Here is a 115,343-nt window from a genome sequence, read left to right on the forward strand (position 1 = left end):
GAGGCGGCGTCGCGGTGGATCGTCTGGCGCATGATTTCGATCGACACGCCGTGCTCCGCAAAGATGTGGGTGATCCGGGCCAGGACGCCGGCCTGGTCGGCAACGTCGAGGCCGATGTAGTAGCTCGTGGTCGATGCATCGATCGACAGCGCAGGCACGTAGCCCGTGGTGGTCTCGGTACGGCCGGGACCGCCCAGTACCACCCGGCGGGCTGCCGAGACGAGGTCGCCCAGGACGGCAGACGCCGTCGGGGTTCCGCCGGCTCCCTGGCCGTAGAACATGAGCTCGCCGGCGTTCTCGGCCTCGATGAAGACTGCGTTGAACGCACCGCGAACGGCCGCCAGCGGGTGCTCGCGGGGCAGGAGGGTGGGGTGGACGCGGACTGAAATGCCGCCGTCGCCGTTTGCGTTGGTGATCTTCTCCGCGATGGCGAGCAGCTTGATGACGAAGCCTGCGTCCTTCGCGGCGGCAATATCCGCTGCGCTGACCTTTGTGATGCCTTCGCAGTACACGTCTTCGAGGGCGAAGCGCGTGTGGAAGGACAACGACGCGAGGATGGCGGCCTTCGCCGCGGCGTCATGGCCTTCGACGTCGGCAGTCGGGTCGGCTTCCGCGTATCCGAGCCGCTGGGCCTCGGCCAGCGCGTCGGCGAACTGCGCACCGGTGCTGTCCATTTGGTCGAGGATGAAGTTGGTGGTGCCGTTGACGATGCCCAGGACCCTGGTGATGCGGTCGCCGGAGAGGCTGTCGCGGATGGGACGCAGGATCGGAATGGCTCCGGCGACGGCGGCCTCGTAGGAGAGCTGGACGCCCGCCTTGTCGGCCTCTTCGTAGAGGGTCGGGCCGTCCTGTGCCAGGAGTGCCTTGTTGCCAGTGACGACGCAGGCGCCGTTCTGCATGGCGGTCAGGATGAGCGAACGGGCAGGCTCGATGCCGCCCATGAGCTCAATCACCAGATCGGCGTCCTTGACCAGGGTGTCGGCGTCGGTGGTGAACAGTTCGCGCGGCAGTTCGACGTCGCGCTCTGAATCAAGGTTCCGCACGGCGATGCCGGACAGCTGCAAGCGTGCGCCGGTGCGGGCCGCAAGGGCGTCGGCGTCGTCAAGGAGAATCCGCGCTACCTGGGCTCCCACGTTGCCACAGCCCAGCAGGGCCACCTTCAGGGTTCGCACTTCAGACATTCGCCACTCCCATGTCGCGGTTCAAGAGATCTTCTTCGGTTTCCCCGCGGACGATCAGCCGGGCGGATCCATTGCGCACAGCGACAACGCCAGGCCTGGCCAGATAGTTGTAGTTGCTTGAGAGGGCCCAGCAGTAAGCGCCGGTTCCCGGTACAGCGAGCAGATCACCGGCTGCCACGTCTTCGGGCAGATATACATCTCTAACAACTATGTCGCCGCTCTCGCAATGTTTGCCCACTACTCGGGACAGTTGCGCGGCAGCGTCCGAGGTCCGCGAGGCGAGAATGGCCGAATAATCCGCGTCGTACAGCACCGGACGGGCGTTGTCGCTCATGCCGCCGTCCACCGACACATAGCGGCGCGGGAACGTAACGTTTTGGTTGCCACCGGCATCTACAGGCGCGTCCACGCGGACGGTTTTCAGCGTCCCGACCTCGTACAAGGTGAAGGTGCTGGTGCCCACGATTGCGCGGCCCGGTTCGATCGAAATGCGCGGCGAGGCGATTCCCAGCTCAGCGCACTTGGAACGAACGACGGCGGCCATCGCCTGCGCGATTTCGGCCGGCGGGCGGGGTGTGTCCACGGGCGTGTAGGCGATCCCGTAGCCACCGCCGAGGTCCAGTTCCGGCAGGACGATGGAGTACTTCGCCTGCATTGCGGCGAGGAATCCCAACAGCTTCTCCGCTGCCAGGGCGAAACCGTCAGGCTCGAAGATCTGGGAACCGATGTGGCAGTGCAGGCCAAGGAGTTCCACATTGGAGTACGAAGTCGCCGCAGCGACCGCTTCTTCGGCGGCCGAGAGGCCGGCTGACTCCGTGGTATCCCCGGCCATGGAGAGACCGAATTTTTGGTCCTCGTGGGCCGTGGCGATGAATTCGTGGGTGTGGGCGTGCACGCCGGGAGTCAGCCGCAGCATGACCTTCGCCGTCTCGCCGCGGCCGGAGGCAATCTTGGCGACCCGCTCAAGCTCATCGAGGCTGTCCACCACGATGCGGCCGAGCTTCATGTCCAGTGCCCGGTTGATCTCGGCGTCGGACTTGTTGTTGCCGTGCAGCCCCAAATTGGCGCCGTCGATGCCGGCGCGGGCCGCGACGGCGAGTTCGCCGCCCGAGCACGTGTCCAGGCGCAGGCCTTCCTCGGCCACCCAACTGGCCGCGGCAGTACACAAGAAGGACTTTCCGGCGTAGTAGACGTCCACTCCCCCGCAAATGTCCTCAAAAGCTGCGTCAAAGGCGTCCTTGAAGGAGCGGGCGCGGGCACGGAAATCACCCTCGCTCATGACGAACAGCGGAGTGCCGAACTGCGCCTTGAGCTCGCTGACGGGAACGCCGTCAATGGCGAGCTCGCCGTCGTCGGTCCTCTGGACACCTTCGGCCCACATCGGCGCGTGAAGCGCGTTCACGTCCTCCGGCACGACGAGCCACTCGGGGGCAAGGGGCGAGGCGGCGGTGTTGTTTTGCACGCTGATCACATCCGTTCCGGAGCTGAAACGCCGAGGAGTTCGAGTCCGTTGGCAAGTACCTGGCTCGTGGCGTCGTTGAGCCACAGCCGTGTGCGGTTGACGTCCTGGACCGGCTCGTCGCCGAGCGGTGAGACGCGGCAAGCGTCGTACCAGCGGTGGTAGGCACCGGCGATGACCTCGAGGTGGCGGGCCACACGATGCGGTTCGCGGAGCTCGGCGGCCTTGGCAACGATGGACGGGTAGCTGCCGAGGTAGGACAGCAGCTCGTTCTCGGTGGCGTGGTCCAACAAGGACGCGTCGAAGGCGCTGTGGTCGACGCCAGCCTCGATCGCGTTGCGTGCCGTGCCGCGGGAGCGGGCATGCGCGTACTGCACGTAGAACACTGGGTTTTCGTTGCTGTTCTTCTTCAGCAGTTCCGGATCCAGCGTCAGCGGAGAATCGGCGGGGAAGCGGGCCAGCGAGTAACGCACGGCGTCCTTCCCGAGCCATTCGATCAAGTCCTTGAGCTCGATGATGTTGCCGGCACGCTTGGACAGCTTGGCGCCGTTGACCGAGACCAACTGTCCGATCAGGACCTCGATGTTGACCTCGGGGTCGTCGCCCGCACAGGCTGCGATGGCCTTGAGCCGGTTGATGTAGCCGTGGTGGTCGGCGCCGAGCAGGTAGATCTTCTCCGTGAAGCCGCGGTCCTTCTTCGACAGGTAGTACGCGGCGTCGGCGGCGAAATACGTGGGTTCGCCGTTGGCCCGGATCATCACGCGGTCCTTGTCATCGCCGAAGTCCGTGGTGCGCAGCCAGACCGCCCCGCCGTCGTCGAACACGTGGCCCTGCTCGCGGAGGCGGGCGACGGCGGACTCGATCGCACCGCCGTCGTGCAGTTCCTGCTCGGAGAAGAAGACATCGAAAGCCACGCCGAACTCGGCCAGGGTGTCCTTGATGTCCTTCATCTGGGCCTGGTAGGCCGCGGAACGGATCACCGGCAGTGCGGCCTCGTCGGTCAGCTCGCGGATTGCCGGATGGGCCTTGAGCACCTCGTCGCCGAGTTCCCGGATGTACTCACCGGGGTAGCCGCCCTCCGGAACGCCGCGTCCGTGCAGGCGGGACAGCACCGAGTTCGCGAAAACGTTCATCTGCGAGCCCGCGTCGTTGATGTAGTACTCCGCGGTGACGTCCGCACCGGAGGCACGGAGGACGCGGGCAATCGAATCTCCCAGGGCCGCCCAACGCGTGTGGCCGATGTGCAGCGGTCCCGTGGGGTTGGCCGAGACGAATTCCATGTTGACCACATGGCCTGCGAGCGCCTGGTTGGTTCCGTAGGAGCTTCCCGCCTCGACGATGGCCTTGGCCAGCGCACCGGCGGCCGCCGCGTCCACGGTGATGTTCAGGAAGCCCGGGCCCGCGATGTCCACGGCGGTGACGCCGTCGATCGCTTCCAGCCGCCTGCCCAGGATTGTGGCGAATTCACGCGGGTTGGTCCCGGCATGCTTGGCAAGCTGCAAGGCAATGTTCGTGGCCCAGTCGCCGTGCTCCCGGTTCTTGGGTCGCTCCACGCGCACGTCCTCAGGGAGGGCAGATTCGGAAAGCGCAAGCTCGCCGGCGGCGACAGCGTCTTTCAGGCAGGCGGATATGGCGGCTGAGAGTTCTTCGGGAGTCACCCGTCTAGCCTACCGGTGGGGCTTGCAAGTGGTGGAATTCTAATGCTTAGCAATGCGCACACGCGGGCACCAGCGCGCACCCAGCCGGCGCCCAGCTTCGGCCAGTAAAGCTCCCAGACTGAACCGATAGGCTGAAATCACCGTCAGTGGTGTGATCGGCCCACGGCCCGAAGGAACGCGCATTGACCACTTTTCGAGTCCAGTTGAAACGAGCAGAACCATGACTACGCCACTCCGCAAGGGCCTCCTGGTGGGCGCCGCCGGCCTCTCCCTGGCCAGTTCGGTGGCAGCTTGCGCCCCCTCGGCACAAGGCAGCACCCCGCAAAAGACCTCCACGATTTCCGGCCCCTACAAGGACGGTACCTACAGTGCGGACGGTGACTACATTTCACCCAACGGCGGTGAAACCGTGGGGGTCAAGCTGACATTGGCCGGTAGCACCATTTCCGCGGTGGACATCACAGTCCATGCCAACAACCCGAACACCAAGGAATTCCAGGGGCAGTTCAAGAACGGCATCGCGGCGCAGGTGGTCGGCAAGAAACTGGATGAGATCAACGTCTCAAAAGTCGCCGGCTCCTCCCTGACCAGCCAAGGATTCAACAAGGCCGTGGAAACCATCAAGTCCGAGGCCAAATAGGCGCATGGCGCACACGGGCTGGAGCGTTTTCAGCTTCGACGGGATCGGAACCACGTGGGAAATCTCGACGCCGGAGCAACTCCCCGAGGAGGTGCGCGCCGGCTTGCTCGGCGTCGTGGAGGACTACGACCGAAGCTACTCGCGCTTCCGGGACGACTCCCTGGTTGCGCCGCTCGCCCGTGAACCCGGCACCGTGACCCTCCCTGCCGGGGCAGGCGAGCTGGAACGGCTTTTCAAAAAGCTGTACCGCCTCAGCGACGGCACCATGACGCCGCTCATCGGCGGCAGCCTCGAGCACCTGGGCTACGGGGCGGACTATGCCTTGCGGCCCCTCGGCCATCCGGTGCCGGCACCGCGCTGGGAAGACGCCCTCGTATGGAACGGCACGGAGATTTCCGCTTCCGTCCCTGTGGTTTTGGACATCGGTGCTGCCGGGAAGGGCCAATTGGTGGACCTTCTGGCCTCGGTCCTGCGTGGAGCGGGAACCACGGAGTTCCTGGTCGATGCCAGCGGCGACATGCTTCATTCCGGGGCGGAGCCGTTGGGCGTGGGCCTCGAACACCCCTACGACCCCACCCAGGCGATCGGCGTCGTCGAACTCCATGACGGGGCGCTGTGCGCTTCAGCCGCCAACCGCCGCGCGTGGGGCGACGGGCTGCACCATGTCCTCGACGGCGCCACCGGGCGCCCGGTGGAGACGGTGGTGGCCACGTGGACCATGGCTACCACCGCAATGGAAGCCGATGCGCTGGCCACGGCGCTCTTCATGGTGGATCCGAAAGTACTTGAGCGAGAATTCGAGTTTTCCTGGCTCATGGTCTATTCGGACGGACACGCCGCCTATTCGGCCGGCTTCGAAGGGACACTGTTCTCATGATTGCCATCAAAGCCCGGGTGGATGCCTGGCTCGGCCATTTCACGATGTACCGGCTGATTCTTTGGGTCCTTGCCGTTCTCGCGGCGTACAGCATGGTGTTGAACGCCCTGGGCTGGTTGAGCTTCGGGCTGCCTGAAATGGTTGTCCATCTTGTGCTGTGCCTGGGCCTGACGTATGCATCCAACCGGCTCATGGCCATGCTCTTCAAGGTCCAGCCGCACTCGGAGTCCTCGCTCATCACGGGCCTCTTGTTGTACTTCCTGTTCTGGCCCACCGAGCTGATTCCTTCGGTCCAGGTCCTCGACCTCGCCGGGGTCGCCGTGGCATGCATCTTGGCCTCGGCATCCAAATACGTCTTGGCGTTCCGAGGCCGGCATATATTCAATCCCGCCGCGGCGGGCGCCTTCATCGCCGGGCTCACCGGTTTGAACATCGCCACGTGGTGGGCGGCAACCCCGGCCATGTTGTGGCTCCTGGTTCCCGGCGTGCTGTTGGTGCTGTACCGGACGCTGAAGGTGCTCATGGCCTGCACTTTCCTCGTCGTGGCGCTGTCGGTGGTGTGCGCCGTGCTCCTGCGCGGCGGCATGTCCTTCGGACCCGCTTTGTGGCAACCGATCGCGCAGCAGCCGCTTCTCTTTTTCGTCGGTTTCATGCTCACCGAGCCCCTCACCCTGCCTCCCCGCCGCTGGCAGCAAATGGTACTGGCCGCCGTCGTGGCCTTGTTGTTTGCTGTGCCGTACAACGTGGCGGGCGTGGCCAATTCGCCGGAACTCGCTCTGCTGATCGGAAACCTCCTCGCGTTCCTCGTGGGGCAGCGGGGCGGGATCATGCTGACGTTCAAGGGTTCGCGCCCCCTGACGCCGTTCACCACCGAGTTCCGCTTTGAGCCACGACGGCCCGTCCGTTTCCTCCCGGGGCAGTTCATGGAACTCAACCTTCCGCACTCGCGCTCGGACGGTAAAGGGCGGCGACGGGTCTTCAGCATCACCAGCTCGCCCGACTCGCTCGAGATGACATTCGGCGTCGGCACGGCGGGACCAGTCTCCGCCGCCAAGCGTGCGTTGCTCGCGCTTGAGCCTGGAGAGTGCGTCAGCGGAACCGCGGTGGGCGGCGACTTTGTCCTGCCGCCCGACGCCGGCAAACCCGTGCTGCTCATCGCGGCGGGAATAGGGATTGCGCCTTTCCTTTCCCAGCTGGCGTCCGGCAGCTCCGCGCGACGGGACATCGTCGTGCTGTATCTCGCCCCCAGCGCCGCAGAACTCGCCGGAAGCGATGTCCTGGAGGCCTCGGGCGCGCGGGTCATCGCCCGCCTTTCGGACGGTTCCCCGCCGCCGTCGTTCATGCACGACGCCGGGCGGAGCCGCATCGACGGCGACTCCCTGCGGGAGCTCATCCCCGATGTGGCCGAGCGGGACGTATACGTCTCCGGGTCCCCGGCAAACGTGGACACCCTTCGCTCCGCCGCCCGCCATGCCGGAGCTCGACGCATCCATGTGGACGCTTTCGCGGGCTACTGACGGCTCGCCCCCGCCCGTTTTCCATTGGGGCGCGGTGACCTGCTAAGCTCGTGGACGTCCCTCCGGCAACGGATGGGAGCCCCGGATGCCCTCGTAGCTCAGGGGATAGAGCGTCTGCCTCCGGAGCAGAAGGCCGTAGGTTCGAATCCTATCGAGGGCACAACAGAAAACCCCGCCAGTTCAAGGAACCGGCGGGGTTTTTCTTTGCCTCACCGTTTGCCGTGGAGCCTCGCCGCTTGCCAGTCGGGCAACAAAAAGTGGAAAACTGCGTCACGATTGGCCGCCTGCCAGCACAACGTTCTTGTGCAGACAACAAAAAGACCAGGGCAGACACCTCAACTGGAGCCCGCAGCAGCGTTCCCCGAGCTCGAGTCCATTGCCCCGGTTCTCGCCAAGAAGCTGTCGCGGCTCCCAGCAGAACATCTCGCAACCATCCTTTGCCCACAACCCGAGGACACCGATGCCTGAATGTGAAGCCGCCCGCCGCAACAAGCAAGCCCTCTACGAAATCGAACTGGCCTGGGGCAATGGCATCGTGGACCTCGGCAAGCTGCAACGGATCCTGAAGGGCCCCGAATATGAGGAGGAACTGTTGCCGGTGTGCTTGCAGGAGGCCTCCGAGTCGTCGTGATCCCGGACATGCCGCACCGGCCCGGCTAAAAAGTCAGTAGCCACTCCTAAGCTGTTCGTACCCGTCCAACAGGTACGAAAGGGTTCGCCGTGATCTGTTCCATCATTCCTCCCTACATGCTGCGAAGGCTGGCGGCACAGCACGAGCCCCGCCTGCGGGTGATCGCACGGGCGGCCAAGGAATCCCTGCTCCACATCAAGAACCTCCAGGCGGTCCGCGCGCTTCCCGTGCCGGCCCCCGTGCCGAAGGCACGGCAGGCGAAGCCCGGCCCGCCCAAGCGGACCATCTACGACGCTGGCTCCACCGAAGCCCTGCCCGGCAAGCTCGTCCGCAAGGAAAAAGGTCCGGCAACGGGCGACCCCGCCGCCGATGAAGCCTACGACGGACTGGGCGAAACCCACGCGCTGTATGCAGGTGCGTTCAGCCGTAATTCGATCGACGGCGCCGGGCTGAAACTTGATGCCACTGTCCACTACGGCGAGCTGTATGACAATGCTTTCTGGAACGGCAGCCAAATGGTCTTCGGCGACGGCGACGGCGAAATCTTCCAGAGGTTCACGAAGTCGCTCAGCGTCATAGGGCACGAGCTTGCCCACGGCGTCACCCAATACACGGCAGCCCTCGCCTACCGGAACCAGGCCGGAGCCCTCAACGAGTCCATGTCGGATGTTTTCGGGGCCCTGGTGGAGCAATACGCCAAAAAGCAATCGGCTGCGGAGGCCAGTTGGCTGATCGGCGAGGGCTTGTTCACCGACGCCGTCCAAGGCACCGCGCTCCGTTCCATGAGGGCACCCGGCACCGCGTATGACGACGACGTTCTGGGCAAGGATCCGCAGCCGGACTCCATGGACAAGTACGTCCGCACCACCGCGGACAACGGCGGTGTCCACATCAATTCAGGCATCCCCAACCGGGCGTTCTGCCTTCTTGCCCTGGAGCTGGGTGGCAATGCGTGGGAGGCGCCGGGCCAGATCTGGTACAACACGCTGACCAGCGGCTCATTGCCTGCCACGTGCACCTTCGGACGCTTCGCCAAGGCCACAGTGGCCTCGGCGGAGGAGCTCTTCGGCGCCGGCTCACACGAGCATGACGCAGTCCGTACGGCGTGGGAAACTGTGAAGGTAAAGCTCTAGCAGCACCCTCCGGAGCAGTGGAAGCCGCAGAACATGAAAATCACTGTCCAGCGCAGCGGTGGCGTCGCCGCGATCACACGCGTCTGGACCGTGGATGCCGCCACCTCCGAAGATAGGCAGCGCTGGATGCCGATCGTGGAGGCCTGCCCTTGGGACCAAGTGCCGTCCCGCGGTCGCGCCAGCGCACAGGCGGCCGCGCGGGCACCCGGGAAAGCTGCCGGGCAAGCCGACCGGTTCATGTATTCAATCCGCGCCGGACAACACCGTGCCACGCTCCCGGAGACCGAGGTCACCGGGCCATGGCACACCCTCGTGGAGAACGCCAAGGTAGAAGGCCACGAGACCCTCCGCCGCTAGCCAACTTCCGCCAACTGGCCGCGGAAAGCCCTCCGGTAAGACTGAGGGCTCGTGGCCAGGACCTTGGCGAAGTGGTGCCGCAGCAGCACGGAATGTCCGAATCCTGCTTCGCGCGCAATTTCGTCGATGTTCAACTCCGTGCTTTCCAGGAGCTCCTGTGCCCGGAGCACCCGTTGCGAATTGAGCCACGCCGCCGGTGTGGCACCTGTTTCGGCCCGGAACCGGCGGGCGAAGGTCCGGGCGGACATGTGCAGCCGGGAAGCCAGTTCGTTGACGCTGTGGTCATGCTCGAGGTTTTCCACCATCCAGCGCAGCAATGCCTCCATGGGCGCAGAGCCGCACGTGGGCATGGGCCGGTCGATGAACTGGGCCTGGCCGCCGTCGCGGTGCGGCGGAACCACCATGTCGCGGGCGATGGCAGCAGCAACGTTTGCGCCAAGCTCGACGCGGACAAGATGGAGGCAGGCGTCAATGCCGGCGGCCGTGCCGGCACTTGTGATGATCGTTCCGTCCTGGACGTAAAGCACATTTTCGTCCACATGAATCTGCGGGTACCTGCTGGCGAGGTCCTGTGAATAGTGCCAGTGCGTGGTGCAGCGGCGCCCGTCAAGGAGGCCCGCACGGGCAAGCGCGTACGCCCCGGAGCAGATCGACATGACCCAAGCCCCGCGCGTGTGGGCCGCCCGTAGCGCATCCAATACAGGCTCCGGGACGTCCTCGTCCCGTCCATACGGGGCCATGATGACCAGGTCGGCATCGGCCGTAGCTTCCAGGCCCAGTCCGACATGCATCGACAGGCCGGACTTCATCTTCACGTCTCCCGGTACGGGGGTGCAGACCCTGAAGTCAAAGCCGGGAACGCCACTCCCCCGGTCCGCTCGGTCAATGCCAAAGACCTCGCAGGCGGTCCCGAATTCGAAGATCGAGAAGTTGGGAACAACAATGATTGCCACCGTTTTCAACATAGATCCAGTGTGGCAGAAAATTGCCTAAATGGGTCATTTCTGCCACTGTTTCTTGGGGTGCGTGAGGAACACGATGGAGTCATGGAATTCATCGGAGTCTTGCTCTTCATCATCCTCATCATCACTGCCGCCGCTTCCATCTCAGCGGTCCTTCGGGACGGCCGCGGCCGCCTTCCCGACCGTTCCGAGCCCTGGACGGCGAGGGACCTGCCTGACAACTCGTGCTGGACACTGCGCGCGTTCTAAGGACAGCCTGCCCCTCAACACGGACGACTTTTGTCCGCATGGTGGGCTAGATTCAGTGCCATGATCCAAACGTCCGCAAGGCTCCTGCAATTGCTGTCCTTGCTGCAGGTCCGGCGTGAATGGACCGGCCCGGCATTGGCCAAGCGGATGGGTGTCACGGAGCGCACCGTCCGCCGCGATATCGACAAGCTCCGGAACCTCGGCTATCCCATCCACGCCTCGCCTGGGATAGCCGGCGGCTACCAACTGGGCGCCGGGGCCCAGCTCCCGCCGCTGCTCCTTGACGACAATGAAGCTCTCGCCGTCGCCCTGGGACTGAACTCGGTGGCGGCGGGTCCCGTGGCCGGTATCGGCGAAGCATCGGTCCGCGCCCTTGCCAAGCTCGAGCAGGTGCTTCCCTCACGTCTCCGCCCGAAGTTCGCGATGCTCAAGGCCGCGGTCACCACACTGCCCAGCAACGCGGCGTCGGTTGACCCCCAGCAGCTCACTGTGGTCTCCGCGGCGATCGCGGACAAGCGACAACTCAGTTTCGACTATGTCAAGGCAGACGGTGACGCTGGCCGGCGTTTGGTGGAGCCATACCGGCTCGTCGACACCGGGCGGCGCTGGTACCTGGTCGCATGGGATGTGGACCGGGAAGACTGGCGCACGTTCCGTGCCGATCGCATCGCCACGCTTCCGGCCGAACGGAAAAAGTATGTGCCGCGCCCCCTGCCTGCCGAGGACCTCGCGGACTACGTCCAGCGCTCCGTGACCCGCTCGCCTTACCGTTACGACGTCGTCGTGCGCCTCCACGCCCCCATCGGCGACGTGGCCGCCGTCGTCGGCCCGCAGCTCGCTAGCCTGAGCGACGACGGCGGGAGCGCAACCCTGCTCCGCGCCGGCTGGGACAGCTTGGCCCAGCCCGCGGCGCACCTCGCGGCGCTGGACATGGACTTTGAGATCATCTCTCCTGAAGAATTCAAGGAGTACGCCCGCACCATGGCCGGGCGATTGGAAAAGGCCGCGGGAAAGCGCGCACTGCGTGCCGAGGCGCCGCCACAGTAGACTGTCAGCAGCCATGACACTTCATATTTCCTACCCCGCAGAGCTGCCCGTCTCCGAGCGCCGCGAGGACTTGATGGCGGCCATCGCCGCAAACCAGGTGACCATCATCGCCGGCGAGACCGGTTCCGGCAAGACCACGCAGATCCCCAAAATGTGCCTGGAACTCGGCCTCGGCGACAAGGGCCTGATCGGCCACACCCAGCCGCGCCGCCTTGCCGCGCGCACCGTCGCAGAACGCATCGCCTTCGAGATGGGCGTCGAGATCGGGCAGGAAGTGGGCTTCCAGGTCCGTTTCACCGGCGAAGTCAGCAAGGCCACCAAAATCAAGCTAATGACCGACGGCATCCTGCTGGCTGAGATCCAGCGGGACAAGCTGCTACGTAAGTACAGCGCCATCATCATCGACGAGGCACACGAGCGCAGCCTCAACATCGACTTCATCCTGGGCTACCTCAAGCGGATCCTGCCGCAAAGGCCGGACCTGAAGGTCATCATCACCTCGGCGACCATCGACCCCGAGCGTTTCGCGAAGCATTTCGGCAGCGAGGAAGAACCCGCGCCGATCATCGAGGTCTCGGGCCGGACCTACCCGGTGGAAATCCGCTACCGGCCGCTGTCCCAACCGGCCGGCGGTGCATCCGGCGAGGATGAGGACGCGTCCGACGACGAGCTCGAGGAAGACCGCGACCCACTCGATGCCGTGTGCGACGCCGTCGACGAGCTCGCGCTTGAGGCTCCCGGAGACATCCTGGTGTTCTTCTCCGGCGAGCGCGAGATCCGCGACGCCGCCGAGGCGTTGAACGGCCGGATCCAGGCCAACCGCAGGCTGGCGGGCACCGAGGTGCTGCCGTTGTTCGCCCGCTTGAGCCTGCAGGAGCAGCACAGGGTCTTCAACCCGGGCGGCAAGCGGCGGATCATCCTCGCTACCAACGTCGCGGAAACGTCCTTGACCGTTCCCGGCATCAAATACGTCGTCGACACCGGCACGGCCCGCATCTCGCGCTACTCGCACCGCACCAAGGTGCAACGGCTGCCGATTGAACGCGTGTCGCAGGCATCGGCAAGCCAGCGTTCCGGCCGTTGCGGGCGCGTGTCCGAGGGTATCGCCATCCGGCTCTATTCCGAGGAGGACTTCGAGTCACGCCCCCCGTTCACTGATCCGGAGATCCTGAGGACCAACCTTGCCGCGGTCATCCTGCAGATGACTGCCATGGGCGTTGCCCGCGGCCCCAAGGACGTGGAGAACTTCCCCTTCGTTGAGCCGCCGGACTCCCGGGCCATCAACGACGGCGTCACGCTGTTGCGCGAACTCGGCGCCTTGAGCGCGGCCCGCACGGGCGACGGCGGCGCTCCCCCACCCGTCGACGGCCGCAGCGCGCGCGGGGGCGGCACCGACAACCGCGGCGGCCTGACCGCCGTCGGGCAGAAGTTGGCCCAGCTCCCGGTGGACCCCCGGCTCGGCAGGATGATTGTCGAGGCCGGAAAGCGCGGCTGCGTCAAGGAAGTCATGATCCTGGCGGCGGCCTTGACGATCCAGGATCCGCGCGAGCGTCCGACGGACAAGCAGCAGCTTGCCGCCGAGAAGCACGCACGCTTCAGGGATGAGAACTCGGACTTCACCGGATTCCTGAACCTGTGGAACTACATCCAGGAAAAGCAGCAGGAGCTCTCCTCCACGCAGTTCCGCCGGCTGTGCAGGAACGAGTTCATCAACTACCTGCGCGTCCGCGAATGGCAGGACCTCTTCCAGCAATTGCGCCAGCTCGCCAAGCCGCTGGGCATCACCATCGACAACAAGCGCGAGGCCGACCCCGTAGGCAACAACGAGGGAATCCACATCAGCTTGCTCTCCGGACTGCTGAGCCACATCGGCATGCTGGATGAACGCAAGCGCGAATACGCCGGAGCACGCGGCAGCCGTTTCGCCATCTTCCCGGGCTCGGCGTTGTTCAAGAAGTCGCCCGCCTTCGTTATGGCCGCGGAATTGGTTGAAACAAGCCGGCTCTGGGCCCGGGTCGCGGCGAAGTTCGATCCCTTGTGGGCGGAGCAGGTTGCACCGGATCTCGTAAAGCGCTCCTACAGCGAACCCCACTGGTCCACCCGGACGGGCTCGGTTATGGCCCACGAGAAGGTGATGCTCTACGGAGTTCCCATCATCCCGAACCGCCGCATCAACTACGGCAGGATCGACCCCGAGCTCTGCCGCGAACTCTTCATCCGGCATGCCCTCGTCGAAGGCGACTGGAAAACCCACCACAAGTTCTTCCACCGCAACCGCGCCTTGCTCCACGAAATCGAGGAGCTCGAGACGCGGATGCGCCGCCGGGACATCCTCGTGGACGACCACACGCTCTTCGAGTTCTACGACGCCAGAATCGGCAAGGACGTGGTCTCTGAACGCCACTTCGACAAATGGTGGAAGGAAGCCCGCCAGCAGGACCCCACGTTGCTGGACTTCGACCAATCGCTGCTCATCAGCGAGGACGCGGAAGCCCTGGATGATTCCGCCTACCCGAAAACCTGGCTGCATAAGGGCTTTGAGCTGCCCCTGAGCTACGAGTTCCATCCAGTGGCTCCCGGCTCGCCGCCCAATCCGTCGGATGGTGTCACAGCCGAGGTCCCCGTGCTGTTCCTTAATCAGCTCGACGACGCCCCTTTCCGCTGGCAGATACCGGGCCAGCGGGTGGAGCTCGTCACCGCCTTGATCAAGTCGCTGCCCAAACACATCCGCAAGAACTTCGTGCCTGCCCCGGATGTTGCCCGGCAAGCGGCTGCTGCTTTGGAAACCGACTTCGATCCTGCCTCGGACGATCTTGAGGCCTCACTTGAGCTGGTGCTGCGCCGTATCCGGGGACACATCGTTCCTCCGGGATCGTGGAATTGGGACGCCGTTCCGGCGCACCTGCGCGTCAGCTTCAAGGTAGTGGACAGCCGCGGCAAGGTGCTCGACGAAGGCAAGGACCTGGCCGCTCTCCAGGAGCAGCTGGCTCCGGCTACCCGCCGTGCCATCGCCGAATCCCTCGGCGCAACACCCGCGACGACGGCGCGCACCAACGGTCCGAAGGGCGCTGCACATGCCGGCGGTGCCGGATCCCCCAGTGGAAACGGCAGCGGCGGCTCGACCCCGCAGGCCGCCGGTTTCCTCTCAGAGCAAACCGGGCTCACCGCGTGGACTTTCGGAGCTATCGAACGCCAAGTGACGCGCACAGTGAAGGGGCACGATGTCACGGGTTTTCCCGCTCTCGTGGATGAGGGCACATCCGTTGCGTTGCGGGTGTTCCAGACCCGGGCGGAGCAGGAGCCGGCAATGCGCGGCGGCGTTATCCGGCTGCTCGCGCTGCGGGTTCCCGCCCCGGACCGCTACGTCCTGGAACACTTGAACAACACGGAGAAGTTGACGTTCAGCCAGAATCCCCATGGTTCGGTAAGTGCCTTGATTGCCGACTGCGTCCTCGCGGCCATCGACAAGCTGACTCCGGCCGAACTTCCGTGGGACAAGGAGGCATTCGACGCCCTGTACGAGCTGGTCCGTGCGGAACTGATCGACACCGTCTTCACGGTGACCGCCGTCGTCGAACGCATCTTGGGCAGCACACGGCGGATCGAGAAGCAACTCAAGGGCAGCACGAGCCTCGCCTTGATCAGCGCGCTCAACGACATGAAGAGCCAACTCGAGCAACTCGTGTTCCCCGGTTTTGTGGCACGGACGGGCTACGCCCAACTGAGCCAGCTGCCGCGGTATTTGGCCGCAATCGAGAAGCGCCTCGAAAAGCTCCCGAACAATGTCCAGCGTGACGGGCTGAACATGTCCGTTGTTCAGGCGTTGGAGGACGACTACGACGACGCTGTCTCCGCGCTGCTGCCTGGCCGACGGGCAGGAGCTGAATTAACACGGGTGCGCTGGATGATCGAGGAGCTGCGCGTGAGCCTCTTCGCCGTCGAACTCGGCACGGCCTACTCAGTCTCGGAAAAGCGCATCCGCGCGGTTCTCAACCAGGCGCTGGCCCCCGCGTAGCCGGGGCGGTACCAACGCCCGCTCACCTATATGGCCAAATCCCAGGACGCCCGCTCACCTATACGGCCATTCCTGCCAAAGGTGAGCGAGCGTTTGGGAAAACACCACCAAAGGTGAGCGAGCGTTGCCCCAACTCAATCTGCTGGAACGTACTCGCCGTGTCCGGCGGCGACGAGCCCGGCGCGGAGTTTTGCCGCATTCGCGTCGAGCCGGGCAGGGTCCGGGTTGTGCTCCACGGTTCCGAAGTCGAAATCGGCCAGGGACGTTGCCGGGAAGACGTGCACGTGGAAGTGCTCCACTTCGAAGCCCACCACGGACAGTCCCGCCCGTGGTGCGCCAAACGCCTCCACTTGTGCCTTGCCGATTGTCTGCGCGACCGACATGACTTTGTTGAGGAGCTCGGGAGGGACGTCGGTCCAGCGGTCCACCTCTTCGCGCGGCACCACGAGGGTGTGGCCATCGGTCAGCGGGGCGATGGTCAGGAAAGCCACCACGTCGTCGTCCTTCCAGACAAAACGTCCGGGAATCTCGCCGTTGATGATCTTGGTGAAGAGGGTGCTCATACGTCTGCCTTTTCCGAAGGGGGCTGAAGGGTCTTGGTATCGAGGACGAAACGGTATTTGACGTCGCCGGCAACCATGCGGTCGTAGGCTTCATTGAGTTGCCGGGCGGTGACCACTTCGACTTCGCTGACGACGCCGTGCTCAGCGCAGAAATCCAGCATTTCCTGGGTCTCGGCAATGCCGCCGATCAACGAGCCTGCATAGGAGAGCCGCCGCCGGATCAGCGCGCCAGGACTGACCGGAGGCATGTCGGTGGGAGGCAGCCCCAACTGGAAGAGGGCGCCGTTCAGCCGCAAGGTCCGGAAGTACGGGTTCAGGTCATGGGGCGCCGCGACGGTGTCGATAATGACGTCGATAGTGCGGTCGGCGCCTTCCATGGCTTCGGAGTCCTTCGAGAGGATCACGTCGTCCGCACCGAGCTCTATTGCCGCCTCGACCTTGGCATCCGAGGTGGTGAAGACCACCACGTGCGCCCCCATGGCTTTCGCGATCTTGACCGCCATGTGTCCCAGTCCGCCGAGGCCGACGACGCCCACAACGTCCCCCTCCTCGACGTCGAAGTAGCGAAGCGGCGAGTAGGTGGTGATGCCCGCGCACAGCAAGGGCGCCGCCGCGGCCGGGTCAAGGCCCTCGGGAACGCGCAACACGAAGCGGCGGTCAACCACCACGGAAGTGGAGTAACCGCCTTGGGTGATGGCGCCGCCGTTCCGGGAATCCTTCACCCCATAGGTGCCGACGTTTCCGCGTTCGCAATACTGCTCCAAGCCTTCGAGGCAGCTATCGCACTCGCGGCAGGAGTCCACCAAGCAACCGACGCCCACCAGGTCTCCGGGCACGAAGTCGTCGACGGCGGAGCCCACCCGACGGACCCGGCCCACGATTTCGTGGCCTGGGACGAGCGGATAGCTCTGGGCACCCCATTCGCCCCGCGTCGCGTGGACATCGGAGTGGCAAAGACCGCAGAAGTCGATCTCGATCTCGACGTCGTCTTCCTTGGGAACGCGGCGGGCCACTGTCAGCGGGACAAGACCGCTTTCCGCGGAAGTGGCGCCGTATGCGGCCGCCAGGGTCGGCATGCCTTTCGCGGCCACGGGTGCAGCGGGGCTGGCCTCCGCGGTCTCGTCACTCACGACGAGCGGCTTGCCAAGGGGCGGAGGAACGGGGCGTCCGGGAGTCATGCCTCGACGCTACCCCTGCGGGCGGATTTTTTGCCACTCCGCGCTGCCATACCCCTCCGGCGTCACCGGACCCATGACTCATGGGCTCGGAGTGCCTAGCGGCGCTGCACCGGTGACAACCGGGTTGGCGTCGAGCGAGGACCATTGCGAAAAGGAGCCCGGGAAGAGGGCTGCCCTGAATCCGGCGATTTCGAGGGCGGCGATTTCGTGGGCTGCCGTCACCCCGGAGCCGCAGTAAACCGCTACCTTGCTGCCTTCGTCGATGCCCAGGGCAGCAAATCTATTGCGGAGCTGCGCTGCGCGGAGGAACGTGCCGTCCGGTCCGAGGTTTCCGCTGGTGGGGGCGCTCAGCGCGCCGGGAATGTGTCCCGCGCGGGGATCAATGGGTTCGATTTCGCCCCGGTAGCGCTCCCCCGCCCGGGCATCGAGAAGGATTCCACGGCTGTGCCAGTCAGCCGCGTCCTCCATGCTGATGGCATCCATGTGGCCGTGTCCAAGCACGACGTCGCCCGGAACCGGCGGTTGCTCGTCCTGCGCCAGCGGGTGGCCTGCGGCGCGCCAGGCACCCAGTCCACCGTCGAGCAGGAAGACGGAATGGAAACCGGCGTCCCGCAGCAGCCACCACAACCGTGCCGCGGCAGTGCTGCCGCTGTCGTCGTAGGCAACCACGGTATCGCCGTCGTTGATTCCCCAGGCACGGGCGCTCCGCTGCAAAGCAGCGGTGGACGGCAACGGATGCCTCCCCTGGCCCTCGGCCGTGGGATCGGCGAGTTCGTGATGGAGGTCCACATAGACCGCGCCAGGGATGTGGGCTTGGCGGAAGTGCGAATGGCCGTGCGGATCGCCCAACACCCACCGGACGTCGAGCAACACAGTCCGCTTGCCCGCATCCATGCGGTCCTTGAGTGCGGCTGCGTCAATGATCGTGGCCATCAAATCTCCTTTGTTTTGCTGTGTCTACCAAACGATTGCGACGCTGCCGCCGTGCAGCTGCCGACCGGCTACCAGCCTATCCTTGGGCGGCAGCCTCCGCCGGTAGGCTGGATCGGTGAGCACTCTACGCAACCAGGACCGGGCATGGGCCAGCGAGGCAATCCGACGAATCGAAGCCGAGAACAACCGCTCGGCGGATACGCACCTCTACGCAGTGCCGCTCCCCGAACACTGGGGTGTCCAGCTCTACCTCAAGGACGAGTCCACGCACCGTTCGGGCAGCCTCAAGCATCGCTTGGCCCGCTCGCTTTTCCTCTACGGCCTGGTCAATGGATGGATCACGGAAGGGACCACCATCGTGGAGGCTTCCAGCGGGAGTACCGCCGTGTCCGAGGCGTACTTCGCCAGGCTGATCGGACTTCCGTTCATCGCCGTGATGACCCGGACCACCAGCCCGGAAAAGATCGCCCTCATCGAAGAGTTCGGCGGCGCCTGCCTCCTCGTGGATCACGCCTCTGAGGTCTACGCAATGGCCGAGGAGGTTGCCCGGACGTCCGGCGGTTACTACATGGACCAATTCACCTTTGCTGAGCGCGCCACCGACTGGCGCGGCAACAACAACATTGCGGAATCGATTTTCGAGCAACTCGCCCTCGAAGAACATCCGGTGCCCGAGTGGATCGTGGTGGGCGCCGGCACCGGCGGCACCAGCGCCACGATCGGCCGGTACCTGCGGTACCACTGCCACTCAACGCGGCTGGCCGTGGTCGATCCTGAAAATTCCGCGTTCTACCCCGGCTGGCGCGACGGCGTCTCGGACTACACGACGGGAATGCCATCCAGGATCGAAGGCATCGGACGGCCGCGCATGGAACCCAGCTTCGTCCCGGCCGTCATCGACACCATGATCCAGGTCCCCGATGCCGCTTCTGTGGCCGCCATGCGGCACCTGCGCAGGCTGGCCGGGCTGCACGCCGGGCCCTCCACGGGAACCAACCTGTGGGGTGTTTGCCAACTGATTGCCGAGATGGTGGCCCAGGGAAAGCGCGGCAGCATCGTGTCACTCATGTGCGACGCCGGTGATCGCTACGCGGGCAGCTACTACAACCCGGACTGGCTCGCTGAGCGCGGCCTGGATCCCGCCCCATACGAGGCCGTACTGGCCGACTTCTTCGAGACGGGTACGTGGCCAGGCAGCATGTAGGCGGCGCAGACTGAGCTAGACCTCCACGGACTCGAGCGGCGACAACCTCGCATAGCGGGTACCGTACTTCGCGCCGATCCGGGTTACGTGGCCTTCCACCAAACCGCGTCCGAGTTCGTTGAGCAGGCCATCGTGGACCGGGTAGGCCTGGGGTGCGCGGACCGCGATCACGAAGTCAACCACTTCGCCCACCTTTGACCACGGCGCGTGGATGGGCACCAGCAGGGTTTGCACGTCGATGCCATCGGGGACGACGAATGAGTCCCCGGGGTGGAAGACATTTTCGTCCACGAGGTAGCCGATGTTGGCCACCACCGGAATCTGCGGGTGGATGAGGGCATGCTGCCCTCCGAAGGAACGGATCGCGAAGCCCCCGGTTTCAAAAGAGGTGCCGGGTTCGACGGCGTGTACACGCTCGCCGTCGTCGCCCGCCTTCTCGGCAAGTCGGGACGCGACACCGGAGGGTGCGTGCACCTGCAGCCCTGGGTTTCCCTTGAGGGCTCCGACGACGGCGTCCACGTCCACGTGGTCGGCGTGCTCATGGGTGATCAGCACCGCGTGGGCGCCCGCAAGGGCTTCCTCGGACTCGGAAAAAGTCCCGGGGTCGATCACAAGGACCTGGCTGTCCTTTTGCAGGCGGACACAAGCGTGGGTGAACTTGGTGAGCTTCATGCAGCCAGCCTAGGACGGGCCTCCAATGGTGTCCACGAACCGGCGTCCGAGCGTGGCCTGCTGGTAACGTTGGTACTTGCGAACAACCACATCGAAATGAGTCCACGAATGTCACAGGGCGCCAATGCCGCCACGTCCGGGCCCTCAGCCCGGTCGCTTCCGGATGCCAAGGATCCCGCCGTCAAAGAGCAGCGCGTCACCAAGCAACGCCTGGCCGTCAGCGCCGCCCTGGACGAACTCGACGATTTCGTGAGCACCCAGGAACTGTACCGGCTGCTCCAGAACCAAGGCGTCTCGGTGTCCCTGGCCACGGCCTACCGCATCCTGCAGTCACTTGCCGACGACGGCCTGATCGATGTCCTGAGAAATGCCGATGGCGAAGCCGTCTACCGCCGCTGCGCGGTCACAGGCCACCACCACCATTTGCTGTGCCGCAATTGCGGCAAGGCCGTCGAAGTGGAAGCTCCGGCGGTGGAGACGTGGGCAGCCCGGGTGGCTGCCGAGAACGGCTACACCGAAGTGGCGCACACGGTGGAGATTTTCGGGCTCTGCCCCGAGTGCACTGCCAAGAAGGCCGCGGGCCTGCTCTAGCCGGCTACCGCCTGGTCTTCCACTGCCTGGCCCACGGCAGCGTGGGGACGGACGATCCGGCCGTTGATCCCCCGTTTGACGCGCACGTTGCCGATGACCCGGCACACCACATAGATCAGGAACGACAACGTGGTGACATACGGGCTGATGGGAATCCTGCTGCCGAGCGCCAGGAGGATGCCGCCCACAGTGGCCGTGATCGCAAAGACCACGCTCAACAAGACCACGAGCCGCGGCGAAGTGGTCACGCGAAGGGCAGCGGCAGCGGGCGTGATCAGCAAGGCCAGCACCAGAAGCGCGCCGACTATCTGGATGGACAAGGCAACGCTGACGCCGAGCAACACCATGAAGGCAATTGCCAGGCCGCGGACAGGCACTCCCCTGGCTTCCGCCATCTCAGGATCCACACTGGCGAAGCTGAGCGGGCGCCATATCGCGGCCAGAGCGAGCATGACCACCACGGCCGTGCCTGCCAGGACCTGGAGCTGGACAGTGTCCACTGAGACGATCTGGCCGGTCAGTAGCCCGAACTTGTTGGCCGCCCGGCCTTGGTAGAGGGCCAGGAACAAGATGCCCAGGCCTAGCCCGAACGGCATGATGACGCCAATGATCGAGTTCTTGTCCCGCGCCCGGACGCCCATGAGTCCCAGAAGCAGCGCAGCCGCAACGGATCCCGCGAGCGAACCGAAAATGATGTCCGCCCCGATAAGCAGGGCAAAGGAGGCACCGGCGAAGGACAACTCCGAAATGCCGTGCACCGCGAAGGCGAGGTCCCGCTTCATGACAAAAGTGCCTATGAGCCCGCCGAGCAGGCCAAGGACCGCACCGGCCCAGATGGAATTCTGGACCAGGGCCAGCAGTTCGCCATAGTTTTCAAAGTTGAAGATGGTGTGCAGGATGCTTCCGAGATCCATTTAGTGACCTTCCTCCACACCGGCGTGGGCGTCATCGTGGTAGTGCGTCGTCGCGTCCGGAAGGCCGACGACGACGATCCTGCCGTTCGCGCGGATGACCTCAACGCGGCTGTTGTACAGCTCGGACAGGACCTCGGTGGTCATGACCTCTTCCGGTGTTCCCACGCGGAACCTGCCGCCGGCAAGGTAGAGGACGCGGTCTACGTAGTCGATGACCGGGTTGATCTCGTGCGTCACGAACACCACGGCGCTGTTCCGCTCGTGGCATTGCTGGTTGATGAGGGCACTTACGGCCTGCTGGTGGTGCAGGTCCAAAGACAGCAGCGGTTCGTCGCAGAGCAGGAGTTCAGGCTCCGCGGCAAGGGCTTGTGCAACCCGGAGCCTCTGTTGCTCGCCACCGGACAATTGGCCAAGCGGTACGCGGGCGTAGTCACTCGCCCCCACCAAGTCCAGGAGGGCGTCGACGCGCTCATTGACGGCCTTGGCCTTGATCCGCAGGCCCCAACGGTGGCCGTCGACGCCGAGGGCCACGAGGTCCCTGGCGCGCAAGGGCGTATCCGGAGCAAAGGACTTCTGCTGCGGGATATAGCCGATTTTCCGGCTGCCACGTTCCACGGCCTGTCCGGCCACGGTCACCGTCCCCGAGTGAAGCTGCTGCAAACCGAGGAGGACTTTGAGGAAGCTGGTCTTGCCGCTGCCGTTGGGGCCGAGCACAGCGAAGAACTCACCCGCCTGGATGTCCACGTCGAGGTCCTTCCAGAGGGCCCGTTGGCCAAACTGGAGGCCCGCGCCGCGAAGGCTCACTACCGGTGTCAAAAAGAATCCTCGATCCATGGGGTTCGCGAAGAGATGTCGCTGCCGGCCTGCACTTGGATGAACAGGGAGGGCCCCGCAGCCGCCCTGTATATCTTAGGACGATTGCGGGGCCCGTCTGTTCGTATCTGCATAGGCCTTTACTTGTTCAGGGCAGCAGCAACGTTGCCCACATTGTCCGTCATCCAGGCAACGTAGTCCTTGCCCTCGGGAAGTGTCTCGGTAAAACCGATCACCGGGACGCCGGCAGCAGTTGCCGCGGCCTTCAGCTTTTCCGTCTCAGCGCTGGCGGTCTGCTCGTTGTACGCGAGGAAGCGAACCGACTTCGAGGAAATCAGATCGCTCGTTTCCTTGACCGCTGCCGGCGGAACGTCCGAGCCGACCTCAATGGCGTGGCTGAATTCCTCGGGCGTCTTGTTCTCCAAGCCCGCAGCCTCAAGCAAGTACCCCGGTACGGGCTCTGTAACCGCTACCGGAGCGGAACCCTTGGAAGCCTTGATCGCTGCGACTTTGGCGCTGAGTCCGGTCAGCGAAGACTTGAACTTGTCGGCATTGGCGGTGAAGGTCTTGGCATCGGCGGGGTTCAGGCTTCCGAGCTTCGCAGCGATAGCATCGGCCACTTTCGCCATCGCGTCGAAGTTGTACCAGACGTGCTCGTTGAACCCTTCCGGCACCGCTGAGGGAGATGTGCCGGCCGTGGCCGCGGGAAGGAGCCCGGAGACGTTGACGGCGGTAAGGGTCTTGTCCGCCGCGACCTTGCTGTCATCGGCCAGCTTGCTGAAGAAGTCGTCGTAGCCCGCGCCGTTGTCGATCACCAATTGGGCCTTGGAGACGGCCAGCTTGTCCTGGGTGCTTGCCTCGTAGGAGTGCGGATCCTGGCTGGTCTTGCTGATGATGGAGGTGACTGACACTTTGTCACCGCCGACGCTCTTGGCGATGTCGCCGTACACGCTGGTGGAGGCCACTACGTCGATCACCCCGGAGGGCGACGACGGCGCCGTCGCGGCGGGTGCCGCGCATGCGGAAAGCAGGACTGCCAGGCCCGCGGAAGCGGCAAGCGAAAGGCGGGCGGCAAGGGAAAGGCGGGCGGCGGCACGACGCACGGAAAACCTCGGATCTACCGAATCAAGCACAACAGGGGACTCCATGAGTGTACCCGCAAATGGGAATGATTCCTATTTAGAATTTTGGGCGGCTCCTGCCGGCCCCGTTGGAGGCCAGCAGGAGGTTACGCTGATTCCGTTCCGCCCAGCCGTCGGATTCCCCTGGCCTGGGTGGCGTCGCGGATCTCGCCCACAAGCTGTTCGATGACGTCTTCCAGGAACAACACCCCCAGAGTCGCACCGCCCGTCCCCACCACGCGACCCAGGTGCGAGCCGGTCCGCTGCATCACGGCCATGGCATCTTCAATCTCGTCCTCCGGTGCGAGGTTCACGAGGGACCGGATCCGGCTTTCCGCGATCGGATAGCGGCGCCCTTCCTCGGGAATGGAAAGCACATCCTTGATGTGAAGGTAGCCGGTCAGCTCACCGTCGTCGTCCAACACGGGGAAGCGTGAGAAACCGGTGCGGCTGACCGCTTTCTCGAGTTGCCGCGGCGTCGAGCCAGGCTTGAGCGTGACGAGTTTGTCCAGCGGCACCATGATGTGCGCAGCGGTGTGCTCGGAAAACTCCAAAGCGCCGCTCAGCAGGCCGGCGTCGTCGTCCACCAGCCCGTGACGGGTCGATTCCTGCACGATGGACTGCACTTCCTCGAGGGTAAAGGAGGAGGTCACCTCGTCCTTGGGCTCGATCTTCATCAAGCGAAGGATGCGGTTGGCCAGCCAGTTCAGCGTCCAGATGACGGGCTTCACGAAGCGGGCCACGTGGACCAACGGCGGCGCCAGAAGCAAAGCCGCCTTGTCTGCGACCGAAACAGAGATGTTCTTGGGGACCATCTCGCCAAAGGTGACATGCAGGAAGGTGACCGCGAGCAAGGCAACCGCAAACGCGATGACATCCGCCAATTCAACCGGGACGCCCACGGACTCCAGCGGTGCCCCCAGCAAATGGTGGATGGCAGGCTCGGCCACGAGGAGAATCAGCAAAGAACACACCGTGATGCCAAGCTGGGCACACGCCAACATCAGCGAGACGTGTTCCATCGCATAGAGGGTGGTCTGCGCGCGCTTTGACCCGCGTTGGGCCAAAGGCTCGATCTGGCTGCGGCGCGCAGACATTACGGCAAACTCGGCGCCGACAAAGAAGGCGTTGCCGATCAACAGCACCACGAGCCACAGGATTCCTGCCCAGTCGCTCATGCGGCACGTCCTTTACGGCTGGTTTTGGCCACGGGGTTGCCTACGGCATCGCCTGCAGAACCGCCGGACCCCTTGCTCAACCGCTTGCTGGCCTGCTTCCTGCTTTGCCATCCGTTCGAATCGCTTTCCGCTGTGCCAATTTCGGTGCCTTCGTCGTCGTCGGCGTCACCGTCGGGCGCCGTGGGGTGGAAACAAATGCGGTCGATCCGGCGGCCGTCCATCCGGGTGACGGCCAGCGTGCCGCCGCCGGCCTCGACGACGTCGCCGACCATCGCGATCCGGCCAAGTTGGCTCATGACGTAGCCACCCACGGTTTCGTAGGCGGGGTCGTCGGGAACCGTGAGGCCCGGGATCTGTTCACTGACCTCGTCCGGACGCAATAATCCGGGAAAATACCAATCCCCCGAGGCGCTCTGCAGCAATCCGGGCCGGACCCTGTCGTGCTCATCCGCCACCTCGCCGACGATTTCCTCCACCAGGTCCTCAAGGGTGGCGATCCCCGCAGTTCCGCCGTACTCGTCAAGCACGACGGCGAGTTGCAGGTTGCCCTCGCGGAGTTCCAAAAGCAGGGCGTCAAGATGGATGGTCTCGGGAACGCTCAGGACTTCGGACATGATGGCTCCGGCCTCCAGCCGGCTCCTGCGTTCCGACGGGACTGACACGGCTTTCTTGATGTGCACCACGCCCCGGATGTCATCGGCCGATTCGCCGATGACCGGGAAGCGCGAATACCCGGTCCGCCGGGCCGCTTCGATGATGTCCGACACGGGCTGGTCGGCGTCGATGGTTTCCATGCGGATGCGCGGGGTCATGACGTCGGCCGCCGTACGCGCCGAGAAATTCAAGGTCCGGGCAACAAAGTTGGCCGTCCCGGCGTCGAGGGTTCCCAGCTCTGCCGAACGGCGCACCAGGGAGGCCAGTTCAGAAGGCGAGCGCGCGCCAGAGATCTCCTCCTTGGCCTCGAGTCCCACAAGGTTGAGCACCTTGTTCGAGAAGCCATTGAGCACAATGATTGCGGGCTTGAACACGGCCGTGAACATCAGTTGCGGGCGGGCCAGCGCCCGGCCGAGCGGAAATGCCAAGGCCAGGGCCATGTTCTTGGGAACGAGTTCGCCGATCAGCATCGACAAGCCGGTAGCGAAGGCCATGGCCAGGATGAGCGACAAGGACTGGGCAGCAGCCTCAGGCAGCCCGGCCCAAAGAAGCGGTCCGTGCAAGAGGGAGCCGACCGATGGCTCCATGACGAAGCCGGTCAGCAAGGTGGTGAGGGTGATCCCCAATTGGCAGCTCGAGAGCTGGGTAGAAAGGGATCTGAGGCATCTGAGCAACGCCTCGGCGGCGTGGTCGCCGCCGTCGACCGCTCTTTGGACCGTTGACTGGTCGAGTGCCACGAGTGAGAACTCGACGGCTACAAAGAAGCCGGTGCCCAGAATCAGGAGCACGCCGGCGAGAAGGAAAAGCCACTCCATTAGAGGCCGCCGGATCGTGCGGAGGGCAGGAGCAGGGCACCAGGAGGGCTACAGGCTGGTTGGCCCGGCGGGGGTTGGTCGGACGCAGCGGATGAGCGATCCGCCGACCGGCCGGCCAGGAGATCCGGAGTGCGATGGGCATGTGTACGGGTATTGCCGGCTCGGCGGGTGCGCTGCGCGGAGATTGCCGAACGGCTTCCCCTGCAGCTCCCAGGCCGGCACCTAGAATTACTGTCCATAAGAATTCAAGTCTACAGTCCGGCCGAGACGCGGCTTCACGCGACTTCACCGGCCAGGGCCGGGCTCTGCGACGCAGCAAACGACCGGAAAATCCCGGGAAAGATGAGCCCCCTCCGGACGCAAAAGCCGGGCCATCCCGCCTTCAGCATGATTTAGGTCACCACTATTGGCAGATAGCCGCCGCTCGTCACTAGACTGGCTAGGGTCTGAGTTCGCGGGACCCGGACCCTGGCTCGCCTTGCACCCCCCTGCAGTTCCCCGGGCCAGCTGGAAATCAACACTCATGGAAGAGGCGTATTTCAAGTGCCAGAGCAGCCAAGCCACCGTCTACCCGAGGAATTTGGCGGAAACGAGTGGCTCGTTGACGAACTGTACGAGCGGTACCAACAGGACAAGAATTCGGTCGACGCCAAGTGGTGGCCGCTTTTCGAGTCCTTCGATACCGCTGACGGCACTTCTTCCAACGGAACATCAGCAGCCCCTGCCAACCCTCCCACTCGCGAAATTCCTGTCGTGGCACAGGCCGCCGCAACGGCAATGACGCCGGTCGCGCCCGTGGTTGCCCCGGCAGCTCCCCCCGCCGCCCCCGCACCTGTTCCGGCTGCTCCCGCGGCACCGGTCAAGAAGGCACCGGCCACTGTCGCCAAGGACGGCGCGCAGAAGCCATCCGACGGCAGCCAGTCCCAGCCGATCCCGGCACAGCTTCCCAAGAGCACCAAAGCTCCCACCCCGCCGGAAGAGGACGTCGTCTCCGTCCTCCGTGGTCCGGCCAAGGCCATTGCGTCCAACATGGTCATGAGCCTTGAGGTTCCTACCGCCACGAGCGTCAGGGCCGTTCCTGCCAAACTCCTGATCGACAACCGCGTTGTCATCAATTCCAACCTTGCCCGCGCCCGTGGCGGCAAGGTTTCCTTCACCCACCTCATCGGCTACGCAGTGGTCCGCGCACTGTCCCAGTTCCCGTCGATGAACGTGTACTACGACGAAGTGGATGGCAAGCCCGTTGCCGTGCAGCCCGCGCACGTCAACTTCGGCATCGCCATTGACATGCCCAAGCCCGATGGCACGCGCCTCCTGATGGTTCCCAACATCAAGAAGGCCGAAACGATGAACTTCGCGGAGTTCTGGCACACCTACGAAGACCTCATCAAGCGCGCGCGCAACGGCAAGCTCACGGCGGACGACCACGCCGGCACCACCGTGTCCCTGACAAACCCGGGCGGCATCGGCACCGTGCACTCCGTGCCCCGGCTCTCGAAGGGCCAGGCCGCCATCATCGGCGTCGGAGCCCTCGACTACCCGGCCGAGTGGCAAGGCGCGAGCGAGAAGATCATCGCCCAGAACGCCATCAGCAAGATCCTCACGCTGACGTCCACGTACGACCACCGCGTCATCCAGGGTGCCGGAAGCGGCGAGTTCCTCAAGCTCGTCCACCAGCTCCTCCTCGGTGCCCAGAACTTCTACGACGAGATCTTCGAAGCGCTGCGCATTCCCTACGAGCCCGTCCGTTGGAGCCCCGACCTCCAGGTCGACCCCGCTGACGAAATCAACAAGGTTGCCCGGATCCAGCAGTTGATCCACTCCTACCGGGTCCGCGGCCACCTCATGGCAGATACGAACCCCCTCGAATACGTCCAGCGCAAGCACCCGGACCTCGACGTGCTGACCTATGGCCTCACCCTGTGGGACCTGGACCGCGAGTGGCCCACCGGCGGATTCGGCGGCAAGCCGATGCTCAAGTTCCGCGACATCCTGGGCGTCCTCCGCGACGCTTACTGCCGCACTACGGGCATTGAGTACATGCACATCCAGGAACCCGAAGAACGCAAGTGGTTCCAGGACCAGGTGGAGCACCCGTACTCCAAGCCGAGCCGCGAAGAGCAACTGCGCATCGTATCCAAGCTCAACGCAGCAGAGGCCTTCGAAACCTTCCTGCAGACCAAGTTCGTGGGCCAGAAGCGATTCTCCCTCGAAGGCGGGGAATCCCTGATTCCGCTGCTGGACACCATCATTTCCGACGCCGCCGACGACGGACTCGACGAAGTCGCGATCGGCATGGCCCACCGTGGCCGCCTCAACGTGCTCACCAACATCGCGGGCAAGACGTACGCCCAGGTGTTCCGCGAGTTCGAAGGCACCCAGGACCCCCGCTCGGTGCAGGGCTCGGGCGACGTCAAGTACCACCTCGGCACCGAGGGCACGTTCACGTCGGACAACGGCAATGAGACCAAGGTCTACCTCGCCGCCAACCCGTCCCACCTCGAAGCGGTTGACTCCGTGCTTGAAGGCATTGTCCGGGCCAAGCAGGACCGGCTGGACCAGGGCGAGGCGTTCCCCGTGCTGCCCATCATGGTCCACGGCGACGCCGCGTTTGCAGGCCAGGGCGTTGTCGCGGAAACGCTCAACTTGTCCCAGCTGCGCGGTTACCGCACCGGTGGAACCATCCACATCATCGTGAACAACCAGGTCGGCTTCACCACCGCACCGTCGTCGTCGCGCTCTTCGACGTACTCCACCGACGTGGCCAAGATGATCCAGGCTCCGGTCTTCCATGTGAACGGCGACGACCCCGAGGCCGTGGTGCGCATCGCGCAGTTGGCCTACGAGTTCCGCCAGCGATTCCACAAGGACGTCATTGTGGACATGGTGTGCTACCGCCGCCGTGGACACAACGAGGGCGACGACCCCTCGATGACGCAGCCGCTCATGTACAACCTCATCGAAGCCAAGCGCTCCGTCCGCAAGCTCTACACGGAATCCCTCATCGGCCGTGGCGACATCACCGAGGACGAAGCCGAACAGTTGCTGCGCGACTACCAGGAACGCCTCGAACGCGTCTTCGCGGAGACCCACGCCGCACAGACTTCGCCTATCCCGATCATCACGGCGGATTCCGCCGCGGTGTCGGACATCGAGCGTCCCATCGCCCAGCAGGCGGACTTCGGCACCAACGCGCCGGCCACCACCGCCATTTCAGCCGAAATGCTGCAGCGGATCGGCCAGGCGCACCTCGATATTCCGGAAGGCTTCACGGTCCACTCCAAGCTCAAGCAGCTCTTGGAGAAGCGTGAGCAGATGTCCCGCGAAGGCGGCATCGACTGGGGCTTCGGCGAGATCGCGGCCTTTGGTTCGCTCGTCATGGAGGGCGTCCCCGTCCGCCTCGCCGGCCAAGACTCCCGCCGCGGCACGTTCGTTCAGCGTCACGCCGTGTTCCACGACCGCGCCAACGGCAGCGAATGGATGCCGCTGGGCAACCTGAGCGGGGATCAGGCCAAGCTGTGGATCTACGACTCCTTGTTGTCCGAATACGCGGCCATGGGCTTCGAGTACGGCTACTCCGTGGAACGCCCGGACGCCTTGGTGCTGTGGGAGGCCCAGTTCGGTGACTTCGTCAACGGTGCACAGACCATCATCGACGAATTCATCTCCTCGGCCGAGCAAAAGTGGGGCCAGCGTTCCTCGCTCGTGCTCATGCTGCCCCACGGGTACGAAGGCCAGGGACCGGACCACTCGTCCGCACGCATCGAGCGCTTCCTGCAGCTTTGTGCCGAGGACAACATGATCGTGGCGAACCCCACCACGGCCGCCTCGCACTTCCACTTGTTGCGCCGGCAGGCTTACAGCCGTCCGCGCAAGCCGCTTATCATCTTCACTCCGAAGCAGCTTTTGCGCCTCAAGGGTGCGGCTTCAGCGGTGGAGGACTTCACCACGGGCGGCTTCAAGCCGGTCATCGGCGAACACGAGCCCCTTCAGGCACAGAGCGTTGACCGCGTGATCCTGGTTTCCGGCCGCCTGTACTACGATCTTCTGGCGAACCGGCAGAAGACCGGCGACACGTCGACTGCGATCATCCGCCTGGAGCAGCTGTACCCGCTGCCCCAGGCCCAGCTCGAGGCGGAACTGGCCAAGTACCCGAACGCCGACATCGTCTGGGCGCAGGACGAACCCGCCAACCAGGGTCCGTGGCCGTTCATCGGCTTGAACCTGCCGCAGGCACTGGACCGCAAGGTCCGGCTCGTTTCGCGTCCGGCATCGGCCTCTACGGCAGCCGGTTCGATGAAGCGCCACAGCGCTGAACAGGCCACGTTGCTCAAGCAGGCATTCGAACGCAAGTAACCCTCAAAAGAGAAGGCCGCCCGGCTGGAGGTTCAATACCCGCTTCCAGCCGGGCGGTTCTGTTTAATGGAACAAGTGCCCGGTGATCCAGCCGCCCGGCCGGGCACAGTGCAAGGACCGCAACGTTTGGTGAAGAGGTAACCGTGGAAGACAGGAAGCTGCGCATCGCAGCTGTTGGTGATGAACTACTCGCCGGGCTCGGTGACCCCAGGGCCTTGGGCTGGCTCGGAAGGGTTCTTGCGCGGACTCCCCAGGACTCCGTTCCCGTGGAGAGCTACTCGCTTCCCTGCCCCATGGAGGGCACGGAGGGCCTTGCGGCGCGCTGGCTCGACGAAGCCGGGAGACGCTTCAGCAACGTCCACGAAAACCGCCTCGTGATCGGTTTGTCCGGCCGCGACATCGAATTCGGTGTCTCCACGGCACGCAGCCGCCTCAATCTTGCCAATATCCTCGACGGGGCGTCCCAAAGCAACATCGAAGTATTCGTCGTCGGTCCACCACCCACGCTGGACCCGGCCAAGAACCGCCGGATCGCGGAACTCAATGCCGCATTTGCGGACGTCACCACCCGCCGCAACCACCACTACGTCGACACGTTCTCGCCGTTGCTCAACCACGAACAGTGGCGCACCGACCTCGCTGCGAATGGCGGCACCCCGGGCCAAGCGGGCTACGGGCTCATGGCCTGGCTCGTGTTGCACCGCGGCTGGTTCCAGTGGTTGAGGATCGCCCAGCCGGAATAGCCAGGGCCCGAGGCACCCCTCTCGCTTTCGGGACCCATTGCCAAGCGCGATATCGCGATATATCGTGAATTCATCAACGCGATATATCGCGACAATGGTAGCGCAGCAATGGAGGGGCCATGTCAGAAGAGAACTGGACCGTTACCGGTCCGCAGACCATCGACGTCGACGGCGTCCGCTCACTCAAGCTGGGGATCGTCAAGGGTCGCTTCGACGTCGTCACGCACGACGAGGCGACCACCAGGATCGAAGTCTCGGAGATCGACGGCGATCCGCTGAGCGTCAGCCTCATTGACGGCCGGCTCGAGGTCCGCCACCAGTTGCACGGCCCCCAGGGCTGGTTCCGCAACCTGATGGGGACCGTCAACAACACCAGCACCAACACGATCGTCATTAGCATCGCACTGCCAGCCGGCGTCGACGTCGAAGCAGGAACCGTGGGCGGCGACGGCATGGTGTCGGGAGTCACCGGCCATATCCGCCTCAACACGGTGTCCGGGTCAGTCCTCGCGGACGGCACGCGGGGCGAGCTTCACGTCAACACCGTGAGCGGCGAAGTCATCGCCCGAAACCACGACGGCGTCATGACCGCCAAGAGCGTCTCGGGCGAAGTCACGGCTTCGGGCCGTTTCAAGAACATCCGGGCCAATACTGTCAGCGGCGACCTCAGCTTCGACCTTCACGGCTACACCCAGGATTTCGGAGCCAACTCCATTTCAGGGGACCTCACTGTCCGCCTTCCGCATGACGTGGGCGTGGACATCGTGGCCAAGACGGCAAGTGGCACCGTGATGATCGATGACCAGCTCTATGCCCAGTCAGGTGGAAGGGTCCAGACCATCGTTGGCCCTGACGAGCGGCTCATGGTGGCACGCACCAATTCCGTGTCCGGAAAGACCTCCATCATCCATGGCAGTGCGCCAGCCCCCGGAACAACGCACTCAGCACCCGGAGAGGAGGAAGCCTGATGCCGCCCGTCTTTGCCCACGGAGCCCTCCGGCTTTACCTGCTGGCGCTCCTGGAATCAGGCCCCAAGCACGGCTACGAGCTCATCAAGGCCCTCGGCGAACGCTTCGGCGGGACCTACTCGCCCAGTGCCGGAACCATCTATCCGCGCCTTGGCAAACTCGAGGAAGAAGGACTCGTAGCCACCAGCAGCGACGGGCGCCGGACCAACTACTCCATCACCGCGGCCGGACTGGCCGAACTCAACAGCCGACGGCAGGAACTGGCCGACGTCGAGGACAACATCTCCGCCTCCGTGCGGCGCTTGGCCGACAATCTCCGAGACGACATCCGCAGCAACATGCGCGGCTTGCGTGCAGACCTGGCGGCGACTGCCGAAGCCGCGCGAGCCAATGCGAAGTCCGCGGACTTCCAGTCGTGGGCCGGAAGCTACTCTCCGGAGGGACACCGCATCCTGAAGGAAGCCGAAATGATGGTCCAGTCCTTCCGTGATGACATCCGGGTGGAGCTGCGACAGCACGCCGGCTCCAAGGCCCTGACTCCGGTCGCCCTTGAGACCGTGCGCACTGTCCTGGACCAGGCCAGGATCTCCATCCGGAATTCCCTGCGCGGCTGAGTCCCCCGATTCCCTCCGCGGTTGGCCGGCACGGTTCGCGGGGCGGCCCCGTGATGTGGGAGACTGGAGGGCAGCTTTATTGAGTATCAAGAATCTAAGGAGGCCAGCTATGAGCAAGCGTGCACGTAAGCGTCGTGACCGTAAGCGCGGCGGCGCAAACCACGGCAAGCGTCCCAACACCTAAGCCAGCGGCTTAGCGTAAGACTTAATGCGGAGGGCCCCGGAAACCATCAGGTTTCCGGGGCCCTTGCCGTTTGAGGCTGTTAGACGTCCACGGACTTCATAGCGTGGATCCTGTCCAGGATCGAGTTCTTGAGATTCTCAGGAGCCGCTTCCGTACAGGAGCGCTTGACCACGGTGCGAATGACGCACTCAAGGTCGTATTGCTCGGTGCACTCCGGGCAATCTTCCAGATGCACCTTGATCTCTGCGATGTCCTCGCGGGTCAACGCACCATCGAGGTACTCGTAGATACGCTGCATCCGAGCATCGTCGCAGTCGCCCAATCCTTGGCAGCTCATTTCCTTTTCTCCTGTTTTTTGCTTGTGGCCGCGCCCACGGCCAAGGCCTTTTCTTCCGCGCCGGCGCTGATTCCCCGTTCTGCGGCGTAGTCCGCCAGCAGATCGCGCAACATTTTCCTGCCGCGATGAAGCCGGGACATGACCGTGCCGATCGGGGTATTCATGATGTCTGATATTTCCTTGTAGGCGAAGCCTTCGACGTCAGCGAAGTACACCGCGAGCCGGAATTCCTCCGGAATGGACTGCAGGGCGCTCTTCACGTCCGAGTCCGGCAAATGGTCCAGTGCCTCCGCCTCCGCAGAACGCAGCCCCGCCGACGTATGGGACTCCGCCCGCGCCAGCTGCCAGTCTTCGATGGTGTCCGAATTCGACTGCAACGGTTCTCGCTGCCGCTTCCGGTAGAGGTTGATGTACGTATTGGTCAGGATGCGGTACAGCCACGCCTTGAGGTTGGTACCCGGCTTGTACTGGTGGAAGGCGGAGAAGGCCTTGGTGTAGGCCTCCTGGACCAGGTCCTCGGCGTCGGACGGATTCCTGGCCATGCGCATGGCGGCCGAATAAAGCTGGTCGACATACTGCATCGCGTCGCGTTCGAAGCGCGCCCTCCGTTGTTCGGGGGTCTCCGTTGCGAAGTCCACCGCAATCTCGACGTCGGACTCAACCGTCGCGTCGCCGTCGGACGTTGCGTCCGTGACTTCGGTCGCTGCCTTGTACATGGCCGCTGCGGCCGGATCCATGGTGCTCATTGCATCCAAGTCTACTGTCACCCTCCGGGAGTCCCCTGGCAGCTCCCGCCCAAGCGCCAAGTGTCCCTCGCGGTCCTTAACCAAGGCCAAAAAACCATCTCCACTCAAACGACATGACAAAGCGCGGCACCACACACACGCCACAATCCAAGGTCCAGCCCATACCGCACCTTCTTCTGACAACGGCAAGCTCCGGGCAAATATTCCGCAAAGATGCAAGACTAGATCCGACTGCACCCCGTGAACACCGCACCACTTGAACGCAGCACCACCTGAACACCGTGGCACGCCATCCAGGAGGCAAAACATGTCCCTCGTCCGTTTTCTCGCCAGGCCAATGTTGGCTTCCAGTTTTGTCGTCGCAGGGCTGGACAAGCTCAAGAACGCGGATGACACTGCCAAGCAGCTCTCTCCGCTGCTCCGCCGCGCTTCCGAGTCACTGCCTTTCCCGGCGGACGAGAAGACGCTGGCGAGGGTCATCGGCGGTGCGCAAGTGGGCGCCGGCGCCTTGCTGGCACTCGGCAAATGCTCCCGGTTCTCGGCAAGCGTGCTTGCCGGCATCTCGGTCCTGAACACTTTTGTCGAGTGGCGTTCTGCCGACATCAGCACCAAGGAAGGCCGGCTCGCCCGCCGCGCCCAGTTGCTCAAGAACATTTCGCTGACGGGTGGCGTTTTCCTCGCCGCCGTCGACACCGCGGGCAAACCAAGCCTCGCATGGCGTGCCGAACACCTCGCCATGGACGCCAAGAAGGCCACGGGCAAGCAGTTCAAGAAGACAGACCGTGCCGTCCGCAAGGCCGTAGACAACGCAGTTGGAGCATAAGGAAGCATGCCAGGATCCCCCGCCACGCAGACCGACGATTCAGGAAGCGCCACGCCGCCCGCACTCCCCCTGTGGCCGGCACCCTTCGCCAGCCACCCTGTGGATGCCACGGTCACGGTTCCCGGCTCGAAGTCGCTGACCAACCGTTATCTGGTCCTGGCGGCCTTGGCCAACGGCCCAAGCAGGCTGCGGGCACCCTTGCATTCGCGGGATTCCGCCTTGATGGTCGAGGCCTTGCGCCAGCTTGGCGCCACCATCACCGAAGTTCCCGGCGATGGACACTACGGCCCGGACCTTGAAGTCACCCCCATCGATCCCGCGGCCACGGCGTCGGAGACCGCCATCGACTGTGGCCTGGCCGGCACGGTCATGCGCTTTGTGCCGCCGCTCGCGGCCCTCCGCAACGGCGCTTCGGTGTTCGACGGCGACCCCCACGCGCGGCTTCGTCCCATGGGCACCATCATCGAAGCCCTCCGGACACTCGGAGTGGAAGTCAGCGGCCTCGACGGGCATACAGCGAACTCCCTCCCGTTCAAGGTTTCCGGCACAGGCTCTGTCCGCGGCGGCCACTTGGTGATCGACGCAAGCGCTTCGTCGCAGTTCGTCTCCGCCCTGTTGCTGGTCGGCGCCCGGTTCGATGAGGGCCTTCACCTCGAGCATGTCGGCAAGCCCGTGCCGAGCCTCGACCACATCAACATGACCGTCTCGGTCCTGCGCGGCGTCGGAGTGCAGGTGGATGACTCCGTGCCGAACCATTGGCGGGTCGCCCCCGGCACCATTCAGGCGTTCGACGAGAGGATCGAGCAGGACCTTTCCAACGCGGGTCCCTTCCTCGCCGCGGCGTTGGCCACGAAGGGAACCATCCGCATCCCCAACTGGCCGGCCAACACCACGCAAGTCGGGGACCTTTGGCGGGACATCCTCGCCACCATGGGTGCAACCGTCACGCTGGACAACGGCACACTGACGGTCACCGGCGGACCGGAAATCCTGGGAGCGGACTTCGACGAAACCAGCGAACTCGCTCCTACCGTAGCGGCATTATGCGCCCTGGCAACCGGTCCTTCCAGGCTCACCGGCATCGCGCATTTGCGGGGACACGAAACGGACAGGCTGGCCGCGCTGGTCGCCGAGATCAACCGGCTCGGCGGCGACGCCGAGGAAACCAGCGACGGCCTGGTGATCCGGCCCGCAGCGCTGCACGCCGGCGTCGTGCACAGCTACGCCGACCACCGCATGGCTACTGCGGGCGCCATCCTGGGGCTCGCCGTCGAGGGTGTCCAGGTTGAAGACATCGCAACGACGTCAAAGACCATGCCGGAATTCCCGCACATCTGGGCGTCGATGCTCACTGCCGGCGCAGCTGCCGCGGACACCGTTTCAATGGAGACAAGCAACTGACGATGGCTCGCGACGCACGCTCCTGGGATGAGTCCGATGTCCGGATCCGCCCCAACAAGAAGGGCACACGACCCCGTACGAAGGACCGCCCCAGCCACGACGACGCCGTGATCGGGCGTATCATCACAGTCGACCGCGGGCGCTACACCGCGATCGTGGGCGAAAGCTCGGACAACGAGCGCATCGTCATCGCGGCCCGCGCCCGGGAGCTCCGTCGCTCCCCTGTGGTTCCCGGAGACTTCGTAGCGCTCGTCGGCGATGTGTCCGGAGCACCGGACACCCTCGCCCGCCTCGTGCGCGTCGAGGAGCGAAAGACCCTCCTGCGGCGAAGTGCCGATGACACGGATCCGATCGAGCGGGCCGTCGTCGCCAACGCCGACCAGCTCGTGGTGGTGGTTGCGGCAGCCAATCCGGAACCACGCACCGGATTCATCGACCGCGCCTTGGTGGCAGCGTACGACGCCGGAATCGAGCCGCTGCTGCTCGTCACCAAGGCAGATGTCAAGGATCCGACGGAACTACTCGCCAACTATGTGAGCCTCGGTTTCCCCATCATCATCAGCCGGACGGCCGACGCAGGCGCCTCCGGAATCGACGCCCGCTCCGACGACGGCCTGTCCGCCCGCCTCGACAGTGACGCCGTCGGCCAGTTGCGGGACTACCTCGACGGCAAGGTCACCGTCCTCCTGGGCCATTCAGGCGTCGGGAAGTCCACTATGGTGAACGCCCTCACCGGGGCCGAGCGCGCCACAGGCGGGGTCAACGCCGTGACGGGGCGCGGACGCCACACCTCGTCCTCTGCCCTCGCACTGAAGCTCAGCGACGCCCCTGGCGGAAGCTGGATCATCGATACGCCCGGCATCCGTTCTTTCGGCCTCGCCCACGTGAACCCGGACCGCATCCTGCACGCCTTCCCGGACCTGGAGCCGGGGACGGAAAGGTGCGAGCGTGGTTGCAAGCACGATGCCTCCGCCGTTCGATGCGGGCTGGATTCCTGGGTCGCCGAAGGCCACGCGGGCGAGGCCGGCCCCGCCCGCCTTGCATCGCTCCGCAGGCTCCTTGGTGCGGACCCGCGCATGGAAGCCCAAGAGGCCAAGGAACTGGGTACGGTCAACTAACTCAGCGCATGCCGTCCTACCTCCCCGGCTCACCGGCGAATAGACGGTAGTTTGGAACCATGACCCAACCCGATTCGAGCTACAACGACGACCTACGGCTGGCCCATGTGCTGGCCGATTCCGTCGATTCCCTGACAATGGAGCGGTTCAAGGCGCTGGACCTCCAGGTGGAGACCAAACCCGACCTGAGCCCAGTCACCGATGCCGACAAAGCCGCCGAGGAAGCAATCCGTGGGCAGCTCTCCCGCTCCCGGCCCCGCGACGCCGTCCTCGGCGAAGAATTCGGCAGCACGGGCCACGGCTCCAGGCGTTGGATCATCGATCCCATCGATGGGACCAAGAACTTCGTGCGCGGCGTACCCGTCTGGGCTACGCTCATCGCCCTCGTGGACGAGGGCGAAGTAGTAGTGGGGCTCGTGAGCGCTCCGGCGCTCGGCAAGCGTTGGTGGGCGGCCAAGGGCTCCGGCGCCTACATGGGCCGGTCGCTGGCCGCCGCCACCCGGTTGAAAGTTTCCAACGTGTCCCGGCTCGAAGACGCCTCGCTTTCCTACTCCGAGCTTTCCGAGTGGAAGCAGCACGGGAAGCTGGACAACTTCCTGGGCCTCGAGAACGATGTCTGGCGCAGCCGTGCGTACGGCGATTTCTGGTCCTACTGTCTCGTTGCCGAGGGCGCCGTGGACATCGCCGCCGAACCGGAACTCCAGGTCTACGACATGGCCGCCTTGGTGCCGATCGTCACCGAGGCCGGCGGACGCTTCACATCCCTGGATGGCGCGGACGGCCCCTTCGGCGGAAACGCCGTCGCCACTAACTCGATCCTCCATTCCGAGGTCCTCAAGAGGCTCAACCCCGAACTCGACGACCTTCTGTAGCCCCTCCTGTTCACTGAATAAACGACGGCGGACGCCCCCTTTTAGGGGCGTCCGCTGCTTTTTCTTCGGCTGAAGGCACATTTTTCGGGCGGTGTAACAATCCGCTTAACAATCGCGGTCACATTGGAACCCGCCTCGCCGGTGTCCTACTCTCTTTACAGGTCACGAGTGCCAGCGCGAAACCCCGGTTTGCTGGCCGGCAACCCTCCATCGCGGCGGGGTGCCCCGGGTGACGACCCGGCCGGTCCGGAACGGATGCGGCAAGCGCGGACCCCCTGCACGCAGGGGTCCCTCTTGAGTGAGGTCCCATGAGCACAGCCACAATTACTTCTACGGCTCTTTCGCAGCACCACGAAACCGCACAGCAGCTGCCTCGGGCATCCCGCCCGCTGGCCGCGGTCACCGGCGCGGAGTTGCAGGCACCCCTGATCCAGGGCGGCCACATCCGCTACGCCAACCTTGACTACGGCGCATCCGCACCTGCCCTGACGGTTGTTTCCGCGTACCTCAACGAGATCCTGCCGTACTACGCGAGTGTGCACCGCGGCGCAGGCTACGCCTCCCAAATCAGCACCTCCGTCTACGAAAACGCCCGCAACATCGTCCGTGACTTTGTTGGCGGACGGCCGGACGATTCCGTCATTTTCACGCGCAACACCACCGATTCCCTCAATCTCCTGGCCGGCTGCCTGCCGGTCACAGACGGCAAGCACACCGACGAAGTCCTTTACCTGGACATCGAGCACCACGCAAACCTGCTGCCGTGGCAAGGCGTCCCCCACCGAAGCATTGTTGCCGCGGAAACCTTGTCGGAGACCGTAGCCAATGTCCGCACAGCCCTCTCCCATGGTGGCGTCAGCCTCCTGGCTGTCACCGGCGCGTCGAATGTGACCGGCGAAATCCTGCCCATCAAGGAACTAGCTGCCTTGGCCCACGAATTCGGGGCGCGGATTGTGGTGGACGCGGCGCAACTTGCCCCGCATCGCCGCATCAACATCGCCGCCGCGGATGTCGACTACTTGGTTTTCTCGGGGCACAAGCTTTATGCCCCGTTCGGCGCGGGGGTCCTGGTGGGCCGTCCCGACTGGCTCGACGCCGGCACGCCGCACCTGGCAGGAGGCGGCGCCGTCCGGGAGGCACGCCTCGATTCCGTCAGCTGGGCCACGGGACCGGCCAGGCACGAAGGCGGCTCGCCGAACGTTCTCGGTGCGGCCACCCTCGCCCGGGCCACACAAGTCATCGCCAGCCTCGACCACGACGAATGGCACGCCCACGAGGCCGCCATCCGCTCGCACCTGGTCGAAGGCCTCAAGGAAATCGACGGCGTGACCGTGCACCAGATCTTCAGCGACACCGATCCCGAGGACACCATCGGCGTCGTGAACTTCTCGCTCCAGGGCTACGACGCCGGACTTGTGGCGGCCTATCTTGCGGCCGAGCACGGCATTGGCCTGCGCGACGGGCGCTTTTGCGCCCACCCGCTGCTCAAGCGCCTCGGTCTTCCCTCCGGATCCCTCCGGGCCAGTTTCGGCGTAGGATCGCGTTTGGAAGACGCCACTCGGCTCATCGCGGGCATCCAGGCGCTCAAGAGCAATGGCCTCGGTTGGGACTACGTGGTGGACGCCGGCCGTTGGGTGCCCGCGAACGATCACCGCAGCTACCCGGAATGGGCTCCCAACACTCCCGGGACCGCGGGCGCAGCTCCGTGCAGCACCGACTGATTGCGGTAGATTCGTAGGGTATTTTTTCCTGTCCTACGAAGGAGTTTCCGCGTGGCCCCGCGACCCAAAGGCACGTCAGCCGGCCCCAAGCTCTATGAGGAACGGCGCCTTGAACTCGGTCAGAGTTTCCAGGACGGCGGAGAGCACTATGACCGTGTCCGGCCCGGATACCCCGCGGATTCAGCTGACTGGCTGCTGCCGGAAGGCGCGCGGGACGCGGCAGACATCGGCGCGGGCACCGGAAAGTTCACAGCGCTCCTCGTCGAGCGCGGGCTGGCGGTGTCCGCAGTGGACCCCTCCACGGACATGCTCACGCAACTGCGCAAAACGTATCCACAAGTGATCGCCCTGGAGGGCACGGCCGAGGCAACTGGACTCGCGGACTCAGCATTCGACGTCGTCAGCGTTGCCCAGGCATGGCACTGGTGCGATCCCCTCGCCGCCAGCACCGAGATCGCCCGGATCCTTCGGCCCCAGGGTGTGATCGGCTTGATCTGGAACCAGCTGGACACGTCGGTGCTCTGGGTCCATCGTTTGTCTCGCATCATGCATGCCGGCGATGTCCACAAACCGGACTTCCGGCCTGTGGTGGGCCGGGAGTTCACGGGCCTCGAAAGCCATGTGACGCGTTGGGAGGATCCCGTGACTCCGGCGGATATCCTCGAACTCGTGAAGTCGCGCAGTTACTACCTGAGGGCGAATGAGACCACCCGGGCCAAGGTGACGGGCAATCTCGAGTGGTACCTTTTCGAGCATCTGGGCCATGCCGAGGGCGAGGTCATCCCCTTGCCCTATCTCACGCAGAGCTGGCGGGCGCGCAAAGCCTGATGCGGCCTGTTCACGATAGGCTTGGAACCGTGAAGACCAGTGCGCCCTCCTCCTCGATCGAGGACTACGTCAAGGTCATCTACTCCTTCACGGAGTGGCAGGACAAACCCATCACGTCCTCACAGCTCGCGCAACGGCTCGGCGTCGCCAATTCCTCCGTCTCGGAGATGGTCCGCAAGCTCAAGGACCAAGGGCTGGTGGACCACCAGCCCTACAGCGCCATTTCCTTGACCCCCCAGGGAATGCAGCTTGCCCTGGGCATGGTCCGCCGCCACCGCCTGATCGAGACCTACCTCGTGAGGGAGTTGGGCTACAGCTGGGACGAAGTCCATGACGAGGCCGAGATGCTCGAACACGCCGTTTCGGACACCTTCATCGATCGCATGGCCACCAAGCTGGGCAACCCCGGACGCGATCCCCATGGGGACCCCATCCCTGCCGCGGACGGTTCGGTGAGCCTGCCGCATGCGCACCGCATGATCGAGCTCGACGACGGCCATTCCGGCAAGATCACGCGGATCAGCGACGAAAACCCGGAGTTGCTGCGGTACTTGTCCGCAGAGGAAATCGACCTCGACGCCACCATCCAGGTGATTGGCCGCAAGCCGTTCGGTGGTGCCCTGGTGGTCCGGATCGGAAAGGGTCCGGGCAGCCGCGACTATGATCTCGCGGATGAGGTCGCCTCGGCGCTCTGGGTGGCCACCGACGTCGAACACGACGGCTGCGTCCTCGCTGAACACTAACGAAGCCGTGTTGTGGAAGGCGCTGTTCAGGCGCGCTGGGCAGCCGTCCCGCCGTCGTCGGGCGCTTGACCTTCGGGAGAGTCCACTACAGCAGCGCCCAGCACCGGGTTCCGGATCCCGACGGCGGATGCCACCGCCCCGAGGAAGAACAGCACGGCCGTGACCACGACGGCGTTCATGAGGCCTTGGCGGCTGAAGACCGGGCCGATGATGAGCCCGGCAAACGCGATGCAGATCAGGCCTGCGATACGGGCAACAGCGTTGTTCACTGCGGAACCGATCCCTGCCTCTTCCGTGGGTACCGCGCCGAGGATGGCCGCGGTGAGGGGCGCCACCAAGGTGCTCAGGCCGATCCCGAAGACGATCTGCCCGGGCAGCACTTGCGTCCAGTAGTTCAAGGGCTCCTGGACGGCCAAGGTCATGAGGAAACCGATTCCGCAAATGAATGGTCCGGCCGTCATGAACCACCGCGGACCGTATTTGCCGGCCAGCCCGCCGAAGAATGAGGCCGTGAGCATCAGGAGGACCGTCGCGGGGAGCAACGCGATGCCCGCCGTGGTGGCCTTCATCCCTCCCACCTGCTGCAAGTAGATGCCCACTGCGAAGAAGCCCAATGACAGGGCGCCGTAAATGGCGAGCGTGGCAATGTTTCCCCAGCCGAAATTTCGGATGCCGAAGAGCCTCAGGGGCAGCATCGGTTCAGGGGTCCTGGCCTCGTGGACCAGGAAGAGGACCAGGCCGACGGCTCCGAGGGCGAGCGGCATCCAGACCACCATGTTGCCCCAGCCCATGCGCCCTTGTTCGATGAAGGCGTAGACAGGGCCACCGAGTCCCACCATGGCAAGGAACGCGCCGAGGTAGTCGATCTTCTTGCTCGTGTCCGTGGCGGCATCGGACTTCCGCAGCCCGGCGAGGATCGGCCAGACGGCGACGGCCGGAATCACATTGATGAAGAAGATGACGCGCCAGGACAGCAGATCGACCGATGCGCCGCCGATCAGCGGCGCGACGATGGCGGCCGCGCTGGTCCAACCGGACCATTGGCCGATTGCCTTGGACTGCGCGGGACCGGAAAAGAACGTGACGATCATGGCAAGCGAACTCGGGACAAGCAGGGCACCGGCGATCCCCTGGAGGGCGCGCGATACCACCAGCACCTCGCCGTTCCAGGCGAGGCCGCAGGTGACGGAGGTGAGGGTGAAGCCGGCGAGTCCCCATTCCAGGATGCGTGCACGGCCGAAGTGGTCGGACAGGGATCCCGCGACCAGGATCAGCGCGCCCAAGGTCAACAAGTAGGCATCCACCACCCATTGCTGGATGACAAGCCCACCACCCAGCTCGCGGCCAATCGCCGGGAGCGCGAGGTTCACCACGAAGCCATCCAAAATGGCGATGAAGGAAGCCACAATAGCCACAACAAGGACCCGCTTTTGAAGCGGGGTGCTTGGCTGCAGGGCCGCTGCGTCGGTCATGAGCACAGCCTACGCCTGCTTGTCAGCTCCCGTCCGGATTCCTGCCCGATCCTGCCGCGGCGAAAGTCCCGTATCGTTGAATGGTGATTAGCAGACGTGACGCCGCACTGGCCCTTGATATTTCGATGGAAATGGCCCAACGCCACGGCATCCCCTCCAGGCTTTCACAAGCCGAGCTGAACGAACTGCAAGACAATCCGCCCCAGTGGCTCGTCCAATCCCGCGCCAACCGCACCGGCAAGCGCCCTGTCTGGGTCCACTTGAGCTGCGTCGTGTGCGGCTACACAGAGGCCGCGCGTCCCAAGAAATGGTGGCCGGAGTTCACCTACGTCTTCTGTGGCCACCACCGGAACAGCGAGGTTCCCGGAATCCTGCCCGGCGAAGTCCGCAGCGAGTACGAAGGAATCGGCTCCCGGTTCGTGGGCGTCGTGGACGTCCCGGCTCCGAAGGCTGGCCACTAGGCCGTCCGGCTGTCGGTTGATTTCGGGTGAAACAGGCGTAGCTTACAAGGAGAGGGCCTTTCAGGACCCTCTTTGCAGGATCTGCAGGGAAGATCCGTAGTTAGGGAGCATGACATGCCTGACAAAGCGCCTCACCAGCACGAGACGAAGAAGAGCATCAAGTCCATCAAGGAGAAACGGGCAGTGAAGCGTGCCAAGCACGAATCCGACGCCGCAGTGGATCCGGTGGCCCATTTGAGGATGCGGAAGAAGTAGCAAAAAAGCCGGAGCCAGCTTGGCTCCGGCTTTTTCGCGGACTGGCTCCATCAGGTCCGCGGCTCCTCATGAATCCGCGTCAGTCATTTCACTGGGAACTGCCACAATTGCGTGGATTTTTCCGTCCCGGAGGACCGTCAGGAAGAACGGCTCCCCGATGGCCTGCGAAAACAAGAGTTTTTGAAGGCTCTCGGCACTGGATACGGCCCGCGACTGAGCACTGAGCACAAGGTCGCCCGCGAGCAGTCCTGCCCGCTCCGCGGGAGATTCGGCGATGACTTCCACCACCCGCAGCGCTTCCTTCTGGCCTGTCCGGATCACCGCACTCGCGTCCAACGGAATAGGGGTGCTCACCAAGCCAAGGTATGCCCGGCGGACCCGGCCGTCCTTCAACAGGGCGGCGATGATCCGCTGGGTGGTGGTGTTGATGGGCACTGCGAGTCCGAGGCCCAAACCGGCCACGGCGGTGTTGATTCCCACAATCCGCCCTTTGGCGTCGGCCAGGGCTCCCCCGGAATTGCCTGGATTCAACGCAGCGTCGGTCTGGATGACGTCCTCGATGACCCTGCTGTGCCGTCCGGACCTGACCGGGATGGAGCGCCCGAGCCCGCTGACGACGCCTGCGGTCACTGATCCTGCCAGCCCCAGCGGGTTGCCCACGGCAATCACCAATTGGCCTACGTGCAGCGACTCCGCGTTGCCCAGGATGGCCGGCGGCGGCGTGTGGCGCCCGCGGACAATGGCGAGATCAGACAAAGGATCCGCACCGACGAGTTCGACGTCGGTGTGGGTTCCGTCAGCGAAGATTGCCCGCCCGGAGCGGAGACCCGAGACCACGTGGGCGTTGGTCAGCATGTAGCCGTCCCCCGTGAACACGACAGCCGATCCGCTTCCAATCCTGACTTGGCCGTTCCTGCGGGCGCTGCTCATCTCCAAAGCTGCAACATGCGGCGTGACCGTCTCTGCGACGTGCATCACTGTCCGCGAGTAGGCGTCCAAGGCTTCGTCATCTGACGGGGCGTCAGGGATGTCCTCGGGAAAAACTTGTTCCGGCAACGTACTCATCGTGCACCTCCTGTAACCGGTGGTGTCTATATCAACGAATACGCTGCTTCGGTTAGTCCGTTCCGTCCTACGCCGTGGGTGAACTCTGCCACTGCACGCCGACACGGTGAGTGCCGCCGTCGTTACCTTCTTTGAACTGGTTAACAACCACACTCGACGGACCGCAACAGCGGTCGCGTACGAATCCCCGAAAACAAGTAGGGACCACTCAAGACGGCAACCGCCCGCAGTCCTATGGTGTCGGTCAGCGTCCATGCGACAACAGATGGGCGGATTGCAACGACTGGGCTCAGACCGGCGAGGGGTCGCAGCCAATAAGGCAAGGGGGCTTGCTGAATGGACTACCCACAGTTCAAAAACCGGGGTCGGTGCATCGCCTACGCAAACCATCAGGAGAAAGACTGACTCCTCAGCGGGCCCGCCTTCCGGCCTAGGCAGGCAGGGCAACGGCCTTTCGTAGTACAAGCGGGACGCAGCCGACGGGCTGAGATTGGGGCGAACGTGGACGGGCAACAATGGATTTGGGTCGTGATGGTCCTCATCGGAGCCGCAGTGGTAGCCGTTGTGATGGTCTTTGGACACCGGCGACTGAGGCTGGTTGATCGCAAGAGCACTGCCAAACATCGCAACGGGGAACCTGGAAGTTCAACGGACAACGTCGAGAACTCGGATGACGAGCCCGCGGCCCGAAGTCCGAACCATTAAGATCACCCGGGAATGGAACGTCGAATCTTCGGCGGGATCACGATCCGAGGCAAAGAAGCACAACGTCAAATAAAAACACCCCGGTCCGAAGACCGGGGTGTTTTCAGTGAGACGGTTTGTTCGTGCGCCGTGGTTAGAGGAAGTAACCCGAGACATCCGCAATGAGTTGGGCGGTGCCGCCGGAGCGATTGTACAGATTGACCTTGCCATCCGGTCCAATTGGAATGGTGACGCTGTTGGGGACAATCTGGCCGGTGGCGTAGTTCAGATTCGACGCGTTCGGGAGTGCCGCCCCGGAGGGATAGGCCGTGACAAAACCGAAGGACGTCGAGTTGGCCACCGTAAGGTTGAAAATCGTCGCAGCGGCAGTAGCTGGGACTCCGCCCACGCCACCCACCTGGAAGGAGATTGTTCCGTCCCCTGCCACCGCCGTGGCGTTCCTTGTATCAAGGAACCTCGTTGGGGCGATCGGCTCGAACGTACCCGGGAGCGTTGCTACGCCCGACAGGTAATATCCCGAGACGTCGACGATCAATTGCGCAGTGCCACTGGACTGGTTGTACAGTATGACCTTGCCGTCCGCTCCGACCGGGACCGTCACCCTGTTCGGGACGATTTGCCCGGTGGCGTAGTTCAGGTTGGATGCATTTGGCCTCAGGGTTCCCGAGGCATAGGCGGCAACAAACCCGAATGACGTCGAGTTCGCGACCGTCAGGTTGAAGGTCACGGCCGACACGTTTGCCGGGACTCCGCTCACTCCCCCAACCTGGACCGAAACGGTGCCGTTCGGAGCCACGGGCGTTGGGGTGTTCCTGGTATCAAGGAACCTGGTTGGCGCGATCGGCTGGAATGCGCCTGCGGCGGCCGCTGTTCCTGCGACGTAGTACCCGGAAACGTCTGCTATCAGTTGTGCCGTGCCGCTGGACCGGTTGTACAGCGTGACCTTGCCGTCGGCCCCGACCGGAACCGTGACGCTATTCGGGATAATTTGTCCCGTGTCATAATTCAGGTTCGATGCGTTAGGTCTCACGGTGCCGGAGGCGTAGGCCGTGACGAACCCGAATGAGGTTGAGTTCGCGACCGTCAGGTTGAACGTCACCGCGGCGATGCTTGCCGGTATTCCGTTCACTCCAGCGACCTGGAATGAGACGGTCCCGTCGGGAGCCACCGGGCCGCTGCTGGTCCTCGTGTCGAGCAAGCGCATCGGGGTCAACGGCTCGAACGCGCCGGGCGGCAATACTGCTTCCGTCAGGCTGTAGTCATCGGTAACCAGTGTTCCCAGGCTGGTAAGGGTCAGTGCCATGGTCATGGCGGTGGCGCCGGCAGGCACGGGTGGAGAGGTATAGGTGACCTGGGTGTAGGCCGCGGAGGCAGGATAGAGCGGACTCGACGTCCAATACTGCCAGTTGCCCTGACCCAGCCTGTAGTAGAGCTCGAATTGGGTATTCGCCGTCGAGTTGTACCAGGCCGACATCGTGTATCTCTTGCCCGGCGTCACGGTCGGGGTGCATTGGCCCGTATCAAGCGGTGGCAATATTTTGGCATCACCGTCCAGGTAGGTGGTCATGACCAGTTGTTCGGCGGCAGTCCCGGTGTGGGCCCCGGTTACCGTGCTGTAGGTGTAGGTGTTGTTGCCGTAGCCTCCCGGAACCCAGCACGAAGGCGCCCCTCCGGCGACGGGGCCGGCGGTCTCAAAACCGGGATTGCGGAGAAGATTTCCGGAGGTGATGGGCGCCGGCGGCGGCGGCCCGGCCGGGTTGGTCTTGACAGTGCCGCCGATCACTTGGTCGACGGTCTTGACAATGATCCGGCCTGCGGCTTGCTCGGCCACCAGGAAGTCAATGAGGGCATTGAAGTTTGCGGTGCTCACGTTGAGCGGATTGTTCGCGATGTTGATGTGGTGGAAGGTGTATTGCATCCAGCCGCCGCCGGGCTCGGCTTTGAGGGTCAGGTCCTTCAGGTTCTGAAGTGTCCACGTGCTGTCGATCTGGTCCGGTGCCTTCGTCAGATATGGGTCGGCTGGCGGCATGGTTTCGGAGAGCGGCATGCCGGCCGATGCGGGGATCTGGCTTGCAATGTCACCCAATCCACGGGCGCTGTTGTAGCCGCAACTTTGGACAATCGTCTCTATGGCCGGGGTGGACGAGGCATAGGGGTACGCAAAGTTCGTTACGCGCAACCCCATGTTCGTCAGGTTTGTGCGGTCATCGCAAACCTGACGGGTAACCTCACCCGCGTCAGCCTGGGCGAGGTCGGGGTGGGTCACCGTGTGCCCCCCGATCTCGTTACCCGCTGCCTGAAGCGCGAGTGCCTGAGCAGTCGTCATGTGCAGGGAGTCAGAGTTCAGGAAGCCTGACGGAGTGAAGAATGTTCCGTGAAGGCCCTTCGAATTCATGTAGGCAGCGGCTGCCATCTGATCCACGTGGGCGTCATCAAAAGTAAGGGTCACAGTGACGAGGCTTGCCGCCTGGGCTGCCGGCGCCAGCAGGACCGCGTTGAAGAATGTCGCAAGGACAAGCACCACTGTGCCGATGGCCGTGGCTGCGGTGCCACGGGACTTGAGAATTTTCCACCACTCGAGTATTTTCCACGGCTGGCCCCGCTCGGGCACTGAGGCAACCGTCCACCGGTCTGCCCCCACAGAAGTATTTTGGACTGGCGCGTCATTCTGCCTTGATCGTTTCATAGGACCGAACTCGTTTCACAAATGCGGTTCGTCCCCCATGTCCTGCCCGGATATGGCCCGAACGAAACCGGAACGGGCATTCTCACTGCCGGCCACCCACACCCACAAGTGATCGACCCTCCCCAAAATACTGTCGTTCCCACACAGCGACTTGAGTGTCGGCTACCTGTCTTTCGGACACGCCACTCGGTTTCGTCCGGGTCTCCCGCGCAGCGAGTAGCGGAGCTCTGCCCGGTTCGGAAACCGGCAGGGCTGACAGGCTAGTCGCGAACGTGAGCGGCGTGTACAGTCGGTTTTCGCAGCCCCTTCCGGTGTCCCCGACCGGGTCCGAGGAGTAAGGAGTGACTGTGACGCTGCCTGCAGTCGACAAACGCGAACAGCCGGGACGCGAGCACGGAAGTCCGTCACGTGCTTTCACGTCGAAGTCTGCCGCCGGTCTCATCGTCGGGCTCGCCCTCATTGCACTGTTCGCGGCCGTCCGGGTGCTGGCATCATCAACGCCGGAGGTCTTTGCTCTACCCAACGCTGCCCGCGACTTCGCCACACTGTCGATCAGCGTCGTCGTCGAGTCCCTGCCGTTCGTTTTCCTCGGGATCGTCCTCTCGATCGCTGTCCAGGTCTGGCTGCCGGAGGGCATGCTGCTCCGCCGCCTGCCGCGGAGCCCGGTGCTGCGGAGGCTCGTCCTGTCGCTTTTGGGAATGCTGCTGCCTGTTTGCGAATGCGGCAATGTTCCGCTTGCCCGGGGTCTGGTGGTCAACGGCCTGACGGTTGCGGAATCGATGACTTTCCTGTTCGCGGCACCCATCCTGAACCCCGTCACCATCGTCACCACCGCGCAGGCGTTTGGTTGGGACAACGGCATCCTGGCCTCCCGTGTCCTGGGCGGCTTCTTCATCGCCAACCTTGTCGGTTGGATCTACAGCCGGCATCCGCGGCCAGGTGAGCTGCTGACCGCCCGGTTCCAGGAGACATGTTCAATAGCAGACCACCACGCCGGCTCTACCGGAAGGATCAGGCGCAGCGTGCAGATGTTCGCCCAGGAGACACGCGCAATGATGCCTGCACTGTTTGTTGGTGCAGGCATGGCGGGGCTGATCCAAGTTGCCGTTTCCCGCGAAGTGCTGGTCGCCTTGGGTAGCAACCCGGTCTGGTCTGTCTTGGCATTGATGGTGTTGGCTTTCGTCGTTGCGATCTGCTCAAACGTGGATGCCTTCTTTATCCTGTCTTTCGGAGCAACCTTCATGCCGGGGGGCATTGTGGCTTTCCTCGTCTTCGGGCCCATGATCGACGTGAAAATGCTCGCCCTGATGCGCACCACGTTCACCGCGAAAACCCTCCTTCAGCTCAGCCTGCTGGTGGCACTTTGCGCGGCGGTCCTCGGATTGGCGGTCAACTATGGTCATTAGGCGGCTCGTGGGCCAGTGGCAGGGCGTGGTCCTCAGCCTGATCGGCCTCATCGCAACGATCTGGCTGGGCGTGTCAGGGCAGCTTGCCTTGTATATCCATCCGCGGTATTTCGTGTTCACGGTCATCATGGCCGTGATCGCAGGAGTACTTGCCCTCGCGGCCTTCGCCTTCGCTCCCGGCACCCAAGACGGGCACGAGCACACCGATGAGCCCGGTTCGCGATGGGGCTGGCTGTGGCCGGTCGGAAGCGTGCTGACCATCATCGCCGCCGTCGTCGCCTTACTCGTCCTGCCGCCGTCGACCCTTACGACTGCCACCGTGGCACAACGGGACCTCAACGGTTCGGCATCCGCCCTGACACTGAAAGCACCCGCACTGCCCGGCAAGGGAGACTACTCCGCTTTCACGGTGAGGGACTGGGCATCGTTGCTCCGCTCCGGCGCGGGGCAGGACTTTTTTGCCGACAAGACCGCCACCGTGACCGGGTTCATCAGCGCGGACAAGACAGATCCAAACGTCTTCTTCGTGACCCGTTTCGTGGTGACCTGCTGCGCCGTTGACGCCCAGCCGATCGGCGTTCCCGTCTATCACCCCGGCTGGCAGAACGAGTACAAAACCGACAGCTGGGTCACGGTCACCAGCAGCTTTCGCGCCAACCCCAATGCGGCCAGTCGTGAGTCAATTGTTCTGATACCGGACTCCATCAAGCCCACCACCCAGCCGGCACAGCCCTATGTCTACTAAGCGCCGTCCCGTCTCAGCCAAGCGGGCCGCGGCCATTGCTGCCGCAGCAGAGCTACTGGCCGGACGCCGTTTTGCCCGGCGCCTCTACGGCGCCATCGCGATCCTTGCCGTCCTTGCCGGCGGGTTGACCGTAGCAAACCTTTCGAAGCTACCGCACCCCCATTCCACTTCGGCCCTGGCCCGCTCGGCCACTCCGGCCGCCTTCTCGCTGTACACCCTCCAGAGGGACACCGGCAAAGACAACTCAGGCCTGAAGAAGCCGGACACCATCCTCGGCTCAAGCCTCTCCGGAAGCGATCAGGGCACCGTCATTCTCAGTGCCCCCCGCATCCAGGAGTATGCTGCCCTGCCGTCCGCCCTCGCCGTCGTCACCGTCAACGATGACAACACCAGCTCACTTGAGATGGTCCCGCTCACCGGCGGCCCACCGTCGCTCGTTCCTTTGCCAAGCCTCGGGACGGTGGCCAACCTTCACGCGGCAGGATCCAATCACCTCATAGGCTTCACGTTCACCGCTTCTTCTGCCACTGGCCAGTACTGGAAAACGCTCTTTGTCTACGACGTCGACAAACCGTCGTCCGCTCCGTGGGCTGTCCAGGGCATCCACGGTCCGGTCACTGCGACGGACTGGCGCTTTGTTCCCGGCGCCGCCACCTTGGTGGCGCAGGCAGACGACCAATCCATCTTCCTCATCGATCCGCTCGACTCCGGCAAGGTGTCCCCTTTGGGCACGCATGCCGGAATCCTCGGATTCCCCGGGACGAACGAGCTTGCGGTGAGCGACCCGGGGCTGAAGGTGGGCGTCGACCCGCCACGGTATTCGACCATCAATCTCTCCAACGGTGCGCTCACGCCGGCGACCCTCGCGGGAGGCGCCGCCCCGGAGAACAACCAAAGCGCCACGACCACCGTGGGCCAGCCCGTGGTCCTCGACGGTTCGGGGCAGTTTGCGCAGGTGGTGAGAAAGTTCGACGCCGGAAAGGAGACCTCATTGGTCAATCTCACCGACCGGAACGGATCGCGCGTGCTCTACCGGCCTGACGCTGCCTGGTCGCGCATCCTGGACACCTGCGTCTCACCGGCCAGCGACTACCTCGCCGTCGAAACAGCGGCACCCCAATATGCGGGCGACCAATACCCGGTCCGCCCCGAACCGACTCCCATGCGGACAGACCTCGTGGACTTGAAATCGGGCACTGTCGTGAAAAGCGTTCCCGGTTTCCTCCCCAGTTGGTGCGGGTGAACATACCCGGGCAACGGCCGGCCATCGTGGTCTGATGCTCCCGCGGGCAAAGAAAAACACCCCGGTCCGAAGACCGGGGTGTTACCGATGACCCGACTCATCCATGAAGGATGTCTCGACTCATCACAAAAAGTGGAGATGGGGGGAATTGAACCCCCGTCCGATGTCGTGTTGTCAGGGCTTCTCCGGGCGCAGTTCGCGTCGGACTTTCTCGGCCCCAGCTATCCTGCGAACAAGTAGCTGATCCGGGCCCAGTCATCTAAGAGTCCCGCTTGCCTCGATGACGAAGGCAAACAGCAGTGGCTATCTAAATGACGCCAGGATCCGGGGCAATAGCAACCTCGGGCTGACGGACTGTCTTACTGCTTAGGCAGCAAGAGCGAAGTCAGTGCGCTTAGAATTGGCACTTATTGGTTTGCAGACAGCGTTTACGAGATAATTCTGCATCCTCGGCCCGCTTCACCTGTCGCGACTAACATCGTCGAAACCGATCATCCCCGTATTTTGTTATCAATCCCCGCAGGACAACGACCGCCCGAAAACGACCACCTAAAAACCTGCCGGGTTAATCATCATAACGCATCGCGGCACCCGAACATTCCGGGACACGCTTTGGCTGCCTACCCGCGTGGCGGCCTGGGGGAAATCAACGGCGGTTGCGCTCGCGCAGTTCGCGGAGCGATTCGCGCTTGTCCTGCTGCTCACGCAGGGTCTGCCGCTTGTCGTAATCTTTCTTGCCTCGAGCCAAGGCGATCTCGACTTTGGCGCGTCCATCCAGGAAGTACAGCTGGAGCGGCACTACGGTCAGCCCGGTCTCGCGGATCTTGCCGGAGATCTTGTTGAGTTCCTCGCGGTGAAGCAACAGCTTCCGACGGCGGCGCGCGGCGTGGTTGGTCCAGCTCCCCTGGTTGTACTCAGGGATATGGATGCCCTCCATCCATAACTCGTCATTGTAGAAGGTGCAGAAACCGTCGACCATCGATGCATGGCCTTCACGCAGGGACTTTACTTCGGTTCCCATGAGGGCAATGCCGGCCTCATAGGTATCCAATATGTGGTAGTCATGCCGAGCCTTGCGATTGGTGGCCACTACCTTACGGCCACTTTCCTTGGGCACGGTAGAACTCCTTGGTTGTCGAAGAATCACACTAGTCTACGCCAGCAGATCCCTGTCGTGTGGGCTACAAAAGGTTCATCGGGTCAACAGCCTGCCCATTAACCCAGGTTTCAAAGTGCACGTGGCAACCGGTGGAGTTGCCCGTGGTACCTGAATAGGCAATGAGCTGACCTTGACTCACTTGCTGTCCGGAGGAAACCACCACGCTGGTGTTGTGGTAATAAACCGTGGTCAGGGAATCACCATTGATGACTCCGTGCGATATCTTGACACGGTTGCCACCGCCGTCGTTGCCCCAACCTGCAGAAAACACCGTGCCTGCAGCGGCTGCGTATACCGGCGTTCCGCAGGGGGCACCGAAGTCGATGCCCGTGTGCATATAGCCGCCCTGGCCGTAGAAATCGATGGTTCCAGGCGGCGTCGCACGCCAACCGAAGCCTGAGGTGATCGGGATGTTCGCAGGCACCGGGTGAATCAGGCCGAAGTTCGAGCGCGGGTTGCTCGCCGGTGGGACAAAAGGCTGCGGGGCTGCCTGGTTTTGCGCCTGGGCCGCGGCCGCCGCGGCTGCGGCGAGGCGCTGCTGTTCGGCCAACCAAGCTTCGCGCAGTTTACGGTCACGTTCCGAGATTTCCGCGGCGACGGCGTCCTGGTTCGCCTTCACTTGCTGGAGTTGGGCTTGGATCCCGGGTTTGACTGCTTGAAGCTGGGCGTTGAGACGAGTGGTGTCGGAGATGAGTTTGTCCACCTCCGCCTTCTTGGCAGCGGCGTCATCCCGGGCTGCCTTCTCACGCTCAAGTGCGGCGTCCGCCTTTGCCTTGAGATCGCGGATTTCCTGTTCGACGGCGGTGAGCCGGGCCTGGGAGTTCACGTTCGTCGCGCTCTGCTGCGTCAATTTCGTCATCGCGGCGTTCTGGCTGCGCATCGCTTGGTTGGCGAGGTCCATGGTTTCCGTGAGGTTGCCGCCGTCGTTCGATCCGAACAGCAAAGCGACGTTCGTTGGAACCCCTCCGGATTTATACGCCTGCGCCGCGATCTGGCCGATGAGCTTCTTGGTATCGGTGATCTTTTGCTTGTCGTTTTCCAGTTGCTGGGTGATCTGGGCTTTACTCTGCTGCGCCAGATCCACGCGGGCGGCCAAGGCATCAGCCTCCTTGACTGCTGTGGCAACCTTGCCCTGGGCTTCGAGGAGTGCCTGCTGCGCTCCCGGAAGCTGTCCTTGGTAGACCACAAGGTCGCCGGCCGCCTTGGCGATGTTGGCGTCGACGAATTCCAGCGACTGCTGCACACGCGCCGATTCCGCGTTGAGGGCAGCCTGTTGGTCATCGAGATTGTCAGCGTGCGCCCCGGGCGCGGTGCCGAGGCTCGCGGCGAGTGCAATGGCCAGCACGGAACCGGCGACCTTCGCCCGGCCGCTCACTTTGCGCAGCTGCAGCGCAGCCTGGTACTTCCGTGTCATCGGCTGTCCTGTTCGCCCGGGATCAGTGCTCTTCATGGCTAGACCTTGAGATATCGGCGGAGGGTCAGGAGCGACGATATCCCGGCCAGGCCACCGCCCAACGCTATCAGGACCGGCGCAATCACAAGTACCTGGGTCGAGGAAATAAACGGAGTGTTCAGGAACTGCCGCGACAAGTCTCCGTTGAGCCAGAACTGGGCCACCAGCCACAATGTGCCTGAGGCCAGGACTGCACCCACGACGGCGGCGATGACGCCCTCGAGGATGAACGGCAGTTGGATGACGGTCTTCGATGCTCCAACGAGGCGCATGATGCCTGTCTCCCGTCGCCGGCTGAACGCGGACAGCCTGATGGTCGTGGTGATAAGCAGGACTGCACAGAAGATCATGACTCCCGCCACCACCATTGCCGCCACAGAGGCACCGTTCATCCACTCAAAGATCCGTTCAAGGACCTGGCGCTGATCGCTCACGGTCTCCACCCCGGCCTGGGACGAGAACGTTTCGCTGATGATCTGGTACTTCTGGGGGTCCTTCATGTTGATTCGGAAAGACGAAGGAAGCTGGTCCTGGGTTACCGAATCAACGATCGGAGAGTTGGAGAACTGTTCCTTGAAGTGCTTGAACGCATCGGCTTGCGATTCGAACTGGTAGTCGGTGATGTACTGCTTGACAGCCGGCGAATCGAGCATTTTGGCCAGATTGGCCTGCTGCTCCTTGGTGACCGCACCCGAGGCACATCCGGTCGACGTCGAGGAGTCGTTGCAGAGGAAGATGGCGACCTGGACTTTGTCATACCAGTAGCCCTTCATCTGGTTGATCTGCATCTGCAGCATTCCGGCCGCACCAACAAAGGTGAGCGAGACAAAAGTCACCAGGACGACGGAAATCACCATTGACAGGTTCCGGCGCAGACCGCTGCCGATCTCGCCCAGGATAAAAGCGAGCCTCACTGCTGGACCCCCTGCGCGCGGTCGATTTCCGCATCGCTCGCGTCCTTCATCCGCCGGGACTCTCCCACTACCGGAATCATCGAGGTGTAGAGGGCCCTTGCCTCATCGCGGACCACCACTCCGTTCCGGAGCTCCACCACGCGCTTGCGCATCTCGTTCACAATGTCGTCGTCGTGCGTCGCCATGACCACAGTGGTGCCGTTCTGGTTGATCTTGTCGAGAACGCCCATAATGCCCATCGAGGTAATGGGGTCCAGGTTTCCGGTGGGTTCGTCCGCCAGCAGGATGCCGGGACGGTTGACGACGGCGCGGGCGATGGCCACGCGCTGCTGCTCACCACCGGACAGCTCATGCGGCATGCGACGTTCCTTGCCTTCAAGCCCAACAGTCTTCAGYACTTCCGGAACCGTCTCGCGGATGATGCTGCGGCTTTTTCCGATCACCTGCATGGCGAAGGCAACGTTGGCGAAGACATTCTTCTGCGGCAACAGGCGGAAGTCTTGGAAAACGACACCGATTCCGCGGCGAAGTTTGGGGACCCGCCAGCTTGAAATGTTGGCCACGTTCTGGCCCGCGACGTAGACGGAACCGGATGTTGCCCGGTCTTCCTTCAGAATGAGTCGTAGAAACGTCGACTTGCCGGAACCCGAGGCCCCGACGAGGAAGGTGAATTCTCCACGGTCAATCTCAAGGTTGACAGCATCCAGCGCCGGACGGGCATTGGGGTCGTAGACCTTGGTGACATTCTCAAATCGGATCATGACTCTTCAGAACCCCGCCGGACATGCCACGTTCGACCAGTCCAACCGCCAGCGCACGGGCTTTCATTGGGGGAAGTTGAGCGCCGGCTCTTCGACTATACGCACGCTCCGCGATGGAATCGCGGGCTTGGCGCGGTGTGTCGCCCAATCAAGTAATCAGCCCGGGCGCCTTATCCCTCGGCGTTGCGGTTACCTGTGCGCCAGCGAATCCCTGCGTCAATGAAGTCGTCGATGTCGCCGTCGAACACCGCAGACGTGTTGCCCACTTCGTGCTCAGTCCGCAAGTCTTTGACCATCTGGTACGGATTGAGCACATACGAACGCATCTGGTCCCCCCACGATGCCTTCACGTCACCTGCGAATGCCTTCTTCTCGGCATCTTCCTGCTCCTTTTTCAGGAGGAGGAGCCTTGATTGGAGCACGCGCATCGCGGCTGCGCGGTTCTGCAACTGGGACTTCTCGTTCTGCATGGAGACGACAATCCCTGTGGGGATATGGGTCAAACGTACTGCGGAGTCCGTCGTGTTGACGGACTGCCCGCCAGGGCCGGAAGAGCGGAAGACATCGACGCGGATCTCGTTGTCCGGAATGTCGATCGAGTCGGTCTGCTCAATGAGCGGGATGACTTCGACGGCGGCAAAGGACGTCTGTCGCCGTCCCTGGTTGTCGAACGGGCTGATCCGGACAAGCCGGTGCGTCCCGGCTTCGACGCTGAGGGTACCGAAAGCGTACGGCGCTTTGACCTCGAAAGTAGCCGATTTGAGGCCGGCCTCTTCGGCGTACGATGTGTCCATCACGGTAGTCGGGTAGCCATGGCGTTCTGCCCAGCGCAGGTACATGCGCATGAGCATTTCGGCGAAGTCCGCCGCATCAACACCGCCGGCGCCCGCACGAATCGTGACGACGGCCTCGCGTTCGTCGTATTCGCCCGAGAGCAGGGTAACCACTTCAAGTTCCTTGAGGGCCTTACGGATTGATTCGAGTTCCGTGGCCGCCTCCACCATGGAGGCGTCGTCGTCCTCGTCCTGGCCGAGCTCGACAAGGACCTCAAGATCGTCGATGCGGCCCGTCAGCCTGTTCAACCGTTCAAGCTCCGACTGCCGGTGGGACAACTTGGACGTAATTACCTGGGCGGCAGCTGGATCGTCCCAGAGGTTCGGTTCACCAGCCCGCTCGCTCAGTTCTGCGATCTCTTCCTTGAGCTTCTCGACATCGGAAACCTGTTCGATGGAGCGGTAAGTGGAGCGAAGCGCGCGGATTTCTGCGGGAAAGTCAATCTGAGCCATGGTTGTTCCAGAGTACGCCATCCGTTGACGGCCTTGGCACGGAGCCTGGACGTGTGACGCTTGAAAATCAGCGGGTCAGCCGGGAACGCGCAGTGGAACGGGCTTCGATCGGAACACCGTCGGGAAGCAGAAAGCTGACCACAGGCGGATGGGCAACCGCGCTGAGCACCACTTCGGCCGTGGTGTTGTCCGGACTCCCGGTACCCGGGCCGACGGCAAGTTGATCGAACCGTGAATGGGCGCCGTTTTGGCTGAGGTATGACTCGGTAATACCTCTTACCCGCGCGCTGTTGAGGACGGCCGACGGCGTTTCGGCGCCGCTGTCCACTTGGCCGAGGGCATAGCTGTCCGCGGCCGCCACAGAAGCTCCGTCCGCCACGGAGAGGAGCTTCTTATGTTCGATGTAGATGGCCGAGGCCGCAGCAACGACCGTTGCAAGCAATAACGCGACCACGACATAGCCGATGGTCAAGACCATCAAATGGCCGCCTTCCGCCTCTGATTTTCGGGATAGCAGGATGTCCGTCTTCGCGGGAAGACCTCTCACCGGAACCGCCCGACGATTTGCGTAGCCGACGCACTCAGATTCGCGGCGTCCAGATTCAGGGTGTCTCCAAAGGGCAGCATGGGCAACGGCACCGTGAGCTTGACCGTCACCGTCACCGCAGCGCCGGCGGACAGGCAATCGCCGCGGTCGCACGCGATGTCGACATTTGCCCGCTCCGCGGAATGGCCATAGTCGGCAAGGGCCAGAAGGGCAGCCTGTTCAGCGGCGACGCGCCCTTGGGAGGTGTCCTTCTGCATGACATAGACCTTGGCGGCTTGGTCCGCGGCCCCCACGACGGCGAAGGAGCCGCCCTGGATCTGTCCAATTGTGACGATGAAATAGACCACGGGAACCATGAGTAGGAGGGACAGGAGGATGAACTCGACCACCGCGCTTCCCGTTTCAGAGGCACACGGAGGGCCGGTAGGTTCCCGGCCCTCCGCCGCCGGCCCCTCCGCCGCCGGCAGGCAGACCACCTCCCTGAAGCGGGAGAGCGCTGCACGGCCAGGATCAACCTGAAGTCGCAGCATGGCCCCTCACCTCCAGCCCTGCTACGGGACCAATCAGTCCGATAACTGGCAATGGTGCACGGACTGTCACCTCCAAGGTGCGGATTCCCTGGGAGCTGGCCTCCGATGTCGAGATGTCCCGGGCAAAGTCCGCGTTGAGCGCCGTTCCGATCAGCTCTGCTGTGCGCTCACGGGCATCGGACGATGTCCTGTCGGCGAGAGTGCCGTAACGGGCTCCGGACGAGGCCGCATCAATGAGCGTATTGCGCACGTGCAATATGAGGGTCAGTTGAATGACAGCGAGGAAGAATACCGTCAACAGGCCGCCGACCAGCACAAAATCCACGACGGCGGAGCCGCGTTCATCGCCCCTGCCGACCCTCACGCCACTGCCATCTTCCGCTACCCGGCTGCGGAACGGCATGGACTTACTTTCCGACCTTGCTCATCGCCTGGTTGAAGAGTCCTTCCAGTGCCGGGCCGGCCAGCGCCAGCAGGCCCGCGACAAGTGCGGCGGACATCAGGGTGATCATGACCCAACCTGGTACATCGCCCCGCTCCGGATGATCGTCGTCGGGGACCGGACACTTGTGCAGGTTGGTTCCAAGCGCTGATCTGGACGACGGGAGTGTCCACAGCTGCCACAGCAAGAGTCCTGAAGCGGATAGGCCTTCGCGTCCGAGCTTTTTCATTTTCACCATTTCATCTTCCCCATTTCATCTTTCCCATTTCATCTTTCCCAATTCCTTATGCAGGAATCCATTGTGATCCGTGCTGTCTTGGTATTCAGGCAGACGCCCATGTGACGGATGTGAAAAGGCTTGACTGAGATTCGTCATTAGAAGCCAAGATCCAACGCGGCCAAGCCCGGATAGACCGCGAAGATCACCGTGAGGGGCAGGACGCCGAAAACCAGCGGGACCATCATGGCGATTTCCTTGCGGCCCGCCGCTTCCATCAGTTCCCGCTTGGCTGAATCGCGGACATCCGCAGCTTGGGCCCGCAAAACATCGGCCAAGGGAGTTCCGCGTTCGACGGCAACGACAATTCCATCCACGAACCGAACAAGCGGGCCGAGCTCGGTTCGTCCCGAAAACTCGTGCAGGGCTTCGATCAGGGGCGTGCCGGCCCGGGTGGCGGCCAACAGCAGGGCAAACTCCTTCGCCAGTTCGCCGCGGGCTGTGCGACACACTCGATCGAGGGCACCGCTGGCGCTCTCCCCCGCACCTACCGCAAGAGCCATCAACTCGGCAAGGCTCGGGAATTCCGCCAGCATCCGCCTTTCCCTTCGTTTGATCTGCACCCGGAGCATGTAGTCGCGGAAAAGAAACCCTGCCAGTGCACAAACCTGGACCGTAGCAACCGCGGGCACCGGACTGAACCGACCCCCGGTGGCATTCCCGACCACCACGACGAGCGCCGTGGCGAAGCCCGCGGCGGCCCACAGCAGTTGCTCCGCGCGGAAGTCCAGCGCGGACTTTCCAGAACCGGCCTTTGCCAGCTTTTTGTTGAGGGATGTGGTCCCCAGGTTGAACTTCGCCAGGTAGCCGAGGGCGTCGCGAAAAACCGGCCGCAGGATGCGCTCCAAGGGGCCGAACGGTGCGATGTCCGAGGGTGCGGAGAGCAGGCGCGATTCGAGGTTCTGGGACCTGAGTTGCGGCTCGATGCGCTCCACGAACCGAATCGCCCGCATGAATGGCATGCGAACAAAGATGAGCCACAATCCGGCTCCCAAAAGAAGTCCGCAGAATGCAGCCAAGGCAGTCGGCCCAGTCATCGAAGGACCCTTTCATCTTCAGGAAGGGCGGCGATGCGCAGCATCACCCAATAGCAGAAGGCCGAGACCAACAATCCGCCTCCAAGAACGCTGGCTCCGGCCGCCGAGTTATACGCGGCAACGGCTTCCGGCCGGCTGGCCAGCAACATCAGGACGATCCATGGGGCGGCAACGGCCAGGCGAGCACCATTGATGGTCCATGATTGTCGCGCCTCAAGCTCGCTGCGAGTCCTCGCGCTCTCACGAAGGAACTCGGCAAGAGTTCCCAAAAGGCGGCCCAGATCGGATCCGCCCACGTCCCGGGTCAGCCTGAGCGCCTCAATGATCCGGTCGGCAACGGGATCGGCCAAACGCTCCTTTAGTTTGCTCAACGCCGCATCGAAATGGCCGCCGGAACGGTAGTCCGCGGCAAACTCGCGGAAGAGAGCCCGCAGCTCTTCGGGACCTTTGTCTCCGAGCTGGATAAGCGCCTCGGGCAGCGAAAGCCCCGCACGGATCGCCGAGCGCAAATGGTCGACGACATCGGGCCAGAGCTCCCGGAGCATGGCGGTCCGCTTGCGCGCCCGCCAACTGACAACGGCCGAGGGAAGCCACATACCGAACAAGCCGAAGCACGCTGCGATCGAGAACGACGCGGTCATGATGTAGATCACCAGTGCGGCGAAAAGGCCCAATCCGAGGCGCGATGCGATGAATCCCCCGCCGCTCACTTTTTCGATCCCGGCCGTGAGCAACAAGGACTCAAGGCGTTTAGGTTTTGGCTCCTTGACGGCAAGCGGGTCTTGTTCCCATGCCGACCACCAGATGAGGAAGACACCCAGCCCGCAGAGAACGCCTAGCAGCGGCGCCATTAGAAGTGCCCCAGGAGCGCGGCGACGTCAAATCCGGCCCGGGCGAATTTCTCGGCGGCCGGCATGGAATTCGACGTGGCTTGGAGCCGGCCGTCCTGCATCGTGAATACCTTGGACGACTCGATGATGCCGTTCTCCACGCGTCGCCCCAGCGAAAGGATCTCGGTGACTTGCCGGCGACCGTCCGCGTGGCGGCTGCAATGAACCACGAGATCGATGCATGAGGCCACGGTTGGAACGACGAACGCACTTGAGATGTTCCCGCCGGCCAGCAGCGGCAAGGTGCAAATCTTGGTCACGGCGTCATGGGCCGAGTTGGCGTGGACGGTGCACATGCCCGGCAAGCCCGAATTCAACGCAATCAGCATGTCCAGGCTTTCGGCTTCCCGGACCTCGCCCACCACGAGACGATCCGGCCGCATACGAAGAGCCTCTTTGACGAGCCGGCGGAGGGGAATTTCGCCTTGGCCCTCAAGGTTTGGCTGGCGACACTGAAGGCCAACGACGTCGCGTAGCGGGAAGTGAAGTTCAAAGATCTCTTCGACGGTGATGACCCGCTCGCGGGAGCCGATATTGGCTGCCAAGCAGTTGAGCATTGTGGTCTTTCCGGCCTGGGTGGCTCCTGAGACGAGAATGTTCAATCCACTGGCGACCGCGGCTCCCAGGAACCGGGCTGACTCGGGCGTCAACGTCCCCAACTCCACGAGATGCTCGAGCCGGGTTGCCTTGACCACAAATTTGCGGATATTCACGGCCCAATGGCGGCGGGTGACGTCGGGAATGACGACGTGGAGCCGAGAGCCATCGGGCAGGGCCGCGTCCACAAAAGGTGAGGAGAGGTCGAGCCTCCGCCCGGAACTCTTGAGCATCCGCTCGACGAGGTCGCGAACCTGCTGCTCGGTGAGGCTGATCGAGGTAAGTTCTGATTCGCCGTTCCTGGCAACGTAAACCTCGTTTGGGAAAAAGGCGCGTTATATGTTTCTCTGTAGCGCTCCCTTACGGGCTATCCGGCCCTTCGGTTTCCCTGCGATAGTCAGTCAATCGCTGGTGGCGTTCCGAGTTTCGTAGCTTGCGCTCCGAAGCTTCTAGGAAGACAAGCTCCGCTTCAATGGCTGCCAAGGCAGCCCGCACCTGACTATCCTGGACATCGCTGACCTCCGAGCCGTCGAGGTAAATTTCCCTCAGCTTTGTCAAAAGCGCAAGGCGATGCTGACGCGCCATGTAGTCGCGTTTGGTTTTGAACAAGCGGAAGTCTTCGCGCTGGTGGCTGCTTGCCTCCGCTTCTGGCTCTATCTCTTCACTTCTCAGGCGTAGTTCATTGAGCTCCCGCTCAGCGTTGCTGATAACTCGATCGCGAATCAGCTGTCGCTCCCGGAAATCATTCTTAAGTATCCGGTCTAGTGCAGCAGCAGCTCTTTCGTCAGACACCGAGGTAACGTCCGCGAGTGCGCCAGCCAACTCGTCACCACTTCGAGTGACTTTTGCCCTGTCCGTCAACTCTTTGAAGAAATCACGACCAGAGTAAAAAACAATCTCTTGCCCGGTCACGGCGCGGAACTCCTGTATGAGCTCAGGGCGCGGTCCGACGATGTCATCACCATTGATCTTTAGCCACCAGTCGGCTTTGTTGTCCTCGGTAGCAATTATGATGTCCTTGGAATGCGATTGGGCGTAATCCAAGACTTGCTGCCAAAGAAGATAATCACCATACTCTTCACCGGCAGGCTTTCTTCCTCGGTCCTCATAACCTGGAGGGATTAGGTCATCAAATCGTTGCTTGGCAGTGGCAGTCAACGCCTCCAGCTGTTCCGGGGACGGAGGGTCTCCGACTCGGCCATCGAAGAGTTCCGTGATGAGGTCAAGCAACTTGTCGCGAGAATTGACGTGGGTCTCAGCCGACAGCTGAGTAAGTTCCGTTTCAAGCGCCGCGATTGCCTCGTCCGTCTTTTCAACGAGTTCCGTTTCGACCGGCGAAGATTCAAGTTTGGACTTGAGGGTATTGCTTTGAATCTTGTTCTTAAAACTTTTCAGGTCCTTAATACGGTCCTTATGCCCCTTAGTCGTTTCGGCACGCACTGTCGGGCGATTCCTGTGGAATTCGAGAGCTACCTGGTATGGGAGCCATAGTCGAGGACCGTATTTTCTCAATGAGCGCAAATAGAGGTCGGTGGTTTTAGCGTGGTATTTGTAGAGATCGAGGACCACGTTGGTGTCCATAACGATGTGAGCCGAAGCCCACATGCTATCTTCCTCTTTCTTGGTTGGCCTGTAGTAGCCCTTAAACTTTTCTCGCAACGCTGTTTCCCCTTGTTGGTGCTTCCCTCCGTGAGGTCGAGCATACGACACAAGAATGTTCGTTGCCCCCGATCTTGTATGTTTTGCGCATGGATGAACTGATCAAGCAAGGCCAGTGGTGGTGGTTGCTAGTCGTGCCCGTCGCCACTGGCGGTTTCGCTCTCTTCGGAAGCTGGTGGGGGTCTAGGTTAGGCAAGACCACAGAGCATGAGCAGTGGCTCCGCAACGAGAAGGTTGAAACGTACAGCCAATACGTGGAGAGCCTTCGACGCCTTGATCATTTGCTCAGCAGTGTGATTATTGGCGCAATGAGTCTGGATGATGCCCTAAAGAGCGACTTTACGGGAGCCAGTCGGTTGCGCCTGATTAGCCCTAAGTCCGTCCGCGAAGCGGCAATGGATCACAACAAGAGCCGCCAAGCCGTGGTGCAGTTCCTACTCGGAAGCTCCAAAGAAGATTCACAAGCACCGGCGTTCAATGATGCAGTCAATAGATTGGACGAGGCACGGAGCCACCTAACCGAAATCATGCGGCGAGATCTCAGCATCACTGACAGATGACAAAACTCTCCCGCCACCAGTGGAGGGTAGCGGGACGCCGCAACTCCGAGCATGATTCAGGTATCCGAGGCAGGGGAAGGACTGATCGCATTGGGTTTCATTTTTCGGAAGCGTGTCCGTTTGGGCAAGTCGGGCCACGTCAATATCTCCAAGTCGGGGGCGTCCGTCTCCGAACAACTCGCGCCGGTGACGGTGAACAGTCGCGGCCGGGTCACTGTGCGGCTACTGCCCGGCCTGTCCTTCCGGTTCGGTGGACGGCGACGCCGCTAGTGCGGCTTGGCTACGACCAATGACCGGAATTGTTACAGGTCTTGACGCCCCCGCATGGACCACCCACCCGCTTAGGTAGCAGTGGTCCCCGGGGTGGCAATACAGGCCCGCTTTGGGGAATATGGTCGTCGCCGAGTGCGGACGGACAGACACAGCCGTGAACGGTTAGCGGTCAGCGACGCCAAAGCTTTCAGGCGCCGGTCGCTGTCCCCACCGTCTTTGCTTGGTCGATCCGGCCCTCGCAGGTAGCGGCCTTGTGGGATCGGTCTAACCGGCAACCTAGCGGGCCGTGTACCCGCGCCCACGACTAAGACCGTCAGCCCTCACCGCCCCCCCACGGTGAGGGCTGATTCGTGTTTAACGAACGCGACATCCTCGCGGAACGCTAGGAATCATCCATCTTGCGAGAGCGACGTCATTCGGAATTCCCGAAGGACGCGAGCAACTTCTGCCGCTGTCCAGTTCTTGCCGTCGACATTTCGCCGGAACTCGACAAGAGCGTTCAGTAGCTGCGCGCTGGCTGACATCAGCAGCTGGTCCGCAACGCGCGGCGTCAACGTTCCGGGCACCTCCCCGTTGAGCGTCCGGAAGGTGAGATGCCTAAAAACAATCCGCCAGCTGAAGAGCTCGGTCCAAAGGGGTTGATCGACTGCCGTGTGGAGTTCGAACCGCATCCTTTCGATTCCATTAGCGATCCTGCTGCAGACTTCAAGGCGGCTGCTGAGGTCACCCGGCCGATTCTGTAGTTCTTGGACCGCGACTATCAGCTCGGCTCGCGCGGCAAGCTCACGCTGCTTGGATGCCTCACCCGCCTGGGCCTCCAGCTGTGTTTCCAGGGCGTGCGCCTGTGCCTTGAGCTGGGCGTCAAGCGACGCAGACTGAGCCACAAGCTGAGCGTCGAGGTGCTTCCGCTGCGTTCTCAACGTCCAGAAAAGCACCCCGACTGCGATCAGGGCGCTGAGCGCAGCCCCGACAAACCCACCCAACAGGATCCCCCATTGGTGCTGGGTGAACAGCCATGGGTCAGGAATGAAATCCGTCAGCATGTCTATGACAGTAGACCACGCACCGGGAAGCCGTACCAGCCGCGTACCCGACGTCAGTGACTACAGAGCAGCCCGTCGTCATCTTTGGATGGCGGAGGCTGATTTCGTGTTTGACGCTCTCTGGGGTCAAGCCGCCGACGGCGGACCTTGGACGCTCTCACCCAGATTTTCTTTGCGGCCGTCGAAGTAGCCCATCGGCAAGGGCACCGACACCAGCACATGTGATTGCGTCCACCCTTATGCGAACGCAGCCGCCTCGTCGCGTTCGCCATTGTCGTAGTCCAGCATCACGAACACGGGCAGCGACTCCCCGGCGATCCACCTGGGGCGCCACAGGGGTGGGAGCAGGGGAACGCTGCGGCTTCCAGAACTTCTTTTCCTCGACAGCTAGAGTCTGGCATCGCGGGCAGACAGAGAGCACCGGTAGAGGACTCAGGCGGCCGGCTGGATGAGTTCGGGGCCGTTGTTCCGCACGTAATTGACCTTGTCACTGACAACGCGGGGCACGAGGTGAGGTTCCGGCATGGAATCCAGCAAGGCGCGGACGTCAGCCTCGGCTGTCGTCTCAGGGTCAAGCCAGTCCGAGAACATGTCAGGCGGCACGATCAGCGGTGTGCGGTCATGGATATGGCCCAGCGCGTCGGAGGCCGCCGTCGTGATGATCGTGGCGGTCCGCAGCCACTTGTCGGGGTGTCCGTCCGGCAGGGCCGGGTCCGGCCAGTTCTCGAACAATGCCGCGAAGGCTAGGGTCTGGTCATCGGCACCGTGCAGATACGTCGGGATCTTCCCGCCATCCGGGATCTTCTCCCACTCGTAATAGCCGTCACCAGCGAGCAGTCCTCGCCGGGCGGCCGCGGCCTTCCGGAAGGACGGTTTTTCGGTGACAGTTTCCATCCTTGCATTGATGAGCCGCGCCCCGCCTTTGGTGTCTTTCGCCCACGATGGCACCAATCCCCAGCGGGCACTGACCAGCTTCCTCGTCACCGGGGCCCCTTTCCCTGCACTCCGGTCCAGGATCAACGGCACCGTGTCAGTCGGGGCGACATTGTAGGAAGGCTGGAGTTCATCAACATACGTCTCATGGACATGGAAGGCAGCCATCAGGTCGGCAGTCGATTTTGAAACAACGTAGCGTCCGCACATGACTTCATCATGCCCCAGAAGGTAATGACTGTCAGGCGTCCAGCTACGGCAGCCCCTGGCAAACGTGGATGCGTCGTTGCACCTGCAGCGTCAAAACCGCCCGCACATTCATGCCGACCTGTTGGTAGACCTCAATCGCCACCTTGGCGATTCGCGCAGCTTCGAATTGCTGGGCGCAACCTGAGCCATCCATCCATCTAAGCGACCATCTGGGTAGGACAGGCTCCGCCTTCTTTGGAACCGGCCTGAGAGTGGCCCCGGATTAGGTCACCCCTGAGCGGGGCCCGCTGCTCAGGAGGCTGCTGCCGTCCCTGGCATTGTGAGGGCCGCGAGGTCCCAGGCGTTGCTGGCTTGGAGGGACATGCCGCGTGGGCCGGTGCGGCGGGTGGTGCCTTCGATGAGCAGCAGGTTCGTGGAGAACAGGATGGGCGGGGCTACTTTTTCCTGGGCGTCGCTGAAGAACGTGGCGTCGACGCAGCCGGTGCCGTCGTCGATGCTGATGAAGACGACGCGTTTGCCGCCTCTCATGGGCGGTGTTTGGGTGGCGACCCGGATCCCCGCGACGAGGACCTTGCTCCCGTTGCGCAGGTGCAGGAGGTCTTGGGCTTTGGTGACGCCGAGCCGGTCCAGGAGCGGTTGGTAGGAGTCGATCAGGTGGTGGGTGACGTCCAGGGCCAGGATGTCGAGCTCTTCCCTCGTGATTTCCAGACCGGTCAGTTCGGGCACGTCGGCAGGAATGGCGGGGGCGTCGATGGCCGGGAGCGGGAGGGCGAGCTGGCCGGGGATGACCTGCAGCCGTTTGGCGGTGCGGGTGGCCTGGTTCCGTGCTGCGATCGCCGGGCGCGTCCGTTTGCTCTGCCCGGTGTAGAGGGTGTCCAGGGCCCCGACGAGGGCGAGGCTTTGCACGGTGGAGGCGCGCAGCCCGGCGCGTTCCTTCAGGTCGGCCATGGAGTCGAAGGGCCGTTCGGTGAGGATCCGGTGGATTTCCCGGGCCTGGATGCCTTTGACGTCGGCCAGGGACATGCGGATCCCGAGCCGCCTGTCCGGGGTTTGTTCGGTGACGTATTCGTCGGTGGAACGGTTGATGTCCAGGGGCAGGATGGGGATGCCGAGGCGGCGGGCTTCGGCGACGAGGAGGCGTTTGGGGTACATGCCGGGGTCGTGGGTCCAGAGCCCGGCCATGAACTGGACCGGGTAGTGGGTTTTCAGCCAGGCCGACTGGAAGGTGGGTTTGGCGAAGGCGGCGCCGTGGGCGCGGCAGAACCCGAAGGACCCGAAGCCTTTGACGACGCCCCAGACCTTTCCGATCACCTCGGGCGTGTAGCCGCGTTCGGCGGCTTTCTCGTGGAAGTACTTTTCGACGCCGGGGAGGCGGGTCTCGTCGGACAGGAAGCGCCGGAGCACGTCGGCGTAGGCGAGCCCGCAGCCGGTGAAGGTGTCGATGATCCGCATGAGTTGTTCGTGGAAGACCACGATCCCGTAGGTGTTCCGCAGGAAGGGTTCCAGGTCCGGGTGGAGCTGTTCGACGGTTTCCCAGCCTCCGCGACGGTTCAGGAACGGTTTGACCATGTCCGCCTGCATGGGGCCGGGGCGAAAGAGGCTGATGTCGGTGATCAGGTCATCAAAGACGGCGGGCTGGAGTTTGCCGACGAGTTCTCGCTGGCCCGGGGATTCGATCTGGAAACACCCCAGGGTGTGGGTGGAGCGGATGAGTTCGAAGGTCGGTTCATCGTCCAGGGGCACCGCTTCAAGGTCGACACTCTCCCCGGTGGTGCGTCGGATTTCGGCGACGGCGTAGGCCATGGCCGATTGCATCCTGACGCCGAGGACGTCGAGTTTGATCATGCCCATGGGGTCCATGTCGTGTTTGTCGTACTGGGACATGGGCAGGCCCATCCCGGACGGCTGCACCGGGGTGCGGTCCAGCAGGGAGGTGTCCGAGAGGATCACCCCGCAGGGGTGCATGGAGATATGCCGCGGCAACCGGTCCAGGCGCTCGGTGATGTCCACCAGCAGGTCCAGCTGCCGGCTGCCTTCCACCCGTTCGGCCAGGTCCCGGAGTTCGGGTTTCTCCGCCATGGCCTCCCTGAAGTGGGATGCGGAGAAGCGCCAGAGGTTTTTGGCGATCCCGTCGATGTCGCCAGGGTCCATGCCCAGGACCATGCCGGCGTCCCTCGCCGCACCGCGGGCACGGTAGCCGGACTGCATCGACATCAGGGTGACCCGTTCACGGCCGAAGCGGGCGAAGATCTCGTGGTAAATGTCGTGCCGGCGGGCGGATTCGACGTCGATGTCCACGTCGGGCAGGGTCCGGCGCCGCGTGCTGAGGAACCTCTCGAAGAGCAGGTCGTGGCGGATCGGATCCACGAACGAGATGCCCAGGGCGTAGTTGACCAGGGACCCGGCCCCGGATCCGCGGGCCGCGGAGCGGATCCCCATCTCCCGGATGAGCCGGGCGACCTCGGCAACGGTCAGGAAATAGGACGCGAACCCCAGATCGGCGATGGTGTCCATCTCCAACCGCAACCGCGCCTCCACCACCCCCAAAGCAGCGCGATCAGCGCCCGTGTAAAGGGTGTTGGCCCCGGCCCGGGCGCGTTCCCACAGGACCGCGAGTGGGTCGCCGGTGATGCCGATGATGGAGGCTTCGGGCATGACCGGCACCCCCCAGCCGGCGTCGCTGACGGGGTCGATCCGGCACCGGTCCGCCAGGGCCTCGGTCTCGGACAGCAGGGCTTTCGCGGCTCCGGCGCCGGCCTGCCCTACCGCGGCGATCTCGACGGCGAGGGCCTTCATCATCGGTCCGGGTTTGAGCCAGGCCTGGGCCGTGGGCTGGACCACGGCCTCGTCCAGGCGGCGCAGCGCCCGGGCGGCGTCAAGGATGTCCGCGGTGATCGCCCCGTCGGGCAGAACGTAACGGACGGCGTTGCTCAGCACCGCCTTCACCTTGGCCCGTCCGGCGAGGCGGAGCATCCGGGTGGCGTGGGTGTGGCTGAACGGCAGCCCGGGCGCGGACAGGTGGGAGACGACCTCGACCCGCATGGCTTCCCGAGGCAGGACTGCCACCCATTGTTCCATCAGGGCCATGCCGTCGCCGCGGGTCCCGACCTTGAGCCCGACGTCGGAGAGCGGCCCGAGCAGAACCGTCCCCACCGGGCCGGCATCGGTGAGAAGGCGCGCAGCGATCTCCGCTCGGGTCACCGCGACGGTCTTGCGGCCGTGGGCGGCCGAGACCAGCCGGCACAGGGCAGCGTACCCGGCGCCGCGGGTGTGCCCGTGGGCCAGGACCACGACCCGCCCGCCCACGGACCCGGTGTCGTCGAGGACGGCGAGCTCGACGCCGAGGATCGGATCGATACCGGCCGCAATGCACGCACCGATGTGTTTGGGGATCCCGTAGAGCCCGTCGCGGTCGGTCACGGCCAGGGCGTCCGCGCCCCCGGCCTTCGCCGCGGCCGCCAGAGTGTCCGGCCAGTCCACCCCGTAGTGGGCGGAAAACGCCGACGCGGCGTGCAGGTGGGTAAACATCAGGAGCTTCTAGCCGAGGATGCGGGCCAGCACCCAATCAGACTCGTCCCGAACCAGCTCGAACACCCGCTCGGCCGACCTGCCGCGGCCCGATGCCGTGATACGCCACGTCTCTGTCTCGAGCACCTGCGGGCCGATCCCCTTCTGGATACGGGCCTGTTCGACCCACCACGGGCGCCTCGTATAGAACCGCAAAGGGGTCTCGGTGCTCCGGTACTGCCGGTCCCGCCACTCAAACCCCAGAGGGCAACCGTCCGGAGTCGTCCGCACTAACACACGCTCATCAACATCCAGCACTAGAACATACCTTCTAATAGAAAAACTGTTAATAGAATATGCGTTCGACACTACATGCCGCCACCGACCGTTTGAGACTGGCCCTGGAACCACTGGCCTGACGCCCCAGTTCCAGTATCTGCCCGTCGCTGGCCCGCTGTCCCTGGCCCTCTCACCCTGTGGCCCCGAGTTGAGCGCTACAGCTGCAGATGAAAAGGTGGCTTCCGACCGGGACCACCAGACACTAGGACGAGCCCGCCGTCGTCAAAGCATCCTGACCTGATTACGGCCACTGACCGAGCGGCATGTCATTGTTTCCAGGCCTCGAATTACTCTGTACCAAGAAGCTCTGACGGTTTACCATTCCATGTCACTACCAGCTCATCGCGGGCGCGGGTCGCTGCGACGTACAGCAATGACCTTTCCCGGAGCAAGGCATCATCACGCTCTGCCTCGGCCAGGCCCTGGATTGCGTGCTTCTGCGGCAGGCTGGAGTCGCTGACTCCGAAGAGAATGACCTTGGCGAATTCCATGCCTTTGGCCCGGTGCATTGTCATGACCACGGGTTCGTTGCGGTCGTCGGTGGGCGCTTCGATCGATCGGACGTGGATTCCACGCTCGTTCAGGCTGTTGACCACCTGGGCTTGCTGGTGCTTGGCGCGGACGAGGATGCCGATCGATGCACCATCATTCCCTTTCTCCTGCCACCGCCGGATGTGGTCGGCCGCGAGGTCGAGCTCGCTGTTGAGCGACTCAAGGCCCTGGCGGACGGGCTCCGGCCCGCTGCGTGCTGACCGGTAATCACTTGATTTTTCCGCTCCATCTTCGATGTCGTGGAACTCCGCTCCGGAGAGGAGCTTGACTGCGAAGGCGAGGTTCTGCGCCGTCGTGCGGTAGTTCAGCGTCAGTCGGCGGGAACGGCCGACAATGTGAATTCCAAAGCGGGACAAGGATACCTTTTGTCCGTATAGCCGCTGGTGGGAATCCTCTGCGATGAACAGGTCGTTGGGTCCTTCGGCGACCAGGGCTCGCAGCAGCAGCCAATGACCGGCATGAAAATCCTGTGCCTCGTCAACAATGACGTGCTCTGCAGGCCGCGGCCCCCCGTTGGAGGCGCGGTGGTTCAGGGCAGCGGCAGCGAGGGCCGCGATTTCCGCGTAGCTGGCTTTGTCTTCCATCCTGTTCGCGCGTCGATAGGCCTCGATGATCCGCCACACGGCAATCCGCTTTGGCCGGTTCAAGGCGGTGCCGCGGCCAGCCCGGGGGACCTTGAGGTATTCGTCCTTCGTCGTCACCGAGTTAGCCAACACAACAGAGAGGTATTCCTGATCCAGGAACGTGGGGTTGGCCAGCGTCGGTTCCAGGCCATGGTCCACCGATTCGGCGGCGAAGTCCCATGCGTCCTTGTCTGTCCGCTTGGTCGTTTGCTGATCGCCAACGCCGAGCACTGCATTCAGGGCAGCGGAACGTTCGTCGGCGGATGCCGCCGTCCAGATCTGATGCGCCAGCGAGTCGATGCCGGCTACGCAGATGCCTTTCTGGCCCAGCTTCGTGGCAATAGCAAGGGAGGGGTCCAGCGTGGCCACGTTCGTGGCCAGCGATTCTGCCAGGGTGGTGGTGAAGGTTGTCAGAACTATTCGCGCTGGGGGCTCAGCGTCCGCGAGTGCTTTGGCGCGGTGCAGTGCGACCACGGTCTTGCCCGTGCCCGCTCCACCGGACAGTCGGAAGGATCCGGTGCGGCTCTTCTCCGCATACTGGCGCTGTTCGGGGTGCAGGAATGTGCGCCAGGCTTCAAAATCACCAAACTCGATGATGTTTTTCAGTTCCTGGGGATTCTCGCCGATGAACGCAAACTCGATCTTCGATGCCGGGTGGTCCAGCGCCTCCCGGATCTTCTCGTCCTCGGACTTCGTCTCATCGTCGACGTACTGGCCGAGCCCAAGTTCCTCTTTGACATCTGCAAGCGATTTTCCGGCCTCGAGATCGATCAGGGCAATCCCCTGCCACTCCGGTGCATTGTCCACGACGGCCGAGAATTGCTCGAGTGAACGTGCCGCCACTGCGCGACGGGCGACTTCCGGGTCGATGCCGAGGTTCTCCATCAGATATTCGGGCGTGTAGCCGGCCGTTGCCAGGCCGTTAACGAACCCCGGCTCGGGATCAGAACTAACAACCGGAGGCTTCACCGCGGTTATGTCGCCGGGCTGGGCGTCACTCCTGTCCGGTTCCGAGTCCTTGATCAGCTCCAAGACTCCGTTGACCGGGTTGATCTGGAGCACGCTGGATCGGGCTATCTCTATGGCCTCGTCGTGCGGCCATGCCCCGATGTAGATGTAGTGCGGCTCTCCTGCGGGGTCCAGCCGATAGAGGACGGCCCTGTAGTTCAGATCAACGCGACCGGTCCGGACGCGCTGGTCTTTTGGGTTGTGCATCGGTTCGATGTGCAGGCCAGGTGCCGTGTCGTCTTCCTGCAGCTTCTCGAGGAAGTTGTAGATTTTCGACTTCAGGGATCCGTCGATTTTTGTTTTGCTCTTCATCCACGTTACTAGCGGCATTACTTACCTTCCTTCACGCTGAGTGCTTTGGCCACGTCCGCGGCGTCCGGTCCGACGACGGCCCATCCGGCAACAACGAAGGTTTGCGGGTCCTCGCCGTCCAGCAACACGGCCACTTTCTGTTCTTCCCATGCCATCGGGATAACGCTGCCATCCGGCAGCTCAAATCCCAGCTCGGGAAGGGGAAGCCCGTCGATCGCGGCAAGTTCCGTCAACAAAAGCCGCTCGTTATCGGCTGCCATCTCCAGGAGTTCCTGCCATTCCGGACCGAGGGTCGCGGACGCCTCTTCCTGGGGCAGCAGAACATCGACGGCCGCGGACACCATGTCGACGGATCCGATCTTCAGCCCGTACCGCTTGAAGGCCATCAGGTTGGACAGCCGGAGCCATTCGCGCCAATAGAGGTGGTGGTCCTCGTCAGCCACGGCTTCCGCACGGTCGTCAAGGTACAGCCCGACTACGAAGCCCTTGGCATCAAGGGACTTGGCACCAGCCGAAAGCACCGTTGCCCCGTACCTGTACTGCCAGCAATTGTCCTGGCCAGCCGCGGGAGTCACGTCCTCGTTGATCAGCAGCTCCAGGGCGCGTTCCGCAGCGGTGTCAGCGCTGGACTTGAACGGCTTCTCCATCAGCATCAGCGGGACGACCTCGGCGAAGCGCTCCCAATCAGGCTGCACCGGGTCCTGGATCCAGGCCCATAGCTGGCTCATTGCGTCCAGGCCAATGAGCTCCAGCAGGCCGGGTTTGAGACTGAACTGGGCCTGGATTTTCTGCACACGGTCCTGTTTGTGCCAGGCCGGGAAATTTGTGGTGCCCTTGCCGAAGGCGTCAATGTCTTCCCAAGTGAGGCCCCAGGGAATGATACCGGCCTCGCGCAATTTGGCGCGCTTGACGGCGTCGTCGCCAATCCGGTTGTGGGTGCGGGACGCATGGAAGTAGTAACCGTCTGTGTAGATAGCGATCTTGGGGATGTTGGGGTCCTGGGCCATAAGGACAAAGTCCGGCCGGGTTCCCAGGATGTCCTCCTGGGGCTCCAGCCACCATTTGTGTTTGCCGCCGGGCAGGCGAAATTCCAGCCGGTCCCCGCGTAGGGCCGGGGTCACTTTGATCTGGGTGCCGAGCGTCTGAAGGCGCTCCACGAGGGCCCTCCGGAACTTCAGCTCCAGATGGGATTCCGGGTTCAGGCCAGCCGCCGGCGGAACCGTGGTGGTCTTCCAGTCAGCGAATGACGGCGACTGCTCACCTTCTGCCGGTACCTTGCCGCTGAACAGGATGTCGGTCAGCAGCCGTTGTGCCGTGATGCGCGAGACCTTGTCCACCAGCCACGGAGGTGCGAATGGCAGGAGGCAGTTGTGGCAGGCAAGTCGTTCTTCGTTCTGGCAGCTGCAGTTCCGCACCATGTCCCACGCTGCGTGAAGCATTTTCCAGACCTTCTCCGGCTCGGCGAACTCAGCCAGGTAACCGGTACCCCCGGGTACTTTGTCGTGGAGCAACAGGGAAACAGCGCTTTCGCCGCCGGCGAGCGGTTCGTTGATCTTGACTACGTCGATATGGTCCGGTGCGCCGCCTAGAACGGTGCGCAGACCCAGCAGAAGGCCGGCCGTGAGGCTAGGCACCGCGAAGTCGTCGCCCATCACTGCCGCGGTGGGCAAGCGCAGGGAAACACCCTGAGTGGTGAGGGTGCGGGCGAGGGCCACGTCCTTGACGTTTTCCTCAGCCGCCTTGCGGTACTTACACCAGAACCTGTGCTCATCGAAGCTGTTCGCCTTGGCTGCCTGGTCCAGCTTGCCGCAGTAGGAGCAGACGCGGAACAGCGGCGCCTTCACGTCTTCTCCGGCCAGCAAACGCGTGGCCGCGTTTGAGGCAGTCCGGCCAAGGTTCAGCCAGCGAAGCTCCGCGCGGTGAAGGTACTTTGCCCCGAAGTCGATGCCGTCCAGGAACCATTGGCTGGTCACATGCTCGGGGTCAATATCCGCGGCCACCACCACGTTGAAGCTTTCCTTGACGCGGTTGTCGCTGCGGTCCCCGATGCCGGCCTCATCCCGTCTGACCTCGGCGGAGACCTTCTTCATGACAACGACATCGAACGTCTGACTGACGTCCGCAATGGCGCCGGTGCCACAGCGGGCACAGACGGTAACAGGCCCCTTGGTGTCCACCTCGGTGTTGGCCCAGCCGCAGGATGGACACATCTGCCATTTCTGGATGTGGCTCTGCTGCGGCCCCAGGTCCACTGCATCGATTTTGACCTGAAGACCCTGGGCGTAGAAGGTCGCCCCGGGTGCCAACTCGGTCAGCGCTACGGACGCGCCGCGCTGGTAGCTGATGCTGTCCGTCAGGAACTCATTCGTGTCCACATCGCGCCAAGTCAGACCGACGTCCAGGCTGACGGAGTCATCCAGGAGGGTGTAGTTGGGCAGCACGCCGTACTCTTCCAGGACCGAAATCCAATAGTTGCCGCGGAGCCCGTGCAGCTGAAGGGAAATCAGCTTGAGAGTGGCATAAGCAGTCTTCGGCGCCTGCAGATCGTCCGCGGTTGCAGCGTTGGTTTTGGCGCGTTCTTCAAGTTCGGGCAGCTGCCTGTCAATCTCTTTGCGGCGTGCGTCGAGCTCGGCCACGTCCTGCTCCCAGAGGCGTGCGGCACCGACCAGGTGACGCGCCATGAGGCTGGACTCGCCGTCGCTCTGCGGTGTCGCCCAGGCCTTCAAGGAAGCCACGGTGGAGTCCGCGAGAAGTTCTCCGTATTGCGCCAGGAACTCCGCCAGATACTCCTCCGCGTGATCGGAAGCCTCCGCAATGAGATCACCCAAGAAGGTGTCTTTGTCCGCGCTGCCAAGTGCCGCCGTCGCTTTTTGCGGGTGGGGGCGGCCGGCGTCGCGGGCAAATCGGTCGACTAGGTGCGCGGTGTACTGACGCTGCAGGATCTCCTCGGCGTCCAGGAATGTGGCAGGCGGGCGAACCTCTCCGTTGATCACAGAGAGCGGATCATGAAGCTTGGGCAGGTGCTCTCCCCTGCCCTTCACGTATGCCAGTACCAGCGAGTTGCCGGTGAGGCGGCCCGCCCGCCCCACACGCTGCAGATACGATGCCACGGACGACGGCAAGGAGGCCAGCATCACGCAGGAAAGGTCACCGATGTCGATGCCCATTTCCAGGGTGGGCGTTGCCACCAGGACGTTCGGGGCCTGCGGGTCATCGGTCGCCGACTTGAACTTGGATTCGTAATCCAGCCGGGTCTTGTCGTCCAGGAGTGAGGTGTGCTCGCGGGCGACTACGCGCTTCATGTCGCTGGAGTGGTAGAGCGAACGGTAGTAGTTGTCCTCGCCGGCAGCACGCTGCAGAGTACCCGGGCAGCGGATGAACATGCATGGCGCACCGTCCAGCTGGCTGATGACTGTTTCCGTGCCAGGAGTCTGGACCTTGCAGGTATCGCAACTGAGGAAATGCCGCTTGGCTGCCAAGTCCTCGCTCGACGGCGCTTTCAGGACCAGCCGTTCCGGGGAAATCCAGAAAATCTCTGCCCCGCTCTCGGACTTGGTGGAACCCAGCACACCGGCATCCAGCAGTTCTTTGAAGAGAGCCTTCGCCAGGAACGCCCCGTCCGCAGCGGCTGTCGAAAGGCAGCGGGAAGCCCACCGGGCATACCAGGAGGCAGTGGATGTGACCGGATCCAGGTTGTCCGAGTTCTTGACCGATGGACCAATCCGGGGGAATGCAGGGGCGGCGCGGCCTGGCGGGAAGGCGGGCATGCCTTCAGACTTGCGGCGGCCGCCCCAGACCTGCCAGCGGTGGCCGTCTTTCTTCAAGTACGGGTCCAGCCACTTGTGGTGGACGCCGCCGCGAATGCGCATGCGCTCCAGTACGCCACGGACCCAGAAGGTAAGTTCCACAGCCGACGGGGTGTGTCCGTCAAAGGCAGACTGCTGCTGCACGGAATCGATTGCCTTTTGGGCCAGAGCAACGATGCGCGCCTGCGAACCGCCATCAGTTTCGGCCACGACGCTACCGGTCAGTTCGAGCGTCCTACCGACACGGGACTGCAATCCAAACTCAAGCGACGCGTCGAAGAGTAGCCGTGACTTGGCATTGCCGGTGGCTTTGCGCCGCTCCGTTGCGCTGGCGCCGGGCTTCCAGAAGGCGCGGAACTGCTCCCGGTCAACGTAGTCGGGTGCGATCAGCTGGTATTTCGCCACCGGGGTTTGTGCGTTGGATATTGCAGCATTGACCAGTTCGTCCAGGGTGGTCTCCCCGTCCAGAGCGTTGCGGAGTGCCGAGCGCAGGGACAGTGTGTGGGAACGTGCCTGGACAAAACCGGCCCGATGGGCCGCGTCTTGGACACTGTCCGTGAAGACCAGGGCCTTCTTCTCATTGGAATTGAGACCCTGCGATCCAAAGAGATTGGAGATCGTGACGGAAAGCATGGTGGCAATGGCGCTTCCCAGGAAACGTATACCGTCTGCGGTTTGGCATGCCGGGCAGGTGTCCCGTTTGGAGTCGTCGTCCGCCTCCAGCCCGGTGAGCATGAGCACCGGAAGAATGCGACCTTCCAGCAGGTCGATGTCCTCGCCGTTAGGGGCATCGGACAGGATCTGGCGGTTCTTGGAGTCAAACCACCTCAGGCCCTCGATCTTGGCCTCATCGGTACCCTTGAAGAGGACCTTGTCGGCCTCGCCCGGTGCATAGAGCAGGGCCCTGAAGCGCCCGCTGCCCGTCATCTTACCGACGCGGATTTTCGTGTCATCCAGGTCCAGATCATTGCCGGTGGGGCCCAGCATGACGCCCCAGCCGGAGCGTCCGCAGTGCCGGCAGTAGACGGCCGGCTGGTACAGCTCGCCGTCCTGCTGGACGCCGTCGTCGGACCAACGGAAACTGCTGGTGGCGTCGACGGCCTTGTCGATCCGGGAGAGCTCGCGAATCCACATGTGGACCTCCACGGACAGCGCTGGGCGGCCGTAGTCCGCGCGGATCTGGCTCAGGAAGGAGATGAAATGGCTGAGGAACTCGATCTGCTCCTCCAGTCGGGCGGCCTGTTCACGCGGACCACCGCTGATGCTGAATCCGCCGAAGATCTTCTCCGCAAGCTCCCGCAGCGAGACAGCGTCAGTAGCGTGCCGCAGAACGGCCACGGTGAGTGGCTGTGACCGTACGGCGTCGAGTAGGTCGTCGGGTTGGTTGCCGAACAGTGCGTCCCCAATGACACGCACGACGGCGGCGTTCGGCTCACCGTCAGCCGCGGCCCTCGCAGCTTCGACCTTGTCATTCAAGTCGTGCAGCTGGTCCGCGATGTCGTTGATGGACCTAGGCGCATGGGCGGCAGCACCCAGTGCGGTCCATTCATCCGAGCTGAGCCGCGCTTCGGTGATAACGCTGTCTTGCGGGAAGGGTTCCCCAAAAACCGTCTCGGCGAAGCGCAGCATTGCTACAGGATCGCCCTTGCCGCCAAGCGTCGCCGAGGTGGCCACCGGCGTGGCACGGCCCAGTGGGCGTTGTCGGTCCAGTTCGGTGAGACCGAAAGGCGAATCAGTGAGATCTGCTGGCCAGTAGCTCTTGAGAGTCAGGCCCAGCCGGCGGAGCAGCATTGCCACGTCCGTGCCTTGGGCACCGTCATAGGTGTGGAATTCATCGAGCACTACGTACTGCAGCGATGTTGCCGACTGCTCCCAGATGCTTGCATCTTGGTGGCGGAGCAGGAGCATGTCGAGCATTTTGTAGTTAGTCAGCAGAATATCTGGTGCTTCACTGCGGAAGATGTCGCGCTGGTTGATCAAGCCAGCGGCGGAAACCTTGGTCCGAGGCTCGTCATTCTGCCCGGTGTAGATACCAGCCGTGATTCCGCTGAGTTCAGTGTGGCTAGACAGCATCTCAGCCAGGCGCTTCGCCTGGTCGTTTGCCAGAGCGTTCATCGGGTAGAAGATCAGGGCCTTCATGCCCTTCACACCGTTGCTCTTCGCCCGGAGGACGTGATCGATGATCGGAATGAGGAAGGACTCTGTCTTTCCGGAGCCGGTTCCGGTCGTGACCATGGTCGTCAATGGCCGGCGGTGACTGGTTGAGCCAGCGGAAAGCTCGGCGGTTGAGCCAGGAGGCACCCCGGGGATTGAGCCTGTCGAAGCCTCGACTGTCGAGGCCCGCTTCGACGACAGTCTCTGGAACGCCGCGGCCTGGTGTCCGTACGGCTCGAACCCAGCCAGATGCCAGTCCAGCGATTCCCGCCAGCCATCGGCCGCCGGCTTGAACGGAAGCCGCAATCGAACGTATGGCCCCTTGAAAAGTCCGCTGTCCGGGTCGGCGAGGAACTGCTGGATCGCGCCACGCGCCTCGCTGTCGGTGAGCGCGAACGTGGTGGTGAGGTAGTCGGACAGGCCCTGCTGCAGATCGTCCGCCTGGAAGGTTGGGAGGAGCTCCGCCATCAGTTCATGCCTTCCGTTAACTTATTGAAGTGGGCGTGCGCCTGCCGCATATCGACCTCGCGATCGAAGCTAAGAAACGGGAAATCATAGGTGTAGGTGTTCCCTGCTGCATTGGTTGCAGTCCGCTCTTCCTCGCTCAGAATCCCGTCCCGTTGACGGTACAACTTGCCTATGTCGTTAGGCACCTTACGGCCATTCAAATCGTAGAGGTCGTTGCGCTCGTATCCCTGTAGAACAGGAAACTGTGTTCTATAAATCGTACAAAGCTCGTCGGCGGAAATACCAAGCATTACGGCAACAATCGCATCAATTTCAATAAGGGCAAATCGTCTTACGAGAGCACTTCTCAGTGGCGTTTCTTGCGTCCAATTCGGCGATAGGTTTGAATATTCAAATCTGCCAGCAGTTGCAGGAGGGGCGCAAGGTGAAGAGTCTAACTTCCAAGCGGAGACATACAATTCTTTCCAGATTGGAGCATAGTCCTCCGTCAAAGCATTTAGCAATACGGACCGCACCAGCAAGTTCTGCTCCAGAGAATGACCACGGATGTGAGGAAAACGGCTAACAGTTCCGACCTTGAGTTCAAGTATCCCAGCGGCTTTGACCATGAAGTCAACAGGAAGAGACGCCCAAAAACCTGCCGCGAGAAATATATCAGCTGGGTTTTCAACAGTAAGGCTGAGGATCGTCCCAACGTGCATAGGACCCGGCGGCAAAAGGCAGGCATGTAAACTTCTGACCGTCGCCGGGTCGGCCATTCTTCGCCAGGCTAAGCGATAGAAGTCAAAACTGTGGCTTGGCACATGCTGATTAAAATTTGGATTGAAAGTCCTATTCGGTGAATGCGACTTGATTTGCCAGGTTGTGTATGCCAACCTATCTTTGGTCCCAGCAATCTGGTAGTTTGTTGATGGCGAAAAACGAACCGGCATCCTCTCCAAGTCGATGCTTACATATTGTCCTTGTTTCACTCCAGACTCACACACTTCCTGAAAGAACGGATTGGAAACAGTAAAGTGAGGGCCTTGATATATAGCGTCCTCCAAATGAATTGGCTTGCCAATTTTTGGGATAAACCGACCAAGTTTCCGGTCTTGGTCTTCCTCCCATCCTCTGGTCCACTCGAAGACGAGTTCCCCAAATCGGGCAGCACCGGCGAGCTTGGCGAGGACGGCAGAGCTCTCTAAGTTCGCGGGGTAAAGCATCTTAGCTTGTCGGACCGGCGCCCCATTCTCTGACATAAGCGCAGACCACTGTTTTAGGACAGCGTCCGTTACTAAAACGATTCGTCCAAGGTGCGGGCGAGTATCCCAGTTTCCGGAGTCATCCTTAATGCCAGGCTGTGGGCCATTACCGTCGTGCACCAAAGAGCGCACAACGGTGTCCGGATGGAGAAGCGACGCGGCGTGGAGGAACCCAACTGCAGAGCGAGCGGTCCCATAGATGTGAACAGCATAGGGACGGGCATGACCGATTTCGAAAAGTTTCAACTCATTCGTAAACTTCCAATGGCGCCTTAACCTCTCGTACGCCTGCTGGCGCAAGCTCGCGGCCTTATCCTCGCTGAAATGCGAATCTGGATGAACCAAACCAACTACTGAAGCAGGTCCCATATTCCGCCAGACTTGTTCCATAAAAGCCCGGTAAAGCTCCGGTTGAAGCCCTTTTAGAAAAGGCCTGAGGGTCGGATCCGACAAATGCGCAGTTTGTCCAGCTAATGCTGTGCGCAACTCCACAAACAAGGCCTGAAAAGACTTATCCGAAAAAGCTCCTTCACGATGACGCTGCTTTTCTGTCTCACTACTTCCACTCGACAGTTGCCACCAAGGATCGGCCTCCGCCATAACAGCGTCTTCTTCCCACCTAGGTCGCACCCATGGAGGGTTGCCTATCTGCAGGTCAAATCCTCCACGTGCAAAAACCGTGCCAAAGTCCAGTTCCCAGTGAAAGAAGCCCTGATCAGCCGCGATTTCTTGGCAAACTTTCAGCCAAGGAATCGTCTCAATGGCCTCTAAAATTTCCAGTGCGCCGGCAAAGCGCAGTTCGAGATCCTCCGCTTGGTTGAGTTCATTCCATGATGCCCCGGCAAGCAGAGACTGCTGACCCACCATTTTCGAGTCCTTGGCCTGGAGCCCCAGAATCGACTCAAGCCCGGCTATCCACTCATCGAGAGTTGGCGGCTTGATTCCATGGGAAACCGCCGCTGAGATTGGCCAGAACCAAAGGGCATTCCATGCGTCCATTACTCGGCGCAGCCGCTGAATTGCTCCGTTCGGGTCGCCCAGTTTCGCCTCTATTTCAGCGCGGGAAACCGGATTGCCATCAGACTCAGCCGCAGCCCGCTTACCGAAGTAGTCGACTGTCCGCCGAGCCTCTGATTCGGCGACTTCGAGTCGGCGCAAAGCAAATTGCCAAAGAGTCTCCACCCGTCGTCCCAAGTTCACCAGTCGGTCCACCTGGGTCTTCGAAGGTTTGGCTTTGATCCGGTTTCGCCACGCTTTAAGTTCCTTTTGGGCTTCGCCGGCGAGGTCTTTCACTTCCTTGGCTTCAGACGCTGCACCCCAGCCTGCCGCCGGCAGCAAGAAATGGTGAATTCTTCCGACAACGTTCGGATCGTCAGACTCACTCGCTATTGCTTCGGCGAGACCTGAGAGTGGAGCATCCGCCGGGACGGTCATCAACCATGACTTGTCGTTGACTGACGCTCGGGAATAGGTGGCCCGGCGTGCGCCGATCAGAGAGTTTCCTCGACGAAGGTGCAGTCCAAACCACGGGGCCTGCAGCCCGGAGACCATAGTGTCCAACCAGAGAGACACTTCGGCCAGTTCAACGGCCGTGGAATTAAGATCCACGCCGTACACCTGGTGAAGGGCTATCTGCGCCTTAACCTTTTGTAGTTCGACAGGGTAGTCCTCGGCCGGAATTGTCTGCCCCAGCTCAGCCTGCTTGAGCTTTAGATACGCATCGGCGAGCTGCCGAACCGCTTCGATGGCGAACGCGCCCGAGCCCAGAGCGGGTTCGCAGACGGTCAGTTTCAAAATGTCGTCCGCTGGGGTTTCATCCAGTTTTTTGCCGAGCAACTCCTCCAGAGCTTGGGAGACGACAAACCGGGTGAGCACCTCCGGCGTGTAATACGAGGCTGACTGCTGGCGTTCACGGCCCGCGAGTCGGAAGACGAAGGTCCCCTTTTCGTGGAGAACAGGCTCCGGCTCCCCCGTGAGTTCGTTCGCGGTCATCACGAAGTGTTTGCGTTCTATCGATTCGGAACGCTCGACGGGTACGACCCACGAGCCTTTGGACGAGTCACCGTCCTTTGCGACCTCGTACAGATCCGTCTCAGCAATGAACCCCGTATAGGACATAAGCCCCTCATATACGGCTCCGAGTTGGTTGACGCCAAGTTCCGCGTAGGAGATGAACCCCCGGTCTTTGCCCCTGGCTTCCTTGCTCAGGAGCAAATGCTGCAGAACCTTCTGCAGCTCGGAGTTGCCCAGGCCGACACCGTCAATGTCCTGCATGGCTGTGGGGTCAAAGAGATCGGCTTTGAGACTGTCGAAGTGGAGGCCTTCGGCACCTGTCGTCTCGATCACCGCTGCAGCGTCGACGGGCTCGTCCGACGGATGGTGGCCTTGATCGACAAGGCGGAAGAGAGTGTGTAGGGACTGGTAAATGTGGGTTCCGGACACGGCCTGGGGTGAATTGAGAGGGGTGAGGGTGAGCTCGCGGAGGCGGTCCAAGCCATAGCCCTCGGTATACTCGCCCGCCCCCACAGGGAGGACACCCATCTCCGGTGATGCCTCCGCGTACAGCAGGAACAGGATCCGGTAGAGGTAGCGCAGTGATTGGCGGGCGAGGCTTTGGCCGTCGACCGCGTCCAGCGGAAGCCCTTGCGCCTCGCGTCGCCGGAGTACGTCGTTGGCGATGATTTCGATGGAGAGCCGGATGCCCTCGCGGAGGTCTTTGGACACTCCGATGGTGTGTTTGACTGAATTTTCCAGGATTTGATTCCACCAGATGGATTCGCTGGCATCCGGGAGCAGGGATTCGAGCCCGAAAATAGCCAGCACGCGGTCGATTTCACCTCCGCGTTTGGTGTCATTGCGTTCGCAGGCCAGCAGCAGGTCAGCGGCCAGATAGCGGCCCTCGGCCCAGCGGTCGCGCTCCGTCAGCAGCAGCCACCGGCCACCAAAGACCACGATGAACTTCGGCGGTTCGTCCGTCCGGTAGAGCTCGGAGACGAGTTTCGGCGCGGACAGGTCAGCCGTCTTGTCGTCGATGAGGGCTGGGGCCAGCATTGTGGCTTTGGCGGAATCGAGAAGGTCCTCTAGGGACTCGACGGGTCGGCTCTCGAGGAATAACAGATCCCGATTGTGGGACGTCCAGACGTTGGGAACCCGCACCGTAGTCCCGGCTCGCTCGACGGTGAGCTCCGCTTTCGTACCCTTAAATCCAAGCGCCTCGCGGACCTTGTGGTAAACGGCCGAAGCCTTGTTTGGCTCCTCGACAAGCTCCGCCAGTTCAACCTGGAACGTACCTCGTTCGCTGAGAAAGCGTTTCAGGACGGATTCGTGGCCTTCCTTAGCCTGCTCGTCCCATTGCTTGCGGAGTTTGAGCACCTCCGATTGGAAGGACTCTTTCGTGGAGTCCGTGGTGAAGTAGTGCTCGCTGATCCAGTCTTCGCCAACGACGATGGAATCAAATGAAGGCATGATTAGTTGGCCCCTTCAACTTCGGTATTTTCAGGCACGATGACCAGAAGCGGGCGGACGAGGCGCTGCGACGGGGCCAAGGAAGCGGCAATCCGTTGTTCCTCCTGGATGCGTTCGCGCTGCTTCTTCAGAGCAGACTTGCTCATGCCGGGGAAGTGCTGTTCCAGTGACGATTCCTGCCAGTTGTCTGCGCGGTCCTGCCAGCCGGCGAGCCGCTCCTCCGCTGCCTGCTGTGCTGCTGCGAAAGTGGCCTCCAGGGTCTCGGAGGTGTTTTCCACAGCGACTGGGACGAGCTGCTGAAGCTGATCGATGTTGGCGATAGGTCCGGGGTTGATGGCCTTGGCCGTGAACTCAATCTCCTTCAGGTAGCGACCCAGATCATCGAGGGTGTCGACCAGACAAAACGACGGATTATCGGGGTTGGGGAAGTCAGCGGTGAAGAACGCTTTCGAGACCACTTGGCCTCGCTGGTTCATGAGCGTCCCCATCAACAGGACGGTGGGGTTCTCCACGTTTCCGCGGACGGCAAGGACTTCGCTCCGGGACAGTGACGCAAGCGCCCGATCGCTGGCCCATTCAAGTACTGGATGAAGGGGACCCAGGAAGTGGGCTTCCGGCCAGGTGGTGGTCTTCTCCCCGGCGGTGGGATGGACCGCACGGGCGCGTTCGAGTTCCAGCTTGCCGGAGATAACCGTAGTTGCCAGCTTCATCTTCTTAGTCACGGCCCGGTCCGAGAGATAGGACTGCGGGAGGTACGCGAGCCTCTGTTGCAGATCCCGCGGGGGCTCGAGCTCGGCGATGGAGTGCTCCTTGTGAATGGTCCAGGCGACGCCATTGTTGCTCACGCTGGCTTCCGGAGTAACGAATGCTTCCCTCAGGGCTTCATCCAGGTATTCGAGGTCAGTGGCGTAGAGACCGATCTGGGTTTCGGTCACGACGTCACTCTTTGCGGGTTCAGTGGAAGCGAGGCTTTCGAAGAAGGCATCAAAGTCATCACCGTTTATGACAGCTTCAGGATCTCGCAAGACCTCATCGATCGGTTTCTTCTTCATCAACACGTCCCGGATGGCGTCCTCTTCACGCGCCACACTGTGGGCGCCCATGAGCGAGGCAACGTCCTGGAGCACCATGTGGGCCTCGTGTTCGCGCTCCATCACGCGCGTAAGCACTTTAAGGTCACCCCGGAACTGGGTGTTGTCCGGTTCGAGCAGGAGTGTGGTGATCTGCGGTGGAAACTTCTGCCCGTAGCGGTCGATGCGGCCGTTGCGCTGCTCGACGCGGATCAAGCTCCAGGGGATATCGAAGTGGACCAGGTGGTGGCACTGGGCGTGCAGGTTGACACCCTCGGAGGCGACATCCCCGGTGACCAGAACCCGGATGTCCGAGGCCTCCCGTTTGAAGTCGTCGATGATCTCGAGTTGCTCGACGTCACTCAGGCCGCCGTGGAGGATGGCGACGTTCTGTGGCTTGAGGCTGAGATCGTCCGGAAGCTTGGCCTGGAGCCATTTGAGGGTAGGAACTCTCTCTGCGAAGATCACAGCCCGCACGGGCGATTTCTTGCCGGCACCGATCTCCTGAAGGTAGTTCACCAAGGCTTCGTATTTAGCGGATTTGCCTCGAAGGGAAGCCTCGGTGAGTTCTTTCAGGCGCTCTAGCGCCTCGGCCTCCCTGGCCTCCCCGGCCAGCGCACCGCCGTCGAGCTTCTTCAGGCGATCGTTGACAGTCGCCAGTAGCGCCGCAGGGCTGGATAGAAAGGCCTTCGCCAGAGTCCAGGGGAAGAGGCCTCCGTTCTGGCCTGAGTACGGCGAGGCACCCGCCTGCGGGTACAGCCATCTATCCGCTAGCTCGTCCGCAACATCATTTTCTTCCGGCGACGCCGGGATCAGCTTGTTATCCGGATCCAGGCGCTCCGCCCAGTCAGCGCCGACTTCACTGGCGACCTCCGGGCTGTGCCGGTGTCGGCGGATGATCAGATGCTCGATATCCTTCTGCTCGAAGGTTCCGTCCGGCCCCACCACGGTGGGATCCAAGAGCCGGAGCAACTCAGCAAACGAATCATTCTTACCGTTGTGTGGGGTTGCCGAGGCGAGAATCAGGGCTTCCGTGTTGGGCGCGAGGACCCGAGCCAGCTCGTTGTTCTGGGTGCCCGAGTTGGTCAGGTTGTGGGACTCATCGATGACAACGGCGTCCCAACGCAGCTTCTCCAGATGCGCGCGGTAGCGGGCGCTCTTGAGCGTGTCGATAGAGATGATGGCGCGCTTGAAGTATGTGAACGGGTTTCGCGTGCCAGGCAAGATCTGGCGCACCTTCTGGATGCCGGCGGAGTCCAAGCGGACGAACGGAAGGGCGAAACGGCACCACAGCTCGTGCTGCATCTGCTCCAGGACGTGCCTGGGCGTGACGACGAGGATTCGTTCCCCGCGGCCGCGCTTGACCAGCTCGCTGAGGATCATCCCGATTTCGAGTGTTTTTCCCAGGCCGACGGCGTCCGCGATGAGGATGCGCGGGCGGACGTTGCGGCTGTCCAGCGCCTTCGCGACCGCGATCCGTTGGTAGTTGAGACTGTCGGCGAGCATGCGGGTGGACACGCCGAGCTTTCGGTCATCGAGCGGGGCGGGCGTCTTGCGGAGCGTTGACTCCACCCACAAACGGGCGCGGCGATAGTTGGGGCTGCTATCGGCAACGACTTTGGAGTTACGCGGGTCAGCGACTTCGATTGTGTCCAGGGCGGAGTAGAAAGCTGCTGTCGTGTCGCGGACAAGCTCGCTGAGGCCTTGGACCCTGACGAGCGTACCGTCGACGGACTTCTCGGCGCTGGTGACCAGCCATTCCTCGTCGCGGATGTGCACTACCGAACCGGGCGCCACCTTGAGTTCCCTATCCACGGCTGCAACTCCCAAAGCTGGCTCCTAATTGAGTAAGTGCCGCGTTGTGTGCCGGCGGCTCCTGCAATTATCTACGGTACAGACAATAGTTATGCGCTTCGCTCTCCGCGCCATGATCACCGCGGAGTATGGCGAGACCGCGTTTGCCTAACACTCGATGCCATTTTGCGGGCGGCCCTCAGGTCATCTGCAGGAATCAGATCCCGTGATGCCTGCAATACCTACGGAAGTCCTCGTCCCAGCAGCCCAGGGCTCTCCACGCCCGCCGAGTGACCAAATTGGATCGGATTCAAGATCCTGTCGACACGGCCGCACGCCGTGGGCAGACCCGTGCCCCTCAGGGTGGCCGGCAGTCAGGAACGCCGAGCGGACCCGCTCCGCGTCAGCGCCCGTAACGTAAGGCGAAACGGGCTTACCCCGCGCCTTCCGCCGCCCATGGTCGCCGGCGTCAACCCTCCCGGGGTCGGTTGGGCCTCAGAACGCCCCCGGTCCGGGCCTCCCCGCTGCCGGCGGAGGCCGGGACCGAATGGAGGCATCGAGTTAGAGGATCCGGGTGGGTTTCTCACAATTGGTATTCCCAGACGGTTTGCCCCCATGAGGGAAAAACAAACGTGCAGGTGCTGGGCGCCCCCTCAATCTCCTTTAGCCACTGGATCCCGACGCCCCGGCGGTACCTACCCGGCGTTCTGAGAGCTGGTCTCGTTCAAGCTGAGCGAAAGCGGAATGATAGTGACCATGGCTTGTGCCATCGCTCCCCCGATTTCACTGTCCGGGCCAGCGACAATGCCGTTCCGAAGCGACCGAAACTTGATCCCTCGGGATTTGAAGTCGTCCAGCAGATCGAGAAAGTGGCGGGTGTTGCGCCCCAGCCGGTCCAGCTTCCACGCCACAACCTCGTCACCTCGACCGAGACCAACTTCATGGACCGGCGCCCTGCCACCAAGTGCGCCCCCCTCTGAGAGCGGCGCCTTGAAGTCGCGGCAGTCCGGCGGACGACGGCGGGGCGCTCTGCCGCCGTCATATGGCGTCGCCGGGAAGCGTCCAATCGAAGCCACGCGGACGGAATCGCCCGTCGTCTGGACTGAAGGGAAGGATCCTGAAGCTTCCCACATCAGGATCCACCACCCCGTCCGTGATCCGCATCCCGGACCACACGCCCATCCTGCACAGCCCCGGATACTGGCGGGCGTGACTGACCTCATTGCGCGTAACGATGACCGTGTCCCCTATGCTCTGCGTGCCTTTCGCTTCCAGGTAGATCTGCTCAGCCCCCTTGACCGCTTCAGCGTCATAGGGACGATTATGCCGGGTATCTGTAACGGTCCAGCCACGGTCTCGGTAGTACCCCATCAAACGATCCTGGGCAGCATTCTCAACCGCCTTGCGGATGTCGGCGTCCAGTTGCAGCCCTTGCCCCCCGGCACCAGGTAGATCCCACCCCTCAAGTAGATCCGCGTCCACCGCGCCGTCAGTCTCAGGATCCGGACCATACCAAATTGAGTTCCTGTTGCCGGGCGGGTATTTAACCTGCGTTCCGATCAGGGCTTCGTGCATGGAATGTCCGGCTGTCATGACGCGGCCGATGAGAGCCTTCTTTGGCGCCCGTGTGTTACCGGCCAGGATCTCGTGATCCGGGTCCTTGAGTTCCGCGACAAGCACGACCCGGCCTTGGTAGTTGAGTGCTGCCCAACGCTCATCCGAGATACTCCTTGTGCTCAGGAACCAGTCCCCCCTATTGTTAGCCCAGAGCTGCTCGGGTGTGGCACCAGGGTCAGAGCCGTACCAATCACGCCCAAGCGGGTCATCGCTGTTGGCTGTCGTTCGGTCGCTGAGCCTGATGTTGATAACCATGAATCGAGTATCGCCGATCGATGTCAGCGAACCGCGCACGACGGCGAGCGATATCCTGCTGCCGTCCGCTCGCCTGACCCCGGCCGGAACCTCGTCAGGGGATCGTTTGTGATACCGAGGGTGTCAAGGATGTGGGGCAGTGCCTAACACTGCGGTGGCCCTCTGGGAAAAGGACGAGTATCCCCGAAATTGATCTGCATGTTTTCGTGGAACATCTTCATTCATTGGACATAGCTGTCGAACGAGAGCGCCCGCGCGAGTCGCCGCATCCCGAAGATGCCAGTCTTAAAATTCGTCTGCACCCGGCGACTACCGGCACCAGACGCCTGGACGCGTCGCGCCCGCCTACCGGTTCCTGCCGAAGATGCGTGCGATGACATCCTCGATGCGCTGTTGCTCGTCGGCGTTGACCTCGCAGAGGCCGGAGGAGACATGCTGCTGAGGGAGGACTGCGGGCATCTGCTGAGAGGGGGCTTGGGGCGGCTTCGTCGCTGCCTGCCGATGCTTCCTGAGCTGTGCTAGCCGGGCCGACTCGGACTTATCACCGATGTACTCGGCCAGACCGAGTGGCGGCGGAAGGGCGCCCGAGGCCGAGATGTCCCACTCCGACAGCGGGGCGGACGCGAAGTGGGTGGGAACACGCACCCGCTCCTCGGCCGTGGGATGACGGTATCCGCTGGAGTAGTTCGCGACAAGGATCCCTATCGACTCCCGTTCCATGTCGAGGACCACGCTCGTCAGGGGCAGATCGAGGACCAGATCGGGGACGTCCGGGGACCGCAGCCATACGTCGCGGACTCCCCCGCTCTCGTACCCTCTGTGGCGGCGGTCCCAGTCCTTCCATTCCATCGGCTTGCGCTCGACCTCGAATGCGAGCTGCTGGCCGCTGGCAAGAGTCGCCTTCACTTCGCTCCGCAGCCGGACACCAGTCACCCAGAACTCTTCCTCGACGGACCACGGGAGGACATGGTGCTGGTCTCTAGCCCAGTCCGTGATGAGGTGCTTACCTCTCAAGTGCTCAGCAGTCTCCCCGTGCCTGCCCAGCCCGTCGGGCACCTCCCCCCGGCTGGTGGCGGAAGTGAAGACGCCTCTTCTCCGCTTCGACGAGGATGACCGGCACATCGCGGCCGTCCTGCTTGCTGTCGATGCACACAATATCCTTGGAGCCGCTGTACCCATAGCGGTTGTAGTACGAGCTGTTCCCGCGGGTCATTGCCTCCGCGGCGACAACCTACCCGTCAGCGTTGTTGTATGCAATCAGGGGGTCCGAGGGTTCCCAGTTGCGCGAGTGCAGGGGACGTAATTCGACCATGATGGCAGTATGAGCCGACGGGCTGACATTTCTCGCGTGGTCGCATGATGAAGGGTGATGCTCCATTCGTCTTTTACCCTCGTTCCGGAATTTGCATGCCGACTGATTTAGACAAGGGCGACGTCTCAGTTCCTAGGTTCTATGGGGGTCCGATCGCCCGTAGTGGACTGTGGCACAAGCTTGATCGCTTGCTTGGTGGACGACGGGTTCTCTCCGTGTGTCGCAGCCTCCAGAGGCCGTCCTCGCCGCGCGCCTCAGCCGGCAGATCCTGGCTGTTGGCAAGCTCATAGAGATGACCAAGCACCCCTCTCGGAGCGTCGCCGTGATCCACCGCGAAGGACAGAAAGCCCGTCAAAGCCGCCGAACCGACCACCACCAGGACCGGAGGACCGAGCGTCAGTCGACCATCCCTCATTGCCGACCTGGCCAACGCTCATTCCTCCGACTCCACCGATGTGGCGGCGGCCGCCGTCGTCGCCCTCATTGTGGTTCTGGAACTCCTGCTGTTCGCTCCCTTGTATGTCGGCGGCACCCTGGCCTGGATGGACGTCTTCAGGAAGGCGGGATACCCGGGCTGGGCCGCTTTTGTGCCCTTCTACAACAGTTGGGTACTGGTGAAAATCGGTGGACGGCCGGAATCAAACTTCTGGCTCCAGTTCATCCCCTACGCGGGCCTCTACTGGGCCATCCTGTCGCTGAACAATGTGTCGAGGTCCTTCGGCAAGGACGCCGGCTACACGGTGGGGCTGTTCTTCCTGGCCTGGGTCTTTGCGTCCATGCTCTCCCACGGGCAGGCGCGGTATTGGGGCCCGAGCTACGTTGACCCGAGCTTCGCCTATCGGGGCTACCCGCAGCCTGGCGGCTACCCGCGACCAGGTACACCCGGCCGCCGCCCCGAAAGCGGGCCGGGAACGGAATAGCGGTGCCTTGCGCGGGGTTGTTGCGGGTATGACCAGCTACGTGGCAGCCACCGCCTTCGGTGGCCCTGAAGCATTGTCCGTTTTGAACGAGACCCTGGGCGAGCCGGGCCCCGGCGAGGTCCGCCTCCGGGTCCACGCCGTCGGGACCAACCCCGTGGACTTCAAGGTCTACAGCGGCGCCTACGGGCGCGACGACGCACGGCTGCCGCTGCGGATCGGCTCAGAGGCAGCGGGCACCGTCACCGCCGTCGGACCGGAGGCGGTCGGACCGGCCGGGCCCATCTCCGTGGGGGACGAGGTCATCGTGTTCCGCGCGCCGGGGGCCTACGCCGAGGACCTTCTTGTTCCCGCCGGGGCCGTGCTGCCCAAACCCGCCACCTTGGACTGGAACCAGGCCGCGGGCCTGATGCTCACCGGCGTCACTGCCACCCACGCACTTTCGGCCACGGCGGTGGGCGCCGGAGACACCGTGCTCATCCACGGCGGCGCCGGCGGGGTTGGCATCATGGCCATCCAACTGGCGGCCGGCCGGGGTGCAACGGTGGTTGCTACGGCAAGTCCGGCGAACCACGCATTGCTAGCGGAGCTGGGGGCCATTCCGGTGGCCTACGGGCCCGGGCTGGCGGACCGCGTGCGGGCGGCGGCGCCCGGCGGCGTCGACGCCGCCCTGGACCTGGTGGGCACGGACGAGGCCCTGGACGTGTCGCTGGAACTGGTGGCGGACCGGGACAGGATTGCCACCATTGCCGGGTTCAGCCGCGGATTTGGGGCGGGCATCAAGGTGCTTGGCGGTGCGCCCGGCGCGGACAACGGCGCCGCCATCCGCGACGCCGCCCGGCTGGAGCTGGTCCGGCTGACGGAGGCCGGAGCGCTCACCGTCCACGTGCAGCAGACCTTCCCGCTCACGGAGGCCGCGGCGGCGCACCGGCTGCTAATGGACGGCCACGGGGCGGGCAAGGTCATCCTGGTGCCGTAGCCACCGGCCCGCTCCGCCGCCGTCGGGCTTTGGTGCAGGCGTGGGGCTCCGGCCTAGGCTTGGCTTAACCGGCCACACCCCGGCGGGTGTAATCACTAGGCCCACACCTGTGGCCCACGCTAGAGTGGCGCCCGACGACGCCTGACCTGCACAAACGAGGTCGGTTCCTTGCCGGAGTCCCGTCGGACCCCGAGAGAACCTAGGAACTGAGACGTCATCCTTGCGTAATCGAGCCGGTACTTCGGCCCATTGAAGGAGTGGGTCTGGTGCCCCGTCGTCGGGCGCTCTTACGCGGTCAACGAACCCCGCTCCGCCCGCTATCCGTAGCTGACGGTCAGTCAGCTGGCTCCTTCTGTCTGATGAAATATAGGGTTGGCACAGTGTGGAAGTCGCAAAGGTCTGTCCCGGCCTGTCTGACCTGTGTCGTACTCTGCTCCTAGGGTTTGAATTCTTGGACAGGAGATCCATCTAATGCCAGTTGCGGAAACTAATGCCCGACGTTTGCGGTTGATCCTTGAGCTGTTGGCCGCCCAGCCGAATGGTCTTTACCGAACGACCGGCCCCGATGGAATCTTGTCCCAGGTATTCGAGCTGCTGCCGCCTGACGGCCCGGAGAGCGAAACGGGGGCCGACGGCAAGTCGCGTGCGGAAACATATCTGGGGTGGTCAACCGTGGACCTGGTGAAAGCCGGGTGGCTGAAGAAGGACGGAACCGGCTTGTGGGGCATCACCGAAGAAGGACGTCAGGCACTCAGGGACTTCCCGGATGCAGGGGACTTCGCGTCTGAAGCCCGTAACCGATATAACGCCTGGAGTGCCCTGGGCGCGGAGCAAAAGAAGGAGCAGCTCCAAAACACCATAGTGCCGGTCGACAAGGCTGAGGAAACCATCCGGGACGCGGCCTTGCCGTTCGTTCAGCGCGGACTCCAGGAAGGCGGCTCCGTCTTCTCCGAGGGCAGGAGTGTGTGGGAACGCGGACCCGTCGACGAACTACGGGCCGTGTTCATAGATGCTCCTGATCCGGACGCGGGCAACTTTGTTGGGAAGCTCAAGCTCCAGCTTGCCAAGGTGTCGGACGACGCGCGCCTGCTCATGGCTGAACTGGTGTGTTGGCAGCTACTTCCGATCAGCCCGAACCGGATCGGAGAGCGGGCCAAAAAGGAACGGATACAAACACTGCTTGGGTACATGGACCACCCCGTGCAGATCCCCGCGGAGATTGCCAAGGCTTTCAAGTTCGGCTCCTTCGACCCGGGGCAGGCCATGAACAACAAACTCTACGAAGCGCTCGTGCTGATCATTGAACTTCTCGATTCGTGGTTGAAGAAGTCCGAAGCCGAGAAGGAAGCCCTGCTCGCGGACCCGTGGGTGTGGCGGCAGTTCGTCAATGACCTGCCTGGGCATGGTTTCCGCACGCAGCGGAACGCCTTGGTGTATCTGGTCCACCCGAAATACATCACGTCGATCGTGTCCGACGATCATAAGATACGGATCCGCGACGCCTTTGTTGGCGAAATCGGCGAGGCCAGCGAGGACATCGACCGCGATCTGCTGGAGATCGTGCGCAAACTCCAGCAGAAGACCGCTCAACCCGTGGACTTCTACGCCGACCCCTTTCGAAAGGAGTGGGGCCACCCTGCTGCTCCCGAAGAAGGATTAGAAGCCCCCGTTCCTCCGGCCGAGGACAACCCTTTGACGCACACGACAGGCGTCCGCCGGGGGTTCGCCCCTGCCGACGAAGCCCTTTCGCAGGCTTTGTTTGTGGATCAGACGTGGCTTCAGAAGCAGCTGAACCTGCTTGAACGCCGTGGACAGATCATCCTCTACGGGCCGCCGGGGACCGGGAAGACGTATCTGGCCATGCATTTGGCCGAACACGTTGCCGGCGACGCCAAGTACACCGCGATCGTTCAGTTCCATCCCAGCTACTCCTATGAAGACTTCTTCCAGGGATACCGGCCCGACACCACGGACATCGGCTCGCTCACCTACAGGCTTCAGGACGGTCCGCTGCGACGAATCGTGGAGCAGGCAGCATCCAACCCTGAGTTCAACTACGTGCTGGTCATCGATGAGATTAACCGGGGCAATCTCGCCAAAATTTTCGGTGAGCTCTACTTCCTGCTCGAGTACCGGGACACCCCGATCAAACTGCAGTACAGCAAGAGTGATGACGATTCCTTCACTCTGCCCTCCAATCTGTTCTTCATCGGCACTATGAACACCAGCGACCGTTCCATTGCCCTGCTCGATGCAGCGATGCGCCGTCGTTTCTCGTTCGTGGAACTACATCCGCAGAAGGAGCCGACGAAGTCCGTTCTCCGCCGATGGCTGGTCCGCCACGGTCTCGACCCTGCACCCGCATCCCTTCTCGAGGCAGTGAACGAACGGATCGGTGACGGCGACTTCCAAATCGGCCCCAGCTTCCTCATGCCCAGAAACCCGGAGTTCCTTCCGGATCAGCTGGAAGAGATCTGGGAACACGAGATCCTGCCGCTGCTGGCCGAACATCACTACGGCGAGGGCCTGAACATCGAACAGGTTTACGGCATTGACGCCCTCCAGGCCGGGCCTCGGCCACGCGAACTCCCTGACCCGGGGGTGGAGGAAGCCGCCGAAGCAGAATGAAGCGCCTTGAGCTCACCGAGGGGGCAGCACCCGAACGGGTCCAGCTCCCGACGGATATCGTCGCTGCCCTCTGCCGCCTCGACGCTGCCACGGCCGTTCCAGCCGGCACCGGGGAATGGATTATCTCAAATATCCGAAAAGTAGGCGTCATCCGTCTCGGGGACTGCCAGATCGAAATCAAGCCGAAAATACCCGTTTCCCGCCTCTTCTTCATGATGAGCTATTCCACGGACCGCGCGATCTGGAAAGAGCAGGACATCGTTATCGACCGGGATGAGGACCTACTTAACACCATTAGCGACGCCTTCATCCGTCAATCAGCCCGAGCGACAGAGCAAGGGCTGCTGCAGGGCTATGAAACCTTCGAGGACTCACAGCAGATCTTCCGCGGACGCCTGAATGTTTCCGCCCAGATAGGCCGCCGGGCCGGACTCCCGCTCCCCGCACAAGTGATATTCGACGAATACACCACGGACATCGCCGAAAACAGGCTGCTGCTCACCGCGGCGCAACGGCTCCTGCGCCTCCCTTCACTCTCCCGCAGCCACCGCACTAGCCTCCGGAAACTGGCCCAGCGACTCGATGGTGTAAGCGAGATCAGACCCAGAACCCCGCTGCCCCCAATACAATTCACCCGCTTGAACACCCGCTACCGACCGGCCATAGTCCTGGCAACACTTATCCTTCAAAACGCGTCTCTGGAACAACGTCACGGAGAAATCACCGCCACAGCCTTCCTGTTCGACGTGTGGCGGATCTTCGAAGACTTCCTCACCACCGCCCTCGGAGAACACCTCCGCAGCATCGGCGGCACCATCGAGCCACAGGCCAAAGGCCAATCGCTAGACACAGCCGGAAGCATATCTCTTATCCCGGACATGCTGTGGAAGGACACCCGCGGAGTAAGGGCGGTTATCGACGCGAAATATAAAGCCCCTAAAAACGCTTCATATCCCAACGCTGACATCTATCAGATGCTGGCCTACTGCACCCGGTTCGCCCTTCCGTCCGGGCACCTCATTTACGCCAAGGGCGAGGAGGAGCCCCGAGTACACGAAATCATCGGCCGTGACACCAGCATTTATTGCCACGCGATCGACCTCGATCAAATCCCGGGCGCGCTACTCCACCAAGTACGCCGCCTAGCTTTCAAAATTCACAGATCAACACGGGCCGTTCCGTGACCCAAGACGCCCCCACGGAAGAGCCACGCACCAAATGAGACCGTCCAGAAGCTATCCAGAACGCTGACGCGGCCCGTGCAGACGACTTCTGAAAATGACAAGAACGGGATGGTCCCACGTATTCTGGATGTCCCAAAAGCTATTCCAAAAGTCATCTCTTGGGCCCACGTACTCGGTGTCCCGGTCGCGGAACGGCAATAGAGCGCTGCACCTTCGGTAATCCCCGTGTGATGTGGCAGCCAACTGTCCTCGCCATTGAATTCCCGGAGATCGAACGGCTCGGACCACGATCCGCGACCGAAGATTTTTTCCACAGAATAATCCGCTGGCGATGGGCCTCGACGCGCTGTCGGTGACGATCGAATCCGAGTCGCACGTTGGTTCACCGCTTGCGGGTACTTAGAAGGTGCTGGCATAGGACTAATTGTTCCGGGCAAGCAAGGTCTCCCCATAACGCGGTGCGGTTCGGCACCTCACGTCAAACTCCGATTGAATGATCCTCAAATCATGGGAAACTGGCAAAACAGGTCACAAACAGCCCTCCAGATCATCCACAAATTCGGCTAAACGGGCGCAAGACTAAAGTCTGGCTACCTGGGGGAGAGAGATTCGGTAAACCCTGCGGTCGTCCGGGGTTGGCTGCCTAAAAAACCGGTGACCTTCGTGACTCTGTTTCGGGAATGCCCCTTGGTGTTTCATGGGGCGTCGTCCTTTGCATCGAGTCCGAATGCGTTGGTCAGGAGTCGTGCTAGCTCGGTCTCGGCTCCGTCTAGTCGCTCGTCGCTTGCCAGTGCCGCAATGACGGTTACCGCAGTGAGCATCATGGCGTGCGCTTGCCCTGGCTCCGTGGGTTGCAGTGCTGCCAGCGCCTCTGTGTCGGCTGAGCACAACGCACGCGCGAGAGCGATCACTCTGCAGTAGTCATCAGTCGGGAGAGCAACAGGCCCGGCCCTGCCGGGTTCGTCCCCCGGGTGTGCTGGTGTGGTGGTCATGATGAAAATTCCTTTCCTTGGATCACACCGTTTCTGGAACCCGCGAAATACTCGCGTGATGCTCGCAGTTGAGACAGATCGCTGAACCCTTGTTGACCTGCCCCTGATTCAGCCGACCATCACAGCCAGGATTCGAGCAGGCGGCACCGACGACCAGCAGCCCCCACGCCGCTTCAACGTCGGGATTCGTGTTCACAGAACGAACTGCTTCAATTTCAGTTTTCGGAGCTTCTTCTCTTTTCTGTCCTGAGCCTGTCTCTGTCCTGCTGTCAGCAGTTTTGTCAGCATGACGGTCAGCAATAGTCGCTGTGTCAGGCATGTCAGCAGTTTTGTCAGCTCTATTGGCAAGGTCGCAGTTGCTCGGAAGACACAGGGCGTGGTCATTCGCTTCATGGGCGCGTTGCCGGCGCTTTGCAAGCTTGTTGCTCTCCGTGCGGTTCCGCACCCAGGGTGGCGGGGCGTGCTCCTCTTCCATCCGACGGACCACGTAGCCACCCTGGTCATCGGTCAACAGGCCCACTTCTAGAAGCTGCTTGACTGCTGCTAGAGGGTCTGCCACGTCGGAGCAACGACGGGCATCCACAGCCCGTATGAAGCCGTCGAAACGCTTTGTGCGCGAGCAGAACTGAACCATGCAAAGGTAATGCCACCGCGTTTCAATGGGCAGGCCTGCGAGGATCTGCTGGTCAGTCCAACCGTCATCCAGCCGCGTCCAGGTCATGGCGTCACCTGCTCACGCGCGGCCTTCCTGGCACGACGTCGGCACACACGGCCCCGGCCAGTGTGAATGCTCTCGGCGCCCCAAATGACCTGTCCGCAATCGTGGCAGCGGCCAGCGACCACCGAGCCAACGGATGCAGCCCAGATTTTGACGTCACTAAGCACCGCGGCAGTCGGCAGGCTAGCAGCGTGTCGCATGGGGTTCAGTGGCCCGTTCGCGGCATTATGGGAAATGTGGTTTCCCCCAAGACCACCCATAGGCCCGCCCGGCTCGACTGGGCGGGCTTTTTTCGCGCTCATGCCGTTGCCCTGGGGACTGGGAGAAGCAACCTGGCAATACGAGCAGCCTGATCCGGGGTCAACGGGGGAGCTTCGGCTACCACCTTCGCGACATACGCCTCAAGATTGGCGGCGGCGAGCTCGCGTCGCGCGGCGACGAACTCGGAGTCATGGATGGGGCGTGAGCGGGCGAGGGATGCAACCTTGGCTCGTGCGCTAGCGACTTGCTTTGGAATGTTCTGCGTGGCCACTTCGGACCTCCGGGGCAGGAAAGTATCTCCTGCCTGGTGAGGGCGAGGCGGTCCGCTGGGGTCGGGCAACCCAACAAGTCCAGCAAGGTACTACATGATCTAGATTATCGAAATATCGAGCGTCTTCCGAAGCGGCGCGCCGTCTTTCCCGAACATGGCCGCCAACCGGTCGGTCCTAAGATCCCGTTCCTCTTTGCAGTAGCAACGAACCTCAATGGCGGTGTGATCGTCAGCCTCGTAGAACGTCTTCCCGTGGTTGCCGGTCACAGTGATCTGCCGATAAGCAACGCGTGGCCCTCGCCCATCCTTCTCAGCGAAGCCGATCACGACGCCAACGTCAGTCATGTAGAGACCGCCGAGTATCTCCCTGGTATGCGAGCCGCGACGGCTGCACACAAGGATCAGAGGCAGGTTGCCAGCCTCGTCACTCATGCCAGTTCCTTCCAGTCGAAACTGATCTGCTCCGGGGAGAATGGGACGCCAGGCCCCGCCGGGAGGATCGTCACCGATACCAAGGTCCGGATAATCTCCCGCTTTCGGTCCAACGACACGGCCGCCCACCTCGCCGCAGCATCCGGCCCGGTCATACTGTCAAGAACCCGGACCGGCTGCGACGCTTTGACCTCGCGCTCAGCAGCGTCCAGTTGCGTCTTTAGCTGCTCGTTCATCCTTGCGAACTGCCTTGGCGTGGTAATCCCCGCAGCGGACATGTCGGCAGCTGCGTCCATCCGTGCCAACACGGCATCCCGGGCGGCGAGCGCAGCCCGGAGCATGTCGGGTTTAGGTGCGGTCGCTGCTAGCACGTCTGGACGGGAGAGCCGCCCAATCATGACTGCATTTACGACTTCATGCACGGGGTCCATCTGGCGGGTCAACCGCATGCAACCGGGGCACACATAGGACGGCTTCCGTCTTGTGCTTATGCTCGGCCTCATGGCCGTCCCGCACCGCCCACACAAGGCAATACCCGAAAGCAGGTGCTTAGGCTCAAGGCCACGGGAATGGCGACGCCCGGGAGCGGCGAGGATTGCGGCAGCCTGATCCCAAGTGTCCTGGCTGACAATCGGCTCCCATTGTCCCTTGCTCACGATCTGCCCGGCATGTGTCCTGTGCCCCGCGTAGCGCTGGCGGCGCAACATATTGCCCACCACGTTGCCCCTGAACTCGTTGCCCCGGCCCGTTTTGAAACCCCTGTCATTCAGGTATTTCGCAAGGCCTCGCAGTGACTCCCCGGCGATCACCATCCGGTAGAGCTCCCGGACCGCATCGGCCTCGGCCGGCTCGATGACGTCACGGTATCCGTTGTCTCGGCCTTGATCGTCTTTGGTGCGCTCACGCCTGTACCCGAACGGAGTAACACCGTGAGCTTGCCCATCTTTCGCGCTTTCCTGAAATTTTCGCTTTAGACGGCGTGACATTTGCTCGACCTCATGGCGGGCCACACTGCCCTTGATACGCGCTGTGAGCCGCCCCTGGGGCGTTGCCAAGTCCACATCGCCACCAACGGACGCCAACGCCGCGTGGCGCCTGTCAGCTAGGTCAATGAATCGCTCAAGCTCCGCGGGGGTGCGAGTGAGCCTGTCCACGTCATAGACCACCAGGGCGTCGATGGTCCGCGCTTCAATGGCCGCCAACAGCCGCTCATACTCCGGGCGTGGCTTGGACTTGGTTGCGGAAACATCATTGTCTGTGAAGACTTGGGCAACAGGCCAGCCGCGCCGCTCGGCCTCCCGCGTGCAATCCTCTATCTGCCGCGCCACTCCAAGTGCCGAACCGTCGTCAGACGAGATCCGCGCATAGATCCCGCAGGCTGTCACTGCTGTGCTCATGGAAACATCATACTGGGGAAAGATACGTAAATGGAGTCTTGACCGGCGCGTTCAGCCAGACCTCTTCGATGGTGGGATCATCCAGAAGTGGCTGGATAGGCCCGAAGCCGGCAACGGCGTCGAACACGTACTTGCGCGCAGTGTCCAAGCGTCCCAAGGGAGGCAAGGGGCCCAGAAGAGCCCGCTCATCGTAATCATTCACGGCGGCCTCGACGAGCCGGTGAATTTCGACTGCTTGACTCGAAGGATCCAGTCCACGCCGACGAATCAGCTCCCGCACTTCATCCTCGACGATGCGCAATGCTTCCATGTTCCCCCCAATGCAGCATGCGCCCAGGCGCTGCGGAAACCTTCAACCAAGTTAAGGCTAGGGGAGGTTGCGACTCCCTGCCAAGTAGATTTGGGCGGTTGTGGATAACCACGAACAGCACGGCGATTGACAAGGAAGTCCTCGGATTCAACTGAACCTGCCGCGGCTGGATTTTGCGTGGACTATCCGCGGCACGGCATGCACGAAACCGGGATGGATTTGAGGCACTACTCGAGTGTTGACGGTGACTAAATACGAGTGTTGACACCCTGATTGGCCGCTCGTAGCGTCAAGTAATCAGGCGCGCGCCATTGGCCAAAAGGCCAAGCGCCTTTTGCTGTTAAGCCATCGACGCGCAACCGGGTTAATAATAAATGAATGCCCACAATGAGTACTGGCGACCCCGAATTGTGCTGAGGGTAAAACTGCACAGAAGGTCGCACCGGTCAGGTTGCAGGCGCGACGAACGGACTTGAGATGCAAGACGGGTGCATGGTGGCCTCCCGCATTGGGCGGAGGCCCTCCTTTGAAGCTCAAAAAAACCACCGAAAAGCGTTTGCCATGGCCGCAGCCGCGCTCCTTTTGGCGACGCTCTTCAATGCGGCGCTTTTGACCCGGCCGGCCCAGGCCGCGGGTCCTCTTGTCGTCACGTTGACATTTGACGACGCCAACGCTGATCAGGTGGCTGCGGCGAACTATTTGAATTCCAAAGGAATGTTTGGGACGTTCTTCCTTCCCTCCGGTTACCTCAACGCGACCGATCCTAATGGTGGCCCGCCTCCCTACATGACGACCGCCCAGGCACTCGCACTTCAATCGGCAGGCAACGAAATTGCCGGGCACACGGTCACGCACCCCGACCTTGCCCAGATGGACGCGAACGAGGTGGCACGCCAGATATGCAATGACCGCGTCAACCTGACCACTATGGGCTTCCGGGTCACGAATTTCGCCTACCCGTTCGCCTCCGCCACTCCCGCCGTCGAGCAACAAGTCGCCAACTGCGGCTACAACAGCGCACGTGGCCTGGGCGATCTGAAAAGCAAAGCCGCCCCAACGCTGACCGAAGTTGCTGAACCGCTGCCCGTTCCTACCGCGGACCTCTTTTTCACCAAGGCGCCCGATGAGGTAGACAACACGTGGGCAGTTGCCGACATGCAGGCCGTCGTGACCCAGGCGGAGGCCGGCGGCGGATGGGTTCAATTGACTTTCCACCACTTCGACTCGGCTACAGACCCTCTAACTGTCACGACCACCAACTTCCAGGCGTACGTGAATTGGCTGGTGACGGAGCAAACGGCCGGCAGGATCGTCGTCAAGACGGTGCGCCAGGTGATGGCCGCCCAATTCCCGGATCCCGCAAATCCGGCGCTCGACCTGGATAAGCCACTCGTCAATGGGCCGGCCGCCCCGCCACCCATCACGGTGGGAAACCTGATCCAGAACCCGAGTTTGGAAACAGCAGGCCCGGTGGCCACCGGACTCCCCTATTGCTGGGCAATCGGAGCATATGGCACCAACACCCACACCTTCACCAGCGTGTCCCCGGGCCACACGGGGTCCGTTGCAGAACAGATGGTCATTTCCGGCTACGTTGACGGCGATGCCAAGCTACTGCCGACTTTGGACCTGGGCCAATGTGCGCCGAGCGCTACGCCCGGCCATATCTATCAAATGTCCGCTTGGTACACGGCGACGGCTCCGACGCAATTCGAGCTCTACTACCGAACGGGCCTTGGCACGTGGAATTACTGGACCGCAAGTCCGAACTTTGCCGCGGCAACAGCGTGGACCCAGGCCACCTGGACCTCCCCACCGGTTCCGGCAGGTGCGAGCGCAATCAGCATGGGCTTGAACCTGCTGAGCAATGGAACCCTGATAACTGATGACTACGCGTTGTACGACTCGGTTGCCGTGGCCAGCGTGTTCAAATCGATGACACCAAGCAGGCTGCTCGACACCCGTAACAGCACCCCGGTGGCGCCAGGGGGCACGGTGTCCTTCCAAGTCGGCGGCGTCAATGGCATCCCGGCGAATGTCTCGGCAGTGACCTTCAACCTCACGGTGGCCAATCCGACGTCGTTCGGCTTCGTCACGGCCTACCCATCGGGAACCGCACGGCCGAACGCCTCCAACCTGAACTACGCCACGGGACAGATCGTCCCCAACTTGGTCACGGTCCCGGTGGGTTCGGACGGGAAGGTCACCCTGTACAACCAGTCCTCGGGAACCGCGCAACTGATCGCTGACGTCTCCGGGTACTACGTCCCGGCTGCCACATCGGCTCCTGGTGAGTTCCAAGCGCTGGCGCCAAGCCGGTTCCTGGACACCCGCAACAGCACCCCGGTGGCACCGAACGGAACGGTGTCCTTCCAAGTCGGCGGGGTCAGCGGCATCCCGGCAACAGTCTCGGCCGTCACTTTCAACCTCACGGTGGCCAATCCGACGTCGTTCGGCTTCGTCACGGCGTACGCGTCCGGAACCGCCCGGCCGAACGCTTCCAACCTGAACTACGCCACGGGACAGATCGTCCCCAATAGTGTCACCGTTCCAGTGGGCGCGGACGGAAAAGTCACGCTCTACAACCAGTCCTCGGGAACCACGCAACTCATCGCGGACGTTTCCGGTTACTACCTGGCCGGCACCGCAACGGCGTCGGGAACCTTCCAACCCATCGCGCCAAACAGGTTCCTCGATACGCGGAACAGCACTCCGGTGGCACCGAACGGCACGGTGTCCTTCCAGGTCGGCGGGATCAGCGGCATCCCGGCAACAGTCTCGGCCGTCACTTTCAACCTCACGGTGGCCAATCCGACGTCGTTCGGCTTCGTCACGGCGTACGCGTCCGGAACCGCCCGGCCGAATACCTCCAATTTGAACTACGCCACTAACCAAATTGTCCCCAACTTGGTCACGGTCCCCGTGGGTGCCGACGGAAAGGTCACGCTCTACAGCCAATCCTCGGGTACGGCGCAGCTCATCGCGGACGTCTCCGGGTATTTCCTGCCATGAACTACTGAATACACAACACCCAAGTAAAAAAACACCGCCGCTCCGGCCTGCACTGCGCAGGCCGGAGCGGCGGTGTTTGGCTGTTGGCGGCCGTGCAGACAGTATCCGAACTGCATTGAACCACTCACTCAAATCCCATTGGCCACATTAGCACCACCTTGCACATCAGTGTTATGGTTGCCTTCGAATTAGAAGTGCCAACAGCCATTTACCGTCGCGGGTTTGAAACGGCGGAATGAATCAAGTGCCGCCCCATCGGGAGCCGGCAATCTCGTGTGGAGCCAAGAGATGAAGACCATTCAATTTAAAGCCCCTGTCTCCACTTCCCGGGTGCGCCGCGTTCAAGACCTTGCGCTAACAGCGATGTGCGGCGCGGCGGTCTTGCTTCTCTCTGCAACGACGGCCGTTGCAGCACCGGCTCCTTCACCGACGCCCTCCCCGGCGAGCTCCCCGACGTCGTCTCCCGCTAACTCCCCACAAACGACGGCGACCCAGTTGCCGAGCGCAAGCTCAACGCCTTCACCGACGCAGCCGGCAGCAAAAAGCCAGACAGCAACGCCGTCACCAACCGCGACGACCCAAAGCAGCACAGATCGCCAAGCCGCAATGCGCGCAGCTGCCGGACCAGGGGGCGCGCAGATGGGCCAACGCTCCCCACGAGTCCAGGGCGCGGTAACCGCCCAGGGCAGCTGGACACCCACCTTCGGCATCCAGGGTCTCGATGTCAGCTACTACCAGGCCGGCGTCGATTGGCAGCAGCAGTGGAACATGGGGGCGCGATTCGCCTACGTCAAGGCCAGTGAGGGAAACTACTACACCAGCCCCTCGTACAGTTCGCAGTACCAAGGCTCGCGGGCAGTCGGAATGATCCGCGGCGCCTACCACTTCGCGATTCCCAACTGGTCCTCAGGCGCCGATCAAGCCAACTACTTCGTGCAAAACGGTGGCGGATGGAGCTCGGACGGCGCAACGTTGCCGCCCGTCCTGGACATTGAGTTCAATCCGTATGCAGGGCAGACCATCAACGGCGTCTACATGGGCAACACCTGCTACGACATGTCGCCCGCCCAGCTCACGTCGTGGGTACAGAATTTCGGCAACACCATGCGTTCGCTGACGGGACGGCTCCCGATGATCTACACCAACACGAGTTGGTGGAAACAGTGCACCGGAGATCCTGCCGGATTCGGGGACTACCCCCTCTGGGTCGCCTCGTATCCAGGCGGGCCGTCGAACGACGCTGGAATTCTTCCTTCCAGTTGGGCCAACTACAGCATGTGGCAGTACAGCAGTACGGGTCCCTTCAGCGGCGACTCGGACGTCTGGAACGGGGACTACGCTTCCCTCCAAAGGTTTGCCGGCAATCCAGCCAGGGGTTCGTTCGATTCACTGTCGCTCGTCCGGGACACCACCTCGGCATACCTGAGGGTCACGGGCTGGTCTGTAGACCTTTCCAGACCTTGGGTATCGACTCCCGTCAATATTTCAGTTACCGATCCGGTCAACGTGACCACCGGGTACTCGTTCCTGGCGAACGCATATCGCCCGGACGTTGATCAAGCCTTCGGTTACGGCCCTGCACACGGCTTTGACAACAACATCCAGATCACCGCATCCGGCACGTACAAGGTTTGCGCCACCGCCGTCAGCGTCAACGGCACTGTAGACCTTGGCTGCAAGAGTTTTCAGGCAAACGGTGTTGAACCTCCCATCGGATCGTTCGACACGCTCGGACAGGTTCGTGCTCCCGACGACGTTTCCCTTCGCCTGACGGGCTGGGCCATTGACCGTGCCAACCCGCAAACGGCCTCGTTCGCCGACGCCTACGTCACTGACCCCAGCGGACAGACCACGGGCTACCGCATCACGGCCAACACTTCCAGGCCGGATGTGGGAAGCGCTACCGGCTACGGTTCGAACCATGGTTTCGACAAGTCGATCAGCCTGAGCAAAGCCGGTACATATCACGTGTGTACCTATGCCATCGGGCAGTACTACAACACCGCGCTTGGCTGCAAAGACATCACTGTCGGATCCAACCCGCCGCCGAAGGGATATTACGACTCCATTCGAATCTCGCAGGCGCCCGGCGCGGCCAACCTCGTTGCGACGGGCTGGGCATTCGACCCCACCAACACCGCGGCCAGCATTCCTGTCCATGTCTACGTCCAGGCACCGGATGGAAGCAACGTCGGCACGGCATTCACGGCAAATCAATCCCGTCCCGATCTGAACAACGCCTTCGGCATTACCGGTAATCACGGCTTCAGCGCCTCATTGCCAACCAAGGGCACCGGCACCTACACTGCCTGTGCCTATGCCATCCCGGTTGCCCCGCTCGCTTCGGGGAACACGGCGCTTGGATGCATGTCCATTCAGGTAAGCAATACGCCGGTCCCGGCCGGCTACCTCGACTCCGTCGGAGTTGCATCGGTGTCAGGACAAGCCAATATCAGGGCGACGGGTTGGACATACGACCCGGCGGTTCCGGGCTCGTCCAATCCAGTGCATGTCTACATTACGTATCCGGACGGGAGCCGTCAGGGGTATGCCTTCGCGGCGAACGTTTCGAGGGCTGATGTGAACAACGTTTTCGGCATTACCGGAAATCACGGCTACTCGACGCTGGTCCCCGTCACTCAACGGGGCAGATATACGGTTTGTACTTATGGGATCGGGATAGCGCAGTACAGCTCAGGCAACGCGCTTGCAGGCTGTCAATCCCTGAATTACTAAGTCTCCTGCACGGAGCGGGACCTGTGTACCGCGCCTCAACCAGCGGGCGTCGAGCCGAAACGGGCTACGACGCTCAGGTTGAACGGTTAGGGTTATCAAGACGCAAGTCTCAGCTATACCCGTAATCGAAAGGACCCCCGGTGCATCATCGGTCGATTCACCGAGCGGCAGGATGCCTCCTGCTTGTCGGTATCAGCTTGGCCGCCTGTGCCAGTCCCCCAGCCAAACAGCAAAACATCCGCGGCGCGCTCACTGCGATTGGAAGTCCCATTCAGAGCGATCCGATCGGAGCATGGTCCAGCGCTTGGAAAAAGACCTTCACGGCCACGTCATTGAGCTATTCTCCGGACGGCTCTGACGTTGGGCTGACAGCCTTGGCCACGGGCCAGGCCTATTATGCAGCCCTCGACGCCCCCTTGACCGCTCAGCAACAAGACGCAACCAAGGCGGAATGCGGTCCGAACGGGGCGTTCAGCGTTCCGACCTCGGTGACCTCTATCGGCGTCGTCTTTAATATGCCAAGCATCCGGAGCCTCAAGCTCACGCCTGACCTGCTCGCCAGGATCTTCACCGGAGATATCAATCGCTGGGATGACAAGGCAATCGCAGCGATCAATCCGGGAACCACGCTCCCGGACGCGCCGATCGTCCCGGTGACCGCGAGCACAGCTTCAGCGCTGACCTCGGCCAGCACGGGCTATCTGGCGGCCTCCCCCAGTTGGTCGTCCGGGGTAAGCAACAAGTGGGCCAAGATACCCGGCGGCCAAGAGGTCAAGAACTTCAGCGACATCGCCAAGAAAGTCGACGGCACCGCCGGCGCAATAGCCTTCATGGACTCGGCGTCCATCGGGTCCCGGTTTGACACGGCGTTGCTCTCGTTTGGCGGCAGCTTCGTCAGAATGTCCAAGGACTCGGTGGCTGCGGCCGTCCAGGACGGCACCACCAGAACGGTGGCCACGGGAGTCGAGTTTCGCCTTCCGGACAAGACCGACCACGGCTACGCATTGGGGAACGTGAACTACCAGGCATTTTGTACCAGCTATAAGAACGGGGAGGTTGCGTCCCTCGTGAAATCCTGGGCAGACTTCGTGGTCGGCCCCGACGGTCAGGTCGCTTCGACCTATTTCGCCGGGGTGGCCTCCCCGAGTGAAGAGTCCTTGCGGGATGCGTCACGCCTGATTGAGAAGATCGGGAGCGACCAATGATCGACCAACCAGCTGCCCAAGGCCCCGCTCGTCCCGACGTTCGGCAGGAGTCGCTCCCCCGGGCAGGCGGATTGCGGTCCCGGACTCGCAACGTGTCCCCCGCCACCAAGGCCGGATTCGGTTTCTTCATCCGCGTTTTTGCCTTGCTCTCAGCCCTGATCACGCTCTGGATCCTGGCCACGCCGCTGATGGCGTATCCCGACGAACCCGCCCACACCATCAAGGCAGCAGCCGTGGCGAGGGGGCAGTTCTTCCCGGGTCCCGGCGAGTCCTATGGCAACGGGATCCACGTACAGGTCCCCTCCTACATCGCCAACGTCGATTCCCAGCGGTGTTTTGCCTTCCTCAAGGAGATGCCCGCGGGCTGTGCGCCTGCCATTCCCGTTGGCGACACCTACACCACCATCGGCGTGACCTCGGCCGGCTTGTACAACCCCTTCTACTACTGGTTCGTCGGGCTCCCTAGCCTGTTCATGTCCGGAGCCCCCGCGATCTTTGCCATGCGGATTGTCAGTGGACTCATGTCGGCCGCCTTCTATGCGGCCGGGTTCACCGCGCTGTCGAGGCTGCGGCATCCCAAGTGGCCCATGGTTGCGGCCGCGGTTGCGACAACGCCCATGGTTTTCTTCCTGGCCACGGGAATCAATCCGAACTCCTTGGAGGTCGCGGCGTCGATGGCAGCCTTCTGCGGTTTGGTCTCCGTGCTTGAGAACTCAAGGCAGCTTCACCTGGCCCGCCCGGGAATCCTGGCAGTCGGAGTATCGGCAGCGACCTTGGCCAACACCAGGAACGTGTCCTTGTTGTGGCTCCTTTGCGGGGCGATTGTGGCCTGCCTCTTCTTCCGGGGCGCCGACATCGTTGCAATCTTCCGCAATCGGCTATTGCTCATAGTTGCCGGATTGTCCGCCATCGGGGTGGCACTGGGTGTCATCTGGAACTTCATCATGTTGACCGCGCCTCCGTCGGCAGGCGAGGCGCCCGCCGGAATCTCCAATGCGGTTGAAGGCCTTCGGCCCTCCAACGCCTTCGCCACCATGCTGGACAGGTCGTTCGACTTCGTCAATCAGTACATCGGAGTCGCAGGCTGGCTTGATGCTCCGGTGCCGCAAGCCGTCCTGATGTTCTGGAACATGCTGCTCATTGCCCTGTTGCTGCTGGTCTTCCTGATGCGTCCGGCTAGATTGCAGCTGGGCTTCTGGGCCGCGATCGGAATGCTTGCGGTAGTTCCCGCCCTGGTCCAGGCCGCGCTTGTCACGAGCAGCGGATTCATCTGGCAAGGAAGGTACAGCCTCCCGTTGTTCGCGATCGCGGTCATCTCGGCCGGGTTGGCGCTTCGGTTCCGCAAGTTCCACGCAAATCTCATCAGCCGCAGGGTCGCCAAGATTCTTCTCTGGGCAACCTGCGCTGCCCATGTCTACGGCTTCGTGTACATCCTGCGACGGTACGTAGTGGGAATACCGGACTTCGCGAACTGGCTGGTCATGTTCACCAAGCCGGATTGGCAGCCGCCCCTTTCCTGGGAAGTCCTCACCCTGCTCTTCGCCGTTGCATTGGTCGTTGCGGCAGCCCAGCTGTACCGTTTCCTCTACCCCGGCCTGCCGTTCTTCCCGGTCCCGGTGATCCGGGCGCTGCGTTGGGCGGCGCGCCGTCCGGCGACTGCCGCCGTCGGGAACCAAGCAAGCAAGGAACCCGCGGAACGCCAGCGCGTCGAGTAAAGATCGCAAAACCCAATGCAAAAGGTCTGGCCAGGCACTGCCTGGCCAGACCTTTTGCATTGACGCAGTCGTTCTCCGGAGTGTTAGCCCCGAAGGTAGGCCGTCAGTCTCTCGGCACTGTTCGCCGGAACAAACCCTGCGCCCTTGATCTTGCTCAAGTCGAGGATGCTCTTCAGCGGCCGCGGGGCTGCGGATTTGCCCGCAAAATATTCTTCGGTGCTCACGCCGGTGACGTCGTCTCCCGAGGCACCGCGGAGCTCGTAGACGTCTCCTGCGATGTCCGCCCACGACTGCGGTTCACCGTCGTTGCTGAGGTTGTACGCGCCGTACGGCGCGCGGGACTCCAACAGGTGCCTGATTCCAGCAGCGATGTCTTCCGTGAAGCTGAGCCGCCCGATCTGGTCGTTGACGACACTCGGCTTGATCCCGCGATCGGCGAGCGAGGCCATGGTCCGGACGAAGTTGCTGCCTTCGCCGATCACCCAACTGGTGCGCACGATGTAGTGGCGCGGAACCACGCTGACGACGGCGTCCCCGGCGGCTTTGGTTTGACCGTACACGCCAAGCGGGGTGTACGGCTCGTTTTCGTCGTGCGATTCCCGCGACCCGTCGAAGACATAGTCCGAGGAGACATGAACGAGCGTGAGATCGTGTTCGATCGCGGTCCTGGCGAGGCGCGCGACGGCCGAGACGTTGACCTGCCAGGCGGCTTCCCTGCCCTCGGGACTCTCGGCGGCGTCAACCGCGGTGTAGGCGGCCGCATTGATGATCGCGGAGTAGTTCTTCCAGTTCCGTCCATCGAACGACTCTTCCTTTGATAGGTCGAAGTCGGCTCGTGCCGCGAACTCAACCGAAGGGTCGCCGTCGTACAGTCCACGCAATGCCTTGCCAAGCTGGCCGTCTGCACCCACCACAAGGATCTTCCGGGACGGCATCGGCTCGACCTCGGCGAGGCGCGGATGCGCTTTGTCCTTGTCGGACAGCTCAGCCTGGTCCAACGGCACGGGCCAGTCGATGGCAGCGGTCTCGTCGGCGAGGTTGAGGAATGTGTACTGGCTCTGTGCGTCCGCAGACCAGTGATCGTTGACGAGGTACGTGTAGGCCGTATTGTCCTCGAGGGTCTGGAATGCGTTGCCCACCCCACGCGGAATGAAGATGGCCTGGCTCGGATCAAGCTCCGCGGTGAAGACCGCGCCGAAAGAAGGACCTTCACGCAGGTCGACCCACGCACCGAATATCCGGCCCGTCGCTACCGAAATGAACTTATCCCAGGGCTCGGCGTGAATGCCGCGCGTTGTGCCGGCCTTCTCGTTGAACGAGATGTTGTTCTGGACAGGACGGAAGTCCGGCAGCCCAAGCGCGACCATTTTCTCCCGCTGCCAGTTCTCCTTGAACCAGCCGCGGTTGTCGCCGTGAACCGGCAGCTCATAGAGAACGACGCCGGGAATCGGCGTTTCGCGGGCCGCAAGCGGCTTCGAAAACTCGATCGTCATTGGTCTACTGGCCCTGTTCCTTGTATTTGGCTTCAGTGGCTGCCTTCTGCGGACGCCACCAGGACTCGTTGTCCCGGTACCAATCGATGGTGGCTTCGATTCCTGCGTCGAAGTTGGAGTATTGCGGCTGCCAGCCGAGCTCATCGCGGAGCTTGCTCGAATCGATCGCATACCGCAGGTCGTGGCCAGGCCGGTCAACGACGTGGTCGTAAGCATCGGGCGACTGACCCATGTGCTTGAGGATGAGCTCAACAACGTCTTTGTTGTTCTTCTCGCCATCGGCACCGATCAGGTAGGTTTCACCGATCCGGCCTTTTTCGATGATGGCAAGCACGGCGGAGGAGTGGTCGTTCGCGTGGATCCAGTCGCGGACGTTTTCACCCTTGCCGTAGAGCTTGGGGCGTATGCCGTCGATCACGTTGGTGATCTGGCGTGGAATGAACTTCTCCACATGCTGGTACGGCCCATAGTTGTTGGAGCAGTTGCTGATGGTCGCCTGCAGTCCGAACGATCGCACCCATGCGCGCACCAGAAGGTCGGATCCGGCTTTGGTCGAAGAGTAGGGGCTGGACGGGTTGTACGGCGTCGCTTCGGTGAACCGCTCGGGGTCGTCCAGCTCCAAGTCGCCGTACACCTCATCGGTGGAGATGTGGTGGAACCGCTTGCCGTGCTTCCGGGCAGCCTCGATGAGCGTGTACGTCCCGATGATGTTTGTATCCAGGAACGGGCGCGGGTCATGCAGCGAGTTGTCATTGTGTGATTCGGCGGCATAGTGGACCACTACGTCGCAGTCTTCAACGAGCCGATCCACAAGTTCCGCGTCCGAAATGTCACCCAGGACGAACTGGAACCGTTCCTCCGGCAGCCCCTTCAAGGAGTCCACGTTGCCGGCGTAGGTCAGATTGTCGAGAACGGTGACACTGTCCTCAGTGTGCTCCAGGACGTAGTGGACAAAATTCGAACCGATGAAGCCGGCACCGCCGGTAACCAGAAGTTTCTGCATGGGAACAGCCTACCGAACCCCAAGGTGAAGGCCGTCAAGAACCCAGGCGCACCCGGCGTAGCGCTTCGAACATCAGACGGGCGATCATCATCCGCGCTTTGATGATTTTGACCAGCGAACGCCACCCGGCGGGTGTCTGGTTGTCGTCGTGCAGGCGTCGGAGCACAGTCGATTCGTCAAGGTGGCGGATGGACCTTGCCACGTTTCCGCAAATGGCGAGCCAGAGGTCATGCGATTCGTTCACATAAGACGGGATCGGCACGAAGTAACTGAGCGCATCCCGGCGGATGCCCATGGCGCACCCGTAGTAGGCCCGGTACCCGATCAGGATCGCGAAAAGATTGGCCAGGTGCCTCCCCGAGTCGGAAGCACGAAGCCTTGGGATCCAAGGTCTCGGTCCGCCGCCGAGGACGTCGAAATTTCCTGCGACAATCTTGTGGTCGGCCAGCGCATCCAGCATGATATCCACTCGCCCGGGAATCCATACGTCATCCTGGTCGGAAAGCATGATGAATTCGCCCCGGCTCATTTTCACGGCCTGTTCAAACGTCCTGACATAGCCCTTGTTTACTGATGCACCGACAAGGCGGATCCGCGGGTCCCGAATGCCCTTCACGATCTCGGCGGTGTCATCGGGCGACGCATCGTCCACGACCACCAGTTCATCGTCGGGACCAAGATCGCGAAGAATCGAGGCAATCTGCTCCTCGATGAATCGGGATCCCTTGTAGGCCGCAAGGCAGACACTCACCCGGATCGCCTGGCCGTCCGGCGTCGTCGAATCGTTCATGACCTCCACTCTAGGCGAGTTACCAGGGCGTTAGCGGGCAGGCATCATCGCGTATCATCGTAAGGTCACGCCGTCGAGCAATAGGACCTACCAGTAATGAAACCCGTGTTGCTTCGACTCGCTGGATTCACGCTGCTTCCGCTTCTCGCACTGGTACTGCCTTTCCTCCTGCTGCCCGTCATTGCCCGTGTCGCAGGGCCGGCCGGCTGGTCAAGCATCACGTCCGGCCAGGCCATCGGAGTATTTGCCGCCACGATCATTCTGTGGAGCTGGAACATTTCCGGTCCCGTGGCCATTGCCCGGAGTCCCTCACCGCAGGCTCGCGCATCACTTTATTCAAGAAGCATCCGAACGCGCATCATCATTGCGCTCGTCGTCTTTCCGCTCATGAGCATCATCGTTGCCCTCGTAGCGCACGACGGTTACCGCCTTGACGCGATTACCATGGCGTGGGCCACTGCCCTCACCGGCTTCTCCCCGGCCTGGTTCGGTATCGGCACAGGACAACCGCGGATTCTGGCCGTCTATGACACCCTTCCCCGGTTCTGCGCAGCACTGCTCAGCGTGCCATTCATTCTTGCGACCGGCCAGATTTGGATCTATGGCGTCCTTGCACTCCTTGCCACCATTGTGGCGTCGATAGCATTCCAGCTTCGATTCGGGGAAAGCGGGACGTGGTTCCCCCGGCGCCCGGGGAATGCCATCCGTGAGATCGTTCCCGAAAGTGGGACCGCGGCAATCAATTTTGCCGGAAGCGCTTACGCCTCATCCCCCGTCCCGATAGCCACGGCGACGGTGCCGTTGGCAACGGCCACTGCCGGATTCGCCTCCGCGGACAGCATCTACCGCTTTGGCCTTTTCAGCGTGGTGGCCGTCGGGAACACTTTTCAAAGCTGGACGCTTGAGGGAAACCCCGAGGACTCCCGACGGCGCCACACAGTTGCGCTGATGACGCACCTCGCGCTCGGAGCCGCCGGAGCGCTCGGCCTGGGCCTGCTGGGTCCATGGGCTTCTGCCATCCTGTTCAGCGACGCGAATAAGGCCGATACCGCGACGTCCGTCTTCTATGGGATTTCCTTCTTCTTCCTCTCGGCTTCAACGCCCCTCATCAGGAACCTCCTCATTCCCGCCGGACGCCAAAGGACTGTCCTCTTGTGGACCGGGCTGTCGGCAGCTGCGGGAGTCGCGTTCATGGTAGTGGCCGGCTTGGCGTCAAATGTTCCGGGTGTGGCACTGGGAATGGCCATCAGCGAAGCGTTGCTCTTCTTCGGCCTCCTCCTCCCCGCGTCAAGGCTGCTGCCCGCCAAGGCGCTCCCCGTAAGTGTGGACGGGTAGGATCATCTCCGTGATTGAAAGTCCACAAAGACGAACCGCAGCGGTGATCGCCGCTTTCAACCCAGACGACGAACTGCTCACCAACGCTGAATCCATCGCGACGCAAGTAGACGAACTCATAGTCGTCGATGACTGCAGTACGTCTCCGGCGTCGGAGCAGATCTTTGACCACCTTGCCGGTAACGGAACCAAGGTACTGCGCCTGGACAACAACTCCGGAATCGCAGCCGCACTGAACCGCGGACTCGAAGAGCTGGAATCGACCAGCCGCCCGGATTTCGTGCTGACTTTCGACCAAGACTCGCTGCCGGTCCCGGATTACGTCTCAAGCGCCCTCGCCACCTATGACAGGGCCACGGCCGAAGGACAAAAAGTGGGCTTCGTGAGCGCTGAGACGTTCAGCGGGCACCAGGTGCCGGTCCTCGGAGCATCCCACGGATTTCCGGAAGCCTTCGATCCCATGCAGTCCGGTTTCTTCATCCCGATGACTACCTTGGCCGACGTCGGCAACTTCGAGTCGGGCTTTTTCATCGACTGCGTGGATTCCGAGTTCACCGCGCGAGTCCGGGCAGCCGGCTACAGCATCCTCATCGGGGCAGGTTGCGAAGTCGGGCACAGGCTCGGGGCGCGCCTCCCGGCGAAGGTGCTTGGGCGGCCCTTACGGCTCCGTGGCAACGATTTGTCCTTCAACTACTACTCGCCTTTCCGGATGTACTACATCATGCGAAACGGCACCACACTCGCCCGCAGGTACTGGCGCCGCAACCCGGCCTGGGTGATTCGGCGCATGCTGGAAGACGCGAAAGCACAGCTTCTCCGCTTCGCATTCAGCCCGGATCGACGGTACTTGGCGATCGCCGCTTGGGAGGGGCTCATCGATTCATGCCGCGGACGGCAGGGTCGCATCAGCCAGGACCTCCTCAACCGCATCCAGCCACGATGACATATAGGAGAACGATGGAAAATCATGACTCAACGCGGGTCTTGGTCATCATGCCGGCGTGGAATGAAGCCGAGTCGGTGGGCGACACCGTGCGCGAAGTCCTCGACGTCGGATGCCCTTACGACGTACTGGTCGTCAATGATGGCTCCTCCGACGCCACCGCGGAAGTTGCCGCCGAAGCCGGAGCGACAGTCTTGAACCTTCCCTTCAACCTCGGCGTCGGTGGTGCCATGCGCGCCGGCTTCAAATACGCGAAGCGCCTCGGCTACAGCCGCGTGATCCAGGTCGACGCCGACGGGCAGCATGATCCCCGGAACATCGGCGAGGTGCTCGCCGGACTGGAGCACGCCGACATCTCAATCGGCGCCCGATTCGCGGACAAAGGTGAATACAAGGTGAGCGGCCCCCGGAAATGGGCAATGCAGTTCCTCGCAAAAGTCATCTCCGGCCTTGCAAAGACGCGCCTCACGGATGTGACGTCAGGATTTCGTGCCGCCAACGACCGCGCCATCAGCCAGTATCTTGACCACTATCCCGCGGAGTACCTCGGCGACACGATTGACTCCCTGGTCGTGGCAATACGTTCCGGGTGCAAAGTGACCCAGATCCCCGTGGCCATGCGCCCGCGCCAGGGCGGAACTCCAAGCCACAATCCTGCCAAGGCAGCGGTTTATCTCGGCCGTTCCACTTTCGCACTCCTTTTCGCGCTTACCCGTAAGAGATCCGCTATTCCATCCGCATCAACAACATGGGCCCAGGAGGCATCCTAATGGGAAATCTGGCGGCCTTCCTCCTCTCGTTGGCGATCGTGGGGATCGTTTTCGAAATGCTCCGGCGCAAGAAGCTCCGCGAGAAATATGCGGCACTATGGCTCGTGGTGGGCATTGGAACTTTGGTCCTTGCCGCGTTCCCGAGTTTGCTGACAATCGTTGCCGAACTCGTTGGCGTGCAGCTTCCGTCGAACTTGCTGTTCATCATCAGCATCCTGCTGCTGCTGGGCGTCTGTTTGCACCTTTCCTGGGAGATCTCGGTCGTCGAAGATGAGACCAGGACGCTGGCTGAGGAAGTTGC

91 protein-coding genes, 1 tRNA gene, 1 other RNA gene, 2 pseudogenes and 1 riboswitch (2 of these 96 cut by a window edge) are annotated in these 115,343 nt (G+C 62.6%); of the genes and pseudogenes, 43 read left to right on the forward strand and 52 right to left on the reverse strand.

The features are described from left to right. The 3 genes in view from AB4068_RS00545 to argS are tightly spaced (at most 5 nt apart) and all read right to left on the reverse strand, a layout consistent with a single transcriptional unit that may run on beyond the window. A protein-coding gene (locus AB4068_RS00545) for a homoserine dehydrogenase (RefSeq protein ID WP_284988417.1) crosses the window boundary here: on the reverse strand, nucleotides 1–1,181 show its 5' portion. The gene continues 136 nt to the left of window position 1, outside the view; only the first 1,181 of its 1,317 coding nucleotides appear in the window; the start codon lies at nucleotides 1,179–1,181; its stop codon lies off the left edge, out of view. Beyond that, the gene (lysA, locus tag AB4068_RS00550) at nucleotides 1,174–2,643 is read right to left on the reverse strand and encodes a diaminopimelate decarboxylase (RefSeq protein ID WP_441432435.1); all 1,470 of its coding nucleotides are present in this window, start codon (nucleotides 2,641–2,643) and stop codon (nucleotides 1,174–1,176) included. Before lysA ends, AB4068_RS00545 begins: the two co-directional genes overlap by 8 nt. 5 nt (nucleotides 2,644–2,648) lie before the next feature. Next, nucleotides 2,649–4,298, reverse strand: a complete 1,650-nt coding sequence (gene argS / locus AB4068_RS00555; RefSeq protein WP_441432436.1) for an arginine--tRNA ligase — start codon at nucleotides 4,296–4,298, stop codon at nucleotides 2,649–2,651. 220 nt (nucleotides 4,299–4,518) lie between these two features. Here argS and AB4068_RS00560 point away from each other — a divergent pair, with 220 nt between their 5' ends. The 7 genes from AB4068_RS00560 (at nucleotide 4,519) to AB4068_RS00590 (ending at nucleotide 9,453) form a co-directional block, all read left to right on the forward strand. After that, the gene (locus tag AB4068_RS00560; RefSeq protein WP_284988420.1) at nucleotides 4,519–4,938 is read left to right on the forward strand and encodes an FMN-binding protein; all 420 of its coding nucleotides are present in this window, start codon (nucleotides 4,519–4,521) and stop codon (nucleotides 4,936–4,938) included. A gap of 4 nt (nucleotides 4,939–4,942) precedes the next feature. Then, entirely contained in the window at nucleotides 4,943–5,815 is an 873-nt protein-coding gene (locus AB4068_RS00565) for an FAD:protein FMN transferase (RefSeq protein WP_306960933.1), read from the forward strand. Next, complete coding sequence (locus AB4068_RS00570; RefSeq protein ID WP_306960935.1) at nucleotides 5,812–7,332, forward strand: FAD-dependent oxidoreductase; 1,521 nt, start codon at nucleotides 5,812–5,814, stop codon at nucleotides 7,330–7,332. Before AB4068_RS00565 ends, AB4068_RS00570 begins: the two co-directional genes overlap by 4 nt. An 87-nt stretch (nucleotides 7,333–7,419) precedes the next feature. Continuing rightward, nucleotides 7,420–7,492: transfer RNA gene (locus tag AB4068_RS00575), tRNA-Arg, on the forward strand. Nucleotides 7,493–7,792: 300 nt separating this feature from the next. After that, nucleotides 7,793–7,963, forward strand: a complete 171-nt coding sequence (locus AB4068_RS00580) for a hypothetical protein (RefSeq protein WP_172465479.1) — start codon at nucleotides 7,793–7,795, stop codon at nucleotides 7,961–7,963. Between the two features lie 116 nt (nucleotides 7,964–8,079). Continuing rightward, a complete protein-coding gene (locus tag AB4068_RS00585; RefSeq protein WP_441432437.1) occupies nucleotides 8,080–9,096 on the forward strand; it encodes a M4 family metallopeptidase in 1,017 nt (338 codons plus the stop codon). 33 nt (nucleotides 9,097–9,129) lie between these two features. After that, a complete protein-coding gene (locus tag AB4068_RS00590) occupies nucleotides 9,130–9,453 on the forward strand; it encodes a protealysin inhibitor emfourin (protein ID WP_307053599.1) in 324 nt (107 codons plus the stop codon). Here AB4068_RS00590 and AB4068_RS00595 read toward each other — a convergent pair. Next, nucleotides 9,450–10,418 carry a GlxA family transcriptional regulator gene (locus tag AB4068_RS00595; protein WP_306960943.1) on the reverse strand — a complete coding sequence of 323 codons (969 nt, stop codon included), beginning with the start codon at nucleotides 10,416–10,418 and terminating at the stop codon, nucleotides 9,450–9,452. The genes AB4068_RS00590 and AB4068_RS00595 overlap by 4 nt on opposite strands. Before the next feature lie 81 nt (nucleotides 10,419–10,499). Here AB4068_RS00595 and AB4068_RS00600 point away from each other — a divergent pair, with 81 nt between their 5' ends. From AB4068_RS00600 to hrpA, 3 genes are read left to right on the forward strand one after another with little or no spacing between them, the layout of a single operon-like run. Further along, entirely contained in the window at nucleotides 10,500–10,664 is a 165-nt protein-coding gene (locus AB4068_RS00600) for a hypothetical protein (RefSeq protein ID WP_172465477.1), read from the forward strand. Between the two features lie 60 nt (nucleotides 10,665–10,724). Further along, nucleotides 10,725–11,711 (forward strand): helix-turn-helix transcriptional regulator, encoded by a 987-nt coding sequence (locus tag AB4068_RS00605; RefSeq protein WP_306960946.1) that lies wholly within the window; start codon nucleotides 10,725–10,727, stop codon nucleotides 11,709–11,711. A gap of 13 nt (nucleotides 11,712–11,724) precedes the next feature. Beyond that, a complete protein-coding gene (gene hrpA / locus AB4068_RS00610; RefSeq protein ID WP_307053597.1) occupies nucleotides 11,725–15,726 on the forward strand; it encodes an ATP-dependent RNA helicase HrpA in 4,002 nt (1,333 codons plus the stop codon). 134 nt (nucleotides 15,727–15,860) lie between these two features. Here hrpA and AB4068_RS00615 read toward each other — a convergent pair whose 3' ends face one another. The 3 genes from AB4068_RS00615 to AB4068_RS00625 all read right to left on the reverse strand — a co-directional run bounded on the left by AB4068_RS00615 (nucleotide 15,861) and on the right by AB4068_RS00625 (nucleotide 18,400). Then, a complete protein-coding gene (locus AB4068_RS00615; RefSeq protein WP_306960950.1) occupies nucleotides 15,861–16,289 on the reverse strand; it encodes an HIT family protein in 429 nt (142 codons plus the stop codon). Continuing rightward, the gene (locus AB4068_RS00620) at nucleotides 16,286–17,467 is read right to left on the reverse strand and encodes an NAD(P)-dependent alcohol dehydrogenase (protein ID WP_441432438.1); all 1,182 of its coding nucleotides are present in this window, start codon (nucleotides 17,465–17,467) and stop codon (nucleotides 16,286–16,288) included. The genes AB4068_RS00615 and AB4068_RS00620 overlap by 4 nt, the downstream gene beginning before the upstream one ends. A gap of 78 nt (nucleotides 17,468–17,545) precedes the next feature. After that, nucleotides 17,546–18,400, reverse strand: coding sequence for a sulfurtransferase (locus AB4068_RS00625; protein ID WP_441432439.1), 855 nt, complete (start codon nucleotides 18,398–18,400; stop codon nucleotides 17,546–17,548). Nucleotides 18,401–18,515: 115 nt separating this feature from the next. Here AB4068_RS00625 and AB4068_RS00630 point away from each other — a divergent pair, with 115 nt between their 5' ends. After that, a complete protein-coding gene (locus AB4068_RS00630) occupies nucleotides 18,516–19,604 on the forward strand; it encodes a PLP-dependent cysteine synthase family protein (RefSeq protein WP_441432440.1) in 1,089 nt (362 codons plus the stop codon). Nucleotides 19,605–19,619: 15 nt separating this feature from the next. Here the strand turns inward: AB4068_RS00630 and AB4068_RS00635 are convergent, their stop codons facing one another. After that, a complete protein-coding gene (locus AB4068_RS00635) occupies nucleotides 19,620–20,276 on the reverse strand; it encodes an MBL fold metallo-hydrolase (RefSeq protein WP_441432441.1) in 657 nt (218 codons plus the stop codon). Nucleotides 20,277–20,384: 108 nt separating this feature from the next. On the opposite strand from AB4068_RS00635, the gene AB4068_RS00640 reads away from it, so the two are divergent. Beyond that, nucleotides 20,385–20,867 carry a Fur family transcriptional regulator gene (locus tag AB4068_RS00640; protein ID WP_441432442.1) on the forward strand — a complete coding sequence of 161 codons (483 nt, stop codon included), beginning with the start codon at nucleotides 20,385–20,387 and terminating at the stop codon, nucleotides 20,865–20,867. Here AB4068_RS00640 and AB4068_RS00645 read toward each other — a convergent pair. The 5 genes from AB4068_RS00645 to AB4068_RS00665 all read right to left on the reverse strand — a co-directional run bounded on the left by AB4068_RS00645 (nucleotide 20,864) and on the right by AB4068_RS00665 (nucleotide 26,362). Then, the gene (locus tag AB4068_RS00645; RefSeq protein ID WP_441432443.1) at nucleotides 20,864–21,781 is read right to left on the reverse strand and encodes a metal ABC transporter permease; all 918 of its coding nucleotides are present in this window, start codon (nucleotides 21,779–21,781) and stop codon (nucleotides 20,864–20,866) included. The genes AB4068_RS00640 and AB4068_RS00645 overlap by 4 nt on opposite strands. After that, a complete protein-coding gene (locus AB4068_RS00650; protein WP_370872698.1) occupies nucleotides 21,782–22,615 on the reverse strand; it encodes a metal ABC transporter ATP-binding protein in 834 nt (277 codons plus the stop codon). Nucleotides 22,616–22,734: 119 nt separating this feature from the next. Further along, a complete protein-coding gene (locus AB4068_RS00655) occupies nucleotides 22,735–23,727 on the reverse strand; it encodes a metal ABC transporter solute-binding protein, Zn/Mn family (RefSeq protein WP_307053592.1) in 993 nt (330 codons plus the stop codon). Nucleotides 23,728–23,822: 95 nt separating this feature from the next. Beyond that, entirely contained in the window at nucleotides 23,823–24,893 is a 1,071-nt protein-coding gene (locus tag AB4068_RS00660; RefSeq protein ID WP_059387599.1) for a hemolysin family protein, read from the reverse strand. Next, complete coding sequence (locus tag AB4068_RS00665; protein WP_307053591.1) at nucleotides 24,890–26,362, reverse strand: hemolysin family protein; 1,473 nt, start codon at nucleotides 26,360–26,362, stop codon at nucleotides 24,890–24,892. The genes AB4068_RS00660 and AB4068_RS00665 overlap by 4 nt, the downstream gene beginning before the upstream one ends. A 543-nt stretch (nucleotides 26,363–26,905) precedes the next feature. Here AB4068_RS00665 and AB4068_RS00670 point away from each other — a divergent pair. From AB4068_RS00670 to AB4068_RS00690, 5 genes are all read left to right on the forward strand, one after another. Further along, a complete protein-coding gene (locus AB4068_RS00670) occupies nucleotides 26,906–30,718 on the forward strand; it encodes a multifunctional oxoglutarate decarboxylase/oxoglutarate dehydrogenase thiamine pyrophosphate-binding subunit/dihydrolipoyllysine-residue succinyltransferase subunit (protein ID WP_284988436.1) in 3,813 nt (1,270 codons plus the stop codon). A gap of 143 nt (nucleotides 30,719–30,861) precedes the next feature. Then, complete coding sequence (locus tag AB4068_RS00675; RefSeq protein ID WP_059387597.1) at nucleotides 30,862–31,461, forward strand: GDSL-type esterase/lipase family protein; 600 nt, start codon at nucleotides 30,862–30,864, stop codon at nucleotides 31,459–31,461. A gap of 119 nt (nucleotides 31,462–31,580) precedes the next feature. Further along, a complete protein-coding gene (locus AB4068_RS00680) occupies nucleotides 31,581–32,429 on the forward strand; it encodes a DUF4097 family beta strand repeat-containing protein (RefSeq protein ID WP_332601910.1) in 849 nt (282 codons plus the stop codon). Next, complete coding sequence (locus AB4068_RS00685) at nucleotides 32,429–33,043, forward strand: PadR family transcriptional regulator (RefSeq protein ID WP_059387595.1); 615 nt, start codon at nucleotides 32,429–32,431, stop codon at nucleotides 33,041–33,043. Before AB4068_RS00680 ends, AB4068_RS00685 begins: the two co-directional genes overlap by 1 nt. Before the next feature lie 109 nt (nucleotides 33,044–33,152). Further along, the gene (locus tag AB4068_RS00690; RefSeq protein ID WP_369299106.1) at nucleotides 33,153–33,227 is read left to right on the forward strand and encodes a 50S ribosomal protein bL37; all 75 of its coding nucleotides are present in this window, start codon (nucleotides 33,153–33,155) and stop codon (nucleotides 33,225–33,227) included. 79 nt (nucleotides 33,228–33,306) lie between these two features. Here AB4068_RS00690 and rsrA read toward each other — a convergent pair whose 3' ends face one another. Further along, the gene (rsrA, locus tag AB4068_RS00695; protein WP_028264789.1) at nucleotides 33,307–33,564 is read right to left on the reverse strand and encodes a mycothiol system anti-sigma-R factor; all 258 of its coding nucleotides are present in this window, start codon (nucleotides 33,562–33,564) and stop codon (nucleotides 33,307–33,309) included. Further along, nucleotides 33,561–34,400: a sigma-70 family RNA polymerase sigma factor gene (locus AB4068_RS00700; RefSeq protein WP_059387594.1), complete on the reverse strand. Its 840-nt coding sequence runs from the start codon at nucleotides 34,398–34,400 to the stop codon at nucleotides 33,561–33,563. The genes rsrA and AB4068_RS00700 overlap by 4 nt, the downstream gene beginning before the upstream one ends. A 217-nt stretch (nucleotides 34,401–34,617) precedes the next feature. Here AB4068_RS00700 and AB4068_RS00705 point away from each other — a divergent pair, with 217 nt between their 5' ends. The 7 genes from AB4068_RS00705 to AB4068_RS00735 all read left to right on the forward strand — a co-directional run bounded on the left by AB4068_RS00705 (nucleotide 34,618) and on the right by AB4068_RS00735 (nucleotide 41,816). Next, entirely contained in the window at nucleotides 34,618–35,133 is a 516-nt protein-coding gene (locus tag AB4068_RS00705) for a DoxX family protein (protein WP_059387593.1), read from the forward strand. Between the two features lie 6 nt (nucleotides 35,134–35,139). Next, nucleotides 35,140–36,534: a 3-phosphoshikimate 1-carboxyvinyltransferase gene (gene aroA / locus AB4068_RS00710; RefSeq protein ID WP_441432444.1), complete on the forward strand. Its 1,395-nt coding sequence runs from the start codon at nucleotides 35,140–35,142 to the stop codon at nucleotides 36,532–36,534. Nucleotides 36,535–36,536: 2 nt separating this feature from the next. Then, nucleotides 36,537–37,652 (forward strand): ribosome small subunit-dependent GTPase A, encoded by a 1,116-nt coding sequence (gene rsgA, locus AB4068_RS00715; RefSeq protein WP_284988440.1) that lies wholly within the window; start codon nucleotides 36,537–36,539, stop codon nucleotides 37,650–37,652. 59 nt (nucleotides 37,653–37,711) lie between these two features. Further along, complete coding sequence (hisN, locus tag AB4068_RS00720) at nucleotides 37,712–38,524, forward strand: histidinol-phosphatase (RefSeq protein ID WP_078108436.1); 813 nt, start codon at nucleotides 37,712–37,714, stop codon at nucleotides 38,522–38,524. 160 nt (nucleotides 38,525–38,684) lie between these two features. Then, a riboswitch (SAM riboswitch) is annotated at nucleotides 38,685–38,797 on the forward strand. A 35-nt stretch (nucleotides 38,798–38,832) separates the two neighbouring features. Next, the gene (locus AB4068_RS00725; RefSeq protein WP_284988441.1) at nucleotides 38,833–40,245 is read left to right on the forward strand and encodes an aminotransferase class V-fold PLP-dependent enzyme; all 1,413 of its coding nucleotides are present in this window, start codon (nucleotides 38,833–38,835) and stop codon (nucleotides 40,243–40,245) included. 51 nt (nucleotides 40,246–40,296) lie between these two features. Beyond that, complete coding sequence (locus AB4068_RS00730; RefSeq protein WP_284988442.1) at nucleotides 40,297–41,073, forward strand: class I SAM-dependent methyltransferase; 777 nt, start codon at nucleotides 40,297–40,299, stop codon at nucleotides 41,071–41,073. Between the two features lie 29 nt (nucleotides 41,074–41,102). Then, nucleotides 41,103–41,816 carry a metal-dependent transcriptional regulator gene (locus AB4068_RS00735; RefSeq protein ID WP_441432445.1) on the forward strand — a complete coding sequence of 238 codons (714 nt, stop codon included), beginning with the start codon at nucleotides 41,103–41,105 and terminating at the stop codon, nucleotides 41,814–41,816. A gap of 26 nt (nucleotides 41,817–41,842) precedes the next feature. Here the strand turns inward: AB4068_RS00735 and AB4068_RS00740 are convergent, their stop codons facing one another. Next, entirely contained in the window at nucleotides 41,843–43,294 is a 1,452-nt protein-coding gene (locus AB4068_RS00740) for an MFS transporter (RefSeq protein ID WP_441432446.1), read from the reverse strand. A gap of 74 nt (nucleotides 43,295–43,368) precedes the next feature. Here AB4068_RS00740 and AB4068_RS00745 point away from each other — a divergent pair, with 74 nt between their 5' ends. Both AB4068_RS00745 and AB4068_RS00750 read left to right on the forward strand, forming a co-directional pair. Continuing rightward, nucleotides 43,369–43,749: a hypothetical protein gene (locus AB4068_RS00745; protein WP_253257134.1), complete on the forward strand. Its 381-nt coding sequence runs from the start codon at nucleotides 43,369–43,371 to the stop codon at nucleotides 43,747–43,749. A 114-nt stretch (nucleotides 43,750–43,863) separates the two neighbouring features. Further along, a complete protein-coding gene (locus tag AB4068_RS00750) occupies nucleotides 43,864–44,004 on the forward strand; it encodes a hypothetical protein (RefSeq protein ID WP_172465476.1) in 141 nt (46 codons plus the stop codon). Nucleotides 44,005–44,070: 66 nt separating this feature from the next. Here the strand turns inward: AB4068_RS00750 and AB4068_RS00755 are convergent, their stop codons facing one another. Together AB4068_RS00755 and AB4068_RS00760 are read right to left on the reverse strand one after the other, a co-directional pair. After that, nucleotides 44,071–45,069 (reverse strand): S1C family serine protease, encoded by a 999-nt coding sequence (locus AB4068_RS00755; protein WP_332601913.1) that lies wholly within the window; start codon nucleotides 45,067–45,069, stop codon nucleotides 44,071–44,073. An 838-nt stretch (nucleotides 45,070–45,907) separates the two neighbouring features. Next, nucleotides 45,908–48,415 (reverse strand): polysaccharide deacetylase family protein, encoded by a 2,508-nt coding sequence (locus tag AB4068_RS00760; RefSeq protein ID WP_332601914.1) that lies wholly within the window; start codon nucleotides 48,413–48,415, stop codon nucleotides 45,908–45,910. A 398-nt stretch (nucleotides 48,416–48,813) separates the two neighbouring features. On the opposite strand from AB4068_RS00760, the gene AB4068_RS00765 reads away from it, so the two are divergent. The 3 genes from AB4068_RS00765 to AB4068_RS00775 are packed head-to-tail and all read left to right on the forward strand — an operon-like array spanning nucleotide 48,814 to nucleotide 51,854. Continuing rightward, nucleotides 48,814–49,866, forward strand: a complete 1,053-nt coding sequence (locus AB4068_RS00765) for a permease (RefSeq protein WP_441432660.1) — start codon at nucleotides 48,814–48,816, stop codon at nucleotides 49,864–49,866. Continuing rightward, a complete protein-coding gene (locus AB4068_RS00770) occupies nucleotides 49,856–50,611 on the forward strand; it encodes a TIGR03943 family putative permease subunit (RefSeq protein WP_441432447.1) in 756 nt (251 codons plus the stop codon). The genes AB4068_RS00765 and AB4068_RS00770 overlap by 11 nt, the downstream gene beginning before the upstream one ends. After that, on the forward strand, nucleotides 50,601–51,854 hold the full coding sequence (locus AB4068_RS00775) for a hypothetical protein (RefSeq protein ID WP_441432448.1): 1,254 nt from the start codon (nucleotides 50,601–50,603) through the stop codon (nucleotides 51,852–51,854). The genes AB4068_RS00770 and AB4068_RS00775 overlap by 11 nt, the downstream gene beginning before the upstream one ends. Nucleotides 51,855–51,984: 130 nt before the next feature. Here the strand turns inward: AB4068_RS00775 and ssrA are convergent. From ssrA to AB4068_RS00845, 14 genes and pseudogenes are all read right to left on the reverse strand, one after another. Beyond that, nucleotides 51,985–52,353, reverse strand: a transfer-messenger RNA (tmRNA) gene (ssrA, locus tag AB4068_RS00780). 147 nt (nucleotides 52,354–52,500) lie between these two features. Then, nucleotides 52,501–52,971, reverse strand: coding sequence for an SsrA-binding protein SmpB (gene smpB / locus AB4068_RS00785; RefSeq protein ID WP_028264808.1), 471 nt, complete (start codon nucleotides 52,969–52,971; stop codon nucleotides 52,501–52,503). A 64-nt stretch (nucleotides 52,972–53,035) separates the two neighbouring features. Further along, entirely contained in the window at nucleotides 53,036–54,427 is a 1,392-nt protein-coding gene (locus tag AB4068_RS00790) for a peptidoglycan DD-metalloendopeptidase family protein (RefSeq protein ID WP_441432449.1), read from the reverse strand. A 38-nt stretch (nucleotides 54,428–54,465) separates the two neighbouring features. Further along, nucleotides 54,466–55,380 (reverse strand): permease-like cell division protein FtsX, encoded by a 915-nt coding sequence (gene ftsX, locus AB4068_RS00795; RefSeq protein ID WP_059387584.1) that lies wholly within the window; start codon nucleotides 55,378–55,380, stop codon nucleotides 54,466–54,468. Further along, the gene (gene ftsE, locus AB4068_RS00800; RefSeq protein WP_059387583.1) at nucleotides 55,377–56,141 is read right to left on the reverse strand and encodes a cell division ATP-binding protein FtsE; all 765 of its coding nucleotides are present in this window, start codon (nucleotides 56,139–56,141) and stop codon (nucleotides 55,377–55,379) included. Before ftsE ends, ftsX begins: the two co-directional genes overlap by 4 nt. 170 nt (nucleotides 56,142–56,311) lie before the next feature. Further along, nucleotides 56,312–57,427 carry a peptide chain release factor 2 gene (prfB, locus tag AB4068_RS00805; protein ID WP_284988451.1) on the reverse strand — a complete coding sequence of 372 codons (1,116 nt, stop codon included), beginning with the start codon at nucleotides 57,425–57,427 and terminating at the stop codon, nucleotides 56,312–56,314. A gap of 67 nt (nucleotides 57,428–57,494) precedes the next feature. Next, the gene (locus AB4068_RS00810) at nucleotides 57,495–57,905 is read right to left on the reverse strand and encodes a pilus assembly protein TadG-related protein (RefSeq protein ID WP_059387582.1); all 411 of its coding nucleotides are present in this window, start codon (nucleotides 57,903–57,905) and stop codon (nucleotides 57,495–57,497) included. 65 nt (nucleotides 57,906–57,970) lie between these two features. Continuing rightward, on the reverse strand, nucleotides 57,971–58,363 hold the full coding sequence (locus tag AB4068_RS00815) for a hypothetical protein (protein WP_441432450.1): 393 nt from the start codon (nucleotides 58,361–58,363) through the stop codon (nucleotides 57,971–57,973). Between the two features lie 121 nt (nucleotides 58,364–58,484). Next, complete coding sequence (locus tag AB4068_RS00820; RefSeq protein ID WP_441432451.1) at nucleotides 58,485–58,907, reverse strand: TadE family protein; 423 nt, start codon at nucleotides 58,905–58,907, stop codon at nucleotides 58,485–58,487. Nucleotides 58,908–58,911: 4 nt separating this feature from the next. Further along, a complete protein-coding gene (locus AB4068_RS00825) occupies nucleotides 58,912–59,175 on the reverse strand; it encodes a hypothetical protein (protein WP_307053579.1) in 264 nt (87 codons plus the stop codon). 146 nt (nucleotides 59,176–59,321) lie between these two features. Next, nucleotides 59,322–60,260, reverse strand: coding sequence for a type II secretion system F family protein (locus AB4068_RS00830; RefSeq protein ID WP_441432452.1), 939 nt, complete (start codon nucleotides 60,258–60,260; stop codon nucleotides 59,322–59,324). Continuing rightward, nucleotides 60,257–61,111, reverse strand: coding sequence for a type II secretion system F family protein (locus tag AB4068_RS00835; protein ID WP_441432453.1), 855 nt, complete (start codon nucleotides 61,109–61,111; stop codon nucleotides 60,257–60,259). Before AB4068_RS00835 ends, AB4068_RS00830 begins: the two co-directional genes overlap by 4 nt. Continuing rightward, nucleotides 61,111–62,070: pseudogene (locus AB4068_RS00840) on the reverse strand (CpaF family protein); the annotation flags it as partial. The gene AB4068_RS00835 and the pseudogene AB4068_RS00840, both read right to left, overlap by 1 nt. Before the next feature lie 37 nt (nucleotides 62,071–62,107). After that, nucleotides 62,108–63,352 (reverse strand): PIN domain-containing protein, encoded by a 1,245-nt coding sequence (locus AB4068_RS00845; RefSeq protein WP_441432454.1) that lies wholly within the window; start codon nucleotides 63,350–63,352, stop codon nucleotides 62,108–62,110. A gap of 143 nt (nucleotides 63,353–63,495) precedes the next feature. Here AB4068_RS00845 and AB4068_RS00850 point away from each other — a divergent pair, with 143 nt between their 5' ends. Both AB4068_RS00850 and AB4068_RS00855 read left to right on the forward strand, forming a co-directional pair. After that, complete coding sequence (locus tag AB4068_RS00850; protein WP_441432455.1) at nucleotides 63,496–63,966, forward strand: hypothetical protein; 471 nt, start codon at nucleotides 63,496–63,498, stop codon at nucleotides 63,964–63,966. 51 nt (nucleotides 63,967–64,017) lie between these two features. Continuing rightward, nucleotides 64,018–64,236 (forward strand): DUF4236 domain-containing protein, encoded by a 219-nt coding sequence (locus AB4068_RS00855; RefSeq protein WP_441432456.1) that lies wholly within the window; start codon nucleotides 64,018–64,020, stop codon nucleotides 64,234–64,236. Between the two features lie 392 nt (nucleotides 64,237–64,628). On the opposite strand, the gene AB4068_RS00860 is transcribed toward AB4068_RS00855, so the two are convergent. From AB4068_RS00860 to AB4068_RS00910, 11 genes are all read right to left on the reverse strand, one after another. Beyond that, nucleotides 64,629–65,282 carry a hypothetical protein gene (locus AB4068_RS00860; protein WP_441432457.1) on the reverse strand — a complete coding sequence of 218 codons (654 nt, stop codon included), beginning with the start codon at nucleotides 65,280–65,282 and terminating at the stop codon, nucleotides 64,629–64,631. Between the two features lie 432 nt (nucleotides 65,283–65,714). Continuing rightward, on the reverse strand, nucleotides 65,715–66,425 hold the full coding sequence (locus AB4068_RS00865; RefSeq protein ID WP_441432458.1) for an SOS response-associated peptidase: 711 nt from the start codon (nucleotides 66,423–66,425) through the stop codon (nucleotides 65,715–65,717). Nucleotides 66,426–66,716: 291 nt separating this feature from the next. Then, complete coding sequence (locus AB4068_RS00870) at nucleotides 66,717–69,956, reverse strand: DNA polymerase III subunit alpha (RefSeq protein WP_441432661.1); 3,240 nt, start codon at nucleotides 69,954–69,956, stop codon at nucleotides 66,717–66,719. A 6-nt stretch (nucleotides 69,957–69,962) separates the two neighbouring features. Beyond that, nucleotides 69,963–70,343 (reverse strand): DUF6504 family protein, encoded by a 381-nt coding sequence (locus tag AB4068_RS00875; protein WP_441432459.1) that lies wholly within the window; start codon nucleotides 70,341–70,343, stop codon nucleotides 69,963–69,965. Between the two features lie 215 nt (nucleotides 70,344–70,558). Next, complete coding sequence (locus AB4068_RS00880) at nucleotides 70,559–72,766, reverse strand: 3'-5' exonuclease (protein ID WP_441432460.1); 2,208 nt, start codon at nucleotides 72,764–72,766, stop codon at nucleotides 70,559–70,561. 17 nt (nucleotides 72,767–72,783) lie between these two features. Continuing rightward, nucleotides 72,784–79,194 carry a DEAD/DEAH box helicase gene (locus tag AB4068_RS00885; RefSeq protein ID WP_441432461.1) on the reverse strand — a complete coding sequence of 2,137 codons (6,411 nt, stop codon included), beginning with the start codon at nucleotides 79,192–79,194 and terminating at the stop codon, nucleotides 72,784–72,786. Beyond that, nucleotides 79,194–83,903: a DNA methyltransferase gene (locus AB4068_RS00890; RefSeq protein ID WP_441432462.1), complete on the reverse strand. Its 4,710-nt coding sequence runs from the start codon at nucleotides 83,901–83,903 to the stop codon at nucleotides 79,194–79,196. The genes AB4068_RS00885 and AB4068_RS00890 overlap by 1 nt, the downstream gene beginning before the upstream one ends. A gap of 2 nt (nucleotides 83,904–83,905) precedes the next feature. Beyond that, the gene (locus tag AB4068_RS00895) at nucleotides 83,906–86,803 is read right to left on the reverse strand and encodes a helicase-related protein (protein ID WP_441432463.1); all 2,898 of its coding nucleotides are present in this window, start codon (nucleotides 86,801–86,803) and stop codon (nucleotides 83,906–83,908) included. A gap of 659 nt (nucleotides 86,804–87,462) precedes the next feature. Continuing rightward, nucleotides 87,463–87,678, reverse strand: coding sequence for a recombinase family protein (locus tag AB4068_RS00900; protein ID WP_441432464.1), 216 nt, complete (start codon nucleotides 87,676–87,678; stop codon nucleotides 87,463–87,465). 127 nt (nucleotides 87,679–87,805) lie between these two features. Further along, nucleotides 87,806–88,639 carry a DUF3883 domain-containing protein gene (locus AB4068_RS00905; protein ID WP_441432465.1) on the reverse strand — a complete coding sequence of 278 codons (834 nt, stop codon included), beginning with the start codon at nucleotides 88,637–88,639 and terminating at the stop codon, nucleotides 87,806–87,808. Between the two features lie 345 nt (nucleotides 88,640–88,984). After that, the gene (locus tag AB4068_RS00910) at nucleotides 88,985–89,818 is read right to left on the reverse strand and encodes a competence protein CoiA family protein (protein ID WP_441432466.1); all 834 of its coding nucleotides are present in this window, start codon (nucleotides 89,816–89,818) and stop codon (nucleotides 88,985–88,987) included. A 588-nt stretch (nucleotides 89,819–90,406) separates the two neighbouring features. On the opposite strand from AB4068_RS00910, the gene AB4068_RS00915 reads away from it, so the two are divergent. From AB4068_RS00915 to AB4068_RS00930, 4 genes are all read left to right on the forward strand, one after another. Next, a complete protein-coding gene (locus AB4068_RS00915) occupies nucleotides 90,407–90,871 on the forward strand; it encodes a DUF5684 domain-containing protein (protein WP_441432467.1) in 465 nt (154 codons plus the stop codon). A 28-nt stretch (nucleotides 90,872–90,899) separates the two neighbouring features. After that, nucleotides 90,900–91,847: a quinone oxidoreductase family protein gene (locus AB4068_RS00920; protein WP_441432468.1), complete on the forward strand. Its 948-nt coding sequence runs from the start codon at nucleotides 90,900–90,902 to the stop codon at nucleotides 91,845–91,847. Between the two features lie 573 nt (nucleotides 91,848–92,420). Then, nucleotides 92,421–94,475, forward strand: coding sequence for an AAA family ATPase (locus tag AB4068_RS00925; RefSeq protein ID WP_441432469.1), 2,055 nt, complete (start codon nucleotides 92,421–92,423; stop codon nucleotides 94,473–94,475). Next, nucleotides 94,472–95,659, forward strand: coding sequence for an McrC family protein (locus AB4068_RS00930; RefSeq protein WP_441432470.1), 1,188 nt, complete (start codon nucleotides 94,472–94,474; stop codon nucleotides 95,657–95,659). Before AB4068_RS00925 ends, AB4068_RS00930 begins: the two co-directional genes overlap by 4 nt. Before the next feature lie 695 nt (nucleotides 95,660–96,354). On the opposite strand, the gene AB4068_RS00935 is transcribed toward AB4068_RS00930, so the two are convergent. From AB4068_RS00935 to AB4068_RS00955, 5 genes and pseudogenes are all read right to left on the reverse strand, one after another. After that, the gene (locus AB4068_RS00935; RefSeq protein ID WP_441432471.1) at nucleotides 96,355–96,651 is read right to left on the reverse strand and encodes a hypothetical protein; all 297 of its coding nucleotides are present in this window, start codon (nucleotides 96,649–96,651) and stop codon (nucleotides 96,355–96,357) included. Between the two features lie 22 nt (nucleotides 96,652–96,673). Next, the gene (locus tag AB4068_RS00940; protein WP_441432472.1) at nucleotides 96,674–97,372 is read right to left on the reverse strand and encodes a hypothetical protein; all 699 of its coding nucleotides are present in this window, start codon (nucleotides 97,370–97,372) and stop codon (nucleotides 96,674–96,676) included. Between the two features lie 628 nt (nucleotides 97,373–98,000). Further along, complete coding sequence (locus tag AB4068_RS00945; protein ID WP_441432473.1) at nucleotides 98,001–98,333, reverse strand: hypothetical protein; 333 nt, start codon at nucleotides 98,331–98,333, stop codon at nucleotides 98,001–98,003. Next, on the reverse strand, nucleotides 98,330–99,730 hold the full coding sequence (locus AB4068_RS00950; RefSeq protein ID WP_441432474.1) for a recombinase family protein: 1,401 nt from the start codon (nucleotides 99,728–99,730) through the stop codon (nucleotides 98,330–98,332). Before AB4068_RS00950 ends, AB4068_RS00945 begins: the two co-directional genes overlap by 4 nt. Before the next feature lie 43 nt (nucleotides 99,731–99,773). Next, nucleotides 99,774–100,040, reverse strand: a pseudogene (locus AB4068_RS00955) (CpaF family protein); the annotation flags it as partial. A 561-nt stretch (nucleotides 100,041–100,601) separates the two neighbouring features. On the opposite strand from AB4068_RS00955, the gene AB4068_RS00960 reads away from it, so the two are divergent. After that, nucleotides 100,602–103,052, forward strand: coding sequence for a polysaccharide deacetylase family protein (locus AB4068_RS00960; RefSeq protein ID WP_441432475.1), 2,451 nt, complete (start codon nucleotides 100,602–100,604; stop codon nucleotides 103,050–103,052). A 341-nt stretch (nucleotides 103,053–103,393) separates the two neighbouring features. Here the strand turns inward: AB4068_RS00960 and AB4068_RS00965 are convergent, their stop codons facing one another. After that, nucleotides 103,394–103,642 (reverse strand): hypothetical protein, encoded by a 249-nt coding sequence (locus tag AB4068_RS00965; protein WP_284988458.1) that lies wholly within the window; start codon nucleotides 103,640–103,642, stop codon nucleotides 103,394–103,396. 49 nt (nucleotides 103,643–103,691) lie between these two features. Here AB4068_RS00965 and AB4068_RS00970 point away from each other — a divergent pair, with 49 nt between their 5' ends. The 3 genes from AB4068_RS00970 (at nucleotide 103,692) to AB4068_RS00980 (ending at nucleotide 108,708) form a co-directional block, all read left to right on the forward strand. Then, a complete protein-coding gene (locus AB4068_RS00970; protein WP_441432476.1) occupies nucleotides 103,692–105,788 on the forward strand; it encodes a lysozyme in 2,097 nt (698 codons plus the stop codon). Nucleotides 105,789–105,928: 140 nt separating this feature from the next. Then, complete coding sequence (locus AB4068_RS00975; protein ID WP_084784325.1) at nucleotides 105,929–106,993, forward strand: substrate-binding domain-containing protein; 1,065 nt, start codon at nucleotides 105,929–105,931, stop codon at nucleotides 106,991–106,993. Between the two features lie 92 nt (nucleotides 106,994–107,085). Further along, entirely contained in the window at nucleotides 107,086–108,708 is a 1,623-nt protein-coding gene (locus tag AB4068_RS00980) for a DUF2142 domain-containing protein (RefSeq protein ID WP_307053574.1), read from the forward strand. A gap of 83 nt (nucleotides 108,709–108,791) precedes the next feature. Here the strand turns inward: AB4068_RS00980 and AB4068_RS00985 are convergent, their stop codons facing one another. The 3 genes from AB4068_RS00985 to AB4068_RS00995 are packed head-to-tail and all read right to left on the reverse strand — an operon-like array spanning nucleotide 108,792 to nucleotide 111,994. Continuing rightward, on the reverse strand, nucleotides 108,792–110,201 hold the full coding sequence (locus tag AB4068_RS00985) for a bifunctional dTDP-4-dehydrorhamnose 3,5-epimerase family protein/NAD(P)-dependent oxidoreductase (RefSeq protein ID WP_306961020.1): 1,410 nt from the start codon (nucleotides 110,199–110,201) through the stop codon (nucleotides 108,792–108,794). 4 nt (nucleotides 110,202–110,205) lie between these two features. Next, nucleotides 110,206–111,204 (reverse strand): dTDP-glucose 4,6-dehydratase, encoded by a 999-nt coding sequence (gene rfbB, locus AB4068_RS00990; RefSeq protein ID WP_441432477.1) that lies wholly within the window; start codon nucleotides 111,202–111,204, stop codon nucleotides 110,206–110,208. A 34-nt stretch (nucleotides 111,205–111,238) separates the two neighbouring features. Next, complete coding sequence (locus AB4068_RS00995) at nucleotides 111,239–111,994, reverse strand: glycosyltransferase (RefSeq protein WP_441432478.1); 756 nt, start codon at nucleotides 111,992–111,994, stop codon at nucleotides 111,239–111,241. A gap of 96 nt (nucleotides 111,995–112,090) precedes the next feature. On the opposite strand from AB4068_RS00995, the gene AB4068_RS01000 reads away from it, so the two are divergent. The 4 genes in view from AB4068_RS01000 to AB4068_RS01015 are tightly spaced (at most 14 nt apart) and all read left to right on the forward strand, a layout consistent with a single transcriptional unit that may run on beyond the window. Beyond that, on the forward strand, nucleotides 112,091–113,329 hold the full coding sequence (locus AB4068_RS01000) for a polysaccharide biosynthesis protein (RefSeq protein ID WP_306961023.1): 1,239 nt from the start codon (nucleotides 112,091–112,093) through the stop codon (nucleotides 113,327–113,329). Nucleotides 113,330–113,339: 10 nt separating this feature from the next. Next, a complete protein-coding gene (locus tag AB4068_RS01005) occupies nucleotides 113,340–114,272 on the forward strand; it encodes a glycosyltransferase (RefSeq protein WP_284988464.1) in 933 nt (310 codons plus the stop codon). A gap of 14 nt (nucleotides 114,273–114,286) precedes the next feature. Further along, nucleotides 114,287–115,042, forward strand: a complete 756-nt coding sequence (locus tag AB4068_RS01010; RefSeq protein ID WP_284988465.1) for a glycosyltransferase family 2 protein — start codon at nucleotides 114,287–114,289, stop codon at nucleotides 115,040–115,042. Further along, nucleotides 115,042–115,343 carry the 5' portion of a DUF2304 domain-containing protein gene (locus AB4068_RS01015; protein ID WP_059387560.1) on the forward strand. It continues 82 nt past the right edge of the window, so the window shows 302 of its 384 coding nt (coding positions 1–302); its start codon is at nucleotides 115,042–115,044; the stop codon falls past the right edge of the window. The genes AB4068_RS01010 and AB4068_RS01015 overlap by 1 nt, the downstream gene beginning before the upstream one ends.

It is taken from the genome of Arthrobacter sp. 2RAF22, assembly GCF_052115325.1.
In the GTDB taxonomy this organism is placed as follows: Bacteria; Actinomycetota; Actinomycetes; order Actinomycetales; family Micrococcaceae; genus Arthrobacter.

Bases quoted from the DNA above. Each gene is read 5' to 3' on its own strand.
- AB4068_RS00775 (WP_441432448.1), top strand. From the start codon at position 50,601: ATGTCTACTAAGCGCCGTCCCGTCTCAGCCAAGCGGGCCGCGGCCATT.
- AB4068_RS00755 (WP_332601913.1), bottom strand. From the start codon at position 45,069: ATGAGTACGTTGCCGGAACAAGTTTTTCCCGAGGACATCCCTGACGCC.
- AB4068_RS00605 (WP_306960946.1), top strand. From the start codon at position 10,725: ATGATCCAAACGTCCGCAAGGCTCCTGCAATTGCTGTCCTTGCTGCAG.
- AB4068_RS00600 (WP_172465477.1), top strand. From the start codon at position 10,500: ATGGAATTCATCGGAGTCTTGCTCTTCATCATCCTCATCATCACTGCC.
- AB4068_RS00585 (WP_441432437.1), top strand. From the start codon at position 8,080: ATGCTGCGAAGGCTGGCGGCACAGCACGAGCCCCGCCTGCGGGTGATC.
- AB4068_RS00835 (WP_441432453.1), bottom strand. From the start codon at position 61,111: ATGGCGCCGCTGCTAGGCGTTCTCTGCGGGCTGGGTGTCTTCCTCATC.
- AB4068_RS00790 (WP_441432449.1), bottom strand. From the start codon at position 54,427: ATGACACGGAAGTACCAGGCTGCGCTGCAGCTGCGCAAAGTGAGCGGC.
- AB4068_RS00660 (WP_059387599.1), bottom strand. From the start codon at position 24,893: ATGAGCGACTGGGCAGGAATCCTGTGGCTCGTGGTGCTGTTGATCGGC.
- AB4068_RS00940 (WP_441432472.1), bottom strand. From the start codon at position 97,372: ATGACCTGGACGCGGCTGGATGACGGTTGGACTGACCAGCAGATCCTC.
- AB4068_RS00860 (WP_441432457.1), bottom strand. From the start codon at position 65,282: ATGCTGACGGATTTCATTCCTGACCCATGGCTGTTCACCCAGCACCAA.
- AB4068_RS00985 (WP_306961020.1), bottom strand. From the start codon at position 110,201: ATGACGATCGAGTTTTCGAAGCCGCTTGCGGCCCGCGAAACGCCGATT.
- AB4068_RS00570 (WP_306960935.1), top strand. From the start codon at position 5,812: ATGATTGCCATCAAAGCCCGGGTGGATGCCTGGCTCGGCCATTTCACG.
- AB4068_RS00725 (WP_284988441.1), top strand. From the start codon at position 38,833: ATGAGCACAGCCACAATTACTTCTACGGCTCTTTCGCAGCACCACGAA.
- AB4068_RS00635 (WP_441432441.1), bottom strand. From the start codon at position 20,276: ATGAAGCTCACCAAGTTCACCCACGCTTGTGTCCGCCTGCAAAAGGAC.
- hisN (WP_078108436.1), top strand. From the start codon at position 37,712: ATGACCCAACCCGATTCGAGCTACAACGACGACCTACGGCTGGCCCAT.
- AB4068_RS00930 (WP_441432470.1), top strand. From the start codon at position 94,472: ATGAAGCGCCTTGAGCTCACCGAGGGGGCAGCACCCGAACGGGTCCAG.
- AB4068_RS00620 (WP_441432438.1), bottom strand. From the start codon at position 17,467: ATGACTCCCGGACGCCCCGTTCCTCCGCCCCTTGGCAAGCCGCTCGTC.
- rsrA (WP_028264789.1), bottom strand. From the start codon at position 33,564: ATGAGCTGCCAAGGATTGGGCGACTGCGACGATGCTCGGATGCAGCGT.
- AB4068_RS00920 (WP_441432468.1), top strand. From the start codon at position 90,900: ATGACCAGCTACGTGGCAGCCACCGCCTTCGGTGGCCCTGAAGCATTG.
- AB4068_RS00640 (WP_441432442.1), top strand. From the start codon at position 20,385: ATGTCACAGGGCGCCAATGCCGCCACGTCCGGGCCCTCAGCCCGGTCG.
- AB4068_RS00770 (WP_441432447.1), top strand. From the start codon at position 49,856: ATGGTCATTAGGCGGCTCGTGGGCCAGTGGCAGGGCGTGGTCCTCAGC.
- AB4068_RS00850 (WP_441432455.1), top strand. From the start codon at position 63,496: ATGGATGAACTGATCAAGCAAGGCCAGTGGTGGTGGTTGCTAGTCGTG.
- AB4068_RS00945 (WP_441432473.1), bottom strand. From the start codon at position 98,333: ATGAGTGACGAGGCTGGCAACCTGCCTCTGATCCTTGTGTGCAGCCGT.
- AB4068_RS00565 (WP_306960933.1), top strand. From the start codon at position 4,943: ATGGCGCACACGGGCTGGAGCGTTTTCAGCTTCGACGGGATCGGAACC.
- rsgA (WP_284988440.1), top strand. From the start codon at position 36,537: ATGGCTCGCGACGCACGCTCCTGGGATGAGTCCGATGTCCGGATCCGC.
- AB4068_RS00685 (WP_059387595.1), top strand. From the start codon at position 32,429: ATGCCGCCCGTCTTTGCCCACGGAGCCCTCCGGCTTTACCTGCTGGCG.
- AB4068_RS00650 (WP_370872698.1), bottom strand. From the start codon at position 22,615: ATGGATCGAGGATTCTTTTTGACACCGGTAGTGAGCCTTCGCGGCGCG.
- AB4068_RS00820 (WP_441432451.1), bottom strand. From the start codon at position 58,907: ATGCCGTTCCGCAGCCGGGTAGCGGAAGATGGCAGTGGCGTGAGGGTC.
- AB4068_RS00995 (WP_441432478.1), bottom strand. From the start codon at position 111,994: ATGAACGATTCGACGACGCCGGACGGCCAGGCGATCCGGGTGAGTGTC.
- AB4068_RS00960 (WP_441432475.1), top strand. From the start codon at position 100,602: ATGGCCGCAGCCGCGCTCCTTTTGGCGACGCTCTTCAATGCGGCGCTT.
- AB4068_RS00905 (WP_441432465.1), bottom strand. From the start codon at position 88,639: ATGGTTATCAACATCAGGCTCAGCGACCGAACGACAGCCAACAGCGAT.
- AB4068_RS00935 (WP_441432471.1), bottom strand. From the start codon at position 96,651: ATGACCACCACACCAGCACACCCGGGGGACGAACCCGGCAGGGCCGGG.
- AB4068_RS00855 (WP_441432456.1), top strand. From the start codon at position 64,018: ATGATTCAGGTATCCGAGGCAGGGGAAGGACTGATCGCATTGGGTTTC.
- AB4068_RS00665 (WP_307053591.1), bottom strand. From the start codon at position 26,362: ATGGAGTGGCTTTTCCTTCTCGCCGGCGTGCTCCTGATTCTGGGCACC.
- AB4068_RS00750 (WP_172465476.1), top strand. From the start codon at position 43,864: ATGCCTGACAAAGCGCCTCACCAGCACGAGACGAAGAAGAGCATCAAG.
- AB4068_RS00845 (WP_441432454.1), bottom strand. From the start codon at position 63,352: ATGTGGGCTTCGGCTCACATCGTTATGGACACCAACGTGGTCCTCGAT.
- AB4068_RS00595 (WP_306960943.1), bottom strand. From the start codon at position 10,418: ATGTTGAAAACGGTGGCAATCATTGTTGTTCCCAACTTCTCGATCTTC.
- AB4068_RS00580 (WP_172465479.1), top strand. From the start codon at position 7,793: ATGCCTGAATGTGAAGCCGCCCGCCGCAACAAGCAAGCCCTCTACGAA.
- AB4068_RS00625 (WP_441432439.1), bottom strand. From the start codon at position 18,400: ATGGCCACGATCATTGACGCAGCCGCACTCAAGGACCGCATGGATGCG.
- AB4068_RS00950 (WP_441432474.1), bottom strand. From the start codon at position 99,730: ATGAGCACAGCAGTGACAGCCTGCGGGATCTATGCGCGGATCTCGTCT.
- rfbB (WP_441432477.1), bottom strand. From the start codon at position 111,204: ATGCAGAAACTTCTGGTTACCGGCGGTGCCGGCTTCATCGGTTCGAAT.
- AB4068_RS00745 (WP_253257134.1), top strand. From the start codon at position 43,369: ATGGTGATTAGCAGACGTGACGCCGCACTGGCCCTTGATATTTCGATG.
- AB4068_RS00880 (WP_441432460.1), bottom strand. From the start codon at position 72,766: ATGAAGAGCAAAACAAAAATCGACGGATCCCTGAAGTCGAAAATCTAC.
- AB4068_RS00645 (WP_441432443.1), bottom strand. From the start codon at position 21,781: ATGGATCTCGGAAGCATCCTGCACACCATCTTCAACTTTGAAAACTAT.
- AB4068_RS00890 (WP_441432462.1), bottom strand. From the start codon at position 83,903: ATGCCTTCATTTGATTCCATCGTCGTTGGCGAAGACTGGATCAGCGAG.
- AB4068_RS00970 (WP_441432476.1), top strand. From the start codon at position 103,692: ATGGGCCAACGCTCCCCACGAGTCCAGGGCGCGGTAACCGCCCAGGGC.
- AB4068_RS00590 (WP_307053599.1), top strand. From the start codon at position 9,130: ATGAAAATCACTGTCCAGCGCAGCGGTGGCGTCGCCGCGATCACACGC.
- AB4068_RS00810 (WP_059387582.1), bottom strand. From the start codon at position 57,905: ATGGTCTTGACCATCGGCTATGTCGTGGTCGCGTTATTGCTTGCAACG.
- AB4068_RS00705 (WP_059387593.1), top strand. From the start codon at position 34,618: ATGTCCCTCGTCCGTTTTCTCGCCAGGCCAATGTTGGCTTCCAGTTTT.
- AB4068_RS01010 (WP_284988465.1), top strand. From the start codon at position 114,287: ATGGAAAATCATGACTCAACGCGGGTCTTGGTCATCATGCCGGCGTGG.
- prfB (WP_284988451.1), bottom strand. From the start codon at position 57,427: ATGGCTCAGATTGACTTTCCCGCAGAAATCCGCGCGCTTCGCTCCACT.
- AB4068_RS00910 (WP_441432466.1), bottom strand. From the start codon at position 89,818: ATGGGTACAGCGGCTCCAAGGATATTGTGTGCATCGACAGCAAGCAGG.
- AB4068_RS00615 (WP_306960950.1), bottom strand. From the start codon at position 16,289: ATGAGCACCCTCTTCACCAAGATCATCAACGGCGAGATTCCCGGACGT.
- AB4068_RS01000 (WP_306961023.1), top strand. From the start codon at position 112,091: ATGAAACCCGTGTTGCTTCGACTCGCTGGATTCACGCTGCTTCCGCTT.
- AB4068_RS00560 (WP_284988420.1), top strand. From the start codon at position 4,519: ATGACTACGCCACTCCGCAAGGGCCTCCTGGTGGGCGCCGCCGGCCTC.
- AB4068_RS00830 (WP_441432452.1), bottom strand. From the start codon at position 60,260: ATGACTGGGCCGACTGCCTTGGCTGCATTCTGCGGACTTCTTTTGGGA.
- AB4068_RS00680 (WP_332601910.1), top strand. From the start codon at position 31,581: ATGTCAGAAGAGAACTGGACCGTTACCGGTCCGCAGACCATCGACGTC.
- AB4068_RS00865 (WP_441432458.1), bottom strand. From the start codon at position 66,425: ATGTGCGGACGCTACGTTGTTTCAAAATCGACTGCCGACCTGATGGCT.
- hrpA (WP_307053597.1), top strand. From the start codon at position 11,725: ATGACACTTCATATTTCCTACCCCGCAGAGCTGCCCGTCTCCGAGCGC.
- aroA (WP_441432444.1), top strand. From the start codon at position 35,140: ATGCCAGGATCCCCCGCCACGCAGACCGACGATTCAGGAAGCGCCACG.
- AB4068_RS00885 (WP_441432461.1), bottom strand. From the start codon at position 79,194: ATGGCGGAGCTCCTCCCAACCTTCCAGGCGGACGATCTGCAGCAGGGC.
- AB4068_RS00825 (WP_307053579.1), bottom strand. From the start codon at position 59,175: ATGAAAAAGCTCGGACGCGAAGGCCTATCCGCTTCAGGACTCTTGCTG.